Source organism: Thalassospiraceae bacterium LMO-SO8, from assembly GCA_031655335.1.
Lineage (GTDB): Bacteria > Pseudomonadota > Alphaproteobacteria > Rhodospirillales > Casp-alpha2 > UBA1479.
Window position 1 is genome coordinate 3820180 of sequence record CP134226.1, and the last position, 115343, is coordinate 3935522.

109 protein-coding genes (2 of these 109 only partly in view) are annotated in these 115343 nt (G+C 64.3%); 45 read left to right on the plus strand and 64 right to left on the minus strand.

Going from position 1 to position 115343, the window contains the following annotated elements:
* Positions 1–1406 carry the start of a molybdopterin oxidoreductase family protein gene (locus RJ527_18445; GenBank protein ID WND75987.1) on the minus strand. Its footprint begins 1516 nt before the window's first position, so 1406 of the gene's 2922 nt are visible here — the first part of the coding sequence; it begins with the start codon at positions 1404–1406; its stop codon lies off the left edge, out of view.
* Positions 1407–1727: 321 nt separating this feature from the next.
* On the opposite strand from RJ527_18445, the gene RJ527_18450 reads away from it, so the two are divergent.
* The 3 genes from RJ527_18450 (at position 1728) to cysC (ending at position 5300) form a co-directional block, all read left to right on the plus strand.
* Positions 1728–2486: a phosphoadenylyl-sulfate reductase gene (locus tag RJ527_18450; GenBank protein ID WND75988.1), complete on the plus strand. Its 759-nt coding sequence runs from the start codon at positions 1728–1730 to the stop codon at positions 2484–2486.
* A gap of 115 nt (positions 2487–2601) precedes the next feature.
* Positions 2602–3396 carry a sulfate adenylyltransferase subunit CysD gene (cysD, locus tag RJ527_18455; protein WND75989.1) on the plus strand — a complete coding sequence of 265 codons (795 nt, stop codon included), beginning with the start codon at positions 2602–2604 and terminating at the stop codon, positions 3394–3396.
* Positions 3396–5300, plus strand: a complete 1905-nt coding sequence (gene cysC / locus RJ527_18460; protein WND75990.1) for an adenylyl-sulfate kinase — start codon at positions 3396–3398, stop codon at positions 5298–5300. Before cysD ends, cysC begins: the two co-directional genes overlap by 1 nt.
* A 10-nt stretch (positions 5301–5310) precedes the next feature.
* Here cysC and RJ527_18465 read toward each other — a convergent pair whose 3' ends face one another.
* The 3 genes from RJ527_18465 to RJ527_18475 all read right to left on the minus strand — a co-directional run bounded on the left by RJ527_18465 (position 5311) and on the right by RJ527_18475 (position 8935).
* Positions 5311–6741: a S41 family peptidase gene (locus RJ527_18465; GenBank protein ID WND75991.1), complete on the minus strand. Its 1431-nt coding sequence runs from the start codon at positions 6739–6741 to the stop codon at positions 5311–5313.
* A gap of 98 nt (positions 6742–6839) precedes the next feature.
* Positions 6840–7769 carry an exopolyphosphatase gene (locus tag RJ527_18470; GenBank protein ID WND75992.1) on the minus strand — a complete coding sequence of 310 codons (930 nt, stop codon included), beginning with the start codon at positions 7767–7769 and terminating at the stop codon, positions 6840–6842.
* Positions 7770–7876: 107 nt separating this feature from the next.
* Positions 7877–8935, minus strand: coding sequence for a COX15/CtaA family protein (locus RJ527_18475; GenBank protein WND75993.1), 1059 nt, complete (start codon positions 8933–8935; stop codon positions 7877–7879).
* A 168-nt stretch (positions 8936–9103) separates the two neighbouring features.
* Between RJ527_18475 and cobA the strand changes: the two genes are divergently transcribed.
* Positions 9104–9904: a uroporphyrinogen-III C-methyltransferase gene (cobA, locus tag RJ527_18480; protein ID WND75994.1), complete on the plus strand. Its 801-nt coding sequence runs from the start codon at positions 9104–9106 to the stop codon at positions 9902–9904.
* Between the two features lie 27 nt (positions 9905–9931).
* Here the strand turns inward: cobA and RJ527_18485 are convergent, their stop codons facing one another.
* The 3 genes from RJ527_18485 to RJ527_18495 form a co-directional block, all read right to left on the minus strand.
* Positions 9932–14062, minus strand: coding sequence for a hypothetical protein (locus RJ527_18485; protein WND75995.1), 4131 nt, complete (start codon positions 14060–14062; stop codon positions 9932–9934).
* A 179-nt stretch (positions 14063–14241) separates the two neighbouring features.
* The gene (locus tag RJ527_18490; protein WND75996.1) at positions 14242–15186 is read right to left on the minus strand and encodes a TAXI family TRAP transporter solute-binding subunit; all 945 of its coding nucleotides are present in this window, start codon (positions 15184–15186) and stop codon (positions 14242–14244) included.
* 96 nt (positions 15187–15282) lie between these two features.
* Positions 15283–16059 carry an SDR family oxidoreductase gene (locus RJ527_18495; protein ID WND75997.1) on the minus strand — a complete coding sequence of 259 codons (777 nt, stop codon included), beginning with the start codon at positions 16057–16059 and terminating at the stop codon, positions 15283–15285.
* Between the two features lie 67 nt (positions 16060–16126).
* Here RJ527_18495 and RJ527_18500 point away from each other — a divergent pair, with 67 nt between their 5' ends.
* Positions 16127–16702: an SOS response-associated peptidase family protein gene (locus RJ527_18500; protein WND75998.1), complete on the plus strand. Its 576-nt coding sequence runs from the start codon at positions 16127–16129 to the stop codon at positions 16700–16702.
* Here the strand turns inward: RJ527_18500 and RJ527_18505 are convergent.
* The 4 genes from RJ527_18505 to pdxH form a co-directional block, all read right to left on the minus strand.
* Positions 16699–17163, minus strand: a complete 465-nt coding sequence (locus RJ527_18505) for a hypothetical protein (GenBank protein WND75999.1) — start codon at positions 17161–17163, stop codon at positions 16699–16701. The two genes, RJ527_18500 and RJ527_18505, sit on opposite strands and share 4 nt — an antisense overlap.
* Before the next feature lie 110 nt (positions 17164–17273).
* The gene (locus RJ527_18510; GenBank protein ID WND76000.1) at positions 17274–18848 is read right to left on the minus strand and encodes an AAA family ATPase; all 1575 of its coding nucleotides are present in this window, start codon (positions 18846–18848) and stop codon (positions 17274–17276) included.
* Positions 18845–19819 (minus strand): cation diffusion facilitator family transporter, encoded by a 975-nt coding sequence (locus RJ527_18515; GenBank protein ID WND76001.1) that lies wholly within the window; start codon positions 19817–19819, stop codon positions 18845–18847. Before RJ527_18515 ends, RJ527_18510 begins: the two co-directional genes overlap by 4 nt.
* On the minus strand, positions 19816–20436 hold the full coding sequence (gene pdxH / locus RJ527_18520) for a pyridoxamine 5'-phosphate oxidase (GenBank protein WND76002.1): 621 nt from the start codon (positions 20434–20436) through the stop codon (positions 19816–19818). Before pdxH ends, RJ527_18515 begins: the two co-directional genes overlap by 4 nt.
* 179 nt (positions 20437–20615) lie before the next feature.
* On the opposite strand from pdxH, the gene RJ527_18525 reads away from it, so the two are divergent.
* Together RJ527_18525 and RJ527_18530 are read left to right on the plus strand one after the other, a co-directional pair.
* Complete coding sequence (locus tag RJ527_18525) at positions 20616–21092, plus strand: RT0821/Lpp0805 family surface protein (GenBank protein ID WND76003.1); 477 nt, start codon at positions 20616–20618, stop codon at positions 21090–21092.
* 42 nt (positions 21093–21134) lie between these two features.
* Positions 21135–22001, plus strand: coding sequence for a DnaJ C-terminal domain-containing protein (locus tag RJ527_18530; GenBank protein WND76004.1), 867 nt, complete (start codon positions 21135–21137; stop codon positions 21999–22001).
* Here RJ527_18530 and RJ527_18535 read toward each other — a convergent pair.
* On the minus strand, positions 21998–23230 hold the full coding sequence (locus tag RJ527_18535; GenBank protein ID WND76005.1) for a YihY family inner membrane protein: 1233 nt from the start codon (positions 23228–23230) through the stop codon (positions 21998–22000). The genes RJ527_18530 and RJ527_18535 overlap by 4 nt on opposite strands.
* Positions 23231–23456: 226 nt before the next feature.
* Here RJ527_18535 and fabI point away from each other — a divergent pair, with 226 nt between their 5' ends.
* From fabI to RJ527_18550, 3 genes are read left to right on the plus strand one after another with little or no spacing between them, the layout of a single operon-like run.
* The gene (gene fabI / locus RJ527_18540; GenBank protein ID WND76006.1) at positions 23457–24269 is read left to right on the plus strand and encodes an enoyl-ACP reductase FabI; all 813 of its coding nucleotides are present in this window, start codon (positions 23457–23459) and stop codon (positions 24267–24269) included.
* A gap of 27 nt (positions 24270–24296) precedes the next feature.
* Complete coding sequence (gene aroC, locus RJ527_18545) at positions 24297–25367, plus strand: chorismate synthase (protein WND76007.1); 1071 nt, start codon at positions 24297–24299, stop codon at positions 25365–25367.
* A gap of 55 nt (positions 25368–25422) precedes the next feature.
* Positions 25423–26586, plus strand: a complete 1164-nt coding sequence (locus tag RJ527_18550) for a mandelate racemase/muconate lactonizing enzyme family protein (GenBank protein WND76008.1) — start codon at positions 25423–25425, stop codon at positions 26584–26586.
* Positions 26587–26593: 7 nt separating this feature from the next.
* On the opposite strand, the gene RJ527_18555 is transcribed toward RJ527_18550, so the two are convergent.
* Complete coding sequence (locus RJ527_18555; GenBank protein WND76009.1) at positions 26594–27148, minus strand: NnrU family protein; 555 nt, start codon at positions 27146–27148, stop codon at positions 26594–26596.
* A gap of 17 nt (positions 27149–27165) precedes the next feature.
* On the minus strand, positions 27166–28494 hold the full coding sequence (locus RJ527_18560; protein WND76010.1) for a tetratricopeptide repeat protein: 1329 nt from the start codon (positions 28492–28494) through the stop codon (positions 27166–27168).
* A 107-nt stretch (positions 28495–28601) separates the two neighbouring features.
* Between RJ527_18560 and RJ527_18565 the strand changes: the two genes are divergently transcribed.
* Positions 28602–28925 (plus strand): rhodanese-like domain-containing protein, encoded by a 324-nt coding sequence (locus tag RJ527_18565; protein WND76011.1) that lies wholly within the window; start codon positions 28602–28604, stop codon positions 28923–28925.
* Positions 28926–29001: 76 nt separating this feature from the next.
* Here RJ527_18565 and RJ527_18570 read toward each other — a convergent pair whose 3' ends face one another.
* The 9 genes from RJ527_18570 to RJ527_18610 form a co-directional block, all read right to left on the minus strand.
* On the minus strand, positions 29002–30792 hold the full coding sequence (locus RJ527_18570) for a DEAD/DEAH box helicase family protein (protein WND76012.1): 1791 nt from the start codon (positions 30790–30792) through the stop codon (positions 29002–29004).
* 77 nt (positions 30793–30869) lie between these two features.
* Complete coding sequence (locus RJ527_18575) at positions 30870–31142, minus strand: helix-turn-helix domain-containing protein (GenBank protein WND76013.1); 273 nt, start codon at positions 31140–31142, stop codon at positions 30870–30872.
* Positions 31132–31515, minus strand: a complete 384-nt coding sequence (locus RJ527_18580) for a hypothetical protein (GenBank protein WND76014.1) — start codon at positions 31513–31515, stop codon at positions 31132–31134. The genes RJ527_18575 and RJ527_18580 overlap by 11 nt, the downstream gene beginning before the upstream one ends.
* 120 nt (positions 31516–31635) lie before the next feature.
* Positions 31636–32421, minus strand: a complete 786-nt coding sequence (locus RJ527_18585) for a TlyA family RNA methyltransferase (protein WND76015.1) — start codon at positions 32419–32421, stop codon at positions 31636–31638.
* 58 nt (positions 32422–32479) lie between these two features.
* On the minus strand, positions 32480–34351 hold the full coding sequence (gene dxs / locus RJ527_18590; protein ID WND78086.1) for a 1-deoxy-D-xylulose-5-phosphate synthase: 1872 nt from the start codon (positions 34349–34351) through the stop codon (positions 32480–32482).
* Positions 34352–34482: 131 nt separating this feature from the next.
* Entirely contained in the window at positions 34483–35382 is a 900-nt protein-coding gene (locus RJ527_18595) for a polyprenyl synthetase family protein (GenBank protein WND76016.1), read from the minus strand.
* A gap of 18 nt (positions 35383–35400) precedes the next feature.
* Positions 35401–35679 carry an exodeoxyribonuclease VII small subunit gene (locus RJ527_18600; protein ID WND76017.1) on the minus strand — a complete coding sequence of 93 codons (279 nt, stop codon included), beginning with the start codon at positions 35677–35679 and terminating at the stop codon, positions 35401–35403.
* An 89-nt stretch (positions 35680–35768) separates the two neighbouring features.
* A complete protein-coding gene (locus tag RJ527_18605; protein ID WND76018.1) occupies positions 35769–36698 on the minus strand; it encodes a histone deacetylase family protein in 930 nt (309 codons plus the stop codon).
* A 46-nt stretch (positions 36699–36744) separates the two neighbouring features.
* Entirely contained in the window at positions 36745–38076 is a 1332-nt protein-coding gene (locus RJ527_18610) for a c-type cytochrome (protein ID WND76019.1), read from the minus strand.
* A 248-nt stretch (positions 38077–38324) separates the two neighbouring features.
* Here RJ527_18610 and RJ527_18615 point away from each other — a divergent pair, with 248 nt between their 5' ends.
* From RJ527_18615 to RJ527_18625, 3 genes are all read left to right on the plus strand, one after another.
* The gene (locus tag RJ527_18615) at positions 38325–39497 is read left to right on the plus strand and encodes an efflux RND transporter periplasmic adaptor subunit (GenBank protein WND76020.1); all 1173 of its coding nucleotides are present in this window, start codon (positions 38325–38327) and stop codon (positions 39495–39497) included.
* Positions 39498–39516: 19 nt separating this feature from the next.
* On the plus strand, positions 39517–42720 hold the full coding sequence (locus RJ527_18620; protein WND76021.1) for an efflux RND transporter permease subunit: 3204 nt from the start codon (positions 39517–39519) through the stop codon (positions 42718–42720).
* Positions 42721–42926: 206 nt separating this feature from the next.
* Positions 42927–43253, plus strand: coding sequence for a metalloregulator ArsR/SmtB family transcription factor (locus RJ527_18625; GenBank protein ID WND76022.1), 327 nt, complete (start codon positions 42927–42929; stop codon positions 43251–43253).
* A gap of 89 nt (positions 43254–43342) precedes the next feature.
* Here the strand turns inward: RJ527_18625 and RJ527_18630 are convergent, their stop codons facing one another.
* Positions 43343–44221 carry a 3-keto-5-aminohexanoate cleavage protein gene (locus tag RJ527_18630; protein WND76023.1) on the minus strand — a complete coding sequence of 293 codons (879 nt, stop codon included), beginning with the start codon at positions 44219–44221 and terminating at the stop codon, positions 43343–43345.
* 191 nt (positions 44222–44412) lie between these two features.
* Between RJ527_18630 and RJ527_18635 the strand changes: the two genes are divergently transcribed.
* Both RJ527_18635 and RJ527_18640 read left to right on the plus strand, forming a co-directional pair.
* A complete protein-coding gene (locus RJ527_18635) occupies positions 44413–45417 on the plus strand; it encodes a GlxA family transcriptional regulator (GenBank protein WND76024.1) in 1005 nt (334 codons plus the stop codon).
* A gap of 38 nt (positions 45418–45455) precedes the next feature.
* On the plus strand, positions 45456–46055 hold the full coding sequence (locus RJ527_18640; GenBank protein ID WND76025.1) for a DJ-1/PfpI family protein: 600 nt from the start codon (positions 45456–45458) through the stop codon (positions 46053–46055).
* Here the strand turns inward: RJ527_18640 and RJ527_18645 are convergent.
* The 5 genes from RJ527_18645 to RJ527_18665 all read right to left on the minus strand — a co-directional run bounded on the left by RJ527_18645 (position 46037) and on the right by RJ527_18665 (position 49377).
* Complete coding sequence (locus tag RJ527_18645) at positions 46037–47083, minus strand: MBL fold metallo-hydrolase (GenBank protein ID WND76026.1); 1047 nt, start codon at positions 47081–47083, stop codon at positions 46037–46039. The two genes, RJ527_18640 and RJ527_18645, sit on opposite strands and share 19 nt — an antisense overlap.
* Before the next feature lie 86 nt (positions 47084–47169).
* Entirely contained in the window at positions 47170–47613 is a 444-nt protein-coding gene (locus RJ527_18650) for a hypothetical protein (protein WND76027.1), read from the minus strand.
* 106 nt (positions 47614–47719) lie between these two features.
* Entirely contained in the window at positions 47720–47950 is a 231-nt protein-coding gene (locus RJ527_18655; GenBank protein ID WND76028.1) for a hypothetical protein, read from the minus strand.
* Between the two features lie 186 nt (positions 47951–48136).
* On the minus strand, positions 48137–48742 hold the full coding sequence (locus RJ527_18660) for a cytochrome P460 family protein (GenBank protein ID WND76029.1): 606 nt from the start codon (positions 48740–48742) through the stop codon (positions 48137–48139).
* Positions 48743–48822: 80 nt separating this feature from the next.
* The gene (locus RJ527_18665; protein WND76030.1) at positions 48823–49377 is read right to left on the minus strand and encodes a carboxymuconolactone decarboxylase family protein; all 555 of its coding nucleotides are present in this window, start codon (positions 49375–49377) and stop codon (positions 48823–48825) included.
* Positions 49378–49609: 232 nt separating this feature from the next.
* Here RJ527_18665 and RJ527_18670 point away from each other — a divergent pair, with 232 nt between their 5' ends.
* Complete coding sequence (locus tag RJ527_18670) at positions 49610–50194, plus strand: TetR/AcrR family transcriptional regulator (GenBank protein WND76031.1); 585 nt, start codon at positions 49610–49612, stop codon at positions 50192–50194.
* A 7-nt stretch (positions 50195–50201) separates the two neighbouring features.
* Here RJ527_18670 and RJ527_18675 read toward each other — a convergent pair whose 3' ends face one another.
* Both RJ527_18675 and RJ527_18680 read right to left on the minus strand, forming a co-directional pair.
* Positions 50202–50954 (minus strand): hypothetical protein, encoded by a 753-nt coding sequence (locus RJ527_18675; protein ID WND76032.1) that lies wholly within the window; start codon positions 50952–50954, stop codon positions 50202–50204.
* A 77-nt stretch (positions 50955–51031) separates the two neighbouring features.
* The gene (locus RJ527_18680) at positions 51032–51499 is read right to left on the minus strand and encodes a hypothetical protein (GenBank protein WND76033.1); all 468 of its coding nucleotides are present in this window, start codon (positions 51497–51499) and stop codon (positions 51032–51034) included.
* 129 nt (positions 51500–51628) lie between these two features.
* Between RJ527_18680 and RJ527_18685 the strand changes: the two genes are divergently transcribed.
* Entirely contained in the window at positions 51629–52543 is a 915-nt protein-coding gene (locus RJ527_18685) for an ROK family protein (protein ID WND76034.1), read from the plus strand.
* Here the strand turns inward: RJ527_18685 and RJ527_18690 are convergent.
* Positions 52527–53405: a DUF1849 family protein gene (locus RJ527_18690; GenBank protein ID WND76035.1), complete on the minus strand. Its 879-nt coding sequence runs from the start codon at positions 53403–53405 to the stop codon at positions 52527–52529. The genes RJ527_18685 and RJ527_18690 overlap by 17 nt on opposite strands.
* 461 nt (positions 53406–53866) lie before the next feature.
* Here RJ527_18690 and RJ527_18695 point away from each other — a divergent pair, with 461 nt between their 5' ends.
* A complete protein-coding gene (locus RJ527_18695; GenBank protein WND76036.1) occupies positions 53867–54403 on the plus strand; it encodes a hypothetical protein in 537 nt (178 codons plus the stop codon).
* A gap of 91 nt (positions 54404–54494) precedes the next feature.
* Here RJ527_18695 and RJ527_18700 read toward each other — a convergent pair whose 3' ends face one another.
* Together RJ527_18700 and aspS are read right to left on the minus strand one after the other, a co-directional pair.
* Positions 54495–55421, minus strand: coding sequence for an SPOR domain-containing protein (locus RJ527_18700; protein WND76037.1), 927 nt, complete (start codon positions 55419–55421; stop codon positions 54495–54497).
* A gap of 238 nt (positions 55422–55659) precedes the next feature.
* On the minus strand, positions 55660–57468 hold the full coding sequence (aspS, locus tag RJ527_18705; protein WND76038.1) for an aspartate--tRNA ligase: 1809 nt from the start codon (positions 57466–57468) through the stop codon (positions 55660–55662).
* Positions 57469–57757: 289 nt separating this feature from the next.
* Between aspS and RJ527_18710 the strand changes: the two genes are divergently transcribed.
* Positions 57758–58279, plus strand: a complete 522-nt coding sequence (locus RJ527_18710; protein WND76039.1) for a tetratricopeptide repeat protein — start codon at positions 57758–57760, stop codon at positions 58277–58279.
* Between the two features lie 91 nt (positions 58280–58370).
* Here the strand turns inward: RJ527_18710 and RJ527_18715 are convergent, their stop codons facing one another.
* Both RJ527_18715 and RJ527_18720 read right to left on the minus strand, forming a co-directional pair.
* Positions 58371–59105, minus strand: coding sequence for a queuosine precursor transporter (locus tag RJ527_18715; GenBank protein ID WND76040.1), 735 nt, complete (start codon positions 59103–59105; stop codon positions 58371–58373).
* Between the two features lie 34 nt (positions 59106–59139).
* Entirely contained in the window at positions 59140–59934 is a 795-nt protein-coding gene (locus tag RJ527_18720; protein ID WND76041.1) for an enoyl-CoA hydratase, read from the minus strand.
* A 122-nt stretch (positions 59935–60056) separates the two neighbouring features.
* On the opposite strand from RJ527_18720, the gene RJ527_18725 reads away from it, so the two are divergent.
* The 3 genes from RJ527_18725 to RJ527_18735 are packed head-to-tail and all read left to right on the plus strand — an operon-like array spanning position 60057 to position 62154.
* A complete protein-coding gene (locus RJ527_18725; GenBank protein ID WND76042.1) occupies positions 60057–60368 on the plus strand; it encodes an NIPSNAP family protein in 312 nt (103 codons plus the stop codon).
* Positions 60365–61516 (plus strand): ribonuclease D, encoded by a 1152-nt coding sequence (gene rnd, locus RJ527_18730; protein ID WND76043.1) that lies wholly within the window; start codon positions 60365–60367, stop codon positions 61514–61516. The genes RJ527_18725 and rnd overlap by 4 nt, the downstream gene beginning before the upstream one ends.
* Before the next feature lie 17 nt (positions 61517–61533).
* The gene (locus RJ527_18735; GenBank protein WND76044.1) at positions 61534–62154 is read left to right on the plus strand and encodes a glutathione S-transferase family protein; all 621 of its coding nucleotides are present in this window, start codon (positions 61534–61536) and stop codon (positions 62152–62154) included.
* Positions 62155–62167: 13 nt separating this feature from the next.
* Here RJ527_18735 and RJ527_18740 read toward each other — a convergent pair whose 3' ends face one another.
* The 4 genes from RJ527_18740 to RJ527_18755 all read right to left on the minus strand — a co-directional run bounded on the left by RJ527_18740 (position 62168) and on the right by RJ527_18755 (position 67217).
* The gene (locus RJ527_18740; protein WND76045.1) at positions 62168–63715 is read right to left on the minus strand and encodes a hypothetical protein; all 1548 of its coding nucleotides are present in this window, start codon (positions 63713–63715) and stop codon (positions 62168–62170) included.
* A 33-nt stretch (positions 63716–63748) separates the two neighbouring features.
* The gene (locus tag RJ527_18745; protein ID WND76046.1) at positions 63749–65944 is read right to left on the minus strand and encodes an RNA degradosome polyphosphate kinase; all 2196 of its coding nucleotides are present in this window, start codon (positions 65942–65944) and stop codon (positions 63749–63751) included.
* 78 nt (positions 65945–66022) lie between these two features.
* Entirely contained in the window at positions 66023–66400 is a 378-nt protein-coding gene (locus tag RJ527_18750; protein ID WND76047.1) for a response regulator, read from the minus strand.
* Between the two features lie 37 nt (positions 66401–66437).
* Positions 66438–67217, minus strand: a complete 780-nt coding sequence (locus tag RJ527_18755) for an SDR family oxidoreductase (protein WND76048.1) — start codon at positions 67215–67217, stop codon at positions 66438–66440.
* 202 nt (positions 67218–67419) lie between these two features.
* Here RJ527_18755 and RJ527_18760 point away from each other — a divergent pair, with 202 nt between their 5' ends.
* The gene (locus tag RJ527_18760) at positions 67420–68463 is read left to right on the plus strand and encodes a glycosyltransferase family 1 protein (GenBank protein WND78087.1); all 1044 of its coding nucleotides are present in this window, start codon (positions 67420–67422) and stop codon (positions 68461–68463) included.
* Here the strand turns inward: RJ527_18760 and RJ527_18765 are convergent.
* Genes RJ527_18765 through RJ527_18775 form a run of 3 tightly spaced genes read right to left on the minus strand, consistent with a single transcriptional unit; the run spans position 68423 to position 71267 of the window.
* Positions 68423–69079 (minus strand): DnaA/Hda family protein, encoded by a 657-nt coding sequence (locus RJ527_18765; GenBank protein ID WND76049.1) that lies wholly within the window; start codon positions 69077–69079, stop codon positions 68423–68425. The genes RJ527_18760 and RJ527_18765 overlap by 41 nt on opposite strands.
* Positions 69076–70155, minus strand: a complete 1080-nt coding sequence (locus RJ527_18770) for an AI-2E family transporter (GenBank protein WND76050.1) — start codon at positions 70153–70155, stop codon at positions 69076–69078. Before RJ527_18770 ends, RJ527_18765 begins: the two co-directional genes overlap by 4 nt.
* Positions 70152–71267, minus strand: a complete 1116-nt coding sequence (locus tag RJ527_18775; protein ID WND76051.1) for a DUF2066 domain-containing protein — start codon at positions 71265–71267, stop codon at positions 70152–70154. Before RJ527_18775 ends, RJ527_18770 begins: the two co-directional genes overlap by 4 nt.
* A gap of 167 nt (positions 71268–71434) precedes the next feature.
* Between RJ527_18775 and purM the strand changes: the two genes are divergently transcribed.
* Both purM and purN read left to right on the plus strand, forming a co-directional pair.
* Positions 71435–72502, plus strand: coding sequence for a phosphoribosylformylglycinamidine cyclo-ligase (gene purM, locus RJ527_18780; protein ID WND78088.1), 1068 nt, complete (start codon positions 71435–71437; stop codon positions 72500–72502).
* The gene (gene purN / locus RJ527_18785) at positions 72499–73152 is read left to right on the plus strand and encodes a phosphoribosylglycinamide formyltransferase (protein ID WND76052.1); all 654 of its coding nucleotides are present in this window, start codon (positions 72499–72501) and stop codon (positions 73150–73152) included. Before purM ends, purN begins: the two co-directional genes overlap by 4 nt.
* On the opposite strand, the gene ndk is transcribed toward purN, so the two are convergent.
* Entirely contained in the window at positions 73149–73571 is a 423-nt protein-coding gene (gene ndk / locus RJ527_18790; GenBank protein WND76053.1) for a nucleoside-diphosphate kinase, read from the minus strand. The genes purN and ndk overlap by 4 nt on opposite strands.
* A gap of 209 nt (positions 73572–73780) precedes the next feature.
* On the minus strand, positions 73781–74701 hold the full coding sequence (locus tag RJ527_18795; protein WND76054.1) for a LysR substrate-binding domain-containing protein: 921 nt from the start codon (positions 74699–74701) through the stop codon (positions 73781–73783).
* Positions 74702–75219: 518 nt separating this feature from the next.
* Here RJ527_18795 and RJ527_18800 point away from each other — a divergent pair.
* The 4 genes from RJ527_18800 (at position 75220) to RJ527_18815 (ending at position 79841) form a co-directional block, all read left to right on the plus strand.
* Positions 75220–77100, plus strand: coding sequence for an ABC-F family ATP-binding cassette domain-containing protein (locus RJ527_18800; protein ID WND76055.1), 1881 nt, complete (start codon positions 75220–75222; stop codon positions 77098–77100).
* On the plus strand, positions 77097–77945 hold the full coding sequence (locus tag RJ527_18805) for a helical backbone metal receptor (GenBank protein ID WND76056.1): 849 nt from the start codon (positions 77097–77099) through the stop codon (positions 77943–77945). Before RJ527_18800 ends, RJ527_18805 begins: the two co-directional genes overlap by 4 nt.
* An 8-nt stretch (positions 77946–77953) precedes the next feature.
* Positions 77954–79111 (plus strand): MFS transporter, encoded by a 1158-nt coding sequence (locus RJ527_18810; protein ID WND76057.1) that lies wholly within the window; start codon positions 77954–77956, stop codon positions 79109–79111.
* 187 nt (positions 79112–79298) lie between these two features.
* Positions 79299–79841, plus strand: a complete 543-nt coding sequence (locus RJ527_18815) for a hypothetical protein (protein ID WND76058.1) — start codon at positions 79299–79301, stop codon at positions 79839–79841.
* 54 nt (positions 79842–79895) lie between these two features.
* Here RJ527_18815 and RJ527_18820 read toward each other — a convergent pair whose 3' ends face one another.
* The 4 genes from RJ527_18820 to RJ527_18835 all read right to left on the minus strand — a co-directional run bounded on the left by RJ527_18820 (position 79896) and on the right by RJ527_18835 (position 83939).
* Complete coding sequence (locus RJ527_18820) at positions 79896–80675, minus strand: IclR family transcriptional regulator (GenBank protein WND76059.1); 780 nt, start codon at positions 80673–80675, stop codon at positions 79896–79898.
* Between the two features lie 53 nt (positions 80676–80728).
* Positions 80729–82048 (minus strand): TRAP transporter large permease subunit, encoded by a 1320-nt coding sequence (locus RJ527_18825; protein WND76060.1) that lies wholly within the window; start codon positions 82046–82048, stop codon positions 80729–80731.
* A 2-nt stretch (positions 82049–82050) separates the two neighbouring features.
* On the minus strand, positions 82051–82665 hold the full coding sequence (locus RJ527_18830) for a TRAP transporter small permease subunit (protein ID WND76061.1): 615 nt from the start codon (positions 82663–82665) through the stop codon (positions 82051–82053).
* A 158-nt stretch (positions 82666–82823) separates the two neighbouring features.
* On the minus strand, positions 82824–83939 hold the full coding sequence (locus RJ527_18835; protein WND76062.1) for a TRAP transporter substrate-binding protein: 1116 nt from the start codon (positions 83937–83939) through the stop codon (positions 82824–82826).
* Positions 83940–84166: 227 nt separating this feature from the next.
* On the opposite strand from RJ527_18835, the gene RJ527_18840 reads away from it, so the two are divergent.
* Positions 84167–85792, plus strand: coding sequence for a choline dehydrogenase (locus RJ527_18840; GenBank protein WND76063.1), 1626 nt, complete (start codon positions 84167–84169; stop codon positions 85790–85792).
* A gap of 61 nt (positions 85793–85853) precedes the next feature.
* Positions 85854–86480 (plus strand): YjbE family putative metal transport protein, encoded by a 627-nt coding sequence (locus RJ527_18845; GenBank protein ID WND76064.1) that lies wholly within the window; start codon positions 85854–85856, stop codon positions 86478–86480.
* A 31-nt stretch (positions 86481–86511) separates the two neighbouring features.
* Here RJ527_18845 and RJ527_18850 read toward each other — a convergent pair whose 3' ends face one another.
* From RJ527_18850 to amrS, 10 genes are all read right to left on the minus strand, one after another.
* Positions 86512–87480 (minus strand): hypothetical protein, encoded by a 969-nt coding sequence (locus tag RJ527_18850; protein WND76065.1) that lies wholly within the window; start codon positions 87478–87480, stop codon positions 86512–86514.
* 67 nt (positions 87481–87547) lie between these two features.
* A complete protein-coding gene (locus tag RJ527_18855; protein WND76066.1) occupies positions 87548–88459 on the minus strand; it encodes a CoA ester lyase in 912 nt (303 codons plus the stop codon).
* Entirely contained in the window at positions 88456–89745 is a 1290-nt protein-coding gene (locus RJ527_18860) for a CoA transferase (protein WND76067.1), read from the minus strand. Before RJ527_18860 ends, RJ527_18855 begins: the two co-directional genes overlap by 4 nt.
* 13 nt (positions 89746–89758) lie before the next feature.
* Complete coding sequence (locus RJ527_18865) at positions 89759–90781, minus strand: cyclase family protein (GenBank protein WND76068.1); 1023 nt, start codon at positions 90779–90781, stop codon at positions 89759–89761.
* A gap of 61 nt (positions 90782–90842) precedes the next feature.
* On the minus strand, positions 90843–91637 hold the full coding sequence (locus RJ527_18870; GenBank protein WND76069.1) for a hypothetical protein: 795 nt from the start codon (positions 91635–91637) through the stop codon (positions 90843–90845).
* Between the two features lie 4 nt (positions 91638–91641).
* Complete coding sequence (locus tag RJ527_18875; GenBank protein ID WND76070.1) at positions 91642–92091, minus strand: DNA polymerase III subunit chi; 450 nt, start codon at positions 92089–92091, stop codon at positions 91642–91644.
* 53 nt (positions 92092–92144) lie between these two features.
* Complete coding sequence (locus tag RJ527_18880; GenBank protein ID WND76071.1) at positions 92145–92669, minus strand: hypothetical protein; 525 nt, start codon at positions 92667–92669, stop codon at positions 92145–92147.
* A 31-nt stretch (positions 92670–92700) separates the two neighbouring features.
* Positions 92701–94206, minus strand: coding sequence for a leucyl aminopeptidase (locus RJ527_18885; GenBank protein ID WND76072.1), 1506 nt, complete (start codon positions 94204–94206; stop codon positions 92701–92703).
* Between the two features lie 185 nt (positions 94207–94391).
* Positions 94392–95186 (minus strand): class II aldolase/adducin family protein, encoded by a 795-nt coding sequence (locus RJ527_18890; GenBank protein ID WND76073.1) that lies wholly within the window; start codon positions 95184–95186, stop codon positions 94392–94394.
* A 73-nt stretch (positions 95187–95259) separates the two neighbouring features.
* Positions 95260–96396, minus strand: coding sequence for an AmmeMemoRadiSam system radical SAM enzyme (gene amrS, locus RJ527_18895; protein WND76074.1), 1137 nt, complete (start codon positions 96394–96396; stop codon positions 95260–95262).
* A gap of 154 nt (positions 96397–96550) precedes the next feature.
* On the opposite strand from amrS, the gene amrB reads away from it, so the two are divergent.
* The 4 genes from amrB (at position 96551) to RJ527_18915 (ending at position 100433) form a co-directional block, all read left to right on the plus strand.
* On the plus strand, positions 96551–97996 hold the full coding sequence (gene amrB / locus RJ527_18900; protein ID WND76075.1) for an AmmeMemoRadiSam system protein B: 1446 nt from the start codon (positions 96551–96553) through the stop codon (positions 97994–97996).
* Between the two features lie 94 nt (positions 97997–98090).
* On the plus strand, positions 98091–98876 hold the full coding sequence (cysQ, locus tag RJ527_18905; protein WND76076.1) for a 3'(2'),5'-bisphosphate nucleotidase CysQ: 786 nt from the start codon (positions 98091–98093) through the stop codon (positions 98874–98876).
* Entirely contained in the window at positions 98866–99861 is a 996-nt protein-coding gene (locus RJ527_18910) for an L-threonylcarbamoyladenylate synthase (GenBank protein WND76077.1), read from the plus strand. Before cysQ ends, RJ527_18910 begins: the two co-directional genes overlap by 11 nt.
* Positions 99858–100433 (plus strand): 3'-5' exonuclease, encoded by a 576-nt coding sequence (locus tag RJ527_18915; protein WND76078.1) that lies wholly within the window; start codon positions 99858–99860, stop codon positions 100431–100433. Before RJ527_18910 ends, RJ527_18915 begins: the two co-directional genes overlap by 4 nt.
* A gap of 100 nt (positions 100434–100533) precedes the next feature.
* On the opposite strand, the gene RJ527_18920 is transcribed toward RJ527_18915, so the two are convergent.
* Positions 100534–101853 (minus strand): MFS transporter, encoded by a 1320-nt coding sequence (locus tag RJ527_18920; protein ID WND76079.1) that lies wholly within the window; start codon positions 101851–101853, stop codon positions 100534–100536.
* Positions 101854–102005: 152 nt separating this feature from the next.
* Here RJ527_18920 and RJ527_18925 point away from each other — a divergent pair, with 152 nt between their 5' ends.
* Both RJ527_18925 and RJ527_18930 read left to right on the plus strand, forming a co-directional pair.
* Positions 102006–102803 (plus strand): helix-turn-helix transcriptional regulator, encoded by a 798-nt coding sequence (locus tag RJ527_18925; GenBank protein WND76080.1) that lies wholly within the window; start codon positions 102006–102008, stop codon positions 102801–102803.
* A gap of 148 nt (positions 102804–102951) precedes the next feature.
* The gene (locus RJ527_18930; GenBank protein WND76081.1) at positions 102952–103779 is read left to right on the plus strand and encodes a chromate resistance protein; all 828 of its coding nucleotides are present in this window, start codon (positions 102952–102954) and stop codon (positions 103777–103779) included.
* On the opposite strand, the gene RJ527_18935 is transcribed toward RJ527_18930, so the two are convergent.
* Genes RJ527_18935 through RJ527_18945 form a run of 3 tightly spaced genes read right to left on the minus strand, consistent with a single transcriptional unit; the run spans position 103776 to position 106442 of the window.
* Positions 103776–104534 carry a sulfite exporter TauE/SafE family protein gene (locus RJ527_18935; GenBank protein WND76082.1) on the minus strand — a complete coding sequence of 253 codons (759 nt, stop codon included), beginning with the start codon at positions 104532–104534 and terminating at the stop codon, positions 103776–103778. The two genes, RJ527_18930 and RJ527_18935, sit on opposite strands and share 4 nt — an antisense overlap.
* Before the next feature lies 1 nt (position 104535).
* Complete coding sequence (locus RJ527_18940; GenBank protein ID WND76083.1) at positions 104536–106080, minus strand: MFS transporter; 1545 nt, start codon at positions 106078–106080, stop codon at positions 104536–104538.
* Between the two features lie 11 nt (positions 106081–106091).
* Positions 106092–106442: a Spx/MgsR family RNA polymerase-binding regulatory protein gene (locus RJ527_18945; protein WND76084.1), complete on the minus strand. Its 351-nt coding sequence runs from the start codon at positions 106440–106442 to the stop codon at positions 106092–106094.
* Between the two features lie 134 nt (positions 106443–106576).
* Here RJ527_18945 and yaaA point away from each other — a divergent pair, with 134 nt between their 5' ends.
* The 6 genes from yaaA to RJ527_18975 all read left to right on the plus strand — a co-directional run bounded on the left by yaaA (position 106577) and on the right by RJ527_18975 (position 112036).
* Positions 106577–107365, plus strand: a complete 789-nt coding sequence (gene yaaA, locus RJ527_18950; GenBank protein WND76085.1) for a peroxide stress protein YaaA — start codon at positions 106577–106579, stop codon at positions 107363–107365.
* A gap of 161 nt (positions 107366–107526) precedes the next feature.
* A complete protein-coding gene (chrA, locus tag RJ527_18955) occupies positions 107527–108858 on the plus strand; it encodes a chromate efflux transporter (GenBank protein ID WND76086.1) in 1332 nt (443 codons plus the stop codon).
* A gap of 98 nt (positions 108859–108956) precedes the next feature.
* Positions 108957–110081: a DSD1 family PLP-dependent enzyme gene (locus tag RJ527_18960; protein ID WND76087.1), complete on the plus strand. Its 1125-nt coding sequence runs from the start codon at positions 108957–108959 to the stop codon at positions 110079–110081.
* A 137-nt stretch (positions 110082–110218) separates the two neighbouring features.
* Positions 110219–111037: a hypothetical protein gene (locus RJ527_18965; GenBank protein WND76088.1), complete on the plus strand. Its 819-nt coding sequence runs from the start codon at positions 110219–110221 to the stop codon at positions 111035–111037.
* Between the two features lie 210 nt (positions 111038–111247).
* Positions 111248–111481, plus strand: coding sequence for a DUF2061 domain-containing protein (locus RJ527_18970; GenBank protein ID WND76089.1), 234 nt, complete (start codon positions 111248–111250; stop codon positions 111479–111481).
* A 126-nt stretch (positions 111482–111607) separates the two neighbouring features.
* A complete protein-coding gene (locus RJ527_18975; GenBank protein ID WND76090.1) occupies positions 111608–112036 on the plus strand; it encodes a hypothetical protein in 429 nt (142 codons plus the stop codon).
* Positions 112037–112062: 26 nt separating this feature from the next.
* Here the strand turns inward: RJ527_18975 and RJ527_18980 are convergent, their stop codons facing one another.
* A complete protein-coding gene (locus tag RJ527_18980; GenBank protein WND76091.1) occupies positions 112063–113532 on the minus strand; it encodes a D-aminoacylase in 1470 nt (489 codons plus the stop codon).
* A 145-nt stretch (positions 113533–113677) separates the two neighbouring features.
* On the opposite strand from RJ527_18980, the gene RJ527_18985 reads away from it, so the two are divergent.
* Positions 113678–115343 carry the 5' portion of an acyl-CoA dehydrogenase gene (locus tag RJ527_18985; GenBank protein WND76092.1) on the plus strand. The gene runs 125 nt beyond the window's last position, so 1666 of the gene's 1791 nt are visible here — the first part of the coding sequence; its start codon is at positions 113678–113680; the stop codon falls past the right edge of the window.

Consider the following 115343-nt stretch of genomic DNA (forward strand, 5'->3'; position numbering starts at 1 on the left):
ATCGGCGCCCCGGCGCCAACCTGGCCCGGCTTGCCCGTGGGCTTCAGCGGCGGTGGTGCCGTCTTGGGGAACGGCGGCTTGTAGCGGAACCCCCCGGGGCAGTCGATGGTGCCCAGGATCATCTGCAGCACATGCAGCGCGCGGCAGGTGTGGAAACCGTTGGAATGGGCCGAAATGCCGCGCATGGCGTGGAACGCCACGGGGCGGCCGATCATCTTGTCGTGCTTGCGCCCGGCCCAGTCGGTCCAGGGCTGATCGATCTCGATGGTTTCCTCGAACGCGACCTGGGCCAGTTCGGCGGCGATGCGGCGAATGGTTTCGACCGGAATCCCGGTTTCCTCGGCCACGGCGTCGGGGGCGTATTTCTTGTCGAGGTACCGTTCGGCCATGATCTGAAAGGCCGGCACGGCGCGCCGCCCGTCGGGCAGGGTGACGTCGGCGACCAGGGCCGGTTTGGTGTCGATGGCGTTGGCGTCGGCCATGGCCTTCTTCTCGCCGTCCCAGGCGACCGGCTTGCCGTCGCCGTCGCGCACGAACAGGCCGTCGTCGGCCGATCCCGGCGCCTGGATCACCAGCCAGTGCGCGTTGGAATAGCGGACCAGATAGTCCTCGTCGATCTTGCCGGCGGTCAGCAACTGGTGGATCAGCGACATCACGAACAGGCCGTCGGTGCCCGGGCGGATGCCGATCCATTCGTCGGCGATGGCCGAATAGCCCGAACGCACCGGGTTGACGGAAACGAACTTCGCCCCCCGGTTCTTGATCTTGCTGAGGCCTATCTTGATGGGGTTGGAATCATGATCCTCGGCAACGCCGAACATCATGAAGTATTTGGTGCGGTCCCAGTCCGGCTCGCCGAATTCCCAGAAGCTGCCGCCGATGGTGTAAAGCCCGGCCGCCGCCATGTTGACGGAACAGAACCCGCCGTGGGCGGCGAAGTTGGGCGTGCCGAACTGCGACGCCCACCAGCCGGTCAGCGCCTGGCTTTGGTCACGCCCGGTGAAGAAGGCGAGCTTGCGCGGATCCGTGGCGCGGATGCGCGCCAGCCAATCCGTCGCCGTCTCCAGCGCCTCTTCCCATTCGATTTCCTTGAATTCCCCGGACCCGCGCGGGCCGACGCGCTTCAGCGGCTTGGTCAGTTTGGCCGGGGAATTCTGGGTCATGATCCCGGCCGAGCCCTTGGCGCAGAGCACGCCCTTGTTGATGGGATGCTCCGGATTGCCTTGAATGTAGCGAATCTGGCCGTTCTTCAGATGCACCTTGATGCCGCAGCGGCAGGCGCACATGTAGCAGGTCGTGCATTTGACTTCATCGCCAACCTCGGGGGAGGTGTCGACCGGGCTCTCCGTATGTCCGTTCGAGGCCGTATGTCCGCCCGTGGTCTTTTTATCGTCGTTCGACGCCATTGTTTCCAACCCCGATGGAGGCGCATTGGCCTCGGCTGTTGATCTGGCACGATTGCTAACGGTCCACCCCTGGGCTGTCAATCAGCCCATGGACGCCGCGCCCCCCTTGTTTCCAGACAGGCATATTACCCGCCGCGCAAATCGGATGACGATCCAACCCGGGGAATTAGGTGGGTCCAGGCGGATCATCGCTGGCGGGAGCCAAATTACAAATACATTTTGTAATACAAGTTTATTTTACAATATTTTATAAAATTTTTATTGATTCCACAGTTTATATTGATACAAATTCCATCCCCCATGACGGCAAGGCCTTTTCCCATGTCCACTTCCACGCCCGTTTCCTCCCAACCGGCCGCCCCGCCCCCCTCCCTACCGACGGCGCTGAACATTGATGCGTTGGACCGGCTGCTGGCCCCCCTGAATACGGAACAGTTGCTGCGTCAGGTGATCTTGGACGCCTTTCCGGGCCGCACCGTGGTCACCACGTCGTTCGGGGCCGAGTCGGCGGTCCTGCTTGCCCTGATTGCCGGGATCGCCCCGGCGACGCCGGTGGTGTTCCTGGATACGGGTTATCTGTTCGCGCAGACCCTGACGTACCGTGATCGTCTGGTCGACCACCTGGGCCTCACGGATGTCCGCACGGTCGTCCCCGACCCTGACGATCTCGCCCGCGAAGACCCCAAGGGCGATCTGCACAAGCACGATCCCGACCGCTGCTGCCGGCTGCGCAAGGACATCCCGCTGGAGAACGCGCTGGGCGGGTTCGACGTATGGATTTCCGGACGCAAACGGTTTCACGGCGGGGACCGCGCGACCCTGCCCCGGGTCGAGGTCGATGGCCGTTACCTGAAGGTCAACCCCCTCGCCGACTGGAGCGAGGCCGCCATCGCCGACGCCTTCGCCAACGCCGGCTTGCCGCGCCACCCCCTGATCGATCACGGCTTCACGTCCATCGGCTGCTTTCCGTGCACGGAACCGACCGGAGACGGCGGCTATTCGCGCGCCGGCCGCTGGACGGGCAGCGACAAGACGGAATGCGGAATCCACACGCCCAAAGTCCGCCGGAATCTGGTGTGAACCCAGCCAATCTTCGGCATATCTCCGGTTTCCGCCCAATGCAATTTAGGTTACAAGGCCGCGACAGTGCGTGACACGTGCCAAACACGGCTATCGAGGAAAAAGACACCCGATCATGGATGATCTCGACCGCCTGGAAAGCGAAAGCGTCTTTATCCTGCGCGAGGCCTATCAGGCATTCTCGCGCCTCGGCATGCTGTGGTCGCTCGGCAAGGACTCGAACGTCATGGTCTGGCTTGCCAAGAAGGCGTTCTTCGGCCATGTCCCGTTTCCCCTGGTGCATGTCGATACGGGCAACAAGTTTCCCGAGATGTACGCCTTCCGCGACCGCTACGCGGTCGAATGGGGGATCGAGTTGATCGTCGGCGATTGCCCGCCCCTGGAGGAAATGGATCAGGACCTGCCGCCGGCGACACGGCGCGCCCAACGCAAGACCAGGGGCCTCAAGGACCTGATCGAGCGCGAGGGGTTTGATGGAATCTGCGCCGGCATCCGCCGCGACGAGGAAGGAACCCGCGCCAAGGAACGCGTGTTCAGCCCACGCAGCGTCGATGCGGCCTGGGACGTGCGCGACCAGCCGCCCGAGTTGTGGGGCCAGTACAACACGGACTTCCCGCCCGGCACCCATGTGCGCGTCCATCCCATCCTGCATTGGTCGGAACTGGACATCTGGCGCTACATCGCGCGCGAGGGCATTCCGGTGGTCGATCTTTATTTCGCCAAGAACGGCATGCGCTACCGTTCCCTCGGCGATCAGGACATCACCCATCCCGTGGCCAGCGAGGCCGCGACCATCGAGGCCATCATCGCCGAACTGGAGCAGACCCACGTCGCCGAACGCTCTGGCCGTGCCATGGATCACGAGGCGGAAGACTCCTTTGAACGCCTGCGTACCGAAGGCTACATGTGATGACCGCCGTCCCCGCAACCGCAACCCGCAAGCCCGTGGTCAAGATCGTCTTCGCCGGCCACGTCGATCACGGCAAATCGACCCTGCTGGGCCGCCTGCTGACCGACCTGGGCGCCCTTCCCGAAGGCAAGCTGGAATCCGTCGCCGAAAGCTGCAAGCGGCGCGGCGTCGTGTTTGAGTGGGCGTTCCTGCTGGACGCGCTGCGGGCCGAACGGGACCAGGGCATCACCATCGATTCAACCCAGGTCCAGGCCGAAACGGAAACCCGCCGCTTCGTCTTCATCGACGCGCCGGGCCATCACGAATTCATCAAGAACATGGTCACCGGCGCGGCCCAGGCGGATGCCGCGGTGCTGCTGGTCGACGCCAAGGACGGCCTGCAGGCCGAAACACAGCGTCATGCCTTCCTGCTGGGTATTCTCGGCATCCGTGACGTCATCGTCGCCGTGACCAAGATGGATCTGGTCGGATACGATCAGGCCCGGTTCGACGATCTGGCGGGCCAGGTGACGGCGCATCTCGCCTCCCTCGGGTTCGACGCGGACCACGTGAAGGTCATCCCCGTCGCCGCCCGCGACGGCGAAAACATCCTGACACGGGGCACCGCCATGCCTTGGTATTCAGGCCCCGCGCTGATCCAACGCCTGGACGCCCTGACCCCTGGCACCGCCGCCGCCGACGCGGCCGCCGCGCCGCTGCGCTTCATCGTGCAGGGCGTGTACAAATTCGACGAACGGCGCATCCTTGCCGGGCGCATCCTGTCCGGCAGCCTGGCCGTCGGCGACGATATCCAGTTCTCGCCGGGCAACCGCCGCGGCCGGATCAAGAGCATTGAGACCTGGCCCACCCCGGCGGACCCGGCGGACCGCCCCACCCGGGCCGGAACCGGACAGTCGGTCGGCATCACCCTGGATCAGCAGGCGTTCATCGAACGCGGCGCCGTCGGCGCCCATCCGGCAACGCCCCCCCACCTGATCAACGCGTTGCGCGGCCGCATCGTATGGTTCGGCGCCGAACCCCTGACCCCTGGCGGGCGCTACAAGATGAAGCTGAACGCGGCCGAACACCTGTGCATCGCCGAGACGATCGAACACGTCCTCGACACCGGGGATCTGTCGACATCCGCGTCGGCGATGGTCAGCCGCAACCAGATCGCCGACGTGGTGTTCCGCGCCCGTGGACTCATGGCGGCGGACGCCCATGGCGAAGCGCCGCAGACCGGGCGGTTCGTCCTGGTCGCCGATCATCGCATCGTCGGCTGCGGCCTGATCGACCTTGAAGGCTTCGCCGCCGAAGGGCACGAACGGTCGCCGAAGTCGGAAAACATCCTGCGCGTCGAGCACCGCATCGACATGCCGGAACGCTGGGCCGCCAACGGCCATAAAAGCGGCATTCTGTGGTTTACGGGCCTGTCCGGATCGGGCAAATCGACCCTGGCGGTACGGCTGGAGGAAGCCTTGTTCCGGCGCGGCAAGCAGGTCTTCGTGCTGGACGGCGACAATGTCCGCCACGGACTCTGCGCCGATCTGGGCTTTTCCCCCGACGACCGGCAGGAAAACATCCGTCGCGTCGGCGAGCTGGCGCAAATCCTGGCCCATGCCGGGTTCATCGTCGTGACGGCCTTCATTTCCCCTTATCGGGCCGACCGCGACGGCGTGCGCGCCCGCGCGGGCGACCTGTTCCACGAAATCCACGTGGCCGCGAACCTGGACGTCTGCGAACGGCGCGACCCCAAGGGGCTCTACAAGAAAGCCCGGACCGGGGAAATTCCCGAATTCACGGGCATTTCAGCCCCCTATGAAGCGCCCCACGCTCCCGAGCTGGTCATCGACACGGCCAATCTGGAGGTCGACGCCTGCGTCGAGCGTCTGGTGGAATACGCGCTGGCGGCGTTCGAGGCGTAAAACGCGGCGATCAACTGGCGCGTTTGCCGCGCGCCGCCATTTCCGTGAGGAAACTTTCCGTCGATCCGGCCTTGAGGAACGAATAGGCGCAGCCCAGTACTCGATCCTTGCGCTCACCCTCTTCCGGGCAGGTTTTTTCCGGAATGCGTGGCTTGCCGTCGGCGGCATCCTGGTCCTCGCCGGGAAGCGCCCCCGGCAGGTCCTTTTCCCGTTGCGACGGGTCCTGGGCTTCCGGCTGGATGACGATATCGGGATGCACACCCTCGGCCTGGATGGTGTGACCGGACGGCGAATAGTAAAGCGCGGTGGTCAAGCGCAGCGCCCCTTCCACCGGCAGCGGCATGATGGTCTGCACGGACCCCTTGCCGAACGACCGTGTTCCCATGACCGTCGCCCGGCCGTGATACTGTAGAGCGCTGGCGACGATCTCCGACGCCGAGGCCGATCCGCCATTGATCAGCACGACGATCGGCAGGTTGCGGGCAAGGTCGCCGGGCCGGGCGTCATAATTGCGCTGGTTTTCGGCCGTGCGGCCGCGCACGGAAACGATCCCGCCCTTGTCCAGAAAGCTGTCGGCGAGGATCAGCGATTGATCCAGCAAGCCGCCCGGGTTCGAACGCAGGTCCAGGACAACGCCCCGGATCTGGGTGTTCGGCTGGGTGCGCAATTCCGCCATGGCCTTGGCGATGCCGCTTTCGACCTTTTCCGAGAACCGCGTGACCCGGACATAACCGATGTCGCCGTCGACCCGCCACCGCACGGCACGTACCTTGATCACCGCGCGCACCACGGTGACGTCGAATTCGGGCTGGCTGCCGCGGCGGATGCGCAGCACGATTTCGGTCCCCGGATCGCCGCGCATCTTGGCCACGGCCTCGCTCAGGCTCTTGCCCAGGACCGGATCGCCATCAACGGCGGTGATGCGGTCGCCCGATTTCAAACCCGCGCGTTCGGCCGGGGTGTCCTCGATAGGGGAAACGACCTTGACCAGCCCCTCCTCCATCGTCACCTCGATGCCCAGGCCGCCGAATTCGCCGCGCGTCGTGATGTAGGTTTCCTCGAACTCACGGGCGTTCATGTAGTCGGAATGGGGATCGAGGGACTGCAACATGCCGTCCAGCGCCTTCTCGACCAGCTCCCGGGGCGCCAGGCTGGCCGGTTCCGGCTTGTCCTTCTCAACGCCCTTGATGGCGGCGTCGATCAGTTCCGCATCGTCGAGATCGCGCACATAGGACGCCCGCACCCGGCGAAAGGCAAAGCGGAAATAATCCAGGCGTTCCTCGGCGTCGTGGGTGCTGACGTAGCGGTCATAAACCGCGTTGAACCGATCAAGCTGCTGACGGGTTTCATCGCTGAGGGCAAGACGGTCGACGCCAAGCGCCTCCATCACGCGGGCGACGCTCGATTGCTGGGCCGTGCATCCGGCGATCCCTACCGCCACCCCAAAACCAAGAACCGCCGCCCCCGTCCATGCCAGGGACGCGCGGAGAGTTCTCTTCGGTCTTGGGTCCTGCGGTTTGGTTTCGCCCGGCCGATCCATTATCCGTCCGCGGTAATCTGTTCGATCAATTCCCCCAGAATCCGTTCAGCATCCTCATTTTCAACCTGACAGGTCCCTGCATTCAGGTGCCCGCCACCACCGTATTTGAGCATCAGTTCACCGACGTTCGTATTCGACGTGCGGTTGAGGATCGATTTTCCTGTCGCGAACACGGTGTTCATCTTCTGCATGCCCCACATGACGTGGATCGAGATGTTCGTGTCCGGATACAGCGCGTAGATCATGAACCGGTTGCCGGCGAAGATGGTTTCTTCTTCCCGCAGGTCAAGCACCACCAGATTGCCGTGCACCGTGGAGCACCGCTTGATCTGATCGATCTGTTTTTCCCGGTGCTCGTTGTATAGCTCCACCCGTTCCTTGACATCCGCGAGGTCCAGTATCTGATCGATGGAATGGCCCCGGCAATAGTCGATCAGGTCCATCATCAACTGATAGTTGGAAACCCGAAACTCACGGAATCGGCCCAACCCCGTGCGTGCGTCCATCAGGAAGTTCATGAGGTCCCAGCCCTGGGGATTGAGGACCTCGTCCTTGTTGAACTGCGCCGCGTCGCCCTTGTCGACGGCCGCCATCATGTCGTCGGCTACGTTGGGAAACGCCGCCTTGCCGCCGTAATAGTCATAGACGACGCGGGCGGCGGAGGGGGCATCCGGGTCGATGATATGATTTTCCGGCTTGTCTTCCATGCGCAGGGTTTCGCTGAGGTGATGGTCGAACGCCAGATGAATCCCGGGAACGTAGGGCAGGTTCGTGGAGATGTCGCGCTCCGACACCAGGATGGTGCCGTCTTGCATGTCCTTCGGATGGACGAACTTGATATCGTCGATCATATCAAGTTCCTTCAGAAGGACGGCGCAGACCAATCCATCGAAGTCGCTTCGGGTAATCAGGCGAAATTTGTCACTCATAACCTAGTCTTCCCCCGTCTCTGGGCCGATTTTTGATCCCGTTTTGATGTGGGCTGATATCTGGGCGCAGTTTGCCGGGATTCGTGGCGTTAGGGAACCCAAATCTATCAACGCCGGGCCTGATGCAGACACCACAACGCCGATGTCAGCAGCACCACGGCCCCGGCCTGATGCAGGGCGCCGAGGACGACCGGCACCGCCGTCAGCAGGGTCGCGATGCCGATCCCCGCCTGGGCGAGGACCGCAAGGACCATGAACCCGGCCCCCTGCTTGACCCCCTGGGGGGCGTCGGACCGGCGCACGCCCACCCAGAACGCCCCGACAAGGCAGACCGTCGAGACGGCCAGAACCCGGTGATCGAACTGCACCGTCGCCCGGTCCTCGAAGAAATTCAGGTAAACCGGGCGCAGATGAAAGGCGTCGGCCGGCAACAGGCGGCCCTCCATCAGGGGAAACGTGTTGTACATCAACCCCGCGTCCAACCCGGCGACCAGCGCCCCGGAAAACACGGTCAGGAAGATGAATCCCAGCAATCCCGTGGCCCAGGCGGCAAACCGCGCCCGATTCTTAGGCACCACCGCATAGCGCGGCTGGAGGATGTCCAGCGCGGTCCACAGGGCGAACAGATAGATCGCCAGCGCCAGGGACAGATGTGCGGCCAGACGGTACTGGCTGACCGACGGCTCGTCGACCAACCCGCTTTTCACCATGTACCAGCCCAGCACCCCCTGCAGCCCGCCGAGCACGAACAGAATGACGCATTTGCTTCGGACCGGGCCGTTCAGCCGCCCTTTGGCCAGGAACCAGGCGAAGGGGATGAAAAACACGACCCCGATGATGCGCCCGAACAGGCGGTGCAGATATTCCAGCCAGAAGATTTCCTGAAACCCGCTGAGGCTCATGCCCGCGTTGACATGCCGGTATTCCGGACTTTGCCGGTAGGCGTCGAAGGCGGCCTGCCAGGCGGCCTCGGTCAGGGGCGGCAGCCAGCCCGTAACCGGATGCCAGTCAACCATGGACAGGCCTGATTGGGTCAGGCGCGTCACCCCGCCGAGAACGACCATGGCGAAGACCATGGCGCAGATCATCAGCAGCCAGGTAGCGACAGGATCAAAAGCGCCGGGCCGGGGGTGGTTCGCCTCGCGGGTATCCGTGGCGGTGTTCATCAGTGGGTTTCCACGTTTCCGGTTACATTCTTACAGTTGGGGGACGCCGAAAAGACCGTCGGCGCCATTGATTCGGTGGGAGTTTTGCACAATGGTGTGGCGCAGACGCCGCCGCACAGCCCCGCACGCCCTCGCGTCATATCGCAATCGCCCGACGAAGCCAACCGCATGAACAGAAAATCTCCCCCCGCCGTCACCCCCGTCGCCATTGTCGGCGCCGGTCCGGGCGACCCGGATCTGCTGACGGTCAAGGGCCTGCGCCGCATCATGGGGGCCGACGTGGTGGTCTATGACAAGTTGGTGTCGGACGAGATTCTCGGCCTCATACCCGCTGGCGCCAGCCGCATTTTCGCCGGCAAGCAGGCGCGCAACCATCACATGCCGCAGGACGACATCAACGTCCTTCTCGTCAAGCTCGCGCGGTCCGGCCGCCGGGTCGTGCGGCTTAAGGGCGGTGATCCCTTCGTGTTCGGGCGCGGCGGCGAGGAAGCGCTGCATCTCACGCGGGAGAACATCCCCTTCGAAATCGTGCCGGGAATTACCTCGTCCGCCGCCTGTGCCGCCTATGCGGGGATTCCCCTGACCCACCGGGGCCTTGCCCATAGCGTGCGTTTCATCACCGGCCATCTGGCGACCGAGGGGTCGCTGGAACTGGATTGGAACGGCCTGGCCGACCCGGAAACCACCCTCGTCGTCTACATGGGCCTGACCAACTTGGCGGTGATCTGCGAACAATTGATCGGCCATGGCTTGGCCCCCGACACCCCCGCCGCCGCCATCAACCAGGGCACGCGCCCGCAACAGCGCACGGTGCATGCCGCGCTCAAGGATCTCGCCGGCGCGGTTGAACACGCGCAACTCGTGGGTGCCACGCTAGTGGTGATCGGCAAGGTCGCCGGCCTGGCCTCGGATCTGGATTGGTTCAATCCAGGCCGCATCGAAGACGGCGAAGCGGACAGCGGGGATTGAGCCCCCGTCCCTAGGCCTTTTTCAAAATCAGATATTTCTGCCGAGGGCGCGGGCCAGGATCATGTAGACCTTGCCGACATCCGACGACAGGAAGGTCGTGCGCAGGATGTTGTCCGGATCGCGTTTTGCGGCCTCGCGCAGCACCCTCTCGAACTCGCTGATATAGCGACCGGCATAGTCCCGGAATTCCGGGTTCTCGCGGTGCAGCTTGGCGATGGCGTCGAGCTTGGCCTTTTCCCGGAAGCCCAGCATCTTGCGGACGAAGACCCCCTTTTCACCCTGGTTGAACCGACGCCATTCGTCTTCGCTGATCGGGACTTCCAGCGATCGGTTGAGATCGACCGCCACCGATTGCAGACGTTCCGTGACGAACCCCATCTGCTGTAGGAAGTCGGACGTCTGGACGTCCTCCTTGCGCTTGGTAAGGGTATCCAGGATCGAGCGCGCCTCGTCGGCGGCGAAGTGAAGCTGGCGCGACTGGGCTTCCAGATTGGTGCTGGTTTCCTGGGCGCGGCGGCCAAATTCACCGAGCGAGCGGTTGATGTTCTCCGCCTGATTACGCAACGCCGAATCCCATAGTCCGACCTTGGAAATGGCCTCGTCCGACGCCTTGCCAAGCTGGCGCCCTCGTTCGCTGATCGATTGGCCCAGGGCGGAAATGCTCTGTTCCGCCTGCCGGTAATTCGAGGACAGGTGATCCATCTGGCGGCGCAGCGTCTCGGCCGCACCGTCCATCTTGGTCAGAACCTTGTCGGCAAGGCCGCCGGCTTCGTCCGTATGGGCGCGGAGGCTTTCCGACAGACGGTTGATCTTTTCGCTGCTTTCGCGCCACAGACCGTCGGCCTCGGCCGAGGTCCGGGCCACCGCCTCGCCGGCCTGATCCAGGCGCTGGACGGCGCGCTCCGACACGCGGTCAAGCTGTTCGGCCCGGGTGTCGAGGGAATGGGACGCTTCGTCGACCCGCGACGTCAGGTCACGCGACACATTCTCCAGTTCGTCCAGGCGCGCCCGGAACTCGCGGCCCAGGTTCTTGAGCCCGGCCAGGGTACTGTCCGACATGCCTTCCAGTTCCACCGTGCGTTGGCGCAGCATCGTGCCGATGGCCTCGACCTGCCCCGATGCCCGCTCGACCACGCCGGTCAGTTGCTGCGACGACGAATGCAGGGAATCGGAAATCAGGGTCACCATGTTGGACGATTTGTCGACGGTTTGGGCAACCTCGTTGGCGCGGCTTTGCAGCCCCTCGCCCACGCGCATGAGGCGCGCCGCCGCATCGTTGGCCATGCGCGTGACATTGACCGCCTGCTCCTGCAGGCGTTCTGAAAATCCGTGAAGATCCGTACCCGCGGTTTCCGACGCTTTCGTCACGTCGGCGGCCGAGGTGCGCATGACTGTCGACAGGCTGGTCAGGCGTTCGCGGGCATCCGTGACGGCCTGCTCCAACTCGCCCCGGTATTGCGTCAGCCCATTGCGGATGCCGGCCAGACGCGCCGTCGTGCGGTCGGAATCCGTGACCGCTTCCTGCACCACTTCCTTGACGACATCACCGATGGTGCCCAGGCGTGACACCGCATGATCGACCACTTCCTCGACCTTGGCGCTGCCCGCCGTGAGGGAGTCGGACGCCTCCGTCACCCGGTCCGACGCCCGCGCCGTCGCCTCGTCCAATTCGCCCGCCGCGTCCTTCAGGAAACGCCGGGCGCTGGCGATGCGTTCGTCGGTCAGGGTGCTGACCCGCTCCAGTTCCACCGTGCGCAGTTCCATGGCGTCGCGCAGGGCGTTCATCTTGCGGTTTGCGGCGTCCGACGTTTCCGACACCGCCTCGCCCTGACGGAACAGGATTTCCGTGACCATGGACAGCAGGTTCGCCGCATGATCCGCCACTTCGCGGATCGCCCGCGACTGACCGTTCAGCGCGGCGCCGGCCTTGGTCATTTCGCCCACGGCCTCGGCCCCGGACACCTGTAGCCCCGTGGTGCCGCGCTTGACCGCATCCAGCGTCGCGCCGATCGCGGCGGTGGTCTGCGTCGAGGCAGCGACGATCTGTTCGAGGCGCCCGCGCATGGCCGCATCCAATTCGTGCAGCTGGCTCGCCGTCTCGTTGACCGCCGCATTGACCTGATCGCCGGCCCCTTCGACGGCGCCCCCGGCGTTGCCGACCTGTTCGACCGCGCGCTGGGAAATCTCACGCAGGCGATCTGAATGGAAGCGCAGCAGGGCCGACACTTTTTCCAGGTTGGTGATGGCTTGGCCCGAGGCATCGCCGATCAGGGTCGACTGGCTGTTCATCTGGCCGCCCAATTGGCCCAGCCGTTCGACGGCCTGGGTGCTGGCGTCCGTCAGGCCCAACAGGGTTTCCTGCAAGGCCTGAGCGGTGGTTTCGGCGCGTTGGGTCGATGCCTGAACCCGGTCCGCGCTATGCAGCAAGGCGCGTGTGACCGACGCGACATCGGCGGACCCCTTGTCGACGGTGCGGGCAAGGCTGGTTTCGGTTTCGCGCAGGCCCTCGATCAGACCCGTGACCCGGCCGTCCGCCGTGTCGGCGGCGGCGGAAAGATCGCCCTGACGGCGCATCAGGTCGGCGCCCACGGCGGCCAATCGGTTGGCGGCGGCATCCGCGGCATGGGCCAGTTCGTTGCGGCGCTGGGCCATTTCGCGGCCGAATTCCGTCAGCCGCTCGACCGCCTGATCGGCGACGCCGCGCAGGTCCTCGGACCGGCCGCGCAATTCGCCGCCGGCCTGTTCGGCGCGCGTGATGGTTCGGTCGGCGTTTTCGCCAAGCTCGCTGGTCGCCCGCTGCAGGTTGCCCGCGGCGGCATCGGCCTGTTCGGCGACGCGCTGCGCCTGACCATGCAGGTTATCGACCTGCACCGACAGTCCATCGCCCGATTGGGTCAGGCGGCTGACCACGCGGTCGACGGTTTCGGTAATGGCGGCGGCCTGGCGGCTCAGGCGCGTGCCGGCGTCGGTCGCCTGGACCACGGCCTGTTCGGTGACCGTCGCCAGCGCATCCGCGTTATCGCGCAACGTCGATGAAATCAGTGAAATCCGGTCGGAAACACGCCCGCCCAAGGCATCGAGCACATCGGCCTGACGGCCCAGGCCCAATTCCAGTTCCGTCGCCGCGTCCTTGGCGCGTTCCGCGCGCTGCGACAGGTCCTGGGCGCTATGGTCGAGCGTTCCCGCCGCCTCGGCGACCGATGCGTTGGCCTTGCCGGCGACATCCGCGATCTCGCCGATACGGCGCTCCAACAGGCTGTCGGCCTGAACACCGCGGGCCAGGGCCTCACGCGACACCGTGTCCAGGCGCTCCGTGCGGCGATCGAATGCCTCGGCCGCCTTCATGGTGCGATCCGATGCTTCCTGGGCGACACCGTCCAGTTCCTCGGCCCGGCGCTTCAGGGTCTGGATCATGTCCTCGGCGCGGGCCGAGGCACGGTCCGTCGTGACGGTCAGGCCATGGGCCTGTTCGAACAGGGTTTCGCCGGCGTCACGGGCCCGCTCGGCGGCGCGCTCCGAAGCCGAACTCAGGTCCGCCGTCTGCCGCTTCAGGGCATCGGCGACGGCATGGGCACGCAGGTCCGCGTCCTCGGACACCTGGGCGAGATCGCGGGTCCGATCGCGGATCAGGTCGCCCATGGCCTGGCCGCGACGCGCCGCCTCTTCCGAGGCGGACAGCAGTTCCTTGGTCTGATTGCGCAAGGAAGCCGTGATTTCCTGCATCCGGCTGTCGGCCCGGTCCGACGGATAAATCAGTTGTTTCAAATGACTGCGCAGGATGGCCGTTTCCTGACGCAATTGTCGGCCGCGCTCGAAAAAGGCGATCAGCATCCACAGGAAGGCGACCGGCGTGAAGGCGCCTGCGGCCAAGCCGCCGACCTCGTGAGGCAACAGTTCGGTCAGATTGCCGAGCCCCAGCGATTTTTCGATGAAATCCAGAACCAGGGCGAACCACAGCACGGTCAGCACGCCGCCCATCACGAGATGCAGCTTCCAGCGCAGATAGAACGGCGCGCGCCAGTCGTCGGGGGCCAGCAGGTCATCGACCTCGGGCAGAGCCGCGCGGGCCTGCGCCGACTTGCCGCCGACGGGCGTATCCCCGGAATTCGGGGCCGCGGCCTGTTTCGGGTTGCCTTGCTGCGATACCTGCTTCGCCATGGTTTGCGCCCTCCTTCACGGGCAAAACGCGCAAAAGGCATGATACACCCCCGCCCAGCGGGGGCGAAATGCCTTTGGGTCAGCCCGTAGAATAGTGGAATCGTGGTTAAGGCAGGGTTAAAGGCAACTTCGGGAAAACGCTCTAATCAATTGTCCTAAAAGCGTAAACCCGCACCCGGTCATTGCAGCCCGATCTCGCTCAGGTATTTTCGCACACCCGGATGGATATGCCCCGGCGTCGGCGCCGCGAGGACGGTGTTTTCCGGTGTCGTCTCCCCCGCCTGCTTGAGCCGCCCCGACAATACGCCATGTCCCTGGTGCAGGGCCTTCGCCAGACGGTAGGCGACGTCGTCGGGCAGGTCGGCGCGGGCCAGCAGGAAACTGAAGGACGCCACGGAGGTCACGGCGTCCTTCTGCCCGTCGTAGGACCCGGCGGGCAGGGTGAAGGGTTTGAGGAACGGATATTTGGCATTGACCATGGCGACGTCCGCATCGCTCAGGCCGACGAACCGCCCGCCGCCCTTCATGACCTTGACGAAACCGGGCCAGCCGACCCCGCCGCCCCAGAAACCCTCGACCCGGCCGTCCAGCAGCATGGGCGCCCCATCCCCCGCCTTGGCCAGGAAATGAGCCTGGAAATCCTTGTCCCGGTCCAGCCCCAGGGCCTCGGACACGTACTTGCCCAACAATGTCAGACCCGACGACTTGGTGCCCCAGGCGACCGGCTTTCCGACCAGATCACGGAACGACGCGGCCGGGCTGTCGCCGCGCACGGCGAACATGCCGAAGGTGGAATAGATGGCGGTGATGATCTTGAGGTCCGTGGGCGACCGGCCGACGCCGTTGAAGGCTTCATAGGCAGGCAGACTGGCGACCAGGGCCGTGTCGAGCTTTCCCGATTCCAGCAGGGGAATGTTCTCCCGGCTGCCCTTGGTGGCGACGGGCACGACATCCAGGCCCGCGTCGGTTTCGTTGATGACCTGCGCGGCGGCGGCGCCGAACACTTCGAACCCACCACCCTTGGTCGCCGTGCCGAGCGACACCTTGGTCCTGTCCGCCAGGGCGGCCCCCTGAAAACCAAGAACCAGAACACCAACCAGAACCAGTCGACCGAATGCCCGCATGACGTCCCCCGAAGCAAGGAATGATGACCGCAAAGTGTCTTCCCCCTTCCCGTTCCGGCGCAAGCGACGATTTCGTGAACGGCCCCGGCGGGCCGGTCAGACCATGTGCTGGCCGCCGGTCACCCAGATTTCCGTGCCGGTGACATAGCGGGCGTCGTCGGAACACAGATAGTGGATGGCCCCCGCCACGTCCGTGGGCGATCCCATCTTGTCCAAGGGAATGCGCGGGATCAGGGCCTCGTATTCGGGCTGGATCATATCCGTCTCGATCTCGCCCGGCGCCACCGCGTTGACCCGCACGCCAAGGGCGGCGAACTCGTTGGCCATCTCGCGGGTCAGGGCCGACAGAGCCGCCTTGGAAATGGAATAGGCCGATCCCGCGAAGGGATGGATCATGTGGCCGGCGATCGAGGTCACATTGACGATGGCGCCGTCGCCCTTGTGCAGGGCCGAGGCGAACCCCCGCGACAGGCGCAGCGGAGCCAGGAAGTTGAGATCGAAGACCTCCTGCCAGGCGCCCAGGTCGCCGTTGAGGCAGCCGAGCCGTTCCTTGAACGGCGTCTTGGGCGACATCCCGGCATTGTTGACCAGGGCCTCCAGCCGCCCTTCGGGCAGGGCCGCGTTGGCTTCCTTGATGAAGTTTTCCAGGCTGTCCACGTCGGACAGGTCCGTCGGGATATGGCAGGTCCATTGCGGATCGCGCTTGCATTCCTCGGGCGTGTCTTCGCGCGAGCAAGTGATGATGTGCCAGCCGCGCGCCAGAAAGAACCGCGCCGTGGCATGGCCGATGCCGCGGCTGGCCCCGGTGATGACCACCGTGCGCACGCGCTGATCCGCCGCCGCTTCCGGCCGAGTGTCTCCGCTCCCTGTCATGGGCAGGACGTTACGGCAAACGTCCAGGCTATTCCAGGGCCGGTTTGCCCTGTCCTATACTGCCGCCATGTGCGCCCGTTACGAAATGTCGGCCAGCCCCCGCGCGATCATGGCGCAATTCCATCTGGACGCCCCACCGCCCGTGCCCAACACGGACGACATGCGGCCGACGGACCAGGCCCTGATCATCGACGGCGCGGGCCCACGCCTGATGCGCTGGGGCCTTGCCGTGTCCTGGGGTAAGAAGCCGATGATCAACGCCCGGGCCGAAACCCTGGCGGAAAAGGCGACCTTCCGTCCGCTTTTGGAGCGGCGCTGCCTGGTGCCGATGACCGCCTATCTGGAATGGCGCATCGCCGACGACGGCAGCAAGCGCAAGAACCGCATCGCCCCGGCGGCCGGACCGGCCGCCTTCGCCGGGCTGACCGACGGCGACGCCTTCACCATCGTCACCTGCGCCCCCGCCCCGGCCATCGCGCATATTCACAACCGCATGCCGGTGATCCTGGACGCCCAAGGGGCCGCCGCCTGGACGGACGACACGCAATCCTTCGCCACCGCCCGCGCGGCCCTGCATCCTTACGAAGGGGCGCTGATGTACGAGGAACAGACGCCCCAACGGGCGCAGGGCGAGTTGTTCTAGTCGTTCTCGTTCTCGTCCTCATCCTCGTCATCGGCATAGGGGAAATTCAGCATCCCGCCACTTTCGTCGAAGGTCAGGCGGTGGACGATCTGCTCGCCGGCGTCGATCCCACCTTCTTCATAATGGATCAGGGTCGCTTCGACGACCTCGGCCACGAAACCGCCAGTGATGGGGGCCAACAGGGTCTTGTCCTTCAGGAACGCCGGGTCATAGATGATGCGCGCCAGGCGCCGGTGGTTGCGGTCGACGAAACGCAGAAGCCGGTTGATGAATTCCTTCTTGGTCAGATAGGTCGGCATGAACCGCACCGTATCGGCCAACACCAGATAAACCAGGTTGGGCATGCGTTCCGTGCGCGGGTCCTCGCCCAGCTTTTCCGCGATGTCGGCGAAATAGACGGCCTGGTCTTCTTCAAGCCCGCCCAGCGCGGCGGTCAGGATACGGCGGTGCACCTGGGACATGGGGGAACTGTCCGGATTCTCTGTCTTTGGCCGACCAATCTAACATGGCGGGCGGATGGTCACGACCCCCCGGTGACAGCAATTCTTGTGCCAGTTGGCGCCGTGGGCCGTCATGCCAACCCCCGGTCGCGGATCATCGCCAGCGCCCCCGCGACCGTGTTCTTGCGCGAACCTGAACTGTCGATGACGGTCCAGGTCACGTCGCCCAGATCGGCCTCTTCCTGTCGGCGGGCAACCTCGGCCCCGGCGTCGGACACATTGTCGCGCCGGCTGTCGACCCGTTCCAGGCGCACGGCCAGCGGGGCGTCGGCCCACAGACCGAGAAACGGCACCTTGAGCCGCCCGGCCAAGGACTCGACCCCGGCCCTTTCCTCGGGCTTCAGCGACACCGCGTCGAACACCACGGATTGGCCGGCGGCGAGCGCTCGGGCGGCCTCGTCGAAGCAGGCGTCATAAGTGCGGCGCGAGGCCTCGGGCGTGTAGCTTTCCGGCGGCAGACGGTCGAACAGATCGATGCCCGCAAGGCGTTTGCGTTGCACGTCCGTGCGCACCACGCGGGCCCCGGGCACAGCCCCCAGATGGGGGGCGAGTTCCCGCGCCAGGCGGCTTTTGCCGCTGCCGGACAGGCCGCCGACGGCGATCAGCACCGGCGGCGCCGGGTTCAGGTATTGCAGGGCCCGAAAAAAGTATTCCCGCGCACGCCCGGCACGGCGGCGGCTTTCGGCCGCATCCGCCAGGGCCGCCGCCTGGGACGCCCCGACATGGGCGCGGACGGCGGCGCGCATGGACAAAAACAGCGGCAACAGGGCCAGACCGTCAAGATCGCCACCGTCCAGAGGCGCGCGGTCGAGATAGCGGTTGAGCACGAAGGACGCCAGCCGGCGGTGCCCCCGCAGGTCCATATCCATAAGCAGGAAGGCGAGATCGTACAGCACGTCGATGCGCGCAAAGGCGTCGTTGAATTCTATGGCGTCGAACAGGGTCGGCCTGTCTTCGAACAGGCAGATATTCGCCAGGTGCAGGTCACCATGGCAATGGCGCACCCGTCCTCCATCCCGCCGCGCGTCCAGCAGGGCCGCCAGGCTGTCTTGCAGTTGCCGGGATCCGTCGGTCAGGGCATCGATGTCGTCCGCATTGAACAAACCGCCTTGAGCGCCGTGGAAACTGGCGTCGTTGTTGTCGATGACCGCGCGAGTGCCCGCCGCCCCGCCGCGTTCATGGTCGATCTCGGCCGCGGCATGAAAGGCCTGGATGCCGTCGGCCAGGCTTTCCATCAGGCGGCGGTTGAGCGCCCCCGCGTCGGCCAAGTGGGTGAACAAGGCACCGTCGGGAAATCGCCGCATCTCGACCAGCCAGTCGACGGGATCGCCCGCGCCGCCGAGGGCCAGACGCCCGCCTCCTTCATCCGTGACCGCCATCGTGCCCAGGTAGATCGCAGGCGCGGTGCGCCGGTTGATCGCCACCTCGGTTTCGCAGGCACGGCGGCGGGCCTCCAGGGTCGAGAAATCGAGATAGGGAAAGCGGACCTGCTTCTTCAGCTTGTAGGCCCGGTCGCCGGCCAGAAATATGTGGGACACATGGGTTTCCTGCCGCGCGACGTCCGTCCCCGGCGGCAGACCGAAGGCCTTGGGATCGGCGAGAAAGGCGATGACCGCCTGCTGGCTACTGTCACCGCCCCCACTCATCGGAAGACCGCCCGGTCTTCCTCCAAACCTTCCGGGTCTTCGTGGATGATGATCTCGGCATTGGGATAGACCGCCAGCAGGTCCGCCGTCACCGCATCGGTCACGTCATGGGCCTCCAGCAAGGTCATGTCCGGCGCCATTTCCACATGCATCTGAATGAACACCTGGGCCCCCGATGACCGCGTGCGCAAATCGTGCATGCCGTGCACGTCGGCGTGGCGGGTCACGATTTCGCGGATGCGTGCCCGTTCCTCGTCCGCCAGTTCCTTGTCCATCAGGATGTCGAGGGCCTGCTTGCCGATCTTCAACGCGCCGATGACGATGTAGCCGGCGATGGCCACGGCGAACAGGGGATCGGCAATGGTGATGCCGAATTCCGAGACAATGTAGAGCGAGGCGATGACGCTGGCGTTGATCATCACGTCGGTCTGGTAATGCAGACTGTCGGCGCTGACCGCGACCGATCCCGAACGCCGCACCACATAACGCTGGAACAGCACCAGAGCGACCGTGACGACGATGGAAAACACCATCACCGCATAGCCGACATCCGTATTGGTGATGGCCTTGGGGTGGATCAGACGCTCCCCGGCCTCAAGCAGCAGGAACGCCGCCGACCCGCAGATGAACGCCGCCTGCGCCAGACCGGCCAGCGGCTCGGCCTTGCCGTGGCCGAAGCGGTGTTCGCGGTCGGCCGGCTGCAATGCGTGGTGAACGGCGATCAGGTTGATGACCGAAGCCAGGGCGTCGAGCATGGAATCGATCAGCGTGGATAACAGGCTGACCGACTCGGTCAGCGTCCAGGCGGCGAACTTGACCCCGATCAGGACCAGGGCGACCCCGACGGAAGCATAGGTCGCGGCGCGCATGAGCCGGGCCGCCCGGCTGTCGAGGCCGCCATTCGCCGCCACCGTCGCCGCCTGAGTGGCGGTCGCCTGTTCGCTGATCGGGGGCTCGGTCGCGTCGCTCACGGGAACAACCGCTCCGTCTCCCAGCCCGTGCCGAGGCGGTGATAAACAATGCGTTCGTGCAGGCGGAAGGCGCCTTCCGTCCAGAATTCGATGCGTTCGGGCACGACGCGGAAACCGGACCAGAATTCCGGCCTGGGGATGGCGCCGACATGGAACTTGGCGGTGAACTCGGCAACCCGCTTTTCCAGGTCGAATCGGGTCTTCATGGGCCGCGACTGCCGCGATGCCCAGGCACCGATGCGCGAGGATCGGTGGCGGCTTTCGTAATAGGCATCGGCCTCGGCCGGGGTGACCGGCCGGATGGCGCCTTCGACACGGACCTGACGTTCCAGGGTCTTCCAGTAAAAGCACAGCGAGGCAAAGGGGTTCTCCGCCAGTTCCCCGCCCTTGCGGCTTTCCAGATTGGTGTAGAACACGAAGCCCTGCTCGTCGACATCCTTCAACAGGACCATGCGCACGCTGGGCCGCCCCGACGCCGTCGCCGTGGCCAGCGCCATGGCGTTCGGATTACTGATTTCCTTACCCTCTGCCTCGCCCAGCCAGCCGCGGAATTTTTCGATGGGATCATCGGTGGCGGGCTTGCGCGGCGGGGCGTCGTCCTGGGGGTGCGGGTTCATGGGTCTCGTTTCCGGTCGGCGAATATGGTCAAAGGTCTGCCATAATCCTTTGACATGTTAATGTCCATGATGGCGGATATGTGATTTTAAGGGCTATTGCATGTAAAATGCAGTTCCCGCCGCCGCAACACCGCGGCCGCAGGAAACCAGACGGACGCACATTCGAAGAGGTCATCGGAATGAACATCGTGAAATTCACCGGGGTTGCGGTTCTGGCCTTGGCGCTGACCGCTTGCGGAACCGACAAGGCAGGCGACAAGCAGACTGTCGGCACCCTCTTGGGCGCCGGCCTGGGCGCCTTGGCCGGATCGCAGTTCGGCGGCGGCAAGGGACAGTTGGCGGCGGTCGCCGTGGGCGCGCTTGCCGGTGCCTGGTTTGGCGGCGAGGCCGGGAAATCTCTCGACAAGGCCGACAAGGCCTATGCCCAGCGCACGGCGCAGGACGCCCTTGAGTACAACAAAACCAACCAGACCGCGTCCTGGAACAATCCGGATTCCAAGGCGGCCGGGACCTTCACCCCGACCAAGACCTATCAGACCGTCGACGGCGCCAACTGCCGCGACTACGAAACCTCCATCGTCGTCGACGGCAAGACCGAAAAGGCGACCGGCACGGCCTGCCGGCAGCCCGACGGAACCTGGCGCGTCGTCAACTGATCGCCGCGCGGGCGATTGCACGCGGCGGGGGCCGGGGCTGCCATGAAGGATGCCTATAAGATTCTCGGCGTCGCCAAGAACGCTACGCCGGACCAGATCAAGTCCGCCTACCGCAAGGCGGCGCGCGAGCGCCACCCCGACCTGGACCCCGGCAACCCTTGGGCCGAAGACGATTTCAAGGAACTGACCGCCGCCTACGAGGTGCTGTCCAACGCCGACCGGCGCAAACGCTATGACGACGGTGAAATCGACGCGACCGGCCAACCCCTGACCGGCCAGGGAACGGCGGGCTATGACGCCAAGGGCCGGGCCAAGACCCGGCGCTGGAGGAAGGATCCGTTTGAGACCTTTCGCCAGAAGAAACGCCAGGAAAAGGCCGTCACGGTCGACGGCGCCAACGTCAACTATTCCCTGACGCTGAGTGCCGCCGAAGCCATGCAGGGCGGCACCAAGTTCATCAGCATGACCAACGGCAAGCGCCTGAAGGTCGCCATTCCCAAGGACACCCGCGACGGCCAGGTATTGCGCCTGAAGGAACAGGGCATGCCCGGCCTGGGCGGCGGCAAGCCCGGCGACGCGCTGGTCATCGTCAAGGTCGACGCCGACGGGCGATTCCGCATCGACGGCCGCGACGTTCATGTCGAGGTGCCCGTTGATCTGGCGGACGCGGTCCTGGGCGGCAAGATCAAGGCCCCGACCCTGGACGGCGAGGTCAGCGTCACCGTGCCCGAAAATGCCAACACGGGCACGGTTCTGCGCCTCAAGGGCAAGGGCCTGAAGGATGCGGACGGCGGCGAGCCCGGCGACCAGTTCGTGACCCTGAAGGTCGTGTTGCCCAAGAAACCCGATCCAGAATTGCGCGCCTTCGTCGCGGAATGGGCGAAGAAGACCGGCGCCCGCGCGTCCTAGGAAACGCTTTTCAGGGACGCCGCTTCCTTGCCGGCCCCGCCGTCTTCCGACGCTTCCAGGATTTCCGCCACCGGCATGGCCATGGCTTCGGCGTTGCGCGCGCGCAGGCCGCCCAGTTGCGCCGCCAGGGCCGCCTGCCAGCCGCCGCCCTTCAGGGTTTCGTCGATGTCGCTGATGCCCAGGCCCAGGTCCCGGTAGAGATCATAGAGGGTCACCGTGTGCAGGTCGCGGCACAGCACCCAGGCGTTGCGCGAGGTGCGCTCCACATACCCCTCGCCGCGCAATGTCTCCAGCAGCGGCTCCAACACCGACAGCGAGACCCGGGCGGCGCGCACCAGTTCGCGGCGGCTCGCCCCTCCGCCCTCGCGGCTTCGGGCGAACAGGCAGGCCAGCACGGACACGGCCGCCGTCAGGCGCGATGATGGGGAACTCGACAGATGCACGGGCCGGCCGCCGGCCTCCCGCCATTCGGAGATGGTCGCGGTCAGGGTCGCGCCCAGCAGCACCACGGCCCAGGACAGGTACATCCAGATCAGGAAGATCGGCACCGCCGACAGTGCGCCGTAGATGTTCTGGTAGGTCGGGAAATGGGTGACGTAAAACCCAAAGCCCTTGCGCAGCACCGCGATCATGAGCCCGGCCGCGACCGCCCCGATAACCGCCCCGGCGAAGGCCACGGGCCGGTTCGGGATGGTCACGTAGAACATGGTCAGCAGCACCATCATGATGAGGGTCGGCAGCAGCTTCGCCGCCTCGCCCAGGACGCCCGTCGCGGGGTCGACGCCGATCCATTGGGTCGCCGCGAAGAAATAGGCCGACAGGGAGAAACTGGCGCCCAGCAGCAGCGGACCCAAGGTGATGATCGCCCAGAACACCAGGAGGCGCGGCCCCAGGCGGCGCGGCCGGGTAACGCGGAAGATGGTATTCAGCGCCGATTCGATGGTGCCCAGAAGCAGGACCGCCGTCAGTGCCAGGGCGATGATCCCGACCGCCGACAGGGTCGTGGTGTTGCGCACGAACTTGTCGAAATGTTCGCGCATGGATTCCGCCGCATCGGGCAGGAAATTGGCGAACAGCACGTCCTGAAAGCTTTCGCGCACGCCCTCGAACACCGGGAAAGCCGCCAACATGGCGAAGGCAATCGCCGTCAGCGGCACGGCGGCCAGGAGCGAGGTATAGCTGAGCGACGCCGCCATGCGCAGGCATTGATCGCCCTGGAACCGCCGCAAGACGATCCCGAGAACCCCACGCCAAACGCGCCATTGCGCCTTCGCAACTCGCCAGAAATCCCGGTTTTCCGTGGTCTTGAGGCTGCTCAGGGGAACCTCCCGTTGACGTTCTCGGCCCCATACTATATGGCATGGAGGTTCGGGCAAGCTGCAAGTATTTGCCCGGGCATACATCGGCAATCCGTCGGTGGATAATCGGTTCCAGATAAAAAATTCGAGGAGACAGATGGCTTCTGCATCGCCGTTGATGTCCGGTAAGAAGGGCCTGGTCATGGGCGTGGCCAACGACCGTTCCATCGCCTGGGGCATTGCCAAGGCCGCCCACGACCAGGGTGCCGAATTGGCCTTCACCTATCAGGGCGACGCCCTTCAGAAGCGCGTGGCGCCGCTCGCGGACAGCGTCGGCTCGGACCTTGTCCTGCCCTGCGACGTGACCGACATGACCTCCGTCGATGCCGTGTTCGACGCCATCGGCGCGAAATGGGGCAAGCTGGATTTCGTCATCCACGCCATCGCCTATTCGGACAAGGAAGAGCTCAAGGGCGGCTATATCGACACCACCCTGGATAACTTCCTGAAAACCATGAATATTTCCTGCTATTCGTTCACCGCTGTGGCGCAGCGCGCGCGCAAGCTGATGACCGAAGGCGGATCGCTGATCACCCTGACCTATTTCGGGGCCGAACGCGTGATGCCGCACTACAACGTCATGGGCGTGGCCAAGGCCGCGCTGGAAGCCAGCGTGCGGTACCTCGCCGAAGACCTGGGCAAGGAAGGCATCCGCGTGAACTCCCTGTCCGCCGGGCCCATGAAGACCCTGGCCGCCTCGGGCATCGGCGATTTCCGCTATATCCTGAAGTGGAACGAATACAATTCACCGCTGCGCCGCAACGTGACCCTGGAAGACGTCGGCGGCGCCGGGCTTTACCTGGTGTCCGACCTGTCGTCGGGCGTCACGGGCGAAACCCACCACGTCGATTGCGGCTACAACATCGTGGGCATGAAGGCCGTCGACGCGCCGGATATTTCGGTCGTCTGATCAGGCGCTTGTGCTAAAAGGGGCCCCATGTCCCACAATTCTTTCGGCCATCTGTTCCGCTTCACGACCTTCGGCGAAAGCCATGGGCCCGCGCTCGGCTGCGTGGTCGATGGTTGCCCGCCGGGGCTGAGCCTGACCGAGGCCGACATCCAGGTTCATCTCGACAAGCGCCGTCCTGGGCAATCGAAGTACACCACCCAGCGCCAGGAACCCGATCAGGTGAAAATCCTGTCCGGTGTGTTCGACGGCGTGACCACCGGCACGCCCATCGGCCTGCTGATCGAGAACATGGACCAGCGGTCAAAGGATTATTCGGAGATTTCCGAGAAATTCCGCCCGGGCCACGCCGACTACACCTATTGGAAAAAGTACGGCATCCGCGATTACCGCGGCGGCGGCCGGTCTTCCGCGCGGGAGACCGCCATGCGCGTCGCCGCCGGCGCCGTGGCGCGCAAGATCCTGGGCCCCGGCATCACCATCAAGGCCGGCCTCGTCGTCATGGGCGAGAAGGAAATCGACCGCGCGCGCCTGGACTGGAACGAAGTGAACAACAACCCCTTCTTCTGCCCCGATGCCCAGGCGGCCGAGGAATTCGCGACCTACCTGGAAGGCATCCGCAAGGCGGGGTCTTCCGTCGGCGGCGTGATCGAGGTCGTGGCCTCGGGCGTGCCCGCCGGGCTGGGTGCCCCGATCTACGGCAAGCTGGATCAGGACCTGGCCTCGGCCATGATGAGCATCAACGCGGTCAAGGGTGTGGAGATCGGCAACGGCTTCGAAGCCGCGCGGATTACCGGCGAGGAAAACGCCGACGAAATCCGCGCGAAGGGCAACGACGTCGAGTTCCTGTCCAACAACGCGGGCGGCATCCTGGGCGGCATTTCATCGGGCCAGGACGTCGTGTGCCGCTTCGCCGTCAAGCCGACGTCGTCGATCCTGACGCCGCGCAAGACCGTGACCAAGTCCGGCGAGGACACCGAGATTTCCACCAAGGGCCGCCACGACCCCTGCGTCGGCATCCGCGCCGTGCCCATCGGCGAGGCCATGATGGCCTGCGTCCTGGCCGACCATCTGCTGCGCCACAAGGCGCAGTGCGGGTAAAATCCGCCCCCTTTCCTGCCCGCCGCCGCCGCCCCCAAGACCCAAGAGAACCAACATGCGCATCATCGACATTTGCGAGGTCACCAAGCCGATCTCGTCGCCCATCCGCAACGCCTATATCGACTTCACCAAGATGACGACCAGCCTGGTCGCCGTGGTCACGGACGTGGAGCGCGACGGGCGGCGGGTGGTCGGCTACGGCTTCAATTCCAACGGCCGCTACGGCCAGGGCGGGCTGATCCGCGAACGGTTCCGCGACCGCATCCTGGAGGCCGATCCCAAGAGCCTGCTGAACGACGACGGCGACAACCTGGACCCGCACCGCGTCTGGGCCGCGATGATGACCAACGAAAAACCGGGCGGCCACGGCGAGCGCTCCGTCGCCGTCGGCACCATCGACATGGCGGTGTGGGACGCCACGGCCAAGATCGCGGGCCTGCCCCTGTTCCGCCTGCTGGCCCAAATGAAGGGCCGCGAGGCCGACCCCCGGGTTTTCGTCTACGCCGCCGGCGGCTACTACTACCCCGGCAAGGACGACACGCAGCTCTGCGCCGAAATGCGGGGCTACCTCAACCGCGGCTACAACGTGGTGAAGATGAAGATCGGGGGTGCCGCCATCGACGAGGACCGCCGCCGCATCGAGGCGGTGCTGCGCGAGATCGACGGCGAGGCGCAGCTGGCCGTCGACGCCAACGGCCGGTTCGATCTGGAGACCGCCGTCGCCTACGCCAAGATGCTGCGGGATTATCCGCTGTTCTGGTACGAGGAAGCGGGTGATCCGCTCGACTACGCCCTGCAGGCGGCGCTGGCCGAGTTCTATCCCGGCCCCATGGCAACGGGGGAAAACCTGTTCTCCCACCAGGACGCCCGGAACCTGCTGCGCTATGGCGGCATGCGGCCCGACCGCGACTGGCTGCAGTTCGACTGCGCCCTCGCCTACGGCCTGGTCGAATACCTGCGCACGCTGGACGAACTGGACAAGGCCGGCTGGTCGCCCAGCCGCTGCGTGCCCCACGGCGGACATCAGATGTCCCTGAACATCGCGGCGGGCCTGGGCCTGGGCGGCAACGAAAGCTACCCCGACCTGTTCCAGCCCTATGGCGGGTTCCCCGACACGGTCAAGGTCGAGGACGGCCATATCGTCATGCCGGACCTGCCGGGCATCGGCTTCGAGGGCAAGTCGGATTTGATCAAGGTGATGCGCGAGCTGGCGGAATAAGACGCCGTCAGTTGAGAAACGCGATCACCGGATAGCCCAACCAATAGTGAACGGCGGCGATGGCGGCGTAGAGCGCCAGGGCGGCGGCGAACATCATGCCGTCCTTGGCGTAGCTGCCGCGCTCCGGCGGCGTCCACGGCCCCTCGGCCCGGTTGATGACGGCCATCTCGACCAGCGCCCACAGACCCAGGCCGCCGAACAGCACGAGCGAGGCCGTATCGCCGTTGACCAGCAAATGGGCGGCGGCCCAGATCGTCACGCCCCACAGCATGGGATGGCGGACCTTGGTGCGCACGATACCCCTCACCCGGCCGATGTCCATGAGGAACAAGGCGATCAGCATGGCCGCGTTGTTGAGGTGCCAGGTCCACATCGGCAAGGCATAGAGAACTTCCGTCTCCGCCACCCGGTAGCCCATGATCATCAGGCCCAGGCTGACCAGCACCCCGAGCGCCACCAATCCCCGCCCCTTGTTGCCCAGGGCCGCGCGTGGGCCGGGCAGAACCCGTTTGAACAGATGGGCGGCGCTCCAAAGAACGAGCCCGAGGATGAGCCAGATCATGCCCCCGCCCCTTGTGCCTAGGCGGCCCCGGCGACGTCGCCGAACGCCTTTTCCGTCCAATCGTCGTGCGGCATGGCGGCGCGGCGTTCGGACAACAACGCCAGTGTCAGCGCCGTGTTGCCCGACTTGCGCGCCGCGTCGATGAGGATCAGGTCGAACAGGTCGCGCTGGGCATGGCTGCCGCCCATCATCCACATCTCGTAGCGCACGGGGATCATGGACGCCGTCGTGTCTGCGTACCGCCCTTCCCGGTAAGCGATCAGCGCGTCCATCAGCGGCACGCCGAGCGCCTTCATGATCGGCAGGTTGCTTTCATCCTCGGGCCCCTCATAAGCCGCCATGAATTCCCGCATCTCGTGGACCTTGCCGTCCCCCGCGGCGGCCAGCGCCAGGGTGTAATGCAGATCGACGAAGGTCAGCAGGTGTTCCTCCGTCCGGCCTCGCACCTTGTCGGCCAGGGGCTGCCAGCGCCCGCCCACGTCCAGGCCCATGATTTCAAGCCGTTGCAGCAGCGAGGCCGCGTTGCAGAGGTCGAGATATTCTTCCGATTCCGGCGCGGCGACATGGGCGTCGTACTGCGCCATCACGTCGTCCATGCGGCCCTGGTCCATCATCATCAGGGCTTCGTGCCACCAGATGTGATTCTGGAAATTGTTGGCCTGGGTCCAGTGCGGGCGCAGGCGGTCGATCCAGGCGAGACCCTCGTCCTGGCGGTCCTGCATTTCCATGACATGGGCGTAGGCATGGGTCGCCCAGGGATCGTCGGGCTCCAGCTCGATGGCGGTCTCAGCCGCCGCCTGGGCATGGACATAGTCGCCCGCCTCCTCGAACCCGAAGGCCTGCATGCCCTTGAGATAGGAATACCCGGCCACACTTTTGTCCCAGGCCGGCATGATCCGGTTCACGGAATCGCGGAGCCGCCGGGAATCTCCCGAATAGAAATTGGCGAAATGGGCCAGCCGCGCCGCCAGGATGTCGCGCGGATGGTCCAGCAGGATTTCCTCCCACACCCGTGCCGCCCCGTCCATGTTGCGCGCCGTCCACAGGCCCGCCGCCCGCGCGTGCATCTGTTCGCGCGGCGTCGCCTGCGCGGCCAGTTCCTGGGCCTTGGCGGCGGCCTGCTGAGCCTTGGGCATCAGTCCGCCCATGGCCATGAGCATCATGAAATAGGCCTTCAGGCAATGCGCCATGGCCATGTCGCCGTCGGCGGCGAACACGCCTTTCAGCCGATCCCCCGTATCGGGCGCCATGGACAGATAGCCGTCCATGACATGGTCGAAGGCCCGAGCGGCGTCCGCACCGGCCGCCGTCAGGGTGAGGTCACGTTTGTCGGTGAAGATGGCCATGGTCCGATGCTTGTTCCCGTATTCCATTTTGCAGACGGGAAAATTACACCATATGTTCACCGGACGCGACCGGGGACGAACCCGATCCAACAAAGCAGGAAACCGACATGAAGCAAATGATCGAAACCGACGCGCGCCAGGTCAAGCAATGGCTGGACGACGGCAGCGCCGTCATCATCGACGTACGCGAGGCCGATGAACTGGTCCAGGCCCGCGTGCCCGGCGCCCTGCACAACCCCATGTCGGGCTTCGACCTGGAAATGCTGGCCGGGCTGGAAGGTAAGCGCCTGGTGTTCATGTGCGCCATGGGCATGCGCTCCATGCAGGTCGGCAGCTACCTGTTGCAGAACGACATGGTCGACGACGCCTATAACCTGGCCGGCGGCATCCAGGGCTGGGCCATGGCGGGGTATGAGGTGGAGACGGGGTGATTTTTCATTCAATATTTCCAAAAAATATTGAAATAGAAAATTTTTTAATTTTTGATATACTAAGATATAATTTTATTTACTCCTCATCCGGAAGAAATATTTGCCTCATCCTTTCCCAACTTTCTTCTGGTAATGTTTTAACTATTTTTATGAGCGCGGCATCTCCACTTTTCAAAACTTTTTCTCTCACTGTGGATGCAATTTCTTCGGACGCCCTGACTTCTTCTTCTGTCAGATCCATTCCGCGAACTATTGCCCCCATCCTCAAAGCCTCATCAAGTGACAACTTAAAATCTGCTTTGAATGACACCCCACAATTTTGACAATTAGTGGCAGCCCTAGGATTCAACGCGCCACAGGAACCACAAGGCTTGAAACTAGTTCCAGTAGGGGTTGGAAATTCATGCTCACATATTTCACAAACTTTCGAACCAAGCGGGTTTTCTGCTCTACACACAGGGCATTTTTTTGTTTTAGGTGTTTCGTCGACTTTTTTGGCACTCGGCGACATCTCATCTTCAACACTGCGGGCGTATTTTTCAAAAGTTTCAAACGAAGGCATAATGACATAGGCACGGGTGTCATCTTCATCCCCCATTGTCCGGACTACTCGACCAATAGCTTGCCTAAAGGCCAACTCCGTTAACGCAGATGGAAGATAAATCAGTACTCTTAATCGCTTGATATCGACTCCCTCAGAAATCATCGCGACAGACACGATCCATCTCTTGTCTGTATTCCTGAAGGCTCTAATTCGCCCTTCTGCATTTGCCAATTGGCTGTGAACAATCGTAGGGCGCTCGCCCTCAAGCTCTTCAATCAAGTCACACATAAATTCAGCCATCTCAATGGAAGGAGCGATAACCAAGCCCCCGGCTTCAGGCATTCGTAGCCGGAGATCGTCCAGTTTCGCTGTGGCCCACTCTACCATTGAGGCGTGATACCCAGATAACAAGGGCGATGAGTTATCCTTCTCGTACTGAGGGGTGCATGCCAACCGATAGAAATCCAACGCGCGTTGGAGACCAGGTATTCTTTTTAGTTCTGGCGTCAAAACTGCTGGCGCATTTCCTGATACTTCGATCGGTTCCCCATCTTCCAAATCAACTGTAAATTTCCCTTCATGCCTATGGAACGCAACTGGTCGACAATATTCTAAATCAACCGCCTCGCCATATGTGAGGGTGTAAGTCCCGTCTTCCGGATGATCGATAGCCCCAAAATCATCATATGCCAGCCAAATTGATTGGTTGCGATCAGACCTAATTGGCGTACCTGTAAGAATTAGGACGTAGTCGGCATTTGCAAACGCACTATCTGCGCTTGAGCCCCAAGCAGCCTCGACGGCAGCATGATGATGCTCATCGCAAATAACCAAAACCCTGTGCATTTCACAAATTGCTTGCAGCGCATCAAGCATTCCTTGAACGGCCTGCCAAGTGGCGCACACATCAACACCGAGTTGATCAAGGTTATCATCCGCTCCAGTTACTTTGCCCATATATCGGCCAGTCACGATCCTAAAATCTTCGGACCATTGGTTAACAACTTCGGAACGGGGCGCAATGACCACGACGCGATCAATAAGCCCTTTCTCAAACAAAGCTAACGCAATGCTTGAGGCAGCCATTGTCTTACCTGAACCAGGTGCTGCGTTTATCAGAAAATGGCGGTCGTCTCCCTTCTCGGAAAACCACGCCAATGCCTTATTAAGAGCTTCTGCTTGCCAAGGACGTAATTGAATATGCACGACTTTATCCCCCTTCGCTAAATTGCAGGAGGCGCATAGCGCCTGCCCATTAGTAACAATGGTCTTACCGCCTTTTGAGTATGGAACTTTATGGTCTGCGTGGAATGTCCCCTCCAATGTCACTCCGCAAATCTGGCATTGATATCCCGCTAACCAAGCGAGAATGCGCCTCTGTCGCTTGGTGAATATTCGCCTCACCGAGTTAACTGGTACTCAGTCAGTTGGATTTCTCGAATTGGTAGATTTGATGGCGGCTTAAAAACCGCATGTTCGTTAATGCGTCTTACTGCAAGAGCATATGGCACTTGTTTTGATTTTATCACCCAGCCTTGCTTCCGTAGTTCGCTGACTAAATCCGTCAAATTTGCCAATCCAAAAAAAACCAACGCCTCTAAGCGGGTAATTGGCTTTCCTTCTGCAATATGTTCACGGGCAGCCAAAGTAAGCCCATGCCTATCATTCTTCATTTTTGATTACCCATTCTTCTGCTAATGCTCCGGGGTTTCGTGGGAATAAAGAACTTTCCATCACTGGATATCTCTTCCTAAGGACTGATTTTGGGACATATGTAGCATCCTCAGTTGCCATCCCTCCCCAATCTCGTTCTCGATTCAACAGCATCCAGCCACCATCTGCAAAAGCGACGTCTAGACTTGGATTCAGAGACCGTGAATCAGTCGACCTTAAAAATTCGGCTTCTACATCATTTACACGCTCGACAAACTGTACAAACTTTGCAGCTTGTCGGAGCAATTCACCCACAGGAAACTCATCGCCGTATACGCGTTTAAGTTCCTGATATACCTGCTTCACTTTTGAAGTCTGGGTGGCCAATTTCACGGCCCCTTCCCGCACTCCGATTAAAACACGGATTACGAGTTTAATTAGATCACTAATTTAAACTTTAGGCATCAATCGTAACCTACCAACACCAATTTTTAGCCAGATGTTTGATGCATACTAAAATTTGCTATCTACTTTTTGGAGCTTCAGCACTAAGTCGCGCTTCACCGCCCCGATCAGAAACTCCACGTTCCCTTCCGGCCCCTTGATGGGGCTCGGCGTGATGCCGAGCACGGTCCAGCCGCAGTCGTCGGCGACGAAGGCCGAGACTTCCTGACAAACCTGTTCGTGCACCGCCGGGTCGCGCACCACGCCGCCCTTGCCGACCTGGCCGGGTCCGGCCTGGAACTGCGGCTTGATGAGGGCGACCAGCCTGGCCCCCGGCTTGGCCAGGGCCATCGCCGGCGGCAGAACCTTTTCCAGGCCGATGAAACTGACGTCGCAGACGATCAGGTCAATGGGATCGGGCACCTGCTTCGCCGTCAGATGGCGGGCGTTGGTTTTTTCCATCACCACCACGCGGTCGTCCGTGCGCAGCTTCCAATCCAGCTGCCCCTGGCCGACGTCGATGGCGTAGACCTTGGCGGCACCCTTGGTCAGCAGCACGTCCGTGAACCCGCCGGTGGAGGCCCCCAGGTCGAGACAGGTGAACCCCGTGGGATCGATGTGGAAATGCTCCAGCCCCTTGGCCAGCTTCTGCCCGCCCCTGGACACCCAGGGGTGGTCCTTGCCCTTGACCATGATCTCGGCGTCTTCGGCGACCTGCGCGCCCGGCTTGTCCAGGCGGCGGTCCGTGCCGAAGACGAGGCCCGCCATGACCAGGGCCTGGGCCTTGGTCCGGCTGTCGGCCAGGCCGCGGTCGACCAGCAATTGGTCGAGCCGGGTTTTCGATGGTTTCGTCATGGCGCGAGACTACCCCGCCGACGGAAAAATGGCGACGCCCGCAGGCGCCCGCCGCGCACTAGGCGCGGGCGGGTTCGGTCGCCTCGTTCGCGCGGCCCAAGGCCGAGAGCACCGTGGTGACGATGCCGGCGGCGTCCAGGTTCGCCTGGGCGATCTGGATTTCCGGTTTGTCCTGTTCGATGAACGCGTCGGGCATGGTCACGGCGCGCACCTTCAGGCCGTTTTCCAGAAGCCCGTCGTTGGCCATGAATTGCAGAACCTGGGCGGAGAAGCCGCCGATGGATCCTTCCTCGACCGTGACCAGGACTTCGTGGTTGGCGGCCAGCTTGCGCACCAGATCCTCGTCGATCGGCTTGGCGAAGCGTGCGTCGGCGACGGTCACGGACAGGCCCCGCGTGCCCAGATCTTCGGCCGCCTTCAGGCATTCCTGAAGGCGCGAGCCGAGGGACAGAAGGGCGATGGTCGTGCCTTCGCGCAGAATCCGGCCCTTGCCGATCTCGAGCGGGGTGCCCTTGGCCGGCAGTTCGACCCCGACACCTTCGCCGCGCGGATAACGGATCGCCGACGGGCGGTCGTTGATGCCGGCGGCGGTCGCCGTCATGTGCATCAGTTCGGCCTCGTCCGCGGGCGCCATCACGACGAACCCCGGCAGGGTGCAGAGGTACGGCAGATCGAAGGCGCCGCAATGGGTCGAGCCGTCGGCGCCGACATAACCGGCGCGGTCGATGGCGAAACGCACGGGCAGCGACTGGATCGCCACGTCATGGACGACCTGATCGTAAGCGCGCTGCAGGAAGGTGGAATAAATGGCGCAGAACGGCTTGTAGCCCTCGGTCGCCATGCCGGCGGCAAAGGTCACGCCGTGCTGTTCCGCGATGCCGACGTCAAAGGAACGGTCCGGGAAGTTTTCGGAAAACTTGTCGACGCCCGTGCCGCCCGGCATGGCGGCGGTGATGGCGACGATCTTGTCATCGTCCTTGGCTTCCGCGATCAGGGCCTTGGCGAATACCGAGGTATAGCTCGGCGCGTTGGCGATGGCCTTGTGCTGCTTGCCGGTGACGACATCGAACTTGGACACGCCGTGGTATTTGTCGGCGGATTCCTCCGCCGGCTTGTAACCATGGCCCTTTTCCGTGACGACATGCAGCAGGACCGGCCCCGGCACCGCGTCGTCGCGCAGGTTCTTCAGCACGGGCAGCAGGTGGTCCAGGTTGTGGCCGTCCACGGGGCCGACGTAATAGAAGCCCAGTTCCTCGAACAACGTGCCGCCGGTGACCATGCCGCGGGCGTATTCATCGACCTTGGCCGCCGCCTGTTCGATGGAGCGCGGGAACTTCTTGGCAAGTTCCTTGGCGAAATGGCGGGCGGAGCGGAACTGTTTCGACGAAATCAACTGCGACAAATAGGCCGACAGGGCGCCCACGGGCGGGGCGATCGACATGTCGTTGTCGTTCAGGATGACGATCAGCTTGGCGTCCATGGACCCGGCGTTGTTCATGGCTTCATAGGCCATGCCGGCGGTCATGGCGCCGTCGCCGATCACGGCGATGACGTTCTTGGGCACGCCGGCCAGCTTGCTCGCCACGGCCATGCCCAGGCCGGCCGAAATCGAGGTCGAGCTGTGGGCCGCGCCGAACGGGTCGTATTCGCTTTCCGTGCGCTTGGTGAAGCCCGAAAGCCCGCCGCCCTGACGCAGGGTGTGCATGCGTTCCCGGCGGCCGGTCAGGATCTTGTGCGGATAGCACTGATGGCCGACGTCCCAGATCAGACGGTCGTTCGGGGTATCGAAGACATGGTGGATGGCGGCGGTCAGTTCGACCACGCCCAGCGACGCGCCCAGGTGGCCGCCGGTGATCGACACGCTGCGCACCGTGTCGTCGCGCAGTTCGCGGACCAGTTGCTTCAGCTCGTCGACCGAGAAATTCCGCATATCCTTGGGATCGCTAACACGATCCAGGATCGGGGTGAGGCTTTCTTGTTCCAAGTTTCAAACCCTCAAATTGAGGCCCAGACGCCCGGTCCGGACCGCATGTTGAAATTGTTTCCGTCGTATTGGTCGAATCAGGTGCGCCGTTCGACGATGAATCGCGCCAATTGCTTTAGAAGGTCGCCTTTTTCACCGAACATTTCAAGGTGTGCGGCCGCCTGCTCGCTGAGCATGTCAGCCTGTTGACGCGCCTTGTCGATGCCGAGCAAGGACACGAATGTGGCCTTGTTGGCGTCGGCGTCCTTGCCGGTCGCCTTGCCGACCAGCGCCGCGTCGCCTTCGACGTCCAACAGGTCGTCGGCGATCTGGAAGGCTAGGCCGATGTCATGGGCATAGGCGTGCAGGGCGGTGCGGGCATCGTCCGAGGCCTTGCCCAGGATCGCCCCGGCTTCCGCGGAAACGGCGATCAGGTCGCCCGTCTTCATACGCTGCAAGCGGGTAATCTGGGCCACGTCCAATTTGTTGGTCTCGGCCCACAGGTCCATCATCTGACCGCCGACCATGCCGTGATCGCCGGCCGCCTTGGCCAGGGCCAGAACCAGATCGGCGCGCACCCGGGCATCGGAGTGGGTTTCCGGCGCGGCCAGCACCTCGAACGCCTTGGTCAGAAGCGCGTCGCCGGCCAGGATCGCCGTCGCCTCGTCGAACTTGATATGGCAGGTCGGCTGGCCGCGGCGCAGGTCGTCGTCGTCCATGGCCGGCAGGTCGTCGTGGACCAGGGAATAACAATGCACCATCTCGACCGCCGCCGCCGCGCGCAGGGCCGAGGTCGTATCGACACCGAACAGCGCCGCGCTCTGCGTCACCAGGAACGGGCGGACCCGTTTGCCGCCGGCCAAGGAGGCATAGCGCATGGCTTCGACCACGCGCGCCTCGGGCGTGTCCGTCAGCGGCATCAAGGTATCGAGCATGTCCGTCACTTGTTTGGCGTTATCGCCCAGTGCGGCCTGAAACTCCGAATCGGAATCTTTCATTTATTTGGCTTTCCGGAACTATTCTTGGTCGGCGGGTTCGGTGGTCAGGGTGCCGCCGCTGCCGACGACGATCTTGTCGACGCGCAGTTGCGCTTCCTTAAGCTTGGCTTCGCAATGGGTCTTCAGTGCGACGCCCCGGGAATAGGAATCGATGGCCTGGTCCAAAGACCCGGCCCCCTGCTCCAGCCCGCGCACGATGTCTTCAAGTTCGCTCATCGCGTCCTCGAAGCTCAGCGCGCGGACATCCGCCGGGATCTCCGTCTGGGCGTCGGTGTCTGAGGTTTTCTGCTTGGCCATGGGATACCTTATCGACAAGGCGCGGGAGTGTAGGCCCCCGCCCCCCATACCGCAAGTGCGAAGCCCCGGCGGCGGCGGAATTCAAGGGTTTATTGCGTCATCAGGGCGCGTACATGCCCCGCACTGCTTTCCGCAAGGGCGTTCAGGTCATACCCGCCTTCAAGACAAGACACCACCCGATTGTCGCAGCAGTCGCGGGCGACGCGCAAAAGCTCGACCGTGACCCAGACGAAATCCTCGGTCGTCAGCATCAGCGACGCCAGGGGATCGCGCGCATGGGCGTCGAATCCGGCGGAAATGATCAAAAGGTCGGGGTTGAAATTGCGCAGGGCCGGCAGGATGCGGTCGCGGTAACCTCGGCGAAAGGCATCCGTGCCATCACCCGGATTAAGCGGCAGATTGCAGATGTTGTCCGCCACGCCCGTGTCCTGCACCATTCCCGTGCCCGGATAGGCGGGCCATTGATGGGACGACGCATAGAACAGGTTGGGATCGTTCTGGAACGAGTGCTGCGTGCCGTTGCCGTGGTGCACGTCGAAATCGACCACGGCGACCTTCTCGATGCCTTCGGTCTTGCGGGCATGGCGGGCGGCGATGGCGACCGTGTTGAACAGGCAGAATCCCATGGCCTGCGACGATTCCGCGTGATGGCCCGGCGGGCGCACGGCGCAAAAGGCGTTGCGCGCCTCGCCGCTGAGGACGGCGTCGACCGCGGAACAGGCGCCGCCGGCGGCGCGCAGCGCGGCCTCCGCCGATTTCGGCGACATGCTGGTGTCCGGGTCCAGATAGACGCGCCCTTCCGTCGGCACATTGTCCATCACCGTTTCCACGTAGTCATGGCCGTGGGTGTTCTCGACCACGCCGAGGTCGATCATCGGCGCCTCCAGGCGCAGCAGATCGGCGAAGGGTTCCGTCTCCAGCGCCTGCATGACCGCGCGCAGGCGCTCCGGGCATTCCGGATGACCGCGCCCCGGGTCATGCTCCACACAGGCCTGATGGAAATAGAGGTGCGTCGTCATCGGCGTCGTTCCTTTCTCCCGGCCTTTTCCTCGGCACGGGTGCGCGTCACTGTTTCGCCCCGCCTGTCGTCAGAACCCGGAGATAGTCCACGAGATTGGCAAGCTGTTCCTTGTCCGGCACCTTTTGCACCGGCATCTTGGTGCCCGGCAAAAATTTATCAGGCCCCTGGTAGAACAGATCAAATAGGGTTTTTTCGTTCCAAGTAAAGGACTTGTTTCTAAGCGCGCCGGAATAGTTATACCCCTCGACCGCGCCGACCGGGCGGCCCCACAACCCTTCGAAATGCGGGCCCGACCGCATCGCCGCTTCGGCGTTCAGGGCGTGGCAGTTGGCGCATTTGGTGAACAGCCGGGCCCCGGGATGATCGCTCGACAACCAGGGTTGCTTGCCGGCCTTATCATCGGCCCGAAGACCGATGCGATCCCCCGTTTCCAGATGCCATACGGCGGTGGTTTCGTCGGCGCTGGCGGTCAGCGCAAAGCGGCCGTCCGGCGTGAAGCGGGCGGCCCAGATGATTTTGTCGTGGGCAGGAACCGTCTTCAGGATAGCCCCCGTCGCCAGATCCCACTCCACCAGACGCCCGTCCCGGCCCGCCGACAAGGCGCGCCGCCCATCCGGGGACACGGCGGCGGCGTAAACCTGGCCGGTGCGATCCTCGCTATGGGTAAGCACGGAAACCGCCTCGCCCGTCTTGACGTCCCACAGACGCAGCGTGCGGTCGATGCTGGCCGTCAACAGGCGCTTGCCCCCGGGCAAGGCGTTCATTTTCGTGATGCCCTGGTGATGGCCTTCAAGAATCCCTTGCAGGCGGCCGTCGGCGACCGACCAGATTCCGACCTTTCCGTCGTGCCCGCCGGCGGCGATCCAGGCGCCGCCGTTGACGAAGGCGACATCGTTGACCGGCGCGGAATAGGTAATCTCGCGGACCGCCTCGCCCGTCGCCATGTTCCAGATACGCAGGGTCTTGTCCCATGACCCGGTGGCGACCTGCTTGCCGTCGGGCGACACGGCCGCCGCCATGACCTTGTGGCCGTGCCCGGTCAGACGCCGGACCAGTTTGCCCGAAGGCACGTCCCAGATGATCGCCGTCTTGTCGTCGCTGGTGGTCACGACATGCTTGCCGTCGGGCGCGAACACGGCGCCGGTCACCGGCCCTTCGTGGGCGTCGAGAACCGCGACTTCCGCCTGCGTTCCGAAATCCCACAGCCGCGCCGTGAAATCGAAACTGGCCGTGACGACCCAATGGCCGTCCGGCGAGACGTCGACCGCCCGCACCATGCCGCCGTGGCCGATCAGGTCGGCGCGCGCACCGCCGGGTATCGCCGCGGCCAACAGCACCGCGAAGCAGCCCGCCAAAAGCCGGGAAACGCGGGGCAATCGGACAGTCGGCCCATGGATGGGAAGGTCGGCGCGCGGGGCGGTCAGCATTGGCATGGCAAATATATTGGAAGAAGCCCAGCCCCTTGCCAACCGCCTTTTCGCCATGCGCAAATAGGCCGCCTTGATGGAATTTACGTGCAAATATGCTTGCAATACTGATTGCGGGGCGCGAGCCCCCTGCCTAAACTGACGCCCGCCGCAGGCCCGGGCCTGAATTCGGGCCCGAACCAGAGGAACGCCCCTTGATGTCCGCAGCCCGGCCCATCGTCTCCGCCCTATCGACAATCGCCGCCGCCTTGATGTCTCTGACGGCCGCCCAGGCGCAGGCGCCGCAGGCCGTGCCCGTCGTCGTCGACCGCGTTCTTGCCGAAGCCTCGCATCAGAACGTGCCGGTAATCGGCCGCTTCGTCGCCCGCCAGGCCGGCCCCGTCGCGGCGCGGATCAGCGGCCCCGTCGCCGAATTCAAGGTCGACGTCGGCGACCGCGTCGCCAAGGGCGACGTCCTGGCCGTGCTGGTCAAGGACAGCCTGAAGTGGGAACGGGAACTGAAGGCGGCCGAGATGAACCGCTTTCAGGCGGCCCTGGAAACCGCCAAGGAAACCCTGAAATTGCGCCGGCAGGAACTGTCGCGTCTGGAAGGCCTGCGTAAATCGGCTGCGTTCTCGCAGGCCCGGCTTGACGACAAGCTTCAGGAAGTCGCCGTCGCCAAGGCCGAAATCGCCGTCGCCGACGGCCAACTGGCCAGCGCCAAGGCCAGCCTGAAACTGGCCGAAATCGCCCTGACCTACGCCGACGTTGTCGCCCCCTACGGCGGTGTCGTGTCGCGCCGCCATACGGAAGCGGGCGCCTTCGTCAATCTGGGCGATCCCCTGATCACCCTGATCAACGACACGGACCTGGAGATCGAAGCAGACGTGCCGGCGCGCAACGTGGGCGGCCTGGTGCCGGGGGCCAATGTCACCGCCACCCTATCCGCCGCGACGACAATTCAGGCCACCGTGCGCGCCGTCGTGCCCGACGAAAACCCGCAAACCCGCACCCGCACCGTGCGCTTTCAGCTTGGCGACGCCGCAGACGGAGCCGGCATCGCCGCGAACCAGAGCGTGACGCTGAGCGTGCCGATCTCGCGCGCGGCATCGGTGGTCACCGTGCACAAGGACGCGATCCTTAACCGTCTGGGCAGGACCGTCGTGTTTCTGCATCAGGACGGCAAGGCCCTGGTCCGCCCGGTGCGCCTGGGCGAGGCCGTGGGCAACCGCCTGATCGTCGAGGGCGGCCTGGCCGCCGGTGATCTGGTTGTCGTGCGCGGCAACGAACGCCTGCGCCCCGGACAGGACATCTCGTTCACCCCGCCGCCGGAATCCGGCAAGGCAGCCCCTGCCGCCGACGCCGCATCCCCCGACAAGCCGAAGACCTGAGGCCCGGAGACGCCGATCCATGGACCTGATCCGGTTATCCATCCAACGCCCCATCGCCGTCATGGCGGCGGTGCTGATGTTGATCCTGTTCGGTATCGTGGCGCTTTATTCGATCCCGATCCAGTTGACGCCGGACATCCGCAAGCCGGTCATCAGCGTCGAGACCGTGTGGCCCGGCGCCGCCCCGGCCGAGGTCGAGCGTGAAATCATCGTCGAACAGGAAGAGGTGCTGAAGGGCATCGAGGGGCTGGAGGAAATCCGCTCGGAATCCCAGGACGGACGCGGGCGCATCAACCTGGAATTCGCCATCGGCACCAACATGGACAAGGCCCTGCTGCTGGCCTCCAACCGGCTTGACCGGGTCAACGGCTATCCCGAGGAAGCGGACGAACCGTCGATCCAGACCGCCAGCGCCGAGGACAACCCCATCGCCTGGTTCGTCATCATCCGCAAGCCCGGCAACAACGAGGAAATCCATCGGTTCGGGGATTTCGCCGAAGAGGTGATCCAGGACCGCATCGAACGCGTGGCCGGCGTGGCGCGGGTCAACCTGTACGGCGCCGCGCGCAAGGAAATGACGATCTTCGTCGAACCGGACCGCATGGCGCGCTACGGCCTGACCGTGACGGACGTGGTCGACAAGCTGCGCGCCGCCAACTCGTCGGTGTCGGCGGGCGACGTGGACGAAGGTAAGCGCCGCTACGTGGTGCGCACCGAGGGCGAGTTCCAGCGCCTGGAGGACGTGTCCGGCGTGATCCTGCGCTCTGACCGCGACACCGCCACAGGGCGCTTCGCCCGCGTCACCGTGGGTGATATCGCGACCATCGCCTGGGATACCTCCAAGCCGACCGAACGCATCCGCTTCAACGGTCAGCCGGCCATGGCCTTCAACGCCGTGCGCGAAGGCGGCGCCAACGTGATCGAGGTCATGCGCGGCATCCGCGAGGCGGTGAAGGAACTGAACGAATACGCCCTGCCGTCTCAGGCGCTCGAACTGCGCCAAGTCTACGATGAAACCATCTACATCAATTCGTCCATCGACCTGGTGCAGCAGAACATCCTGGTCGGCGGCGCGCTCGCCGCCGTCATGCTGCTGTTGTTCCTGCGGTCGGGCGGGGCGACGCTGATCGTCTCGATGGCGATCCCCGTATCGGTGATCGGCGCCTTCGTCGCCATGGCGGCCATGGGCCGGTCGCTGAACGTGATCTCCCTGGCCGGGATCGCCTTCGCCGTCGGCATGGTCGTCGACGCGGCGATCGTGGTGCTGGAAAACATCTTCCGTCACCGCGAACTGGGCCGCTCGCGGGCCGAGGCCGCCTACCGCGGCGCCAAACAGGTCTGGGTCGCGGTCCTGGTGTCGGCTCTGACCACGGTGATGGTGTTCATCCCCGTGCTGGTCATGGACCTGGAGGCGGGCCAGTTGTTCCGCGACATCGCCGTGGCGCTGTCGGTTTCCGTGCTGATTTCCCTGCTGGTCGCCGTCACCCTGATCCCGGCGCTGGCCAACCGCATTCTCGGGTCGCCCGGCGAGGACAGCATCGTCCGCCGCCACATTCCGGTGATCGACGATTTCGCGGCCCTGTTCATGAAGGGGCTGATGGGCCTGACCAAATGGGTCACCGCATCGCGTCTGCGCTCCGTCGTCATGGTCACCGTTCTGTGCGGCGTGTGCACCGGCGTCACCTGGTTGTTGCTGCCCAAGCTTGAATACCTGCCGTCCGGCAACCGCAACCTCATCATCGGGTTCATCGTGCCGCCGCCGGGCTACAACCTGGACACCATGGAGCAGATCGCGCGCGGCTACGAGAAAGAGGTGTTCCCGCTGCTGGCCGAGGTCTCGGGACCGGAACCCGACGCCCAGGGCCGGCCCAAGCTGAACCGCTTTTTCTTCGTCACGTTCCGCGGCCGCACCATCCTGGGCGCCGCCGCCCATGACCCGACGCGGGTCAAGGACCTGATCCCGATCCTCAGCGAGGCCGCGTTCAAGGAGCCGGGCACGCTCGGCCAGATCACCCAGCGTTCCTTGTTCGGACGCGGCGTCACGGGGACCCGCGCCATCGACCTGAACATCCTGGGCCCGGATCTGGAACCGTTGATGGAGGTGGCGCTCAAGACCTTCAACCGCGTCAACAAGGAGTTTCCCCGCGCACAGGGCAACCAGGTCCGCCCACAGCCGGAACTGGTCCTGGGCGCCCCCGAATTGCGTATCCGCCCCAACCGCGTGAAGCTCGCCGACAACGGCGTGACCGCGCGCCAACTGTCGGACACCATCGACGCCTTCAACGACGGCCTGCGCATCGCCGAGATCACCGTCGGCAACAAGCTGGTCGATCTGATGATCAAGGGCCCCTTGGACCAGGTCACCGAAACCCAGGGCATCAGCAACCTGCCGGTCGTGACCTCGGCTGGGTTGATTATCCCGGCGGCATCCCTGTCCGACATTGAAATGACCACGGGCCCGACCCAGATCAACCACTTCGAACGTCAGCGCGCGGTGACCCTGTCGATCCTGCCGCGCGACGACGTGCCCCTGGAACAGGCGCTCGACATCATCAAGACCAAGATCATCGACCCCATGTACGCCGAGGGCCTGCCGCCCGGCATGTCGCTGCGCATCACCGGCACGGCGGACAAGCTGAACCAGACTTGGCAGGCCATGAAACTGGACCTGGGGATCGCCGTGATCATCGTCTATCTGGTCATGGCGGTGCTGTTCGAAAGTTTCCTTTATCCGCTGATCATCATGCTGTCGGTGCCGCTGGCCACGGCGGGCGGCGTGGTCGGGCTGTCGCTGCTCAACATGTTCACGTTCCAGCCGCTGGACATGCTGACCCTGCTGGGCTTCGTGATCCTGATCGGCATCGTCGTCAACAACGCCATCCTGCTGGTTCACCAAACCCTGGTGCACGTCCGCGAGGACGGCATGACCCCGACCGAGGCGATCCGCGAGGCGACCAGCAACCGAATCCGGCCGATTTTCATGTCGACCCTGACCAGTGTCTTCGGGATGATGCCGCTGGTGGTGTTCCCGGGGGCGGGCTCGGAGCTCTATCGCGGGCTGGGTTCCGTCGTGTTGGGCGGCTTGTCGTTGTCGGCGCTCTTGACGCTCGCCATTATTCCGCCTCTTTTGACCCTTGTGATTGGGGCCGGCGAAAAACGGGGGAAACCTTCTGCCGGCCACGGCGCCGACGCCTCCGCCGCAGACCCCCAGGCAGCCGAATAACCATGATGGACATCCGTACAAAGATCGAAACGTCTAGACCGCGGTCTGTCCGAAAGTATGGGCATACCCTGGCCTTTTGTCCGGTTTTATCCGCCCGAGAAAATGCTTATATAAGCCCCTAGCACCCCACCGCGCGTAAACCTGAGGGTGAACGGGCGCGGTCAATAGCAACAACAACCATCGTAATAAGGACAATAACAACCGTCATGCCAACTTATACCGTTGAACAGAACCATGAACAGGCCAGCGCGCTTCTGAAGGCCATGAGCAACCCTCACCGTCTCCTCGTGCTGTGTCACCTCGCCCGCGGCGAAAAATGCGTGGGTGAACTGGAATCCATCGTCGGACTGTCGCAGTCCGCCCTGTCGCAGCATCTGGCGCGTCTGCGCCATGACGGCGTGGTCAAGACCCGCCGCGACGCGCAGACGATCTTTTATTCCCTGCGTGGCGATGAGGCGATGACGATCCTTAAGGCGCTGGCCGGGCTGTTTGAAATGCCCGCCGTCGTCGAAAAGGCGCGTATCGCCGTTTGATGCATGAACCCGGCTTGGGGGGCGGCAGTGCCGCCCCCGTGCCGGTCATGTCATGTCGGCGGCGGTTTGCCGCCCAATAGGTGCTCTGGTTAACGATTGCCCAGGCCGAGAATGGCCCGCGCTTCGTCCGGCGTGGCGACCGACGATCCCAGGTTTTCGATGATCGCCGCCGCGCGTTCGACCAAGGCGGCGTTCGACGGTGCCAGCTCACCCGGCCCCAGGTAGATGTTGTCTTCCAGGCCGACCCGCACGTTGCCGCCCAGAAGCACCGCCTGGGCGACCATGGGAAACTGCTGACGCGAGATGCCGAAGGCCGACCACGGCGCGCCTTCGGGCAGACGGTCGCGCATGTGCATCATGGCTTCCGGGGTCGCCGTGGCGCCGTAGGAAATGCCCAGACACAGCTGGAAATAAGGCGGCTGGTCGATGTGGCCTTCCTTGATCAGCTGTTTGCACAGTTCGATGTGCCCGGTGTCAAACACTTCCAGTTCCGGCTTCACGCCCGCCGCCTTGATGCGGTCGGCCATCACACGCATATGGCGCGGTACGTTCATGAAGGCGCGTTCGCCGAAGTTCATGGTCGCGACGTCGAGCGAGCAGACTTCCGGTTTCAGCTTTTCCACGTGCGCGGTGCGCTTTTCCGGGGTGACGTATTCCGTCCCCGGGCCGGGGATCAACGGATCCTCGTCGCTCGGCATATAGCGCGCACCGGGCCCGGTGGTCAGGTTGATGATCATGTTCGAGCCGGCGTCGCGGATACGCTTCACCACTTCCTCGTAGTACTCGAACTTCATGCTCGGCGTGCCGTCGGGTTCACGGACATGGATGTGGCAGACCGCCGCCCCCGCCTTCGCGGCGTCAAGCGACGACTGCGCAATCTGTTCCGGCGTCACGGGTGTCGCCTTGGTTTTCTGCGTGGTCGGCGCCGACCCGGTGACGGCGCAGGTAATAATTGTCTTCTGGCTCATGGTGGCCATTTCCTCCTGGTTTATTGTGCCGTCATCATACGCACAGCGGCGCCCGTGCGGAAAGACGCCAACATGCCGGCAAGTACCTGCCCAGAACGAATGGCAGAAAAAGTGGGGTCGTTGTCATTGCGCCAAACACCAAGCCGCCGCACACTACGGCCATGGCCCCCGACACGACATCACAGGCGGACTTGCCCGCGCACCGACCGGCCGCGCCCAGGCGGATCGGCATCGTCATTTTCGACCGCTGTCAGATCATCGACGCGACCGGACCCGCCGCCGTGTTCGGGTCCGCCAACGAAATCCATCTGGCCAACGGCGGGCGCGGCCCTCTTTACGACATTCGCATGATCGCCGGCCACTCAGGCCCCGTGCGCAGTTCGACCGGCGTATCCCTGTTCGCCGACAGCGCCCTCAATGACGCGACCACCCCGATCGACACGCTGATCTGCGCCGGCGGCAAGGGGTCCCTGCGGTTCATCGAAGACAGCGGCGCCATCGCCAGCATCCAACGTTTGACGCAGTCCGCGCGCCGCGTGGTGTCCGTCTGCACCGGGGCCTATGTCCTGGCCGCCGCCGGGCTGCTCGACGGCCGCCGTGCGGTGACCCATTGGGCCCATTGCCGCAATCTGGCGGACACGTTTCCCAGGGTCCGGGTCGAACCCGACCCGATCTTCATCAAGGACGGCAACATCTATACCTCGGCCGGCGTGACCGCGGGCATGGACCTCGCCCTCGCCCTTCTGGAGGAAGACCACGGCAAAGCCCTGGCCCTCGACGTGGCGCGGGAAATGGTCATGTTCATGAAGCGCCCCGGCTCCCAGGCCCAATTTTCGCGCCAGCTGTCGGCGCAAATGGCGCCGCGGGGAAACATCCGCGACGTCCAGATCTGGCTGCTGGACCGGCTCGCTGACGACATCAGCGTCGAAGACATGGCCGAACAGGCGGCCATGAGCCTGCGCACCTTCAACCGTCACTTCAAAAAGACCACGGGCCGCACGCCCGCCGGATTTGTTCAGGAGGCCCGCATCGAAGCGGCCCGCAGCCTGCTGGAAGACAGCGACCTGCCCATCAAGCGGATCGCCCAGCAATGCGGCTTCGGTGACGAGGAACGCATGCGCCGCGCCTTTCACCGCAATCTGGGAGTCAGCCCCCAGGACTATCGGATGCGGTTTTCCTCCCTTACCTCTGCCTAACCCCTTCCCGAAACCCGAAACTGATCGGAGACACCGTCATGACCACCCAAATCGGCATTCTCGCCTTCAACGACATGGAAGAACTCGACGCCATCGGCCCCTGGGAGGTGTTCTCCTGGGCCGCCAAACAGGAAGATTCCGGCCTCGCCGTGTGCACCATCGGCTCGGGCAGCCGCGAGATCACCTGCGCCAAGGGCCTTCGCATCGTCACCGATTACACCCTGGACGATCACCCCAAGCTGGACATCGTTCTGGTCCCCGGCGGCCAGGGCACGCGGGCGATCTTCGCCAACGGCGGGCCGGAAATCGACTGGCTGAAGAAGGTTGCGCCGGACTGCACCTGGGTGACCAGCGTGTGCACGGGCGCCCTGCTGCTGCATCGGGCGGGCCAGCTGCAAGGCAAGCGGGCGACGACCTATTGGGCGGCGGTCGATCTGTTGCGCGGCGGCGGCAATGTCGAGGTGCTGGACGATGTGCGCTTCGTGCGCGACGGCAACGTCGTAACCTCGGCGGGCATTTCCGCCGGCATGGACATGTCCTTGTGGCTGCTGGGCCAGTTGAAGAGCCCGGAGTTCGCCCGCTTCGTCCAGAAAGGGATCGAGTACTTCCCCGCCCCGCCCTATACGGCGGCCGCCTGATAACGGTGGACCCCGGCTGCGTCGGTGACGCGGCGCACCCGTCCCAGCGTCATCAGGTGGTGCAGATGGGACAGACTTTCGCCGATGGCGAAGAACATCTGGTGGGTGTCCATTTCGCGCTTGAACAGGTGTTCCAGAACATCGACCGCCGTCGCGCCACCAACGCCGTCACGGGCCGCACAGGCGGCCTGGGCGGCGTCCAGGCGTTCCACGTGATGAGCGGCCAGGTCGTCCAGGCGCGCCAGCAGCCCCCGGAACGGCCAGTTGTGGGACGGCAGGACCAAGGTATCGGCCGGCAGGTCCTTGAACCGCTTCAGGCTGTCCAGGAACCGCGCCAGGGGGTCGGCCTCCGGTTCCTGCGGCCAGACGGACACGTTGGGGCTGATCTTGGGCAGGATCTGGTCGCCGGAAATCAGCACGCCCAGGTCCGCGCAGTACAGGCAGGCATGTTCCGGTGAATGGCCGTTGCCTTCGATCACACGCCAGGAATGGGCCCCGACGGCGAATTCGTCGCCGTGCGCGATGCGCCGGATGGCCGCCGGAATGGGCGAGATATTGCCGCCGTAGCGCCCGACCCGGTGTTCGACCTGGTCCAGTCGGTCGCCGGTGAAACCGGCGGCCTTGTAGAACGCATGGGACACGGGCCCCGCCGTCTGCCCCGTCTCGAAACTGAGCATGCGCCCCGTGGCCCATTCCGTATAGGGCATCCACAGCGGCACCTTGAAGCGCGCCGTCAGCCAACCGGCCAGACCGACATGGTCGGGATGGAAATGGGTAACGATGACACGCTTGACCGGCTTGCCGCCCAGGGTGTTCTCGAACACGCGGTCCCAGGCGTCCCGGGTTTCCTCGGTGTTGATGCCGGTATCGACGAGGGTCCAGCCGTCGCCGTCCTCAAGCATCCACAGATTGATGTGATCGAGCTTGAACGGCAGGGGCATGCGCAGCCAGCGCACGCCGGGCGCGACCTCCCAGGTCTCGCCGAGGGGCGGCTCACCGTCGAAGGCGTAATCGGGTTGGAAAGACACGGAAGGATGGGCTCCGGATGATCGTTTGAGCGGGGAAACGACTGCTACCACGCTACCCGGCGCCTGGACAAGACAACAGCCGCGCCTTAAAGCTCGTCTTCCGTTTCGCGCGGGCAACTCGGAAACGGCGCGCCGCGCCAATCGGTCAGGACAAGCAGGCCGAATTCCCCGCCGACATCGGTATCAAGCGCCTGGGTGATCCGCCTGCGGGCGAAATCGATCAGGGCCGGCGCCGCCGCGCCCGTGTCATCGGGCGTTTCACGCATCTTGTCGCCCAGTTCCTGAACGATCACGGCACGCAAACGCGGCATCATGCGGCAGATTTCGGCTTCCTGCCGCGGACCCGGAACCTTCATGGCGACGGTGACCCAGACGTAGCGGTCCCGCTTGCCGGGGCGGATGCTGTATCCGCCCAGATCCACGGCGATGGGAGCCGTGACAATGGTGCGTGGCTCGGGCGGGGCGAACCGACGCAACAGGCCGCCGGGGCCGACCTCAAGCGCCATGCCCACGGTCACGAAGCTGAACATGAGTATTCCGGCAGCGCCGGCGGCAAGCAGAAACCCCTTGAGAAGGCGGGGCTTTGTCGGTGTCTTGCGGCGGGTTCGGGGCTGACGGCTGGGGCTGGGCCGCGCTCTAGGCGGCATGGCAGAACGGGCCGGATTCATCGATCGCCGAGACCTCGGCATCCTGACAACCGAGCCGTTCAAGCACTTCCCGCGCCCGTTCCCGGGGCACAAGGGAAAGCTGATCGTCGGAAGCGCTCCAGTAGAAGTCGACATGCGCCTGATGCGCCAAATGGGTTGGCGTGACGACGAAACATTCCGGGTCGTTGCGCGATACGTAAACCAGCAATTGCGGTCTCATCGATCTGATTCTCCTCATCTTCCTTAAGCGGATGTTTTTGAAGGAGGACGTTGTTGTCCGCGTTCTTTATCGCAGACAAGGCGATCGAACACTATTGACCGAAAGTATAGGATTCAGGGTGAATAGGTATGTATGAGAATACAAGGATACCGGGGCGGCATCCCGCCGCCCCGGCATCTCGTTCCATCATTTCCGGAGAACCGGATAGGCGTAGTCGTAGATCAGGTCGGTGGCGCGGGCCGGCTCATGGCAGCCCAGGCAATCGGTTACGTAGTCCTTGGTTCGGGTCTTTTGTGTCTCGCCGGCGGCGAAGAACGACCATCCCCAGCCGTCGCCCCACAGGGGATTGCCGGAAAACCGCCCTTCCCTGTCCTTGACCATGACGAAGTATCCGGCGACATCGGCGGCGCTGGTCGCCTTGCCGGTGGTCAGGTCCTCGGTTTTCCCGTTGAACAATTCCTTCACCAAGACGGTGCCGTCGGGGAACTGTCCGGTTTTCCGAAAGGCGGTGACGGCGTCGCCAGGGGCATAAACGACATGCAGGCCGAGTTTTCCGCCCGTGTCCACGTCACCGGCGACGGCCCAGGCGCCGAGCATGACATAGCGTTCGCGAAAGCCTTCGGGAACGCGGAGACTGCCATCGGCCGCGACGGCGCCGTCGGCGAAATCGGAACGGTTGGATTGCGCGAAGGCCGTGTCGACGGCAATGGCCAGGATCAGAACCATCGCCGAGGCCGCGGCCACCAGGATCAGGCGCAGGGCGCAGCGCCCATCGTGTTCGGTCGGTGTCATATGTGTGAATTCCACATCAAGAGTTGAACTTCGGAAGCCGACGACGGGGGCGGCGGTGGCGGTGCCGCCCCCGTGCCGGATTACGCCGCCGCCGCGTCGGCGGTGGCGCGGACCACGGGAAAGTCGATGTCCGTTCCAACGATGTGATTGAAGTAGTTGGTCAGCAGGTTGACCCCGACATGGGCCACGATCTCGACGATTTCGCCGTCGCCGAAGCCCGCGTCGCGCAGGGCCTGAACATCGGCGTCGGCGACCTGCCCGCGGGTCTCCACGGCCTTGCGCACGAAGGTCAGGGCCGCCTGCACCTGTGCATCCTCGGACCGGCCGGCCAGATTGCGGGCCAATTCGTCCTGGGCGACCCCGGTCATCTTGCCGATGGCCGTGTGTGCCGAGGCGCAATAGTCACAGGCGTTGGCGCCGGCGATGGCCAGGGCGATCTGCTCGCGCAGGCGGGCGTTGAGAAGACCGCCGCCAAGCGCCTTGTTGAGGCCGAGATAGCCTTCGAGAACCTTCGGCGACTGGGCGAAGGTGGCGAAGATGTTCGGCACCACGCCGATGGAGGCCTTGACGCCGTCCAACAGGACCCTGGCGTCGCCGGTGGCTTCGGTGTGATTCACGGGTTGAATTCTGGGCATGTGCGTAACTCCTTTTGCGTTCTTGGCCAAAGAGAGGAGACCGATCTGTCTCCCTGATGACGCATTAGGCAACAGATCTGTCTCCCTTCGCAAAACAAAAATCCCACCGCTCACACCTTTGTGAACACAATGTTTTCTGAAATCTTCTCTGGAAGCTGGTTTTTGTAAGGGTTTGTCTCCACCTCAGTTTATGTGTAAATTGGAGACAAATTAGTATCCTCATGGTGCAATGATGAGCGACTCTCAAAGACGCGAACAGCTGATCGACACGGCCATCGACCTGTTCGCCAAATACGGTTTTCACGCGACGGGCATCGACCGGATCCTGGCTGTATCAGGCGTGTCGAAGAAAACGCTGTACCGCCACTTCCGGTCCAAGGACGAATTGATCCTGGCCGCGCTTCGCAAATACGACGGTCTGTTCCGCAACAATTTCATGCGGTCGGTCGAAGGCCGCGCCACGGCCCCGAGGGACCGCCTGCTGGCCGTGTTCGACGTCGCCCGCGACTGGTTCGAGGACAATTCGTTCTACGGCTGCATGTTCATCAACGCGGTCGGCGAATTTTCCGACCCGGACACCCCCGTGCGGCACCAGTGCAAGGCGTTCAAATCCATGATCCGCGATTATATCGAGCAACAGTGCCGGGGCATGGGAGCGCCCGACCCGGCCGGCCTGGCCGAGGAACTGGCCATGGTGCTGGAGGGTGCCACCGTCACCGCCCAAGTGTCGCAGAACCGCGCGCGCGCGGCGGAAATCGCCAAAACGGCAGCCGTGGCGTTGATCGATAAGGCGATGAAAGGATCAGCCGGGGGCTGACGGCCCGTCAGTGCGCGCGGCTGTATTCGACGCCCTGGGCGACGATCCAGCGCAGTTCTTCCTTCATCAGGTCGACGTGGCGCGACGAGTCGGCGCGCAGCAGGGCCTGAATGATCGCCGTCTGCACCGGCGCCGGCATTTCATGGAAGTTTTCCAGCATCAGGAATTTGACGCTGGGCCGCACGGTTTCCGACATCAGCAGGCTGATGACCAGCTTCTTGCGGATGTCGTTGCGCATGTTGCCGGCTTCGGTCAGCTGGAAGAATTCCTGCACGAAGTAACGGGGCGACACGCTGCCGTCCATCAGGTTGTGCAGGTTCTGGCGCAAGGCGGTGGTGTATTCGGCCCGCGTGCGCACGATGAAGCGCGAGGTTTCCCGCCGCAGCTTCGCAATGGCGTTGGGGTCGAACGCGCTTTCCGTGACCAACGAAATCGCGTTCTTGACCGCTTCGTGCTTGGTGATGTCGCCGACGATCTCGAACATGCCCGAAATCAAACGCGTCTTGCGGCCAAGCGGCGACAGGCGCGCCACCGCGGCCAAGGCCATGGGGGCTTCCGGGTCGCGGGCCGACACCAAAGCCAACGGCAGGGGGTCTTCGAGACCGCCCAGATCGATGGTCGAATTCAGAAAATTCTCAGGCGCCAGGAACTTGTCGCCGTCGGACGGAACGACCAGCGGTTCCCGCTTTTTATAGCGGGTCTTGATGTCCAGCGCGGTCTTGACGCCTTCTTCCGTCAATCCGAACAGTTTGTCGCTCATTATTCCCTCGTCTTACCCCATGGCGCCCTGTGCGGGCCCCCTTTCGCCTGCGCCCCCCCCCGACCGCATGATCGGCGTCAGGTGGCCGCCACGCCCAAATGCCCGATATCCGCGGCCCGGCCGCGTTCCACGCCCACGAACCGCGTATCCGTGAACACCTTACGATTTCGCCAGTTCAGGAACAAGCGCAGGCCCGATTCCATATGCGCACGGTCGAAACCGCAATTGAAGGCCTGCTGCTGTTGAAGGTTGTCGCGCGCCCGCACGGTGCGGATCTGGCCGGCCGCCGGCAGCCCTGGGAACATCGAGGCGGTGACGGCGGCCTCGCTGCCCTTGCGTTCGACCAACGAGTCGAGGATCAGTGTCAGAAACGCGATCAGACGGGCCGGCATGCGGGCTTCGCCGCTGCGCCAAGCCGCCACGGCCATCGGCGAAGTCTCAAGCGCCTCGGCCAGGTCGGTGTTGGAAACACCCAATTCCGTCAGCCCGCGAAACACCGGATATACGTCCCTTTTCTCGGTCGTGTGTTCGGCGATGATGGTCATCTCTCGGATCCTTGTCACTTGGCAATCGTTCCGCCTAGTTCTAAGGACCGAATGGTAAAAAAGTATTAACCTCGTTTCGTTTTGCACATGACGGCGGTCACACCATGAATATTAATTTTTTCTCCGGTCATGCGCGCCGGGATTGACCTGGGCGGCACCAAGATCGAGGGCTTGGTGCTGAACCATGCCGGAACGGTCGCCGCGCGCCGCCGCATTCCCGCACCGCAAGGCGACTACCGCGCCACCGTCGCCGCCGTTCGCGGCCTGGTTGACGACCTGGAAGCGGCGATGGGCCCGGTCACCCATGTCGGCGTCGGCATCCCCGGCACCCCGTCCCCGGCCACCGGCCTGATCAAGAACGCCAATTCGACTTGGCTGATCGGCCATCCCTTCGGCCGGGATTTGGAAGACGCCCTGGGTCGTCCCGTGCGCTTGGCCAACGACGCCAACTGTTTCGCCGTGTCCGAAGCCGCCGACGGCGCCGCCGAAGGAGCGGATGTGGTGTTCGGCGTGATCCTGGGCACCGGCGTGGGCGGCGGCATCGCCATCAACGGCCGCCCCGTCACGGGCCGGAACGCCATCGCCGGTGAATGGGGGCACATCCCCTTGCCCTGGCCACGGGACGACGAACGTCCGGGACCGCGCTGCTACTGCGGCCTGGAAGGCTGCATTGAGACCTTTCTGTCAGGCCCCGCCCTGGCCCGTGACCATCTGGCCGCCACCGGCGCGGACTTGACGCCACCGGCCATCGCCGCCCAGGCCGCCGCCGGAGACCACGGCGCCGAGGCCAGCCTGGCGCGCTACGAGGACCGTCTGGCCCGCGCCCTTGCCACCGTCGTCAACATTCTGGACCCGGACGTCATCGTGCTCGGCGGCGGGCTGTCGAACCTGGAGCGGCTGTACGTGAACGTGCCGCGTCTATGGGGGCAATGGGTGTTTTCCGACACCGTCACGACGCGCCTGGTTCCGCCCCGTCACGGCGACGCCTCGGGCGTGCGTGGTGCTGCCTGGTTGTGGCCGGCGGAGATCAGCAGCCGCCTTTGACCCGTTCGATCTTGACCGGCATCATGCGGATGGCGAAATCGCCGAAGGACTGGATGATCCGTTCGGCGACGCCGTCGGCGCGGTAATCAACCTCAAGCTCGAACACCGGCGTGCTTTCGCCCGATTTCATGGAAAAGAACGCCGACTGGTGGCGCCACACGGGCACCTCCGTGGCGAACCCGGCCTTTTTCAAAAGCGCCCGCGTCTTGTCGCTGCGGTCCTTCGGGCTGACGATGTAGACGTTGGTGTCATAGGGGTTGTCCAGGCTGCCGCCGTCGAACATGGGGCGGGAAAAGACCTTCTTGCCGGCCAGCGCCGCCTTCAGGCTGGCGAGCAGGTGGGCCGTGGGAAACAGCGTACCCTTGGGCAGGGGAATCTGCTTGGCGACATTGCCGGCGAAGGCCGCCTCGCCGCCCTTGCCGGGGTCGAGCCGCGCCGTTCCCTTAAGGTCTTCCTCCAGCCGCTCGTTACGCTTGTGTGTCATGCTGAAACCGTAGTCGCGGCCGTCTTTCGATTCCCAGCTGGTGAAGCTCCAATCCGTGCGCACCGGCGTTTCCTCGCCGTAGATCACGTCAAGCACGATGCGGCTTTCGGCGACCCAGCGCTCGCAGGCGTCGGTGAATTCATAAACCATGAGGCCGCGCGCCGCCGTGGGGCCGACGCCTTCGCGGCTTTGGTTGAGGGTAATCTCGTAAGCCGCCCGATGGCTGGTCAGTTTCGGCTCCGCCGCCCCCGCCGCCCTGGCGCCCTGCACGACAGTCGCGCTCAGGCCCACAAACAGCAGCATCGACGCCCCGGCGGCAAACGCCGCGCGGCGGAACGCCGGCAGGTTCCGGCGACGGGTAGGCCGTTGGATCGGCATGGCGGTGTTTCTTCCCAAGAGCAATTCCGCACTGCTGAGACTAGGCTCCGCGACACGCCCTGTCCATGGCCGCGGCGATCGCTTCACTCGGCAATTCCTGCCGACTTGGCGGGCAGAAGTTGCCGGGCCGGACAGGTTTGTGCCTGGTCATTTTCCGTTAAGCATATGAAAAACCGCCATCTGCCGGCTGGCCCGACTTTTGCGTTGGATTTCAGCGAGTAAATGGATGTGGCCAAGCCCACATGCCGACGATTTGGAGGCACTCATGACGGCGATAGAACAGACCCCGAAGCCCGTGCCAGGACGAAATGCGATGAGGAGTGCTTCGGCCCGCGGCCGAACCGGCACCTAAGGCGCATTTCCATACTGTCCACGGGAGACCAGTGCCTTTGGCATGTCCGGGTCTCGACCCCTTCTGTTTCTCGAACGGATCGCGTTCGGACGAAGAAGGAGCCTTGCTCATGGGAGCAGAACATCAGCCGGTTTCGTATGTAGACCTGTTTTCAACACCGACGTCCCCCACGTCCCCGTTTTCGGGCCTGGGCAGTCCGTCACGCGAGCTTGTTCCCCTGACTCCGATTTCGCCGCCCGACGCCTGCGAAAGCGAAGGACCGGCGCGGGATGAGGCCCCCGAACCGACTCTATTCAGCGTCCTGACAAACGGCCTGTCCCTGCGCGACCTCACCCCCCGCCAGATGGCCGAGGTCAGCCTGGACCTCTACGCCGCCGGGGTGCTGACTTATGAAGACTATGAACTGCTGGCGTTCCAGCCCGAACTGCACCCCGACTACAACGACACCGTGGGCGCCTTGACCGGCGAGCCCGCCGGCCCCGACCGCCCCCGGGACTATGTCACGCAATGGGAAGACCGGCTGAATTTCGAACGCCGCTACAATCCGCAGAACACCCGTCTCGTGCGCAAGACCGAACACATCGTCAGCCTGCTGCTGACCCTGGACGGCCCGCCCGACGGTTCCGGCCGGCCGATGGCGGCCTGAACAACGCATCGCTTGAATGCCCCAGGCACGGCCGCACGGCGGCGGGCCGGTGGGGTCCTGCCGATATTTTCAAAATCCGTGGAAACGGCGCTTAATGCTGAACGGTGAAGTGCACCAAGCCGGGCCAATCCCGCGCGCTGAGCACGGCGCTGGCGTCGGCCTGCTCGGTCGGGCGCAACTTGGCGGCGACCGACCAATCCTTCGGTGACACGCGGATCGCCCAGGTATCGGCAATCCCCGCCCGCTTGATACGGCGGAACGCGCCGGTCCGTTCCTGCGCATCGAAGGGCCCGACGACGACGCGATATACGTCCCGTCCATCGCGGCCGATCTTGCCGTGCAGAACCGCCGGCACGAGGGATCTGAAGGCCTGCATATGGCGCTTCGCCCGCTCGCTGCCGCGGAAGCTGCCGATCACGTAATAGAACCCTTCCTTGGGCTTGCCGTTTTCCACGGCGGCCGACGGCAGGGCCGCGGCAGTCTGCAAGGCCGTGGCCGGGACCTGAACGACATCAACGTTAGGCCGCGTGAAGCGGACGAACGGGCGATCGGTCTTTTCCGTCATCGGCTGCAATGCCGCCAGATCGATGTTGACGGCCACCGGCTGTTCGTTCCCGGGCGCGGGTTGAACAGCGGTGTCGGAGGACATCGCCGCGGCCTGATCCAGGACAGGGACCGTATCCGCCTTGGCGACCTGGGCCTCGATGGTATCGAAGCCCGGGGCCAGCGGCGGGATGTCCTTGTCCGCCAATGCTGTGGCGTCCTTGCCCGCGTCGGCGGTCATGACGTCCTTGCGGTCGTCGATGTCGCGGCAGACGACGTTGTCATCTTCGGTCACGGCGCGATAAAGCGCGCAGTCCTTGCTGGTCAGCGCCGACAGGCCGTGATCCGTAATGGATTTTTCCGTTGTGACGACGGAGAGGATGTCGATGGCCCAGGACGCGACCTGGATGGGAACCGGCAGGGCGCATCCGCCCAATAGCGCGCATGCACCGACGACGATTACGGACTTCCGCATCTTAAACCCCCAGTAGGGCCACCGGCAGCCGCACCGGCAAATTCACCCCGTAAAAAATGGTTCACCCAGTCGCCGTTTCGCTCCCCGGCCGCCGCGGCCAACCGAAACGACTATTATTTATTAGGTCTTCTACCGATTCGTTATACCTGAAGGCGCGAATCGGGGGCCAGCTTTTTCTAGCCGGCTAACCTCTTTTTATTATTTACAGAATCCTGGGTGGTTGACGGCAGGAGAATTACTACCCCTGCGATTCACCGCCGGTCTGGGGGCCTGCTTTCTTCGGCAGGGCGAGTTTGAGATGCAGTTCCTTGAGCCGCTCATCCGGCACCAAAGAGGGTGCCCCCATGAGCAGATCCTGCGCCTGCTGGTTCATCGGGAAGGCGATGACCTCGCGGATGTTGGGCTCGTCGGCCAGCATCATGACGATGCGGTCGATGCCGGGGGCTGAGCCGCCGTGCGGCGGCGCGCCGAACTGGAAGGCCCGGTACATGCCGCCGAATTCCGTTTCCACGGTTTCCTTGGAGTAGCCCGCGATCTCGAACGCCTTGACCATGATGTCGGGCTTGTGGTTCCGGATCGCGCCCGAGGACAGTTCGACCCCGTTGCACACGATGTCGTACTGATAGGCCAGGATATCCAGGGGGTCCTGGGTTTCCAGCGCCTCAAGCCCACCCTGGGGCATGGAGAACGGGTTGTGCGAAAAGTCGATGCGGCCCGTGTCCTCGTTCAGTTCGAACATCGGATAGTCGACGATCCAGCAGAAATCGAAGCGGTCCTTGGCGATCAGGTCCAGGTCCTGGCCGATCTTGGTGCGCGCGGCCGAGGCAAAGGACGCGAACTCGCCCGGGACGCCGGCCACGAAGAACACGGCGTCGCCGTCGTTCAGCCCCAGCGACGCCTTGAGCGCCGCCGTGCGGTCGTCGCCAATGTTCTTGGCGACCGGCCCCGCCCCCTCGCCGTCACGGAAGAAGATATAGCCCAGGCCCGGCTGGCCCTGGCTTTGCGCCCAGGAATTCATGCGGTCGCAGAACGCGCGGCTGCCGCCGCCCGGCGCCGGAATGGCGTGGACGCGGACCTTGTCGTTCTTTTCGATCATGCCGGCGAACACCTTGAAGCCGGAACCGGCGAAGGTATCCGTGACGTTGGACATTTCGATGGGGTTGCGCAGGTCCGGCTTGTCGTTGCCGTACTTCAGCATCGAGTCCTTGTAGGGAATGCGCGGGAACGCCCCCTCGGTCACCTTGCGGCCGTTGGCGAATTCCTTGAACACGCCGGACAGAACGGGTTCCAGCGCCGCGAACACGTCGTCCTGGGTGACATAGGCCATTTCCAGGTCGAGCTGATAGAACTCGCCCGGCGACCGGTCGGCCCGCGCGTCCTCGTCGCGGAAGCAGGGCGCGATCTGGAAGTACTTGTCGAAGCCCGACACCATCAACAGTTGCTTGAACTGCTGCGGCGCCTGCGGCAGGGCGTAGAAATGGCCCGGATGGTTGCGCGCCGGCACCAGATAGTCGCGGGCACCCTCGGGCGAGGACGCGGTCAGGATCGGCGTCTGAATTTCCAGGAACCCCTGGTCGACCATGCGGCGGCGGATCGAGGAAATGACATTGGAGCGCAGGATGATGTTGGCGTGCGGCTGTTCGCGGCGCAGGTCCAGGAAGCGGTAGCGCAGGCGCGTCTCCTCGCCCAGGTCGGCATCGCCGAACACCTGCAACGGCAGCATCTCGGCCGCGCTTTCGACATGGAATTCGTCGATGCGCACTTCGATCGCGCCCGTCGGGATCGACGGGTTGATGGTTTCTTCCGACCGCTTGACCACGGGGCCGGTGATCGTCACCACGCTTTCCGGGCGCACGCCCTCGACCGCCGGGAACAGGCTGCCGGACACGTCGATGACGCATTGCGTCAGGCCGTAATGGTCGCGCAGGTCGACGAACAGCAGGTTGCCGTGGTCGCGCTTGCGGTGGACCCAGCCCGACAGGCGCACGGTTTCGCCGACGTTGTCTTCGCGCAGTTGGCCACAGGTATGAGTGCGGTAAGGGTGCATTGGATTACTTCTCGTGGTTCGCGCGCGCGATGGGATTGTCCCGGCGGGGCAATCGCGCGCCCTGAATGTTCGTCTGACGACGCCGCCGACGTCCGGAACCGGCGGCCCAAACGTCCCGGGTTTCTAGGCGGTCGAACGGCGAAAATCCAGAGGGAATTTGCCGACCGGCCACCGCCCCAGGTCGGTGCCCCCCCTCAAGCGGAACGAATGATTTTCAGAAAAAGCTGCTATACTGCACCCGCGAACACGGCCAGCGACGGCCTGACATGGTTTGTTAGGAGACCCGACAATGATCCCCACTTGGCGTACCGCCCTTCCCGTCCTGGCGCTCGGCGCCCTGGTTGCCCTTTCCCCGATCGTCACCGCCCAGCAGACACAGGCCGCCAGCAGCGACAGCCCGACGACCACGACCGACGACAAGGATAAGGACAAGAAGGAAGGCAAGGCGCTGCGCGATATTCAGGAGCTGTTGAACAAGAGCCAGTTCGAACCGGCCCTGGCAGCCCTGGTGCCCTATACGGCCCAGCATCCCGATGACGCCGACGGCTGGAACCTGCGGGGCTATGCGTCGCGCAAGCTCGGCCATTACGACGTCGCCTTCGACCATTACGAACGGGCGCTGGCCATCAATCCCAACCACAAGGGCGCGCTTGAATACATGGGCGAGCTGTATGTGGAAATGGGCCAGAAGGACACGGCCCGGGAACTCCTGGCCCGGCTCGAAGGCCTGTGCCCCCAGGGCTGCACCGAAGTGGCCATGCTCAAGGGCTTCATCGACGGCATGAGCGAGACGGCGGAACGGCGCTGGTAGGCACCGCCGCCCTCAAGCCCTTGTAAAGCTCCGGCAATCGATATCAGGGGCGCGTGCGGCCGCGCCCCTGATGTTCCGCCTGCGCCGGCGATCACACCAAGATATCGACGCCGCCGTCCGGGTCCGGGAGATGGGCGACCCGGCGGACCAGCCAGACACCCAGATAGATGAAGGGCGTGTCCGCCAGGGCGATGACCAGCTTGGCCAAATAGCTGGCGATGATGATCTTGAACACCACATCCCAGGCCAGGCCCAGACCGAAGCCCAGAAAAATCGAATTGACGATGACCGTATCGGCAAGCTGACTGGTCATGGTCGAGGCATTGTTGCGCAGCCACAGATGCTTGCCCCGCGTCACCCGTTTCCAGAAGTGGAACAGCTTCACATCCAGCAACTGGGCCGCCAGATAGGCGGTCATCGATCCCAGGATCAGCATGCCCGGCAGGGTGAACACGCTTTCATAGGCCTGCTGCATCTGGGCCACGGTGTCGTAATTGGCGTTACCGGCGGGCCAGACGGGCGATCCGGGCACGACCAGGGCGATCTGGATCACGCCCAGGATCAGCACGCTCATGGCAAAGCCGGTGTAAACCATCAGATTGGCGCGGCGCTGGCCATAAACCTCACAGACCACGTCGGTGATCAGAAAGGTCAGGGGGTAGGTAATCAGCCCCGCCGTCAGGGTCACCGCCTCGCCGAACAGGCCGTCGGGGAAAGTCTCGGGAAAGGCCAGGAACAGCTTGCCCGCAAGGACGTTGGTCATCACCAGGACGACCACGAAGGCCGCCATCAGGATGCTGAATACGACTTCCGAGCGATCGCCCATCGCCCTCCCCCTCGCAAATTGTGCTGGCCGCAGTCTAGCCCTTTGCCTTGCGCGCCAGGAAGCCCCCAAGCATGGCCTGGGGCTCGCCGGTCTCGAAACTGTCGCCGAAGATGGGGATGGTCTGGGCGATGGCCTCGGCCGGGGTCAGGCTTTCCCACGACTGAATCAACATCTTCTGGGTGCGGATCGCGTGCGGGCCCGATTCGACAATGGCCTGCACCGATCGGTCGAGCACGGCGTCCAGATCTTCGGGCTTGGTCAGGAATTCGACGAAGCCCCATTGATGGGCCGTGGCCGCGTCGATCATTTCCCCGGTCATGAGCAGCCAGCGGGTACGGCCCCAGCCGACCAGATGCGGCAATAACACCGCTTCGATCACGCTGGGCAGGCCGACCCGGACCTCGGGCATGCCGAATTTAGCGTTGTCGGCGGCGATACGAAAATCGCAAGCCGCCGCCAATTCCATGCCGCCGCCCAGGCAATAGCCATTAATCCGCGCGATCACCGGCACCGGCAGGTCGCGGATCGCCGCCATGACGCCATGCAGGCGCGTGATGAAGGCTCGGGCCGACGTGGGGTCGAGGGCCGCCATCTCACCGATGTCGGCGCCGCCGACGAAGGCGCGGTCGCCGGCGCCGGTGATGACCACGGCGCGCAGGTCCAGGTTCCCCGCCATGTCGCGCAGGATCTGCGCCAGTTCGGTCATCAGGGCGGAATTCAAAACGTTCAGCTTGTCCGGGCGGTTGACGGTCAGCCAAGTCACCCCGCCCCGGTCGTCACGCAAGATGGTATCGCTCAAAATGTCCTCCATGATTGTTGCGCGCAGCATTCCGCGCCTTGCCTCCCTTGGCAAGATCGCAGCGTTTCACTTTGGCGCGGCAATCCTCTAGCGTATAACGGCGGAGCGGCCCACCAAGAGGACCGCCCCGCGCCCAAGGAGGATAGCCTTAGATGATCATCGACCACCGCACCTATACCGTTCAGCACGGCATGAACAAACAGTACCTGGACCTGTTCGAGGCCGAAGGCCTGCCCGTGCAGCTTCGCCACCTCAACCTGATCGGGTATTTCACGACCTCCGTCGGGCCGCAGAACGAATTCGTGCACCTTTGGAGCTATGACGACCTGACCGACATGGAACGCCGCCGCGCCGCGCGCGACGCCGACCCGGACTGGACCGTCTACAAAAAGAAAAGCGCCGGGATGCTGGTGAAGCAGGAAAACAAACTGATCACGCCCGTCAGCTTTTCGCCCCTGAAATGAACCTGATTACAGACAACGACGCACTGCGGGCGTTCTGCGCGCCGCTCGCCACCGTGGACTACGTGACCGTGGACACGGAGTTCATCCGTGAACGCACCTATTGGCCGGTGCTCTGCCTGTTGCAGATCGGCGGGCCCGACGGCGCCGCGGCGGTCGACGCCCTGGCGCCGGGCATTGACCTGACGCCCGTGTTCGAATTACTGGCCAACCGCAACGTGCTGAAGGTCTTCCATGCCGCCCGCCAGGACATGGAAATCTTCTGCCGCGCCATGGACGACTGTCCGGCCCCCGTGTTCGACACGCAGATCGCGGCCATGGTCTGCGGGTTCGGCGATTCCGTGGGCTACGAAACCCTGGTCGCCAAGCTGGCCAAGGCGACCGTGGATAAGAGCTCGCGGTTCACCGACTGGGCCGCCCGGCCGCTGTCGGACAAACAGATCAGCTATGCGCTGTCGGACGTCACGCACCTGCGCACGGTCTATGAAAAGCTGCAGGCCAAGCTGGAAAAAAGCGGCCGCCTTGCCTGGGTCGCCTCCGAGATGGAGGCCCTGCACGACCGCAAGTTCTATGAAACCGATCCCATGGAAGCCTACCAAAGGCTCAAGGTCCGGCGTCCGACGGCGCGCCTGCTCGCCATCCTGCGCGAGGTCGCGGCCTGGCGCGAGATCGAGGCCCAACGCGCCGATGTGCCCCGGAACCGCATCGTGCGGGACGAGTCCATCGTCGAGATCGCCCATCACCCACCGAAGTCGGTCGAGAACCTGGCCCGCATCCGCGGCCTGTCGCAAAAGATGGCCGAAGGCTGGCAGGGCCGGCAGATCATGGAAGCCGTCGAACGCGGTCGGAACCTGCCCGATGCCGAGTGCCCGACGCCGGAAGAAAAGCTGCCCCTGCCCCGCGGCATCGGCCCCGTGTCCGACCTGTTGAAGGTGTTCCTGAAGATGTGCGCCGAGGAATCCGACGTGGCGCAGCGCCTGATCGCCAATTCGGAAGACATCGACAACCTGGCCGCGTTCGGCGAGGAAGCCGACGTGCCGGCGCTCAAGGGTTGGCGGCGCGAGTTGTTCGGCGAGGCCGCCCTGAAGCTGCGCGACGGACGCATGGGCCTTGCCATCAAGGACCGTGTCCTGACGGTCGTCGATCTGTAGCGGCGGGACCCACGACCATGCACCGTCTTGTCGGACAGTACGATTCCCCGTTCCTGCGGCGCGTCGCCGTAACCATGCAGTATTACGGCATTCCTTATGAGCGGGACGTGCTGTCCGTGTTCCGTAATGCCGATCAGGTCGCCGAGATCAACCCGCTGATCAAGGTGCCGGTGCTGATCCTTCCCAATGGCGAAAAGATCTTCGACAGCCAGATGATCTTGGATTACCTGGACGAGGAAGCGGGACCGGAAAAGGCCCTGACCCCGGCAAAGGGGCCAGAACGCCGCGCCGTCCTGCGCGCCGTCACCATCGGCTGGGGGCTGGCGGAAAAAAGCGTGGCGCTGTCCATCGACAAGAACCTGCACGCCAACGCCCCGTCCCTGCAATGGCGCCATCGGGTGCGCCACCAGATCAAGCTGTGCCTGGATTGGCTGGAGACCGAAGCATCCGCCGACGGCCCCTGGTTCTTCGGCGAAAAACTGACCCAGGCCGACATCACCGCCGCCGCCGCGATGGGCCATGTCCGGTTTCGCCACGAACGGGAACTGGATTGGGACAAGCATCCCCGGTTGAAGCGGATTTACGACGCCGCCATGGCGCTCGACTGTTTCCAGGCCGTGCCGCTGATCGAAGGCTAGTTCGGCCCAGCCGTCAGCTTTCCGACGCCTTGCCGAAGCCCGAGGCGCCGAACCCCAGGGCCGTCGCCAAGGTCTTCAGCCGCCGTTCGACCGCATCGCCCGTGAACACGGCCCGGTCCTTGACCGGCAGACCCAGAAACAGCTTTTCCCGTATCGGCTTCAACGTCGTGCGGCCGATCAGGTCCGGGGCCGAACCCGACACCGTATGGCCCAGACGCAGGGCCAGCCCGACCGCGTTGGCGATGCGGCGGTCGTCTTCGTCCAGCAGGTGCAGGACGGGGGCCGCATAGGGCAGTTCCGGGTTGCCGTTGTAGCGGACCAGCACGGCCATGGCGAGGAACGCCCGGTCGAGATGCGCCATCCCCGCGTAGGGCAGGCGCAGGACGCGGAAAAAGGCATGTTCCGCCCGGTAGTCGGGATGTTCGGTCCAGCCGATGTCGGACAGCAGACAGGCGACGTAACGCAGCCGCGCGTGGCGCGCCGTCTCGCCCGGGAACAGGGGCGTCATCCAGTCACGCATTTCGGCGCCCGAGACGGTGAAGCGGCCGCTGCGCTCCGCCAGGGTCTCGCAGCCGGCGATCAGGGGGTCCTGGCTGCGGATTTCCTTGGGCAGGCCCTTGATCATCTGCCCTTCGCGCATGCCGAAGCCGGAAAACACGATCTTTTCCGGGCGCGCCGCGTTCAGAAGCTTGTCCATGGTCAGGGCCGCGAACGGCAGGGTTTCGATGCGCCGCCTGGGGATCGGCATCTGCTGCATGGTTTCCTTGCTCAGGCCGGACAGCACCTGGCACAGGTGACGCAGGTCGGAATACCCCATGGTGAAGCCGTCGATGATATGGACCGGATAATGGGTCTGTTCGATGAAGATGCGGGCCAGCACGCGCCACGACCCGCCGACGGCGAACAAGGTGCGGCCGCGGATATCCTTCAGCCAGTCATGCTGGGCAAGCTGCTCCTCGACCAGGGGGGCGGCCTTGCGGATGTCGCCGCCGACGGCGTCGGGCAGGCGTATATGGCCCAGCGGCAGGGTCGCGTTGGCGCCGAACTGACCCTTGTCCAGGCTGATCAGGTCGAGCGACCCACCACCCAGGTCACCAAGCAGCCCGTCGGCCTTGGGCACGCCGATCAGAAGGCCCAGCGCCGACAGCCGCGCCTCTTCCGCGCCCGACGGAATTTGCACGGAAACCTTGAACGTGTTCTCGATTTCCTCGACGAAATGAAGCCCGTCGGCCGCGTCGCGCACGGCCGCCGTGGCGACAAGTTCCAGGCGCTCAACCCCCATCACCTTGGCCAAGCGGATGAAGCGGGCCAGGGCCGCCCGCGCACGCGCCACGCCCTTTTTGTTCAACTTGCCGGTCTTGGCCAGGCCGCGCACCAGACCGCAGTCGGATTTTTCGTTGAAGATGGGAACCGGCAGCCGGGCCGGCGTGTCATAAACGACCAGGCGCACCGACGACGATCCGATATCGACCACGGCGACACGCCCATGGGCACGGTCGTCACCGAACAGGCCGCGCTTGGACGCAGGATCGCCGGCGCCGGTGTCTCTGAAAAGGCTCATGCTTCCGCCGGGCTTCTCTCGGTCGATGGACGGCTACCTGCCGCTCTGCCCCTTCTTCCCTGGCTTCTTGTCCAGCGCGCTTCCGCGGCCCGACAGCGAGGGATTGGTCATGAAGTAATTATGCGCGGAAAAGCCGTCGGAATCCAACCGCGAGAAACTGCCGTCGCCGTTCAGGATCCAGCTTTGCGCCGTATCCTTCAGGTTCGCCTCCATGATTTCGTCGAGAACCTGGGCATGCACGGTCTCGTTTTCGATGGGGACCAGGGTTTCGATGCGCCGGTTAAGGTTGCGGGGCATCCAATCGGCGGAGGAAATGAATATCTTGGCGTGCCGCGATGGCAATGCGTGACCGTTGCCGAAGCAAACGATGCGCGAATGCTCCAGAAACCGCCCGACGATGCTCTTGACCCTAATGTTCTCGGACATGCCGGGCACGCCCGGGCGCAGGCAACAGATACCGCGGATGATCAGTTCAATCTTCACACCGGCCTGCGATGCCTTGTACAGCGATTCGATCATCACCGGATCGACGATGGAATTCAGCTTGGCCCAGATGCCAGCGGGTTTTCCGGCCTTGGCATTGGCGGCCTCGACCTCGATCAGATCGACCAGGTTGTCACGCAGCGTCAGCGGCGAGAACGACAGCTTCTGCATGGCCGTCGGCTTGGCATATCCGGTCATGTAGTTGAACAGCTTGGCCGCATCCTGGGCCAGCAGCGGATCGCAGGAAAAGAAGCTGAGGTCGGTATAGATCTTGGCCGTAATCGGGTGATAGTTGCCGGTCCCGAAGTGGCAGTAGGGACGCAGTTCCGAGCCTTCGCGGCGGACGATCATGTTGACCTTGGCGTGGGTCTTCATGTCGACGAAGCCGTAGACCACCTGCACGCCCGCCCGTTCCAGGTCACGGGCCCAGCGGATGTTGGCTTCCTCATCGAACCGGGCTTTCAGTTCGACCAGGGCGGTGACGGACTTGCCTGCCTCCGCCGCCTCGATCAGGGCGGCGACGATCGGGGAATCGTTGGACGTGCGGTAAAGCGTCTGCTTGATCGCGACCACGTTGGGGTCGCGCGCCGCCTGGCGCACGAACTGCACCACCACGTCGAAGCTTTCATAGGGGTGGTGGACGATGATGTCCTTCTGGCGGATCGCGGCGAAGATATCGCCGCCGAAATCGCGGATGCGTTCGGGGAACCGCGCATTGAACGGCGTGAACAGAAGATCCGGCCGTTCGCTGAGGATCAACTGCTTGGTATCGACCAACCCCAGCAAACCCGGATTGGGCATGACGTCCTCAGACGAGGCACCGGTTTCGGCGATGACGAAATCACGCAATTCCTGGGGGGCGTCGGCATTGAAGGTCAGGCGGATGACCGTGCCCCGACGCCGGCGCTTGAGCGCGGATTCGAAGGTGCGGACCAAGTCTTCGGCCTCTTCGTCGATTTCCATTTCACTGTCGCGGATGACGCGGAACGTCGCCTTCTGCAGCACCTCGAAACTGGGGAACCACAGGTCCAGGAACAGGCCGATGACGTCTTCCAACGGGATGAAGCGGATGGTGTCGCCGGGCAGGCGCACGAATCGGTCCAACTGGGTCGGCACCGGCAGAAGGGCGCGCAGCGGCTCTTCCATCCCGCGCTGGGTCAGCGCCAGGACCAGGGAGAAGCCCATGTTGGGCATGAAGGGGAACGGATGGGCCGGATCAATGGCAAGCGGCGTCAGAACCGGCATGATGCCGTCCACGTATTTGCGCAGCCAGGTCTTTTCCTTGGCCGTCAGCTCATCCGGGCCGACCACGGCGATGCCTTCGCCGCGCAGTTCCTTCATCAGGTTGCTCCAGCACGCGTGCTGGGCCTGCATCAGTCGGCCGACCTCCTGATGGATGGCCTGAAGCTGTTCCGCCGGGGTTTGGCCGTCTTCGGACGGCGTGCCCACGCCGGCCCGCACCTGACCCTTTATCCCGGCGACGCGGACCATGTAGAACTCGTCCAGGTTGGATGCCGAGATCGACAGGAAGCGCAGCCGCTCCAGCAGCGGGTGATGGGGGTTGTTGGCCTCTTCGAGAACCCGCGAATTGAAGGCCAGCCAGGAAATTTCCCTGTTGATGTAGCGTTCGCGCAGTTGCTGGGTCCGGGCCCGGCGCTGTGGCGCGCGCGATCCGGCTTCCTTTGTTCCGCCGTTGCCAGCGCGTTCTCCGGCCTTCACCGAGTTTTCCAACTGAATATCGTCCATGGTGGCGATCTTATCCCTCTGTCCCCGGGAAGTCACCGGGGCCAATGGTTATCGTATTATGACAACCTTTAAGGGGCGTTAAGTCGCCAGCGCCGCCGTGACCGCGTCCAAAAGCTGGGCCGGAGTGAACGGCTTCAGCAGGCTTTGCGCAGCACCCATGGCCGTCATGGAATCCGCATAGGGCTTCTTCACGCCCGTGAATCCGCCGGTCACCGCGATCACCGGAAGGTTGGGGTAAAGCTGGCGCAGACTACCCAGAAACTCGATCCCGTCCTTGCCCGGCATGAAGATATCGCTGATGACGAGATCGAACGGTGTGTCCAGGCGGTCCTTGACGGCGGCCATGCCGTGCTCGCCGTCCGTCGCCGTCACCACCTCGTATCCGGCCCGGACCAACGTCATGGAGATGACGTCGCGCATATCCTCATCGTCATCGATGACAAGAATGACGGTCATTCGGGCACCGATGCCGTTTCCACCCGTGCCGTTGCCATCACAACGTCCCCGGATAGGCGCCGCCGTCCATCAGGAAGTTCTGCCCGGTCATGAAACCGGCCTGATCGGAGCAGATGAAGGCGCACATGTCGCCGAATTCCTCGGCCGTGCCGAAACGGCCGGAAGGGTTTTCGGCGGCCCGCTTGGCCGTCATCTCGGCGACGCTGACGCCCGCCTGATCGGCCTTGACCTTCATGTTGGCGTGCAGGCGGTCCGTGTCGAACGGCCCCGGCAGCAAATTGTTGATGGTCACGTTATGGCGCACGGTCTTGCGCGACAGCCCGGCGATGAAGCCGGTCAGCCCGGCCCGGGCCCCGTTCGACAGACCGAGAATCTCGATCGGCGACTTCACCGCGCCCGAGGTGATGTTGACCACGCGGCCGAACTTGCGCGCGATCATGCCGTCCACGGTCGCCTTGATCAGGAAGATCGGCGTCAGCATGTTGGCGTCCAGGGCCTTGATCCAGTCGTCGCGGTCCCAGTCGCGGAAATCGCCCGGCGGCGGACCGCCCGCGTTGTTGACCAGGATGTCGGGATTGGGACAGGCCGCGAGGGCCAGATTGCGGCCTTCCTCTGTCGTGATGTCGCAGGCCACGGCCGTCACCTTGACGCCGGTTTCCTTGCGAATCTGCTCGGCCGTCTCCTCAAGCGGGCCCGGCGTGCGCGCCGTGATAACCACGTCGACGCCTTCGCGGGCCAGCGAAAAGGCGCAACCCCGGCCCAGTCCCTTGGACGCGGCGCAAACCAGCGCCGTCTTGCCCTTGATCCCTAAATCCATGCGATGTCTCCTTTTTTCTGTTGCGGCGGCAATCTCGCGCCGGTCATTGGCCGCTATAGGACATGGGAAGGCCCCACCCGGTCAAGAGCCCCCGTCACCGGCCCGTCCTGTCATTAGAACGTCACTTTACTTCCAGGGGACCGGAACCCAGAAGGAGCCGGTTGAAACCGGCCAAAGGGTCCGCCCCTTGAACAGCCCTCTCCTGCGTATTTCGGTCGTGACCGACGCCTGGTACCCGCAACCCAACGGCGTGGTCCGCGTCATGGGCACGGTGGTCGACCGCCTTCAGGCCCTGGGCCACGAGGTCCAGGTGATCTCGCCCAACCTGTTCACCACCCTGCCCTGCCCGACCTACCCGGAAATCAGGCTGTCCCTGTTTCCCGGCCGCGGGGTGGCCGACATGCTGGACGGCTTTGCGCCCGAGGCGATCCATATCGCCACCGAAGGCCCCCTGGGCGCCGCCGCCCGGCGCTATTGCACGGCCCGCAACCTGCCCTTCACCACGGCCTATCATTCCAAGTTCCCCGAATACATCCACGCCCGCGCCCCGATCGTGCCGCTCGGCCTTCTGTACCGCTGGATCCGGGGGTTTCACGCGCCCTCATCGCGGGTCATGGTGCCCAGCCATTCCGTCCACGACGAACTGGCGGCCAAGGGCTTCGCCAACCTGCGGCCCTGGTCGCACGGCGTCGATACGGATGTCTTCAAGCCGGGACCCAAGGATTTCCTCGACCACCTGAACCTGCCGCGCCCGCTGTTCATGTTTCTGGGCCGGGTCACCGTGGAAAAGAACCTGCCGGCGTTTCTCGACCTCGACCTGCCCGGCTCCAAGGTCGTCGTCGGCAGCGGCCCGGCGCGCGAACCCCTGATGGCCAAATACCCGGAAACCCCGTTCTTCATCGCCGACGGCGACCAGGACCTGGTGCGCTACTACAACGCCGCCGATGTCTTCGTGTTTCCCTCCGTGACCGACACCTTCGGCCTGGTGATGCTGGAGGCCCTTGCCTGCGGCGTGCCCGTGGCGGCCTTTCCCGTGACTGGACCGAAGGATGTGATCGGCACCTCGACCGTGGGCGTTCTCGACACCGATCTGGCCCGGGCCGCGGTCAAGGCCCAAGGCATCGACCCGGCACTGTGCCGCGAGCACGCCCTGAAATTTTCCTGGGACACGGTGGTCAGCGAATTCGTCGACTACCTGGCGCCGTTCACTCCGCCTCAAGCACCTTCCGCACAAGCGGCACAGTGACCGCCCGCTTGCGCGCCAGCGCCTCGGCGTCGATGGCGGCGACCAGGTCGGCGGCCGCCTGGAAGGTGCGGTCCATGCGCGGAACCATGTAGGCGACCACCTCCGTATCCACGCGCAATTGCCGGTCCGTGAAATGCTTGACCAACAGGGCCGCGAGAAGCGTGTCGTCAGGGGCCGTGATTTCGACCGCGGGCGATCCCTTCAACCGTGACGCCAGATCGGCGAGCACGATGGACCAGCGCGCGGGCGCCGTGCGGGCGGTGACCAGGATGCGGCCTTCCGCCGATTTTAGGGCGTTGAACAGGTGGAACAGGGCTTCCTCGTCCAAAGACGGGGCGCGGTCCAGGTCTTCCAAAACGTAGGCGCCGCCGGCCTCGACCACGTCCGCGTCAGGCACTGTCAGAAGCCGCCCGCCCGTGCGCGCCAGAAACACCTGGGCGAGATGGCTTTTGCCGCAGCCCTCGGGCCCCCACACGGCCAGAAGCGGCCCCGGCCAGTCCGGCCAGCGGTCGATCCAGGCGACGGCCTCGGCATTGGCGGGGGTGACCAGATAGTCGTCGCGTTCCAGGGCCGGGCGGTGCTCGAAGGGGATGGGGATCTGGCGCGGGCCGGTCAAGTGCCGCCGCCCCCCGTCTCGTGATCGTAGAGCGCGCTTTTCTTGTAGCGGCCAAGGGCATAGCGGATCAGCACGCCGATCACCGCCGCCGCCGGCACGGCCAGCAGCACGCCGGTAAAGCCGAACAGCGCCCCTCCCGCCATCAGGGCGAAGATGATCCACAAGGGATGCAGACCGACCCGGTCGCCGACGAAGCGCGGGGTCAGGACATAACTTTCCAGGGTCTGGCCGACCAGGAAAACACCCGCCACGGCGGCGATGGGTCCCCAGTTTTCCAGCCCGAACTGGAAGAAGGCGATGGCCAGGGCGACCGTGATGCCGCTCGCCGCGCCGAAATAGGGAATGAAGGACACCGCCCCGGCGGCGACGCCGACCAGCAATCCCGAATTCAGGCCGACCACGGTCAACCCGACGCCGTAAAACGCCGCCAGGGTCAGGCACACGCTGGCCTGACCGCGGATGAACCCGGCCATGGTTTCGTCGATCCGGCGGGCCTGCTCACGGATTTCCGGGGCCGCGTCGCGCGGCAGATAGGAATCGACCCAGGCGACGATCTCATCCCACTCGCGCAGCAGATAGAACGACACGATGGGCGTGATGAGCGCCAGGGACAGGACGTTGAGGAACGCGAGCCCGCCGCTCCAGATTTCGCCCAGCAGGTTGGTCACCCACTGAATCACCTTCGATCCGTACTTTCCGGCGGCGTCGCGCAAATCCTGGCTGTCCGTCTTCGGCAGGTGAAGCTGCAAATCGGCCAGGAACGGTTCGACCCAGGCGCGGAAATGGGCGAATACCTCGGGCGCCAGCTTGACCAGGCCGACCACTTGATGCTGCAACAGCGGCAGCAGCACGGCGATGACGCCGATAACGCCGGCGAAGAAGGCGATGGTGATCACGGTCGTCGCCAACGCCCGCGACAGTCCCTTGGCTTCCAGCCGGTCGGCGACGGGGTCCAGGAAATAGGCCACCGCCATGCCGGCGACGAAAGGCAGCAGGATGGCGCTCAGCAGGTGGATCAGCACCCCCGCGACGACCAGCCCGACCAGCCAATAGGCCATGCGCGCCTCGCGGCTCATCCGGCCTTCTTCCTGGTGCTGAGTTTCTCAAGGGTCCATTGGTCGCCCTCGCCGCGCAGGGCAAGGTCCGCCTGTTCCAGGGCGATGATCAGCTGTCCGATGTCGCCGATGTAATGCAGGATGACCTGCGCCTCGGCCCGCGACAGTTGAACCAATTCGGTTTCACGCACGACGGCGACGGAATGGACGCGGGTTTTCATGTCCAGCCAATCGCGCAAATCCGTGATGGGAATGCGCACGGCGATGGCTTCCTGATGAGACGACGACAGCAGGTTGTCGCGCTTCCAGTTATCTTCGATCAACGAGGTGACCAATTTGGCCGCGCGGGTCAGCAGGGAATCCGCCGTCTCGCCGAACTCGGACACGTAGGTCACCACCGTGGTCTGCGGGTCGATGGTCAGGTTGTAACGAGTCAACGTCACGTCGAGCACCCAGAGCGAGCGCGCCGGATCGTGGCGGATCGACGCGAAGGCGACGGCGACGCTGCCCGCATCGTAGCGCTTGGCCATGGCTTGCAGGCGCTGCTGGTCGCCGGACACAACCTGATCGACGCCGATGGCCGCGACGTCGGCAAGATCGCCGAGCGGCAGGACCGTCGGCACCAGGCTGAGTTGGCTGGACCGTTGCTGCCAGGCCGAGCGCCAGGGATTGGGGTCGTCCCACAACAGCAGCGCCCCGGCGCGGCGCAGCACCGGCAGGACCAGCACCGGCTTGGACGGCGTTTCCGCGAACGGGATGTTGAACGCACGCAGCAGTTCGCGCACCTCGCCCGGCCGGAAGCGGTAATTCAGCTTGGCCAGATAGCGCACGGCGGAGGTCTTTTCCTCGGCCACGGAAAAGTCCTGCATGTATTCGGTGATTTCCTCGGGCGACAGGGCGGGCAGACGCGGGTAATCGGACTTCAGGGTCATGCGTTCCAACAGGATCGTCATGGCGCGCTGCTGCCCTTCGCGCAGCGCCTGCGCCCGAGCGGCGGAGGCGGTCTCGGCCGTCACGTCGACGGCCACACCCTTGACCTCGTAGGGATTGGCGATCTGGGCTCGCGCCGATTGCGGCGCCGCCAGGACCAGCAGCAGGCACAGCGCAGGAACCAGGGTCGCCAAAGTACCCATGCCAAAGCACCAATCGTGCGTTGCAAACCGCCGGGGATTAAGTATCTTCGCCTCCATCGACGCCGTCGGACCCACCCGCGTTTTGGGCCGGTCCCGGACGGCGCACAATCTAGCACACCCGACCGAGGGAGGAAGGGATTAGCGACACGGAAAAACACGGCGCGGGCCTGAGCTACCGCGACGCGGGCGTCGATATCGACGCCGGCAATGCGCTGGTCACCGCCATCGGCCCGATGGCCAAATCCACGAACCGCCCGGGCGTCATGGGCGGGCTCGGCGGATTCGGCGGCTTCTTCGACCCGCGCGCCGCCGGCTATCAGGACCCGGTGCTTGTCGCCGCCACGGACGGCGTCGGCACCAAGCTGAAGATCGCCATCGACGCGGACAGCCACGCCGGCGTCGGCGTCGACCTTGTCGCCATGTGCGTCAACGATCTCGTCGTGCAGGGGGCGGAGCCCTTGTTTTTCCTGGATTATTTCGCGACCGGCAAACTCGCGCCCGAGGCCGCGGCGGTGATCGTGTCCGGCGTCGCCGACGGTTGCCGGCAAGCCGGCTGCGCCCTGATCGGCGGCGAGACGGCGGAAATGCCCGGCATGTACGCGGCCGGTGACTACGACCTGGCGGGCTTCGCCGTGGGGGCCGTCGAACGCGGCCAGGAATTGACCGGCAAGGACGTCGCCGAAGGCGATGTGGTGCTGGCCCTGGCGTCGTCGGGCGTGCATTCCAACGGCTTTTCCCTGGTCCGCAAGGTGGCCGAACGGGCAGGCGTCGATTTCGCCGCCCCGGCCCCGTTCCAGGACGGCGTCACCCTGGCCGAGGCCCTGCTGACGCCCACCCGAATCTACGTGAAGTCGTGCCTGGAGGCGATCCGTTCCGGCCCGTCCCATGGCGGCGTGAAGGCATTCGCACACATCACCGGCGGCGGATTGCTGGAAAACATCCCGCGCGTCCTGCCGGACGGCCTGGGCGTCGACCTGGACGCCGCCGCCTGGCCCCTGCCGCCCGTGTTTTCCTGGCTGCGGACGGCGGGCGGCATCACGCCCCACGAAATGCTGCGCACCTTCAACTGCGGCGTCGGCATGGTGGTGATCGTCGATGCCGGTCAGGCGCAACGCCTGGAAGACCTGTTCCGGACCGCGGGCGAGGACGTGTTCACCATCGGCCGGGTCGTCAAGGTCAGCGGGCCCGAGGATGTCCGCGTCGGCAATCTGGACGAGGCCTGGGGCGCGGCATGAGCCGCCTGAAGCTCGCCGTCATGATTTCCGGGCGGGGATCGAACCTGCAAGCCCTGATCGACGCGACCGCCGACCCCACCTTCCCCGCCGAGATCATCCTGGTGCTGTCCAACCGGCCCGGCGCCATGGGCCTGGAGCGCGCCGCCAAGGCCGGCATCCCGACCCGCGTCATCGACCACAAGGGCTTCGCCGACCGCGCGGCCTTCGATGCCGAGATGACGGCAGCCATGGAAGCGGCGGGAACGGAGCTTGTCTGCTTGGCCGGGTTCATGCGCCTGCTGTCCGACGAATTCGTCGACCATTGGCGCGATAGGATGATCAATATCCATCCGTCGCTGCTGCCGGCCTTCAAGGGCCTGGACGTACAGGAACGGGTGCTGGCGCAGGGCGCCCGGTTCGCCGGCTGCACCGTCCATTACGTGCGCAAGGAAATGGACACCGGCCCGATCATCGTGCAGGCCGTGGTGCCCGTGCATCCCGACGATACGCCGGACAGCCTGGCCGCCCGGGTGCTGGAGCGCGAACACGACATCTATCCGCTGGCCGTGCGTCTGATCGCCGAGGGCCGGGTCACCATAGACGAAAACGACCGCGCCGTGATTACCGGCGCGGTCGCTCAAGAAAGCGCGTTGCTGAACCCGAAGGGTTAGCCGACGATTTCCAGTTCCGCGAAGAAGTAGCGGATTTCCTTGGCCGCGTTTTCCGCCGAGTCGGAACCGTGGACCGAGTTCGCCTCGATGCTTTCGGCGAAGTCCTTGCGGATGGTGCCCGCGTCAGCGTTGGCCGGGTTGGTCGCACCCATGATCTCGCGGTTGCGGGCGACCGCATTGTCTCCTTCGAGAACCTGGACCACGACGGGGCCCGAGGTCATGAAGGCGACCAGGTCGTTGAAGAACGCCCGTTCGCGGTGCACGTCGTAGAAGCCTTCCGCCTGTTCCTTGGTCAGGCGCACGCGGCGCTGGGCGACGATGCGCAGACCCGCTTCCTCGAACCGGGCGTTGATCTTGCCGGTCAGGTTGCGGCGGGTGGCATCGGGTTTAATGATGGAGAGCGTACGCTCAAGAGCCATGGTCGATCCCCTTGTATGGTTGTTCGTTCGGCTGGTTTCTGTTGTCGGTAATTTTTTGTCTGGCCGTCCACGGCATCCTTGGGCCGGGTTTTCGGCATCCGAAACTCCGGACCACCCCAAGGGTTTTCCGGAAACGGCGCGGGTTATAGTCCCTCCCGCCCCGCCATGCAAGGAAAAGGGTCGACGTATTCACGCACTTTGGTGGCCGGCTAGTCGGCTTTGCCCGGAGACAGTTGATTCTTAAGGAACTGTCCCAGCATCTTGTATTCGGACCGGCGGGCCGAATTTCGCCGCCACACCAGGGCGACCTGCCGCCCCGCCCCGCCGGACAGCGGCCGGAGCACGACATCGGCGGCCTTTATATGATCCGATTGCAGCGCCACACCGGGTAGCAGAGTGGTGCCGAATCCGCCCGCCACCAGTTCGACCAAGGTATAGAGGCTGGTTGCCTGGAACGCGCCGGCGCGGCCCGGTGCCGACTGACGGCGGCACGCGGACAGCACATGGTCGCGCAGGCAATGGCCATCCTCCAGCAACAGCAGATCATCGGAATCCAAAACGTCCGGCGCCACCGCGCCCTCGCCCCTCGCCAGGGGATGGTCCCGCGGCACGGCCAGCCAGAACGGATCATCGGCCAAGACCATGTGTTCCAGATCCACCGTGTCATAAGGCAGCGCGATCAGCGCCGCGTCCAACTCGCCGCCGACCAGTTGATCGACCAGGCGGGCGGTGCGGTCCTCACGCAGGAACAGGCGCAGTTCGGGATAGGATGCGCGCAGCGGCGGCAGCACCTTGGGCAGAACGTAGGGCCCGATGGTGGGAATCGCCCCCAGGCGCAACAGGCCGGTCAGCGGCCGTGTGCTCGCCTTGGCGGTCACGGTCATGTCGTCGACCTCGGCCAGGACGCGACGCGCGCGGGCGACCAGTTCAAGCCCCAGCGGCGTGACCGCAACCCGGCGCTTGGTGCGCTCGATGACGGTGACGCCCAGAATCGATTCCAGTTCCTGGATGCCGGCACTGAGGGTCGACTGCGTGACGAAGCAACGCTCGGCGGCACGGCCGAAATGTCCGTCCTCGGCGACGGCGATGAGATATTGCAGTTGGCGCAGGGTCGGAAGCCGGGTGCTCATACGGCTGACTTAATCGTAAAATTCTATTTTTTCAAGGAACCATGAATATAAAATCGATTTAAATTTCATCCGAGGCGACACAAAACTCACCGGATTTCGCCGTAAAACCATAGAAAATCAACTCAGGAATGCACCAATTTTTAGACCTTTGCCGCCCTTTGTCCTTGAATCCCACCAACTACCCCATATTGATCCACTAGCCTTTAGACTTATTGACGGAGCCCTCGTTATACTGGAAATTACTGTATAGGAACGAAGGAGCCTTAGGGGGCTCGTTCCACAAGATTGATGTACTTTTCCAAACCCGTTTCGTTTTGTACCGGAAGGCTGATCCTCCTCTCCCCCCATAGTCATGTCTTTCGGTACGTGTGCCGGGCCGCGGCTCCTCCTCCCCCCACCAACCGCGGCCCGGCATTTTATTTGCCCCCGCCCATCCATTCCCCGCCTGACCCCGTCACGGGACGTTTGCACCGCACGCGCGCCGTGCTATCACCCCGCCTATGCTGCACGTCAACGACATGACTTTTCGCCTGGGCGGCCGCGTGCTGTTCGAAAAGGCCACATTGCACCTGCCCCAGGGCCGGAAGATGGGCCTTGTCGGACGCAACGGCACGGGCAAGACGACCCTGTTCCGGATGATCCTGGGCGACGCCCATCCGGATGAAGGCTCCGTGCGCGTGCGGCCCAGTGCGCGGATCGGCACGGTGACGCAGGAGGCCCCTTCGGGCGCCACCAGCCTGCTCGATACCGTGCTGGCCGCCGACACGGAACGCAGCGCCCTTCTGGCCGAGGCCGAAACGGTAAAAGACCCGATGCGCATCGCCGATATCCACAACCGTCTCGCCGATATCGACGCCCAGACCGCCCCTGCCCGCGCCGCCCGCATCCTGTCCGGGCTCGGCTTCGACGAAGCGGCCCAGGCCCGCGCCTGTAGCGAATTTTCCGGCGGCTGGCGCATGCGTGTGGCGCTGGCGGCGACGTTGTTCTCGCGCCCCGATTTCCTGCTGCTGGACGAACCGACCAACCACCTGGACCTGGAAGCGGCGATGTGGCTGGAAACCTATCTGGCGTCCTGGCCCGGCACGCTGCTGGTCATCAGCCACGACCGCACGATGCTCAACAAGGTCGTCGACGAGATCGCCCATCTGTCCGAATTGAAGTTGACCCGCTATGCCGGCAATTATGACCGGTTCGAACGCACGCGCCGCGAACGCATGACCCAGCAGGTCAAACTGCAGGCCAAGCAGTTGTCCGAACAGCGCCGCATCCAATCCTTCGTTGACCGCTTTCGGGCCAAGGCGACCAAGGCCAAGCAGGCGCAAAGCCGCATGAAGATGCTGGCCCGCATGGAGCCCATCGCCTCGGTCGTCGAGGACAAGACCACGACCTTCAACTTCCCTGATCCCGCCCCCCTGTCACCGCCCCTGATCGCCATGGACGAGGTCAGCGTCGGCTATGGCGCCGAGCCGATCCTGAAGAACCTGGATCTGCGCATCGACATGGACGACCGCATCGGCTTGATCGGCGCCAACGGCAACGGCAAATCGACCCTGATCAAGATGCTGGCCGACCGCCTGAAGCCGCAGGCCGGCAAGATCGTCAAGTCGTCCAAGCTGAAGATCGGCTATTTCGCCCAGCACCAGCAGGAAGAATTGAACCTGAATGAATCCCCGTTCCAGCACATGGCGCGGATCATGCCCATGGCGACGGAAACCAAGGTGCGTTCCCACCTGGGCCGGTTCGGGTTTTCCGGCGACCTCGCCAACAGCAAGGTCGAGGTCCTGTCCGGCGGCGAAAAGGCGCGGCTTCTGTTCGCGCTGATGAGCACCGAGGCGCCGCATATCCTGTTCCTCGACGAACCGACCAACCACCTGGACGTGGATGCCCGCGAGGCCCTGGTCCAGGCGTTGAACGAATACGACGGCGCCATCGTCCTGGTGACCCACGATTCGCATCTGATCGACCTTGTCTGCGACCGCCTGTGGCTGGTCGCCGACGGCGCCTGCAAGCCCTTTGAGGGCGACCTGGACGCCTATGCCGGCCTGCTGATGGAACAGCGCCGCCTGGCCCGCCGTGAAACCCGCGCCGCCAAGGACGGTGACAGTGTCGCCCCGGTCGACAAGAAGGAACTGCGCCGCGAACGCGCCCGCCAGCGCGAGGAGACGGCGGCGCTGCGCAAATCGGTCGTCGATGCCGAGCGCAGGATGGAAAAGCTGGCCCAGGAAATATCGGCCCTGGAGGCCAGGATGGCCGACCCGGAAATCTATAACGGGCCGACGGCCAAGCTGATGGACCTGCAACTTGCCCATAAGAAGGCCAAGGACAAGTTGGCCGAAACGGAACAGCAATGGCTGAGCGCCCAGGAAACCATCGACGGAGCCCTGGACGAGGCGTCATGACCGCGCCCGTGCCGTCCCCCCCGGCATCCGCCGCCCCGCGGCTGACCGACTGGACTGGACGACGCCATGCCCCTGCCCCCGACGCCCGCATCCTGTCCCTCGTGCCGTCCCTGACGGAAACCCTGTTCGCGCTGGGCCTGGGCGGTAACGTCGTCGGGCGCACGGCCTTCTGCATCCATCCGGCCGGCACGGTCAAGGCGGTCAAAAGCGTCGGCGGCACCAAGCAGGTGAACTGGCGCAAGGTCGCGGCGGCGCGGCCGACCCACGTGGTCCTCAACGTCGACGAAAACCCGAAAGAAATGGCCGACGAAATGGCCGCCGACGGCATCGTGCCGGTGGTCACCCATCCCCTGTCCCCCGCCGACAACGGCCCGCTGATCCGCCTGCTGGGCGGCGTGTTCGGACGTGACGCGGCGGCGGAAGCCCTGGCACGGCGCTTCGAGGATGCCCTTGCGGCAGCCACCGCCGCGCGGCCCAAGGCGGAAACCCGCGTCCTCTACCTGATCTGGAAGGCGCCCTGGATGACCGTGGGGCCGGACACCTATATCGCGCGGACCCTCGGCCTGATCGGCTGGCGCACCTGGGCGCCTGCGGTGGCGGCCCGCTATCCCGAACTCGACATGACCGATGCCGTCCTCGACAACGTCGACCGGGTCCTGTTCTCGTCCGAACCCTTCCCCTTCACGGAAGACCACCTGGCCGCGTTCCGTACGGACCATCCCGGCCACGCCGACAAGGCGGAACTGGTCGATGGCGAGATGCTGTCCTGGTACGGCGTCCGGGCGGCGGAGGGCCTTTCCTATCTCAAGGATCTGGCCGGCGGCGCGTCGGCGTCCCGCCGGTGACGCCGGACATGGGCGCGCCGCGTCTGGCCCCCTTGCGTCTGGCCTTGTTTTACGGCGGCATCTTTCTGGCGCTGGGCATCATGGGGCCGTTCTGGCCGCTCTGGCTCAAGGACCGGGGCCTCGACGCGGAACAGATCGGCCTGGTGTTCGCCCTGGGCACCCTGGCCCGGCTGGCCGTCACCCCCCACTTCGCCCGCGCCGCCGACCGCGCCGGCGAACGCAAGCGCATCCTGGTCCTGCTCAGCTTCCTGGGGGCCGTGACCTTCCTTGCCTTCCGTTGGGCCGAGGGCTTCTGGCCCATCATCCTGGTGACCGTGGTGTTCTATGCCAGCAGAGGTCCTGTGCTGCCATTGACGGAAAGTCTGACCATGCTGACCCGGCAACGGGTCCCCTTCGACTACGGCCGGGTGCGTTTGTGGGGCTCGATCACCTTCATCATCGGCGCCTGGGGCATGGGCCTGATTCTGACCGACGCGCCGGCGGACTGGATTCATTGGGCCATCTTCGCATCGGTCGCCGTGACCTTCTTCTGCGCCCTTGCCCTGCCCGACACGCGCGCACCGATCGCCGCAAAAGACGGCCGGCCGTTCCGCGAGATCATGGCCGTGCCCGGTCTCATGGCGGCGATGACGGCGGCGACCTGCATCCAGGCGTCCCATGCGGTCTACTACAACTTCGGCTCCATCCACTGGCTGGCGTCGGGCCACGGGGCGGATGTCATCGGCGCGCTCTGGGCCGAGGGCGTGATCGCCGAAATCCTGCTGTTCACCTTTGCCGCCGCCACCGTGCGGCGCATCGGCGCGGTCCGCATGATCGCCATCGGCGCCGCCGCAGCGACGCTGCGCTGGGCCGGAACGGCGGGGACCACGGACCTGGAATGGCTGATCCTGCTACAGGCCCTGCACGGTCTCAGCTACGGTGCCACGCATCTTGGCATCATCCACCTGATCACCGAGCGGGTGGACCCCTCCCTGTCGGCCTCCGCGCAAAGCCTGTTCGCCATCACCCTTGGCGTCGGCATGAGCGCCGCGTCCTATGGCGCCGGGCTGCTGTTCTCATCTCTGGGCGGCGGCGCCTTCTGGACCATGTCGGTGCTTGCCCTGGCGGGCGCCGGGTTCGCCGGATTCTCTATAATGGTGCGCCGCAAAGCCGCCTCCAGCGGGTAGAATTCCCTATCGGCGGCACATTCGCATTCGTGATTGTGCAAACAGTTTGCCTTGGTTTTTGCGGCATTCGGAAAAGAAACTGAATACAAGCGCATACAGATTGGTTTTATAAGTGAACCCTTAACCAAAGAATCATAAAATCGGGATTGCCTGGGGCGGGGAATTTCTGAGGGCACGGAGGTGGGAAGTGGGTTATCTAGATTCACTGCTGGGAATCTTCAAGTTCACCAAGGATACGGACTTGGTCGCCGCGACTTGTCTGGTGCTTTTGCTGTCGAGCATCATCGGCGGCATGCTGTCCAGCATCTTCAAGGCGTTCGGCGGTCCGCTGAAACCCATCGCCTTTCAGGAAACCAACGGCTTCCGGATTCTGCTGTTCTATGAAATCTGTCTGGTCGCGGTCATCTTCTATTACCACATGAACGTGACCGGCCGGATCGACGCCATCCAGGTCATCTTCTGGGTCTCGACCATGTTGTCCATGCCGGTCTTGTGGTTCATGGGCTCCGTAATCACCCAGGTCCTGTTCTGGTCGAAAATTTCAAAGAACAAGAAGGCCTACCGCGAATTGGTCGCCAAGCGGAAATATGCCAAGCACAAGAAAATGCAGGAAAAGATCCGCGAAGAGACCAAGGAATCGCGGGAAGCCCAGGCGCAACGCGCCGAGATAACGGCCAAGGGCAAGAAAGGCCATCAGGCGACGGTAAAACGCCGCCGCGCCGAAAGCTAGCCGGCCGCGTTTTCCTGCGCGCAGCGGGGGTCCTTGCCCGTCCTCCTAAAGTATCTATTCAGAAGCCGGTTCGCCGCCCACCTGGGACAGCATGGCCGCGGCACGGCGCAGCGTCGGCACAAAGGACTGCGCCCGTTCCATGGACATCCGCACGGTCGGCCCATGACAGGCAAGCGTGCCTGCCAGGCGGCCCTTGGCGTCGGTGACAGGCACGGCGACGGCGACCATGCCTTCGATGAATTCCTGATTGTCGGTGCCGACCTTTTCCCGGCGGATGACGTCAAGATTGGCAAGAAGCGCATCGGGCTCGATGATCGTGCCCGGCGTATGGGGGATCAGATCGAGAGCCTGGATCATCTGCCGCCGCCGCCCGGCGGGCAGCGAGGCCAGGTAGAGCTTGCCGCTGGCCGTGCAATGGAGCGGCACTCGCGAGCCGATGGGCAGCTGCGTGCGCAGCGGCCATTTGGTCTCCACCCGGTCGATGTAATACATCTCCCCACCCATCGGGATGTTGAAGTTGCAGGTCTCGCCGATTTCCTGCGACAGGTCGGTCAGGATGCGGTGGCGCTGGCTGTAATCCGTATCGACGGCGACCGTCGCCATGGCAAGGTCACGCAGCCTGGGCCCGATGCTCAGCCCGTCGCCGGACGGCGACGGCGTCACGAAGCCGGTTTCCGTCAGCAACGCGCACAGCCGATGCACGGTCGCCTTGGGCAGTCCTGTCAGGTCTGCGATCTTGGCGGCGCTCAGGGGCCGGCCCTCGCCGACCATGGCCTCGACAATCTCCAGCGCACGGATCGACCGCGAACCCTTTTCGTCTCCGTTGTTCGCCATGACCAACTATGCCATCCGCATGAACCGAAATCGACGCCGCACCGCCGCCGAACTTATTCCCCGTAGATGTAGCCCGGCAGCCACAGCGCGATTTGAGGAAACACCATGATCAGGATGAGACCGATCAGCTGGATCACCATGAACTGCATCATGCCGATGTAAATATCCTTGAGATCCCACTCCGGCACCACGCCCTTCAGGAAGTATGCTGATAGCGCCACCGGAGGCGATAGCCAAGCTGTTTGCAGGTTAACCGCGACCAGAATGCCGAACCACACCAGGTTGAAGCCCAACTGTTCGATCAGCGGCAACAGGATCGGCACGATGATCAGCACGATCGGCACCCATTCCAGGGGCCAGCCCAGCAGGAAGATCAAGGCCATGATCATGACCAGCAGAACCATGGGCGGCAGGTCGAGGCCAAGCAGCAGTTCGGTCAGCATGGTCGGCGTACCGAGCCGTGAGAACACCGCGCCGAAGAAGTTGGAGGCTGCGACCAGGATCAGGATCAGGGCCGAGATTTCCAACGTCTTGATCAGGGCTTCCTTGAACTTCTTGACGGTCATGCGCCGGTAGGCGAGCGTCAACAGCAGGGCGCCGGCGGCACCGCAGCCCGCCCCTTCGGTCGGGGTCGCCAGGCCGAACATGATGGAGCCGAGCGCCGAGAACACCAGAAGCGCCGGCGGCACCAGGCCCATGACGAATTCGCGAACGATCTCGCCCATGTTGGCGGCGCGGTCCTCGATCGCCAGCGGCGGCCCCAGTTCCGGGTTGAGCATGCAGCGGCCGACGGCATAGACGGCATAGAGGAACGCCATCATGACGCCGGGGATGATGGCGGCGGCGAACAGGTCAGTGACCGGCACTTCCAGCACCGGGCCCATGACCACCAGCATGATCGAGGGCGGGATCAGGATGCCGAGCGTGCCGCCGGCGGTGATCGTGCCCGCCGCCAGACGCACATCGTAGCCCGACTTGTTCATGGTCTTGGCGGCCATGATGCCGAGGATCGTGACCGAGGCGCCGACGATGCCCGTCGCGGCGGCGAAGATGGTGGAGACGAACAGCACCGCGATATAGAGCGATCCCCGCACCCGCGACAGCATCAGTTGCACCGCGGCGAACAGGCGTTCCATCAGGCCTGCCTGCTCCATCAATATCCCCATGAATATGAATAGAGGGACGGCCGCCAATGTCTGCTCCAGCATGACGTTCGAGAATTGAAACGTCATCAGATAGAACACGACCTTGCCGAAGCCGATATAGCCGAACACGAAGCCGAGGAAGATCAGGGTGAAGGAGATCGGGAAGCCGACGAAGATCGCCAGCAGCATCACCCCGATCAGAATGAGACCCAGGATTTCGTTTTCCATTATCAGGGCCACCTTCCCTTAGTCGCGGCGTAATAGCTTTTGAGCGTTTCCGAAATGCCCTGAATGATCAGCAGCGCGATGCCCACGGGCAGCGCCGTCTTGATCGGGCCCATGTGCGGCATCCAGGCGGTATCCATGCCCTTCTCGCCCCGGATCCAGGCAAGCGAGGCGAAATCCGTCGCCATATAGAGAAACACCAGCATGCCGGGGAAATAGAGCACCAGATACAGCAGCAGATCGATGCGGCCCTGAACCTTGTCCGGCCACAGGCGGTACAGGAAATCGGCGCGGATGTGCACGCCCTTCGACAGGGCGTAACCGGCGCCGAGCATGAACAGGGCACCATACAACATGCGCGACACGTCATAGGCCCACATGGTGGGTGCGACGAACACGTAGCGCGCCACCACCTCGTAGACCATGGCGATGAACAGCGGCACCGTCAGCCAACAGACGATGTGGCCTATGACGAGACTGAATCGGTCGATGCCGGTGATCGCAAGCGCCATCCAGCGGGGCATGTCGTCCGGCATCTTGCCCGACGGGTCGCCCCGGCGCTCGGCGATCAGCTCATCGGTGATATCAAGCTCACCGGGAATTGGGTCGTGATCGGCCATCCGAACCTACTTTTCCGTTCATGGCTCCACCCGCGGGCGGAGAAAGAAAGACCGTGCGGTGCCTCAGAACGGCCCGCGAAGGATGCGGCGGACAATGCGGGGGCGGGCGGTGTGCCCGCCCCCGAAAGTCCGGCAGCTGTCATGCGTAGAGGATCAGCCTACTTCTTGCTCTTGGCGTAGGCGTTGCCGAGATTGGCGTTCGAGGTTTGCGCCCCGGCCCAGAATGGCACCGCGATGTCCGCGAAGGCCTTCTGGGAATCCCAGACCTTCTTGAAGAACGGGTTTTCGGCGGCGTTCTTCTCAAGGCTCTTGCGGGCTGCTTCCATGTACTCGGTGAAGTAGTCGGCGGGGGTGTCATGCAGGATGACGCCGTGCTTTTCCGTCAGTTCCTTCAGCGCCTTGCCGTTTTCGTAGATGCGCCAGCTCATGGCACGCGACAACGAGGCATCGGCGGCGATTTCCATCGCCTGCTGCTGATGCGGGGTCAGGCTCTTCCAGACATCGCCGTTCAGGTACATGTCGGCGTTGACGACCACCTGATGCAGGCCTTGCAGATAGTAATGCTTCAACACCTTCTGGAAGCCGAACACCATGTCCGGTTTCGGGCAGCACCATTCGGCGGCGTCGATCACGCCCTTTTCCAGGGCCGGCAGGATGTCGCCGCCGCCCATGGCCACCGACGCGACGCCGATGTCCTTGTAGGTCTGACCGGGGATGCCCGGAGGCGTGCGGAACCGGTACTTGCGGAAATCGGCCATGGAGTTGATGGGCTCCTTGAACCAGCCGAGGGCTTCCGGGCCGACGGGCTGCAGGATGAAGCCCTTGATGTTCATGCCCATCTCTTTCCAGAGCTGCTCATAAAGCGCGCGGCCACCGCCGTACTGATACCAGCTGACCCAGGCGATGTTGTCCATGCCGACACCGCCGCCCGCGACGGGCGAGCCGAACAGCATGGCGGCCGGATGATAGCCGGACCAATAATGGGTCCAGGCGAATCCGCCTTCGATCAGGCCTTTGTCGACGGCTTCCAGCGTTTCCTTGACGCCGACGACCGCACCCGCGGGCAACACTTCGATCTGGACCTCGTTGTTGGTCAGCGCCGCGACGTTGGCGGCGAAATCCTTCAACATGGTGACTTCGTCGGCCTTCGCCGGGATCACCGACTGAACGCGGATTTTGACCTTCTTGGCCTCGGCCGTGCCCGGCGTGAAGACCGCCGCCGTCGCGAACGCCATAAGGGCGAACACGGCAAATAGAGATTTGATTTTGTTCATGCTTCCACTCCCAAACATGGGGTCCTGCCGTGCACGATTGCCGCCGGGACCATTGAGAAGTCGTATTAAATTATCATTATTGAGACTTCTACGTATCATTATTGCAAAGATCATTGATATCTGCAACGATGATTTCGCGACCTCACCCACCTCCGCGGCGGCGTACAGGCCCCATACCACCGCCCCACCGCCGCGAACCAACGCAATCAGGATCACGACGAAGCACGATGGACGAAGCGACCTCCCCCCTCTCCGACGCCCCGGTCTATGATTACATCGTCATCGGCGCCGGTTCGGCCGGCTGCGTGCTGGCCAACCGGCTGAGCGCCGATTCGGCCAAGCGGGTGCTTCTGCTGGAGGCTGGCGGGCGCGACACGAACCCCTGGATTCACGTCCCCGTCGGCTATTTCAAGACCATCAACAATCCGGCGACGGACTGGTGCTTCAAGACCGCCCCCGACCCGGGCCTGGGCGGACGCTCCATCAGTTGGCCGCGCGGCAAGGTCCTGGGCGGATCCAGTTCCATCAACGGCCTGCTTTACGTGCGCGGCCAGCCGCAGGACTTCGACCATTGGCGGCAATTGGGCAACGTCGGATGGTCGTTCACGGACGTGCTGCCCTATTTCCGCCGCGCCGAAAACCAGGAACGGGGCGCCGACGACTTTCATGGCGCGGGCGGCCCCCTGGCGGTATCGGACATGCGGGTGCGCCGGGAAATCTGCGACGCCGTCATCAAGGCGGCGGGCGAACTCGGTATTCCCGAACGGGACGATTTCAACCGCGACGACCAGGAAGGGGCCGGCTATTTCCAGCTGACGACCCGCAACGGCCTGCGCTGCTCGACCGCCGTCGGTTACCTGAACCCGGTCAAAAGCCGCCAGAATTTGGACATCCGCACCCATGCCCAGGTCCGCAACCTGATCCTGGAGGACGGCCGCTGCGCCGGCGTCGCCTTCGACGTGAAGGGCGTGGCCCAGGCCGCCGCCTGCCGGGGCGAGGTGATCCTATCGGCAGGCGCCATCGGCTCGCCGCAGATTCTCATGTTGTCGGGCATCGGCCCGGCGCAGCACCTGACGGACATGGGCGTTGCCGTGACCCAGGACCTGGCCGGCGTCGGCGGCAACCTGCAGGATCACCTGCAATTGCGCACCATCTACCGCACCCACCGCCCGATCACCCTGAACGACCAGGCCCGAAACCCGATCCAGAAGGTCATGATGGGCCTGGAATTCCTGTTCCGGCGCTCCGGCCCCCTGACCATGGGCGCAAGCCAGGTCGCGATCTTCGCCAAGACCCGGCCGGAACTGGAAACGCCGGACATCCAATACCATGTGCAGCCATGGAGTGCGGACAGCCCCGGTGAGGGCACGCACCGATTCTCGGCCTTTACCCTGTCGGTCTGCCAACTGCGCCCGGAAAGCCGGGGGGACATCCGCCTCGCCTCCCCCGATCCCTTCGCCCATCCGGCGATCCGTCCCAACTACCTGTCGACGGAGCTGGACCGCCGCACGGCCATCGATTCCCTGAAGCTGACGCGCCGTCTGGTCGAAACAAAGACCCTGGCCCCCTATGTCGCCGAGGAAATGCGTCCCGGCGGCGACGCCCAAACCGATGACGAACTGCTGGAAGGGGCGCGGCGCATCGCACAGACCATTTATCATCCCGTCGGGACCTGTAAGATGGGCCGCGATCCGAACGCCGTCGTCGACGACCGGCTTCGGGTCCGGGGCATCCGGGGCTTAAGGGTCGCCGACGCCTCGATCATGCCGACCATCACGTCGGGCAATACCAACGCGCCGGCCATCATGATCGGCGAAAAGGCGTCCGACATGATTATCGAAGACAACCGCTAGGGCCCCGCGCCTACACGCACCGCCGTCCGCAACGGCGCCGACGACACGAAAGAGCCCATCCGTGGAATTTCTCGACCCCCTCCTCAATTTCAATTTCAAGGCCTTCGCCTCCATCGTCTTCATCGATCTGGTGATGTCCGGCGACAACGCCATCATCATCGGCATGGCGGCGGCGGGCCTGCCCATAGCACTCCGGCGCAAGGCCATCGCCATCGGCATCATCGTCGCCACGGTGCTGCGCATCGCCTTCGCCTCGGTCACCTATCAGCTACTGTCGATCATCGGGCTGACCCTGGCGGGCGGCTTGCTACTGCTGTGGGTCGCCTTCAAGATGTGGCAGGAAATCCGCGCGGGAAGCCTGGAAATGCCCGACCCGGACGCCGAAGGCAGCGCCGAGGGCAAGACGCTGCGCAGCGCCGTGACCTCGATCATCATCGCCGACGTCACCATGTCGCTGGACAACGTGCTGGCCGTCGCCGGCGCCGCCCACGACGCACCGGGCATGCTGGTGTTCGGCCTGGTCCTGTCGATCCTGCTGATGGCCTTCGCCGCCAACTGGGTGGCGTCGCTCTTGGAAAAGCACAAATGGCTGGCCTACGCCGGGCTGCTCGTCGTCGCCTATGTGGCCGTGGAAATGATCTGGCGCGGCGGCAATCAGGTCGCGACCGCCGCGGCGGGGGTGCTCTGACGGCGGACTCGGTGGGCATCTCTACCGCGCGTCAGCCTTTTTCCGCCACCCTGCGCCATTTGCCGCCGATCCGCTCGGCTTCCTCTTCCGTGGCGCTGACCGCCTCCATCGTCACCGACCAGGTCGCCGACAACACAGTGCCGTAGCTGGAGGTCGTTCGTTTCCGCGCCTTGACGTCGAGTATCCGAAACATTCGATGCTGGCGCTCTCTCACTTTAAGAACGAGATTTCGAAGGGCCAGCAACTCCGCTATTTTCCGGCTCTTCGAACTTTCGCCAACGACCTCGAACGCCGTCAGCGACGGGTCGAGTTCCTGGGGTGGCGGAGAAAGCTTGGTAAATTCCGTTCCGCCCGACAGTTTTCGCAGGGCGACCGTGCCGGAGACTTCAGGAAACAGGGCCATGGTCTCGCGCGCGCCGACCTCGTCGTACCGAATATCCAACATTCGTGCCTTGTCTCCCTGAATATCGAATACGAAGTCTCCGACATATGCGACCTCACCCGCCCGAACGGTAAACCAAGGAACCTTGTTCTTGGCCTTTTTCCGCTCGACGTCGGCCTTGCTGAACAACGAGTCGCCGCTGCCCAGAAACTGCGTGGAGACTTGGCTACGCGTCACGCTCGACAACATGTACTCGCCAGGAGGCACGACAAAGGCATTGCGCATCACCTTCTGGTGATCCGGTTCGCAGGGCACCCTTTTCTTTGACGCAAAGACGGCGCAATGCCGGCGCACGGCAATGATCGCGCCGTCCTTGGCCGGGCCGGCCTCTTCGATCCGCCGCCAGACCACCCGCCAGTTTTCCGTCGTCATCAACATGCCAACATGGTCGGACGCATGGGCCAAGACGAGCCCCATGACAACGACCGCCTCATCCGATTTCTCGTCGAATGGGTGTTCCGCATTAAGTTCATTGCCGAAATAAACCGCGAGCGTCTTACAGCCGGACAAGCCCGCGACAAACATTAAAATAACGGCAAATTTAGCTATGTCTCTCATGTCTCCCCCTTTCGGCATGAAAGTGAACCTTAGCCGGAAGTTTCCACTACCGGTATCCTTCCTCGGCTCAGTTTCCGGCGCGGGCCCGGATCGCCTCGTAACGCGCCAGCAGGCGTTCGGCGCGGATCACGATCGGCACGTCAATCATCTTGCCGTCCACCGTGATCGCCCCCTTGCCCGCCTTCTGCGCCTCGGCATAGGCGTCGATCACGCGGCGGGCATGGTCGACCGCTTCCGCCGAGGGGGTGAATTCCTCGTTCAGGATCGCCACGCCCGACGGGTGGATGACACTGGCGCAGTCGAAACCGAACTTGACCGATTTGCGCACCGCGGCGCGGAAGCCTTCGGTGTCGTTGTAGTCGGCGACCGTGCCGATGAAACCCATGGCCATCAGGCCCGCCGCCTTGGCCGCGATCATCACCGTCTGCTTGGGCACCAGCAGGGTTTCCGTATCCGGGACCATGCCCATTTCCATGGCGAAGTCCTCGCCGCCCAGGTTCATGCCGATCAGGCGCGACGAGGCCCGGGCGATGGCATGGGCCCGGAAGTACGCATCCGCCGTCTCAACCATGGCGGCCAGCTTGACCGATCCTTGCGGCCGGCCCGCCTCGCGCTCGACCTCGCCGACCAGTTCGGCGACCAGCTTCAAGTGCCCCGCGCCGTCGACCTTGGTCACGAACAGGGCCCGCGCCCCCGCCTTCACCGCCGCCTCCACGTCCTTGACCATGTGGCGCAGCGGCCGGTTGATGCGCACGATGGGATCGGCGCCCGACTGTGTCACCGATTTGACCGCGTCGGGCAGCATGTCGCGGGCGCGCTGGCGTTCCTGTTCGGGGACGCTGTCTTCCAGGTCCAGGATGATGCCGTCGGCGCCCCGGGTATGGGCCTTGGCGACGAACTTTTCGTTGTTGGTGGGAACGTAAAGCAGCGAACGCCAGACAATCGGCCGTTCCGCACCGGTGGTATTTTTATCGGTCATCCTTCGACCACTCCCTTTTCTTTCAGATTTTCAATCTCGGCCAGGCCGTAGCCCAGTTCCTCGAGCAACGCCACGGAATGCTGTCCCCGAAGCGGGGCCGGCGTGCGGATCACGCCCGGCGTTTCCGACAGGCGCGGGCTGACGTTCTGCATGGGCACGGTGCCCAATTGATCGTCGGGCAGTTCGATGATCACCTCACGCTCGCGGAAGTGTTCGTCGCGCAGGATGTCTTCCTGCTCGTAAATCGGCGAGGCGGTGATGCTCTGTTCCTCGAACGTCCTGGCGACCTCGGCCAGGGTCTTGGTCTTGATCCAGGCGCCGACGATGCGGTCCACTTCCTCGCGGTTCTTCACGCGCTCCATGTTGGTGCGGAAGCCTTCCTTTGTGATCAGATCTTCCCGGCCGATCATGCGGAACACCCGTTCGGCCATGGTCTGGATCGACGCCGACATGCCGATGAACTTGCCGTCGGATGTTTCGTACACGTTGCGCGGTGATGCCGTGGTCGAGGACGAGCCCGTGCGCGGGCGGCTTTTACCCGTCAGCTGATAAACCAGGGCCTCCGGCCCCATGATGGCGTAAAGGGGCTCGAGCAGCGCCAGGTCGACGACCTGGCCACGGCCGCCGTCCTGTTCGGCGGCGCGGAGCGCCACCATCGTGGCGAAGGCGCCTTGCAGCCCGGCCACCGAGTCCGCCAGCGCGAAGGGCGGCAGCACCGGCTCCCGGTCGCCGAAGCCGTTGCGCGACGCGAAGCCCGACATGCTTTCGACGACGGAGCCGAACCCCGGGCGTTCCTTATAAGGGCCCGACTGGCCATAGCCCGAGATGCGCACGATCACCAGCTTGGGGTTGATCGCCCAAAGGGTTTCGGGCGCCAGGTCCATTTCCTCAAGCCGGCCGGGGCGAAAACCCTCGACCAGAATCTGCGCGCTCTCGGCCAGCTTCTTCACGATGGCGATGGCCTGGGGATCGCGCAGGTCGAGCGCCATGCTTTTCTTGTTCCGCGCGTAGACCTTCCATTGCGCCTCGATCCCGCCGTCGCCCCAGGCGCGCAGCGGATCGCCCTTGCCCGCCGGTTCGATTTTGATGACCTCGGCCCCCATGTCGCCCAGGTTGAAGGTCAGCAGGTTGCCGCAGACCAGGCGCGACATGTCGACCACGCGCACCCCGTGCAGCGGCCCCTTGACCTCGGGCTGGTAGTCTTTTTTGTGCAGGCCGAACTGCGACATGTCGACCTTGTTGGCGTCCAGCCGTATCGGGCCGCTTTTGGGGGATTTCTCGGTCATCGGGGGCCGTCCGTCAGATGGTCGCGACGGGCGTCGCGGGGGAGCCCACGCTGCCCGGCAGGCGCAGGGGCGGGGCGGTCAACAGGAAGCGCGACCGGCCCCGCGCCTTCAGCGCCTTCTTCAATTCGGCCAGATACCAGATCTCGCCCAGGTGCACGCCGATCTTGAACAGGCAGTGACGGTGGATCGGCAGGCGGCAGTGGTCGTCCTCGGGACGGCTGTCGTAATGGGTGTTCTCAACCGCCATGTTGTCGGACACCAGAATCGTCAGCCCGCTGTCGGTGATCCACTGCAAAAGCTTGTCGTCCCAGCCGTCGAGCACGGCACAGCTGGAGTGCAGCTTCTTGGCGTCCGGGTTTCCCGCCATGGACAGGATCATCTCGTCCCAGCCCGTGTGCAGCAGGACCATGTCGCCCTCCTCCACCGTGACGCCGTCCTTGTCCATCACCTCCATCAGCATGGCGTGGTTCACGGCGACACGCGCATTGCCGAAATGGCCGTGCAGGTCGATCAGCACGCCCCGGCCCTGAACGCAGCTTTCCGCCATGTTCTCGATGCCCAGACGGTCGGTCTTGACGTGGTTGTGCACGTCCGGGTCGGCGACGTCGGTGCCGGCGCGCCAGCCGTTGTAGTAACAGGGCTCCGCCACCCCATCGCCGTCGGCGTCGAACAGCTGCCCGAAGTGGGCGAGTGAGTCCCACTGCGTCGAATACTGGGTGTGCAGCACGACCATGTCGTCGGCGCTGACGTCGGTCGAGCCCGGCAGGGAATGTTCGTTCCAGATGAAGTTGTAATAAGGGGCCCCGTCCTGCTTGGTCGGATGGAGGACCGGCGGATGGCGCTTCGGATTGACGGAATTGCCGCCCGGCATGTCGAGCGGCATGGAGAGACAGAAGGTCAGTCCTTCCTTGACCTCGGCAACGCCCTTCATCACGACCTCGGGCGTCAGCAGGTTCATGCGGCCCTTTTCGTCGTCGGGGCCGAAATCGCCCCAGTTCGATCCCTCGGGGCGATTGACCCAGCGCGGGTTGGTCATCTTGTATCCTCCGTCAGTCGTTTGTTGTCGTCACCGCCGCCTTCTTTTGGGCACCCGGTTGTTAGCAGTTTGAAGCCAATGTCATCCCCATGAACCATAAGCCAACTAAGCCTAAGACAATTGGGAATGTGAACTCGATTACAAACCAACGAGTAAGGTTATTGATTTCAAAAAGTTTGAACCAAACGTCAAAGCGCCTGAGTGACTCAGGTACCCGTTTCGACGTTATGGTTTTTTCTGCTGCCTCTACTTTTTGCCGCAGCTGTGAGATTTTTCCATGCACATCGACGAGAGTTCCACTCTTCCCAACAATTTCATTGTGCAGGCTCCGGTTCTCTGGCTCGGCCTCTTTTACCAAGCGCAGAATCTCCTCGTAGTACCGTTTTAAATCGCTCTCGATTTGCAAAAGTGGGGTCTTAATATTTCCGATCTGATGAGCTTGGTTTACCCACCACCCATACAAAGAAGACTGGCGGGGATCATCGGGGTAATCGCCATCTGCGGACCCGTATTTTGCACCGGTAATGAATGTCAGTTTGGTACCTGTAAGCCGAATTCGCCACTCTTGTAGGTGCGTCACGCTGTTCCACGCGAAATGGACCACGTGATATGCGAGTAGACAAAAAATCAGCCAATTGATTGCAACAGGGTCAACGTTGTCGAACTTCACTCCAAACAACGTGCTATCGGGTGCAATTTTTAAATCGCCCCATCCGTAGGCAATAGAGATGACTGAGACAATTAACAGGTTGCGACGAATCCGCAGGGTGTTGTCCGAATAATCTGGAAGAATTGGTTCACCCAACACCTTGGCGACTTCATCGAAGTTATCTGGTTCTTGGGTTTCATCCGACATCCCCTTAGGCCTTCTTCTCCCAGCCGCCCTGGGCCGTCTGCTGCAAATAGGTCAGGTCGTGGCCGGCGGCCTTGTAGGCCTTCCAGCGCTCCCGCGCGGCCTGCACGGCGTCCGGGTCGCGGCCGTCGAACAGCTCGAAGCAGCGCTCGTAAGCGTCGACCCATTCCGAGGTGGCACCATCGGTCAGGAACAGGAAGGTCGCGTGATTGGGGGTTTCCGGATCGGTCGACAGCCACACGGGCTGGTCTTCCGGATTGCCGTCCTTGGCCGTGCCGTGGGGCAGCCAGGACCCGGGATCGTAGGTCCAGAGCGTCTGGGCCAGGGCCTCGACCCGTTCCTCGGATGACGCGAGCACCAGCGCCCGCTTGCCGGCGGCCAGGGTCTTTTCCAACAGCTTGGGCAGGGCCTGTTCGAGCGGCGAGCGTTCCAGGTGATAGAAGGAAATGTCGGTCACGGTCTCGCTCGCCTGCCTTGAACCTGTCCGTTCCGCTGTACCCGCCGGAACGGCTACTTGCTGAGTGTGGGGAAATGCTCCGCCGTGCCCTTGACGACCTCGAACAGGGCCTTTTCCATCAAATCGTTGCTGGCCGCGCGCATGCGCTTGCCCGCCGTGTCGCGAAACGCGACCATGCGTGCGAAATGGGGTGAGTCCTTGCGCTGGGTGGCCAGGGAGTCCAGTTCCTCGGCGGTGAACTCGGCACCGTAGATGCGCGCCAGATTGGCCGTCCATTCGTCGCCGTACTTGCCGACCGTCCGGTTGACCTGGGCGCGGAACACCTCGGTCACGGCCTCGAGCCCGAACTTGCCGATCAGGCTTTGCACGGTCCGGGTCATCGCCCCGAACTTGGCGAGCAACTGCACGAAGTTGTCGTTCAACCCGGTGCGCCGGACGAATTCCAGGGCCGCCGCCGAGGGCGCGGCCGTGGCGGCGGCCGAGGCCGGTTCCGCCGCCGCGCTGCCCGGCACACCGGCCATCAGAACCCCGGCCGACAGGCCGCAGGCGACAAGCAGGGAGCCGATCAAACGCTTCATGCCGCCGCCTCCCATATGCCCCTGATGTCCCTTACTTGGCTTCGTAATGGTCGGCGACCAGACGGTCCAGCAGACGCACGCCATATCCCGTGCCGCCCTTGGGCGTTACCGGCTTGGCCTTCTTCGACCAGGTGGTGCCGGCGATGTCCAGGTGGACCCAGGGGGTGCCGTCCTTGATGAAGCGTTGCAGGAATTGCGCCGCGGTGATCGACCCGCCCCAGCGCCCGCCGATGTTCTGCATGTCGGCGGCGTCGGAATTGATCAGCTCGTCATAGGCCTTGCCCAGCGGCATGCGCCAGACCAGTTCGTCCACGGCCTCGCCGGCCTGGAAGATCTGATCGGCGAGCGCGTCGTCGTTGGCGTACATGCCTGCGCGCTCGTTGCCCAGCGCGACGATGATGGCCCCCGTCAGGGTCGCCAGATCGACGACGAACTTCGGCTTGAACTTGGTCTGCGTGTACCACAAGGCATCGGCGAGGACGAGGCGCCCCTCGGCGTCCGTGTTCAGGACCTCGATGGTCTGGCCCGACATGGACTTGACGATGTCCGACGGCCGCTGGGCGTTGCCGCCCGGCATGTTTTCGACCAGGCCGACCACGCCGACGGCGTTGACCTTGGCCTTGCGTCCGGCCAGGGCCTTCATCAGGCCGATGACCACGCCCGAACCGCCCATGTCCCACTTCATGTCTTCCATGCCGGCGGCCGGCTTGATCGAGATGCCGCCGGTGTCGAAGGTCACGCCCTTGCCGACGAAGGCAACCGGCTGCTGCGCCTTGGCGGGCTTGGACTTGGCCACGCCGGTCCATTCCATGATGACCATCTTGCTTTCGCGGGCACTGCCCTGGCCAACGCCGAGAAGCGCGCCCATGCCCAGCCTGGTCATTTCCTTTTCGCCCAGAACCGTGACCTTGACGCCCAGCTTCTTCAGCGCCAGGGCCTCCTTGGCCAGGGTCGCGGGGTAAAGAACGTTCGGCGGCTCCGACACCAGATCGCGGGTAAAGAACACGCCCTCGGCGACCTTTTCCATGTCGGTAAAGGCAGCCTTGGCCTTGGCCGAGGTCGGGCACAGCACCTTGATCGATTTAAGGACCGGCTTCTTTTCCTTGGGCTCCTTGGTCCGGTACTTGTCGAATCGGTAGGACCGCAGCAGCGCTCCGAAACCCAGGTTGGCGGCCATGTCGGCGGCGGCGATATCCGCCCCCTCGACGGCGTCGAGCACCACGGTGGCGGCGGCGCCCTGCCCGGACAATAGCGCGTAGATGCGCCCGCCCGCGTCCTGCAAGCCCAGGTCCTTCAATTCGCCCGGCTTGCCCAGGCCGACCACGACGACGCGCTCGAACTTGGTGTTCGGCGCCATCAGGTCGAGGCTTTCGCCCGCCTTGCCCTTGAACTTGGCGGCCTTGGCGGCGCGGGTAATCGCCCCCCCCAACTTGACGTCCAAGACGGTGGCGCTTTTCGACAGCTTGGCGTCCTCGGTGGCGGTCACGACGACGACGCCCTGGGCGGGAAGTGCGGGATTGGCGAAGGTGATTTTCATCTATCTGTCCTTGGGACTATTCATGAGGGCGCCGCGCGCCTCCCCAACGATGGGTCCGGCCGCGCGGCGGCGAAAGACGCACGGGCGAACGGGCCCGCGCCGAATGAGTGGGGCCTATTATATAGGGTGCCGTGTCCCTTCGCGTGAAGGGGATTCTGACGGAAACGGTGTGGAAACACGCCTGCTCAGGCGTCGTAGCCCGGATTGGCGCGGTCCAGCTTGCGCAGCAGGGCGGGCCATTCCTTCTGGCCGATGGGGCGGTGGCCGTTCGGCGAGTTGGCGATCTTGCCCTGTTCCACGGTCTTGTCGATGACCTCCTGCGGGATCGGCGTCAACTTGGCGCCGGACTGCTGGAACGACAATTGATAGCGGCAGGCGCGTTCCGCCCGGTACATCCACATGAAGGCTTCGCCGATGGACCGGCCGACGGTCAACAGGCCGTGGTTGCGCAGCACCATGACCCGGTTGTCGCCCAGGTCCGAGACCAGACGTTCGCGTTCCGTCAGGTCGAAGGCCAGGCCTTCGTAGTCGTGATAGGCCGTATGGGCGTAGACCGACAGCGCCTGCTGCGAGATCGGCAGGATGCCCTCTTCCTGGCAGGCCACGCCGACGCCGTCCCGGGTGTGGGTGTGCATGACGCAGGTCAGTTCCGGCACGGCCAGGTGGACCGCCGAATGGATGACGAAGGCCGCCGGGTTGATGCTGTATTCGGAATTGGTCAGGCAGGTGCCGTGCTCGTCGACCTTGATCAGGGCCGAGGCGGTCATTTCCTCGAACAGCACGCCGAAGGGATTGATCAGGAAGTGCTCCTCCGGGCCCGGCACGCGGGCCGACAGGTGCGTGCCCAGAAGGTCCGACCAGCCGAACAGGTCCACCAAGCGATAGGCGGCGGCCAGATTGACCCGGACGTCCCATTCCTCAGGCGCGATGTCTGCGGGGCGGTTGGCGTCGTAGGCGGCGGTCGAAGCGTCGGGGGCCATGGTCGGGGTCCTCTCCCTGAATGAAATCTGCGAACGGCGGATTGTATACAATCAACCGGGCGGCGCAAGCCCTCTAAACCGCCTTGGCCCCTTGAAACCGTAACGGCACCCGCTTGCGTCCCCAGTCCCCCGCCGGACCGTCGAAGCGGCCGGGAATTTCCGCGCCGCAAGCGGTGCAGTTGCCGGGGTAGTTGCCCGCCGTCGTGACGTTGAAGTCGGACAGTTCATACCAGTCGCGCCCGATCAGCAGGCCGCCGCAGGCGTGGCAATAGGTCGACTGATGTTCCTTGTCGTGAACGTTGCCGGTGTAGGCGTACCGGATGCCGTTCTTCATGGCGATCTCGCGGGCGCGGACCAGGGTTTCCGGCGGCGTCGGCGGCACGTCCATCATCTTCCAGTCGGGATGGAAGGCCGTGAAATGGACCGGCACGTCGGGCCCCAGGGCGGAAACGATCCACTTGGTCATTTCCTCAAGCTCTTGCTCGCTGTCGTTGCGGCCCGGAATGACGAGGTCGGTGATTTCCAGCCAGCAATCGGTCTCGTGCTTGATGTAGACCAGGGTTTCCTTCACGGCCTCCAAGTCGGCGGAACACAGTTCCTTGTAGAATTCGGGCGTGAAGGCCTTCAGGTCCACGTTGGCCGCGTCCATGTATTCGAAGAATTCGGGCCGCGCCTCGGGTGTGATGTAGCCCGCCGTGACGGCCACGTTCTTGATCCCCCGCTTGCGGCATTCCTTGGCCGTGTCGATGGCGTATTCCAGGAAGATCACCGGGTCGTTGTAGGTATAAGCGACGGACTTGCACCCCGATTGCACCGCCGCTTCGGCGATCATTTCCGGCGTGGCCAGGCTTTGCAGCTTGTCGAATTCGCGGGACTTGGAAATGTCGTAGTTCTGGCAGAACTTGCAGGTCAGGTTACAGCCCGCCGTGCCGAAGCTGAGGATCGGCGTACCGGGATAGAAATGGTTCAGCGGCTTCTTCTCGATGGGGTCGATGCAGAACCCGCTTGAGCGTCCATAGGTCGTCAGCACCACCTGCTCGCCGTCGCTTGCCCGCACGAAGCACAACCCCCGCTGCCCCGCCCGCATCTTGCAGAACCGGGGGCAGACGTCGCATTGAATGCGCCCATCCGCCAGCTTGTGCCAGTAGCGGCCGGGGAAGGCGCCGGTGAAGTCTTCCGGCGCGTGATTGTGGTTGGTTTGGGCGGTCATCGGTTCGGCCTCGCGACTTGGGGCGGCGCGCCTGCGTTCCTATATTAGCGGAAAGGCGATTGCGTTCGATCAGTAAAACACAGCCGTTTTCTGTTAAAATATATGGGCTGGCGTTTCTGCTTTCGCCAGATGTCCTGACTGAGAGTTTGAGACCATGAGCATCATCCGCCCCACCGCCGTCGCCGGCGCGTTCTATCCCGACCGGCCCCAGGATCTGGAAGCTCTGTTGGCCCGCTGCTGGGACGACGCCAAGATCACCGTCGGCCCCGTACCCAAGGCGATCGTCGCCCCCCATGCGGGCTACGTCTACTCGGGCGCCGTGGCGGCCAGCGCCTATGCGCGGATCAAGCCGGCGCACGGGCGGATCACGCGGGTCATCCTGCTGGGCCCCTGCCACCGGGTCGCGGTGAACGGCCTGGCGCTGTCGGGGGCGGACGCCTTCGCCACGCCCCTGGGCCCTGTCGAAATCGACAAGGAAGCGGCGGCGCTGATCGCCGACCTGCCCCAGGTCCAGGTGTTCGACGCCACCCACGCCCAGGAACATTCACTTGAGGTGCATCTGCCGTTCCTGATGGCGGTGCTCGACGATTTCAAGGTCCTGCCGCTGGTCGTCGGCCAGGCGACGCCGGACCAGGTCGCGGAGGTTCTGGACAGGTTGTGGGGTGGGCCGGAGACGCTGATCGTGGTGTCCTCGGACCTCAGCCATTATCTCGATTACGACAGCGCCAGGGAGATTGACCGGCGCACCTGCCAGGCCATCGAGACCCTGGCGCCCGACCGGATTTCCACCCACGGCGCCTGCGGCCGCTTTCCCCTGGGCGGGCTGTTGAAACTGGCCAAGGCCCGGGGCATGACCGTGGAAACCGTGGACCTGCGCAATTCCGGCGACACGGCCGGGCCGCGCGACCGGGTCGTCGGCTACGGGTCCTGGCTGTTCATGGAAAATCCGGCGGCCGCCGTTCAAGAAGACGAAACGGATTTCGCGGCCCAGACCAAGGCGCTGCTCGCCCGCCACGGCGCGGCCTTGGTGCGCCTCGCCGCATCCTCCATCGAACATGGCCTGAACACGGGCCAGCCCCTGATGCCCGACATATCAACCGCCGCCGCCGACCTGGCCGCGCCCGGGGCCTGCTTCGTGACCCTGAAGAAGAACGGGCAACTGCGCGGCTGCATCGGTTCGCCCGAGGCGCACCGCCCGCTGTTGACCGACGTCGCCGTCAACGCCTATGCCGCCGCGTTCCGCGACCCGCGCTTTCCGAAACTGGAGGCGGCGGAACTGCCCCAGGTCACCCTGTCCATTTCCGTGCTCAGCCCCCAGGCGCCCATGACCGTCCGCGACGAGGCGGACCTGCTGGCCCAGTTGCGTCCCGGCATCGACGGGCTGGTCATCGCCGACGGCGGCAAGCGCGCCCTGTTCCTGCCATCCGTCTGGGAGCAACTGCCCGACAAGCGGGCGTTCCTGATGCATCTGAAGCGCAAGGCCGGCATGGCGGGCAATCACTGGTCATCCACCTTCACGGCGCGGCGATTCGTCGCCGAAGAGGCCCAATCCGCAGACCTGCCCGCCGACCCCCCGCTGTGGCGCGCCCAACCGTCATAGCCTGCGCCGCCGTCGGTTGACTTCGCGCGGTGCACGGGCGACAAACCGGAACGGGGCCAATCCCCTCCATTTCCCACGACCGGGCGCGCCGGACATGCTGACCATCGACCTGAGCCTGCTTGAACAGGTGGCGGACATCGCCAGACGCGCGGGCGCGCAGATCCTGACCGTTTACGAAACCGACTTCGATGTCGAGACCAAGGGCGACAGCTCGCCGGTCACGCAGGCCGACCAACTGGCCGAGGCCCTGATCACTCAGGCGATCCAGGCCGAAATATCCGCCGACTATCCCATCGTCGGCGAGGAAGCGGTCGAGGCCGAGGGTCTCAAGCAACCGACCGTTCCCGTGTTCTGGTTGGTCGATCCGCTCGACGGGACCAAGGAATTCGTCAAGCGCAGCGGCGAGTTCACGGTCAACATCGCCCTGATCGAGAACGGCCGGCCAGCCCTGGGCGTGGTGCATCTGCCCGTGCTGAACGAGACCTTCGTGGCCGGTGCGCCGGGCGCGTTCAAGCAGACCGGCGACGGCCCCCTGACCCCCATAGTCAGCCGCAAAGCTCCGGCCGAAGGCCTGACCGCCGTGGTCAGCCGCTCCCACGGGGCCGAGGAGGCGGATGCGTTCCTCGAACGCTACACCGTGGCGCACCGCATCGGCGCCGGCAGTTCGCTGAAATTCTGCCGCGTCGCCGAAGGAAGCGCCGACATCTATCCCCGCTTTGGGCGGACCATGGAATGGGACACGGCGGCGGGACATGCGGTGCTGCGTTTTGCCGGCGGCGACGTGCTGACCACCGACGGCGCGCCACTGACCTACGGCAAACAGGGGCTCGAAAACCCCCACTTCATCGCGGTCGGCAAGGGGGTCGGCCTTGACGGATAGCACCGTCCCCTGCTCCCTCATCGCCGATGCGGCGGACCCCGCCGCCATCACCCGCGCGGCCGATGTTCTTCGGGCGGGCGGCCTGGTCGCCTTTCCCACGGAAACGGTTTACGGCCTGGGCGCCGACGCGACCAACGACGCCGCCTGCGCCGCCATTTACGCCGCCAAGGACCGGCCCGAGTTCAACCCCCTGATCGTGCACGTGGCCGATGCCGCCGCCGCCGCCGGCTATGCCGAGATCACGGCCCTCGGCCGCCGGTTGATGGATGCGTTTTGGCCGGGACCGTTGACCGTCGTCCTGCCCCGGCGGGCCGATTGCAGACTGTCACGGCTGGTCTCCGCCGGCCTCGACACCGTCGCCATGCGCGCCCCCGACCATGCCGTCGGCCAGGCTCTTCTGAAAGCGAGCGGCCTGCCCGTCGCCGCACCCAGCGCCAACCGGTCGGGCCGCATGAGCCCGACACAGGCCCTGCATGTCGCCGCCTCCCTGCCCGGGCCGGATCAAGGCGGGCCCGAGATCATCCTGGACGGCGGCGCCTGCCCCGTGGGCCTGGAATCCACCGTGGTCGACGCCACCGGCGAGCAGGCGGTGATCCTGCGCCCGGGCGGCTTGGCGCGGGAAGACATCGAAGCCGTCTGCGGCCCGGTTTTGGAAAGTCATGAGATCGGCCCGGACGGACCGCGTTCGCCGGGCATGCTGGCCCGCCATTACGCGCCGTCGAAGCGGCTGCGCTTGAACGCCCTGTCGGCGGAACCCGGCGAGGCCTTGCTCGGCTTCGGCCCCGACGCGCCCGACGGCGCGATGAACCTGAGTGCCGCAGGCGACACCACCGAGGCCGCCGCCAACCTGTTCGCCATGCTGCACGACCTGGATGGCGGCCCCACCCCGGCCATCGCCGTCATGCCGATCCCCGACCGGGGGCTGGGCCGCGCCATCAACGACCGCCTGATCCGCGCGGCGCGTGCCGAGGATGACACACCATGAAGGGCGACGATCTGGCGCTGATCGTCATGGACCTGGAATGGACCGCCTGGGAAGGGTCCTCGCAACGCCATTGGACCGGCCCCGGCGAAGAAATGGAAATCGTGCAGATCGGCGCGGTCAGGCTGGCCGACACGCCCGCCCTGGAAGAACTGAGCGCCTTTGAAATCCTGGTCCGCCCCCGCATCAACCCGACCCTCGACCGATATTTCACGGACCTCACGGGCATCACCCAGGATCGCCTGGACCGCGACGGCGTGGATTTGAAAACGGGCCTGGGCGAGTTTGCCGAATTCATCGGCCCGTCCACGGAAGCCTTCGGATTTGGCGACGAATTCACCCATATCGTCACCAACTGCCAATTGTACGGCCTGGCCAATCCCTTCGCCGATTGCCGCTGTGCCGACGTACGCCCGGCAGTAATGGCCCACCTCGGTATTAACTGGGTGCCCAACAGCTCGGAGTTGCCGGGGCTCATGGACTTCACCCCGCCGGGCGCCAAGCACCAGGGCCTCGCCGACAGCCGATGTGTCGCCGAGGCGCTGCGCCGGGCACGCAAGGCGGGCCGGTTCTAGACATCCTTGTTCGGGACCGCGACGGTGGGCGAAACCCGACATGCAAAACGGCCCCATGCGCACTGCATGGGGCCGCTCCGCGCCTACGGTATGTGTGGGGTCATTCCGCGGGCTGAGCTGCACTTTCAGCCTGTTGCGTCAGGTGATCGCGGGCCGGCAGAAAGAAGGTGACGCAGCATTCGAACACAGCAAGCGCACCCAATACGAGAAAGACCACCGTAAAGCCGCCGACCACCGAGTGCAGCCACCCGGTCAGCGGCAACGCCGCGGCCCCAACCAGCAATCCGACCAGGTATTTCAACGCGAACACACGCGAGCGGATTTCCTTGGACGTGAACCGCGCGATGATGGTGTCGTGGATTGGGATGATCGAGAAGACGATGAACATCATCGCCGTGGCAGCACCGAGCAGACCTTCGTTATAGGCATAAGCGACCAGGAAAATCAGCGGTGCCTGCAGCGCGACGGCGATAATGTAAATCGGTTTCAGACGATATTTGTCCAACAGATGCCCCATCATGACCTGGGCCATGGAGGCAACGACAAACACGCCAAAACCCCAGAATCCCGCCTGTGACACGTTTGCAGCGAGGTCGCCCAACCGTTCGGTGAACAGCTTCGGAAGGGAGTTCGTTGTCGAATTGAAAATGAGCATGCCGGGTGCCGACGCCAACAGCACGACGAAGATCGCGCGTTTGACCTGTTCCGGCGTCGCACCGATGAACTTGTCTTTCTTGGCGAGCGGATGGGGCTCCGGTGCGTTCCGGGAAAACACCAGATAGGCCAGACCAACAAGGATCGAGACCACGCCTGGCGCGATGAAGGCCGCCCGCCAACCGTAGTGATCGGTCAGAAAGCCGGAAACCACGGCGGCACAGGCGACGCCGAAATTTCCCCACACGCCGTTGATGCCCAACTCCCGGCCAAGCGACTTGGCGTTTTCCGCTACCATGGAGATACCGACCGGATGATAGATGGCGGCGAAGATGCCGATGACAAGCAAGCCTCCCGCGACCTGATAAGGTCCGTTGGCAAACCCGGTCATGACCGATGCCGTCCCGATGCCGATGAAGAACACGGTCATCATGCCGTGCTTGGACCATTTGTCACCCAGCCATCCCGCAGGAAGAGAGAATGCCCCGAAGGCGATGAAACTCGCCGTCGAGAGCGCCAGGAGAAACCCGTACGACCCCTTTTCGGTCAATCCGTCCGCCCATTCGACGATCGCGTTCAGAGCCCCTCCCTCAAACGGCAGTGCGCCAACCAACTCTTTGATCGCCTGCGCGAAAGTCAGTTGAAAGGCCGGATCCAGGGACATGGTCACGACGGCCGTCGCGTAGATGAGAAGGAATAAATGATCCAGCAGATGGCCGATGTTCAGGAACAGAAACTGGACGCCGTGGCGGTCGGTGTAGGACATGGTCGTTTCCTCGTCTTCCCAGTGAGGCTTTATGCCCATCCGGGTTTTTGGTCTGGTCGTGGTCGTCGTTTAGGATAGATGCACGAACCCGTCTCGACAGTCTTTCCGTATTCTGTCAATTTATGTCGCGAAACGGACAAACGAGACATCCCATGGACGGCCCTCTTCGCGAACAGACCCATCAGGACAACATTGCGCGGGTCAATGCCCTGCAAGCCGTGCCGCGCCCCGTGGTCGCCGCCGCCACGGACTATCCGGCGGGTCAGGCGACGCGTTGGCATTCCCATCCGCGGGCGCAACTGGTCTACGGCATTTCCGGCGTCATGGCCGTGACCACCGAAGCCGGTGTCTGGGTCGTGCCGCCGGAACGCGCCGTCTGGGTGCCCGGCGGCATGGCGCACCGGGTCGATTTCCCGACCGAGGTCAAGATGCGCAGCCTGTGGGTCAGCCCCGAGGCCGCCCAGGGCCTGCCCCGGGCATGCAGCGTCGTCACCGTGTCGCCGCTGCTGCGCGAACTGATCCGCGCCGCCGTCGACCTGCCCGCCGAATACGACGCGGACGGCCCGGCCGGGCGGCTGATGGCGGTGATCCTCGACCAGTTGAAGGTCCTCGACCAGGCCCCCCTGCACCTGCCCTGGCCCGAGGACACGCGCCTGAGACGCATCGCCGAGGCGCTGACCGACGACCCGGCGCTGGACGCCGGGCTCGACACCCTGGCTAAATCCGCGGGCGCCAGCGCGCGCACCCTGGCGCGGCTTTTCGTCAAGAACACCGGCATGACCTTCGGCGCCTGGCGGCAGCAGGCGCGGCTCTTGAAGGCGCTGGAACTGCTGGCCGCCGGACAGTCCGTGACGGCGACGGCCCTCGATCTCGGCTACGACAGCCCATCCGCCTTCATCGCCATGTTCAAAAAGGCTCTGGGCGTGTCGCCGGGAAGATATTTTCGCTGAGATCCCGTATCCGTTCACTTGCATGAACGGTGTGCTCCGGTGTATGGACACGCTACCACAGCCGGGGTATCGCAGTCCCCCGGCGACGATAAAGGCGGCGGTCCGCCCAAGCACTGCTCGGCCCTCTGATGCAAGAGAGGTTTGAGCCATGTCCGACCCCGCCCTGCCCCTGTCCGCCAATGCCGTTTCCGCCGACGACCTGAACCGCGCCCTCGCCACGCCCGACGCGCCGGTCGTCATCGACGTGCGCCGCCGCGCCGCCTTCGACAAAGCCGACAGCATGATCGCGACCGCCGTCTGGCGCGACCATGCGGATGCCGCCGACTGGGCCGAAGACCTGCCGGAGGACTGCGCGGTCGTCGTCTATTGCGTGCACGGCCATGCCATCAGCCAAAGCGCCGCCGCAACCCTGCGGGCGCTGGGCATCGATGCCTATTACCTGGACGGCGGCATCGATCATTTCATCGAAGCCGGCGGCATCACCATCAAGCGCGGTCTCGTGCCCGACGGCCGGTCCAGCATCTGGGTCACCCGCGAGCGGCCCAAGATCGACCGCATCGCCTGCCCCTGGCTGATCCGCCGCTTCATCGATCCGGATGCGGTGTTCCACTACGTCGCCAAGGACTTCGTCAAGGACGTGGCGACGGAGACCGGCGGCGTGCCCTACGACATCCCGGACGTGGCGTTCAGCCATGTCGGCGAGAAATGCAGCTTCGACGCCTTCGTCGTCTGGTCGGGCATTCAAAATCCGGCCATGGACCGGCTGGCGGACATCGTCCGCGGCGCGGATACGGGACGGCTCGATCTGGCGCCGGAATGCGCGGGATTGCTGGCGATGTCCCTGGGACTGTCGGCGCTGTACGAGGACGACGACCTGGCGATGCTGGATGCCGGAATGGCGGTCTATGACGCGCTGTTCGCCTGGGCGCGGCACGCGGCGGCGGAAACCCACAACTGGGTGCCCAAACCGGCCTAGCCGATCAGCGGCCGCAATCCGTCCCAGGTCAGCTTGATGCCGGTGAAGAACAGCAACACGTAGCACACGCCGAAGAACACCTTATCCGACAAACGGTTCTGCCCCCACAGGCCGATGCGGATGCCGATGGGCACCAGGGGCACCAGGACCAGCGCGGTCCAGAGGACTTCCGCCGTGAACTGGCCCAGTTCCCAATAGGCCGGAAATTTCATCAGGTTTACGGCCCAGAAGAAGATGGCGAAGGTCCCGACGAAGGGTTTTTTGGCGAGGCCGCGCGGCAGCAGGTAGACCTGCACCGGCGGCGCGCCCGCATGGGCGAAGAAACTGGTGAAGCCGCCGCACATGCCCCAGAACACGCCGCGCAAGCCGGGCGGCCGGGCACCATCGGGCTTGGGGCGCAGCGGCAGCCAATGGTCGAGGGTGAAGGCAATGGCGATCAGCCCGACCATCAGCCGCGTGCCTTCCTCGGTCATGAACTGAAACCCGGCCCATCCGGCCGCCGTGCCCAGCACGGCCCCGGGCAGCAGAACCTTGAGGTCGGGGCCGCTGAAATCCTTGCGGTAGACCCAGATGTTGATGAAGTCGATGGACATCAGCACCGGCAGCATGATCGCCGCCGCCATGGGCACGGGCACGATCAGCGACATCATCGGCACGGCGATCAGCGCCAGGCCGGAGCCGAACCCGCCCTTGGAAATGCCCGCGATCAAGACCGCCGGCACGGCCAGGAGATAGAACAGGGGATCTTGGATCATGTCAGGGGATCGGTCCGTCAGAGGTGAAACGCGTGGGTGTTTTCTCGCCGCCCTTGCGACGGCGCAGGCGCACCTTGCGGAACAGGAGTTCCACGGGATAAGTGGCCGCCGAGCGCAGGCCCGCGACCGAGGTCAGGTTGCGCATGCCCTGGCGGGCGGTGGCCATGATTTCTTCCAGGACGATGTCCTCCTCGACCTCGCCAACCTCTTTAACCTGACGCAGGCGGTTGAGCGAGAGAAACCCCAAAACCGCCGCCAGAATGAAGAAGAAATCCCAATGGCGCAGGTTGATGGCCTGGAACAGGTGGCGGGTTTCCGGTTCGGTCCAGCGCAGGATCAGGGTCAGTTCGCGGTCCGTGAACCAGTCGGCGAACAGCCCGCCGATGATCGGCGCCGTGCCGGCGCAGATCGCGGTGATGAGGGACGCGACGGACAAATAACTTGCCGCCGCCCCCCGGGGGGCCAGCTTCAAACTGATGTTGCCCGAGGCCAGCGTCACCCCGGCGGTCGAGACGCCGGTCAGGATGTGGATGACGACCAGCAGCGGGACGGTCAGCACGTGTTTTTCCGGCAGGGTGGTGAAGGTCCACAGAAAAATCGACAGCACGAACAGCGGCGCGGCGACGGTCAACACGCCCTTGTTGGACACCCGGTCGGCGATCCGCCCCCAGGTCTTCAGCACGGCGATGTTGGCTGCCTGACTGACGATCAGCAACGCCGTGACCATGGTGACGCTGAGCCCCAGGCGCTTGTACAGGTAGACCGTGAAGAAGGGCGCCGCCAGATTGATGGCGAAGTTCCAGGATCCCAGGAAGATCACCAGGTTGCGGAAATTGACGTCCTTCAAGGGTTCGGCCAGACGCTCGGTCAGGGGCAGATGGCGTTCCGCCGGCGGCATGGCCGGTTCCGGAATGCGGCACATGCAATAGACGCTGGCGCAACCGGCGACGAAGGCGAGGACCAGCAGGATCGCATAGCCGTAGGCTTCCCGATGCGGCACCAGGCGGCCCCATTCGTCGACGAACAGACCGGCCAGCAGGCTGACCGCCATGCCGATGCCGGTCATCCACATCAGGCGGTTGGCGAACACCGCCCCCATGCGGTTTTCCGGCACCAGATCGCGAATCCAGGAATTGAACGAGCAGCCGACGAAGGCGCCGAGGCTGTAGCGAAGCGTGAGCCCGGTCAGCAGCAGGGCCAGGCCCGCCTCCTTCGACGGGATCAGCACCGCCGCCGCCATGACCAGCAGCATGGGCCGGCTGGCCGCGCCGAAGACAACGGCGAGCAGGCGCCGCCGACGCACCTTTTCGACCACCTGAACGGCGGGCAGCAGGGCCAATTGGCCCAGGTTGGGCAGGGCGACCAGCAAGCCGATGGCCAGGTTCGAGGCGTCGAAATAGAGCGCGTAGGCGACCAGGATCGGCCCCAGCGCCAGCGTCTCCATGCCCTGGGCCCAGATGCCGTTGTGCAGCAGCCACTTCAGGCCGGTTTCGACCTCGGCCTCGCTTAAGTCTTCGGAGGGCGCCAGGCGCTCGGAAAGGGACATGGACAGGCCGATCAGGTCCCGGCCTTGAGAGCGGCCTTCTGAGCGTCGCGGAAACCGACCACGACGTCCTTGCCGGACACGAACACGGGCCGCTTGATCAGGGTCGGATGGGCCGCCAGCAGCGCCTTGGCCTTGGCGGCGTCAAGCCCGTCCTTGTCGGCGTCGGCAAGGCCCCGCCAGGTGGTCGACGCCTTGTTGACCAGGGTTTCCCAGCCCACGGCGTCGATCCAGCGCGCCAATTCAGCCGCCGGAACGCCGTCGGCGCGGACATCCTTCACGGCATGGCCGATGCCTTCGTCGGACAGCCACTTGAGCGCCTTCTTGCAGGTGTCGCAGGTCTTCAGGCCCCAGACGGTCAGCATGGCTCGCTCCCTTTTCGTCGTTCGCCGTTTACGATACGGGCACAAGCCCCTATATGTCATCCCATCGAATTTTGCCAAGCCGCCGCCCGGCGGCATGCCGCCCGCCCCGTCCCACAGCGCAGAGGCACCCCGACATGCTGGCCCTGATTTCCCCCGCCAAGAAGCTGGACTTCGAATCCGATCCGACCCTGGACAGCCACACTCAACCCGACTTTCTGGCCAAGTCGAAGAAACTGGTTCAGGCCGCGCGCAAACTGTCGCGCCAGGACCTGCGCAACCTGATGGGCATCAGCGAAACCCTGGCCGACCAGAACTTTCAGCGGTTCAAGGATTTCAAGCCGCCCTTCGACCTCAGCAACGCCAAGCAGGCGGCCATGGTGTTCAACGGCGACACCTATGTCGGCCTGAAGGCGCGCGAGATGTCGAAAGCCGATCTGGAATATGCCCAGGATCACCTGCGCATCCTGTCCGGCCTTTACGGCCTGCTGCGGCCGCTTGACCTGATCCAACCCTACCGCCTGGAAATGGGATTGAAGTTCGCCAACCCGGGGGGCGAGAATCTGTACGCGTTCTGGAACGGCGCCCTGACCAAGGCCGTCGATCAGGCCGTGGAAGGGCATAAGGATCCGACCATCGTGAACCTGGCGTCCAACGAATATTTCAAGGCCATCGACCCCAAGGCCCTGACGGCCCCCGTGATCACGCCCGTGTTCAAGGAAGTGAACCAGGGCCAGGCCCGCGTGCTCGGCCTGTTCGCCAAGCAGGCGCGCGGCATGATGGCCCGCTACATGATCGTCAACCGCGTCGAAACCGCCGATGGTCTTAAAAAGTTCACGGACGGCGGCTATCGCTTTCAGGCGGCGCAGAGCGACGACACGACCTGGGTGTTCACCCGCAAGCAGCCGCCCAAGGTAACGAAATAGACGTGGCGTCGGCCCCGGCGGCGCGCTACCATTTTTCTTCCCCGGGCATACGGCAGACGCCCGGCATCATCAGGCGGAATTCCCGTCCAAGCTCTGCCCTGACGTAGGCCCGACCCGGCGCCAATCGGTTCCGGGCCGCCGCTAAACGATAGGGTACAGTCATGGATGCAGAGACCGCCGGCACCCCGCCGCAACCGGAAACCTCAACCCCCGGCGCCCCGCCCGCCGTCGGCTTTGCCGAAGCGGCGTGGTATTGGCTGCACCTGGGGTTCATCTCGTTCGGCGGCCCGGCCGGCCAGATCGCCATCATGCAGGCCGACTGCGTCGACAAGAAACGCTGGATCGACCAGCAGGCGTTCCTCCGCGGCCTCAACTATTCCATGCTGCTGCCCGGACCCGAGGCACAGCAACTGGCCGCCTATATCGGCTGGCGCCTGCACGGCATCCGGGGGGCGGTCACCGCCGGCACCCTGTTCTTCCTGCCGGGCGCGGTCCTGATGATGGCGCTGGCCTGGATCGCCGCCGCCCACGGCGACAACACCTGGGTCATCAAGATCTTCAACGGAATCAAGCCCGCGGTGATCGGCATCATCGTGTTTGCCGTGTGGCGCATCGGCAAAAAGACCTGTAATTCGCTGCCTGCCGTGGCGTTGGCGGCGGCGGCCTTCGCGGCCCTGCATTTCGGCCATGTGCCCTTCCCCCTGATCATCCTGGCCGCCGGTGTTCTGGGCGCGATGATTCCAGCCCTAGGAAAGGTCGGCGGCCACGGCCACGGCGGCGACGCGGGCCATGGCGACAGCCATCACATGCAACGCCCGGCAGGCAATCCCTGGACGCGGCTGGCGGGGATCACGGCCCTGTTCCTGGTGCTGTTGGCTCTGCCGGTGGCGGCCCTGGTCATGATCGCCGGTCCGGCACCCTTCCTGGCCGTGGCCAAGCTGTTCACCACGGCGGCCCTGGTCACCTTCGGCGGCGCCTATGCGGTGCTGCCCTACATCACCGACGCGGCCGTCAACACCCATGGCTGGATCGCGCCGGGCGACATGCTGAACGGCCTGGCGCTCGCCGAAACCACGCCGGGGCCGCTGGTCCTGGTCAATACCTACGTCGGCTTCTTCGCCGGTTGGAACGGGGCCGGGGCGGCGCATCTGTCGCAGGTCGCCGCCGGGCTGCTGGCGGCGGCGCTGACGACCTATGTCACCTACCTGCCGTCGTTCTATTTCATCATCGCGGGCGCGCCCTACGTGGATGCCCTGCAATCCAACGAACACGCCCGGCGGGCCCTGTCCGGAATCACCACCGCCGTGGTCGGCGTGATCTTCAATCTGGCGGTCTTTTTGGGAGAATCGGTTCTGGTCACAAAGGCGGGCGGCGTCGATTGGACGGCCGCTGCCGTGGCCACGGGGGCCTTGGCGCTGCTGCTGTCGGGCCGGGTGCCGATTCCGGCCCTGGTCGGGATCGGCGCCGTGCTTGGCGCCAGCGGACTCGTCTAGACGACAACCGGCGGCAACAGGGCCGTTGCCCGCATGGCGATCCGGCGCTATCAAATGCGCATCCCCGGATCGAGGGCACCATCAGGAGAAGACATCCCATGCCGCAACCCGCACCCGCGCGTATCGGTGACGCCGCCGAGGACATTGACACGCCGGCCCTCTTGATCGAGCTCGACGCGTTCGAACGCAATCTGCGGAAAATGGCCGACTTCGCCAAGGAATCCGGCGTCCGTCTGCGCCCCCATTCCAAGACCCACAAGTCGGCCCATATCGCGCGCCTGCAAATGGAACTGGGCGCGGTCGGCGTGTGCTGCCAGAAGGTGTCGGAGGCCGAGGCCCTGGTCCAGTCCGGCATTAACGACGTGCTGATTTCCAACCAGGTGGTCGGGCGGCACAAACTGAACCGCCTGTCGGCCCTGGCCCGCCACGCCAAGATCGCGGTCTGCGCCGACGACGCGGACAACGTGGCCGACCTCAACGCCGCCGCCGGCCAGGTCGGCGTGATCATGGACGTGCTGGTGGAAATCGACGTCGGCGCCGGGCGCTGCGGCGTGACGCCGGGCGAAGCGGCGGTGGCCCTGGCCAAGGAGATCGACCGCTCGCGCAACCTGCGCTTTGCAGGCCTCCAGGCCTACCAGGGATCGGCCCAGCACATCCGTGATTTCGCCGAACGCAAGATGGCCATCAACGCGGCCCAGGTATTGACCAAGAAGACGGTCGAGCAGCTTGCCGAAGCGGGACTGGAGTGCGACACGGTCGGCGGCGCCGGCACCGGCACCTATGAATTTCACACGAAGTCAAAGGTGTGGAACGAACTGCAATGCGGATCCTATGTATTCATGGACGCCGATTACGGCCAGAACCGCATGTCCGACGGAAAGCCGTTCCGGGCGTTCGAGAATTCCCTGTTCGTGCTGGCCACCGTGATGTCGAAAACCAGCGACGATTTCTGCGTCGTCGATGCCGGGCACAAGGCGCTCGGCAACGACCAGGGCTTTCCCCTGGTCTCCGAGCTGGAGGAAGTCACCTACTCCAAGCCCTCGGACGAGCACGGCCGCCTCGATCTGAGCGAAACCCGCCAAGCCCTCAAGCTGGGCGACAAGGTGCGCCTGATCCCCGGCCACTGCGATCCGACCGTGAACCTGTACGACTGGTACGTGGGCGTGCGCAACGGCCGGGTCGAGGCTCTGTGGCAGGTCACGGCACGCGGGGCCCTGACCTGACGGGACCGGAGGCATAAATCTTGGACCGTCCGCCTCGCTTGCGCCTAAAATATCCACTGGACACGGAGGAGGACACGGCGCCGCAGGTGGCTGTGTTGAGACATCACGACTTCGGCTAAATCAAAGGAAAGTCCGTCATGAATAAAATCGTCTACATCCTGGGCGCGATCATCGCCATCATCGTCGCCGCCGGCATCTACCTGTTCGTGTTCGCCGGTGACTTGGTTAAGTCCGCCGTGGAAACCATCGGCAGCGACGCCACCCAGGCCAAGGTGACACTGAATTCCGTGGACCTGGACATGTTCCAGGGCACCGGCGCGATGAAAGGGCTGACCGTCGGCAATCCCACGGGCTTCAAGACGTCGAGCGCGTTCGAGTTGGGGGCGATCTCCATGCAGATCGACAAGGACTCCATCGGCAAGAACCCGATCGTCATCAAGTCGATCGCCATCACGGGCCCGATCGTGACCTATGAAAAAGCCGGCGGCTCTTCCAACATCGACGCCATCAAGGCGAACGTCGATGCCTATGCCAAGAAATTCGCGGGCGCCGGCGGCGACGCCAAGAAGGAAGCGTCCGGCGGCGAGGAACAGAAACTGGTGATCGAGAAACTGACCATCACCGGCGGCAAGGTGAACCTGAACGCGGGCATCCTGGGCGGGAAAACGCTTGAGGCCGCCCTGCCCGACATCACCCTGACCGACATCGGCAAGGATTCCGGCGGCTCCAGCCCCGCCGCGGTGACCAAGGCCGTGATCGACAAACTGACCGCCGGCATCATGTCCATCAACCCGGAAAAATTGATCGGCAACGCCGCCAAGATGATGGAGGGTGCGGTCAAGGGAGCGACCGACGCCGTCAAGGGCGTGACCGAAGGCGCAGGCGGGGTCACCGAAGGGGCCGGCAAGGCCATGGAAGGCGCGGGCGAGAAGCTCAAGGGCCTGTTCGGAAAATAGGCTTTCATCCCAAGCCATCAATGCGAAAGGCGGGACCGCGGGGTCCCGCCTTTTTCGCGTCCGAGAGCACTCTGAAAACGGTTTTATCGATCACCAGGAATGGAATAATTCATTTCTATATTTATTGCGAATAATTCGCAATTGCACTACATTCCTTTCAACAAGACCGACCGGATTACGGCTCGGCACGCCACCCGAAAGGAGCCAACCATGTCACGCAAACTGATCAAAACGGGCACCTATTCCGCCATGCACTTGGTGGTCGCCGTGACGGTGGCCTATGTCCTGACCCGTGACTGGCACGTCGCCTTGGGCGTGGGGATCATCGAACCGATGGTGCAGACCGCCGCCTACACAATCCACGAAGCCCTGTGGGGAAAGGTGAAGGACGTCCCCCGGAACGACCGAACCACGCCCGGCGGCGCGACGGCGGCGGCAGCCTAAGGCGGACGGCAGCCTAAGGCGGACGGCAGCCCCTCCATTATCCTGTGTTTCGGGCGCAATATCGCGCTAGACTTAAACGCGATGGGTAAGAGGAGATTCACCAAGATCGCTTCCGCATGCATCAGCATGGTGGCTTGCCTGTTCCTGGTCCAATCGACACACTCGTTTCTCAAAGACCCGGCGTTCGCCCAGGCGGCCAACGAGTCCTCCCCTGCCTTCCATAACTACAGCATGCACCGGCACCTGCTGCACCTTCTACGTATCGCGGACAGCCTTACCCGCCGGGACTACGGGGAAGTGGCGAGCCTTGCCGGCAAAAAGCTGGGATTGCAGTCAAGCGCGGGCAAGCGGGACCCATCCTCAGGTTTCGTGGAACCCGACCAGGGCATCTGGGAACTGGGTTGGCGATTCCGCCAACAGGCGTCGCGCTTGTCCGAACTCGCAAAGACAGCGGCGGAAGACCCGACGCAGGTCGATCCGGGCGCGGTTGATCTCGAATTCGTAAAACTGGCCAAGGCCTGCCACGCCTGTCACGCCGTCCTTCAGCGGCCTTGATGCACGGCGGTCCGCTGCCCTGCGGATCAGGCCACCGCCCGACCGACCCGCCGGCCCGGCCGGGCACCGGTCCAGGCCAAATCATGCCAGACGAGCGCCCCGTTCACATAGACCCGCTCAATCCCGCCCGCAGGCGTTTCCGGAGCCTCGAAGGTGGCGCGGTCGATCACCGTCTTGGGGTTGAACAACACCAAATCGGCGAAAGCCCCCTTGCGGATCACGCCACGGTCCTTGAGCCCGAACACGCTGGCGGGCTTGCCCGACATGCGGTGGACGGCTTCCTCCAGGCTGAACACGCCTTCGTCCCGGCAGTAATGGCCGAGCACCCGGGGGAACGTCCCCCACAGACGGGGATGCGGGCGGCCTTCGTCGATGGGCAGGCCGTCCGACGCGATCATCGCCCCCGGAAAGGCCATGATGCGGCGCACCTCGGCCTCGTCCATGCGGAAGTAGACGGCCCCCGCCGGGGACAGGCGGCGGATCGCCTCGTCCACGCCGCATCCCCATTCGTCGACAATGCTGTCGAATTCGCGGCCGACCATCTCTGGATGGGTGGCGGACGAGGTCAGCACCGTCTTTTCCGACGTCGACAGGAAATCCTTCAGCAGGATCGTCGAGGTCGCCGTGTAGGGGTAGACGTCGAAATCCAGCGCCATGTCCTTCTGCGCCGCCTTGATGTGGGCCAGACTGTCGTGGCTTTTGCCCCAGTTTTCCCGGCCCACGCATTTGTGGTGAGAAATCACCGTGGCCGCGCCCGAGCGCCGGGCAATGTCGATGGTCTCGTCCACGGACTCGACCAGGTCGGGGCCTTCGTTGCGCATATGGGTCGTGTAGAGGGCGCCGAAATCCTTCAGACAGGCCGCCAGTTCGACGATTTCGTCCGTCGGCGCGTGGATCGCCGTGGGATAGGCCAGCCCGGTGGAGAGGCCGACGGCCCCGTCCCGCAAGCTCTGTTCCAGGACCCGCGCCATGGCGTCGATTTCGGCCTTGGTCGCCGGGCGATCGAAGGTATCCAGCATCACCCCGGCGCGCAGGGTCGTATGGCCGACCAAGCTCGCCACGTTGATGGCGGCGGGACTGTCGGCCAAGGCGGCGTTGTAGTCGGCCAGGGTGGGAAAGCGGTAATCGGCCCAGCCCCCCAGCAGCGCCATGGGCCCCGGCGGATCGGCCTCGCCCGCCCGGCAGGCCGCCGTGAAGGGCGCCAGCGACACGCCGCAGTTGCCGGTGACCACCGTGGTCACGCCCTGGCTGGTCTTGGGCGCCACGCTGGGTTGGGTCAGGACCAGGCGGTCGTCGTGGGTATGCACGTCGATGAACCCGGGAGCCAGCGCCAGCCCCGTGCCGTCGACGGTTTCCTTGGCCATGGCCCCTTCCGCCGCCAAATCGCCGACCGCCGCGACGCGGTCGCCCGTGACAGCCACGTCGGCGCGCTGCCGGGGGCCGCCGGTTCCGTCGATGACGTCGGCGCCGGTAATCAAAAGGTCGTAGGCGGGCATGGCGGGTGGTCTCCTGCTGCGTGGTGGTCGGGGTCATTTTACATGGCTGGGCGCGGCGCGCCATACGCCCGCCCACCTTGACGTAACGGCACCGTTGTCAGCGCCCCAAACCTTGCCTACAACCGGGGTGTTGAGGAGACATCCAATGGCGGATTACCGGGCACCCCTGGACGATATGCGCTTCGCGCTGAACGAGATCGCGGGCTTGGCCGCCGTGAACCGGCTGCCGGGATTCGCCGACGCGACGCCGGATCTTATCGACGCGATCCTGGAAGAGGCCGGCAAATTCGGAACCGATATCCTCGCCCCCCTGAACCATTCCGGCGACCAGGAGGGCTGCGTCCTGGAAAACGGCGTGGTGCGCACACCCAAGGGCTTTCCCGACGCCTACCAGCAGTTCGTCGAAGCCGGCTGGAACGGCATCTGGGCGCCGGAGGATTGGGGTGGGCAAGGCCTGCCCGTGCTGGTCGCGACGGCGGTGTCGGAAATCTGGCACGCCGCCAATCTGTCCTTCGCCCTCTGCCCCATGCTGACGCAAAGCGCCATCGAACTGCTGCTGTCCCATGGCTCCGACGAGATCAATGCCGTCTACCTGGAAAAGCTGGTCACCGGGCAATGGGCCGGCACCATGAACCTGACCGAACCGCAGGCCGGATCGGACCTGGCGCGCATCCGCTGCAAGGCGGAGCGCGCCGGCGACGGCCATTACCTTCTGCGTGGCCAGAAGATCTTCATCAGCCACGGCGAACACGACATGGCCGAGAACATCGTGCACATGGTGCTGGCGCGGTCCCCCGACGGACCCGAAGGCATCAAGGGGCTGTCGCTGTTCGTGGTGCCCAAGTTCCTGCCCGACGCGGACGGCAATCCGGGGATGCGCAACGACCTGCGCTGCGTGTCGCTGGAACACAAGATGGGCATGCACGCGAGCCCCACCGCCGTGATGTCCTACGGCGACGACGGCGGCGCCAAGGCCTTCCTGATCGGCGAGGAAAACCGCGGCATCGAGTACATGTTCATCATGATGAACGCGGCCCGCCTCGCCGTCGGCATGGAGGGCGTGGGCATCGCCGAACGGGCCTATCAGCAGGCCCGCGATTTCGCCCGGGAACGGGTCCAGAGCCGCGCGCTGACGGGCGGCGGGGCCGAGCCCGTGACGATCATTCACCATCCGGACGTACGCCGCATGCTGCTGGCCATGCGGACGCAGACCGAGGCCATCCGCGCCATTGCTTACAAGGTCGCGGGCGCCATCGATATCGCCCGGCATCACACGAATACGGCGGAACGCGCCCGCGCCCAGGCCTTCATCGACCTGATGACGCCCGTGGCCAAGGCCTTTTCCACCGACATCGCGTCCGAGGTCGCCGACCTGGGCATCCAGGTTCACGGCGGCATGGGTTATATCGAGGAGACGGGGGCCGCGCAGCATGCGCGGGACATCCGTGTGGCCCGCATCTACGAAGGCACCAACGGCATCCAGGCCAACGATCTGGTCGGCCGCAAGGTCGCCCGCGACGAGGGAATTGCCGTCGGCGAGCTGATCAAGGCCATGCGCGAGACCGTCGCCGATCTCGCCGCCCATGACGGCGGCCTGGAGGACCTTTCGGAACCCTTGACCACAGCCGTCCGCGCCCTGGAAACGGCGACGGACTGGATCGTCGAAACCTGGCCCCAGGACCCCGCCTCCGCGGCGGCCGGCGCCGTGCATTATCTGCGCCTGATGGGCATCGCCACGGGCGGCTGGTTGCTGGCCCAGGGGGCGTTGCGCGCCGCCAAACGCAAGGCGCGCGGCGACGCCGATCCCATTC

Excerpts from the sequence above, each read along its gene's own strand:
- RJ527_18450 (WND75988.1), top strand. The coding sequence starts at position 1,728 with ATGTCCACTTCCACGCCCGTTTCCTCCCAACCGGCCGCCCCGCCCCCC.
- cysD (WND75989.1), top strand. The coding sequence starts at position 2,602 with ATGGATGATCTCGACCGCCTGGAAAGCGAAAGCGTCTTTATCCTGCGC.
- cysC (WND75990.1), top strand. The coding sequence starts at position 3,396 with ATGACCGCCGTCCCCGCAACCGCAACCCGCAAGCCCGTGGTCAAGATC.
- RJ527_18470 (WND75992.1), bottom strand. The coding sequence starts at position 7,769 with ATGAGTGACAAATTTCGCCTGATTACCCGAAGCGACTTCGATGGATTG.
- RJ527_18475 (WND75993.1), bottom strand. The coding sequence starts at position 8,935 with ATGAACACCGCCACGGATACCCGCGAGGCGAACCACCCCCGGCCCGGC.
- cobA (WND75994.1), top strand. The coding sequence starts at position 9,104 with ATGAACAGAAAATCTCCCCCCGCCGTCACCCCCGTCGCCATTGTCGGC.
- RJ527_18485 (WND75995.1), bottom strand. The coding sequence starts at position 14,062 with ATGGCGAAGCAGGTATCGCAGCAAGGCAACCCGAAACAGGCCGCGGCC.
- RJ527_18490 (WND75996.1), bottom strand. The coding sequence starts at position 15,186 with ATGCGGGCATTCGGTCGACTGGTTCTGGTTGGTGTTCTGGTTCTTGGT.
- RJ527_18495 (WND75997.1), bottom strand. The coding sequence starts at position 16,059 with ATGACAGGGAGCGGAGACACTCGGCCGGAAGCGGCGGCGGATCAGCGC.
- RJ527_18500 (WND75998.1), top strand. The coding sequence starts at position 16,127 with ATGTGCGCCCGTTACGAAATGTCGGCCAGCCCCCGCGCGATCATGGCG.
- RJ527_18505 (WND75999.1), bottom strand. The coding sequence starts at position 17,163 with ATGTCCCAGGTGCACCGCCGTATCCTGACCGCCGCGCTGGGCGGGCTT.
- RJ527_18510 (WND76000.1), bottom strand. The coding sequence starts at position 18,848 with ATGAGTGGGGGCGGTGACAGTAGCCAGCAGGCGGTCATCGCCTTTCTC.
- pdxH (WND76002.1), bottom strand. The coding sequence starts at position 20,436 with ATGAACCCGCACCCCCAGGACGACGCCCCGCCGCGCAAGCCCGCCACC.
- RJ527_18525 (WND76003.1), top strand. The coding sequence starts at position 20,616 with ATGAACATCGTGAAATTCACCGGGGTTGCGGTTCTGGCCTTGGCGCTG.
- RJ527_18530 (WND76004.1), top strand. The coding sequence starts at position 21,135 with ATGAAGGATGCCTATAAGATTCTCGGCGTCGCCAAGAACGCTACGCCG.
- fabI (WND76006.1), top strand. The coding sequence starts at position 23,457 with ATGGCTTCTGCATCGCCGTTGATGTCCGGTAAGAAGGGCCTGGTCATG.
- aroC (WND76007.1), top strand. The coding sequence starts at position 24,297 with ATGTCCCACAATTCTTTCGGCCATCTGTTCCGCTTCACGACCTTCGGC.
- RJ527_18550 (WND76008.1), top strand. The coding sequence starts at position 25,423 with ATGCGCATCATCGACATTTGCGAGGTCACCAAGCCGATCTCGTCGCCC.
- RJ527_18555 (WND76009.1), bottom strand. The coding sequence starts at position 27,148 with ATGATCTGGCTCATCCTCGGGCTCGTTCTTTGGAGCGCCGCCCATCTG.
- RJ527_18560 (WND76010.1), bottom strand. The coding sequence starts at position 28,494 with ATGGCCATCTTCACCGACAAACGTGACCTCACCCTGACGGCGGCCGGT.
- RJ527_18565 (WND76011.1), top strand. The coding sequence starts at position 28,602 with ATGAAGCAAATGATCGAAACCGACGCGCGCCAGGTCAAGCAATGGCTG.
- RJ527_18575 (WND76013.1), bottom strand. The coding sequence starts at position 31,142 with ATGAAGAATGATAGGCATGGGCTTACTTTGGCTGCCCGTGAACATATT.
- RJ527_18585 (WND76015.1), bottom strand. The coding sequence starts at position 32,421 with ATGACGAAACCATCGAAAACCCGGCTCGACCAATTGCTGGTCGACCGC.
- dxs (WND78086.1), bottom strand. The coding sequence starts at position 34,351 with ATGCGGAATTTCTCGGTCGACGAGCTGAAGCAACTGGTCCGCGAACTG.
- RJ527_18595 (WND76016.1), bottom strand. The coding sequence starts at position 35,382 with ATGAAAGATTCCGATTCGGAGTTTCAGGCCGCACTGGGCGATAACGCC.
- RJ527_18600 (WND76017.1), bottom strand. The coding sequence starts at position 35,679 with ATGGCCAAGCAGAAAACCTCAGACACCGACGCCCAGACGGAGATCCCG.
- RJ527_18605 (WND76018.1), bottom strand. The coding sequence starts at position 36,698 with ATGACGACGCACCTCTATTTCCATCAGGCCTGTGTGGAGCATGACCCG.
- RJ527_18615 (WND76020.1), top strand. The coding sequence starts at position 38,325 with ATGTCCGCAGCCCGGCCCATCGTCTCCGCCCTATCGACAATCGCCGCC.
- RJ527_18620 (WND76021.1), top strand. The coding sequence starts at position 39,517 with ATGGACCTGATCCGGTTATCCATCCAACGCCCCATCGCCGTCATGGCG.
- RJ527_18625 (WND76022.1), top strand. The coding sequence starts at position 42,927 with ATGCCAACTTATACCGTTGAACAGAACCATGAACAGGCCAGCGCGCTT.
- RJ527_18630 (WND76023.1), bottom strand. The coding sequence starts at position 44,221 with ATGAGCCAGAAGACAATTATTACCTGCGCCGTCACCGGGTCGGCGCCG.
- RJ527_18640 (WND76025.1), top strand. The coding sequence starts at position 45,456 with ATGACCACCCAAATCGGCATTCTCGCCTTCAACGACATGGAAGAACTC.
- RJ527_18650 (WND76027.1), bottom strand. The coding sequence starts at position 47,613 with ATGTTCAGCTTCGTGACCGTGGGCATGGCGCTTGAGGTCGGCCCCGGC.
- RJ527_18655 (WND76028.1), bottom strand. The coding sequence starts at position 47,950 with ATGAGACCGCAATTGCTGGTTTACGTATCGCGCAACGACCCGGAATGT.
- RJ527_18660 (WND76029.1), bottom strand. The coding sequence starts at position 48,742 with ATGACACCGACCGAACACGATGGGCGCTGCGCCCTGCGCCTGATCCTG.
- RJ527_18665 (WND76030.1), bottom strand. The coding sequence starts at position 49,377 with ATGCCCAGAATTCAACCCGTGAATCACACCGAAGCCACCGGCGACGCC.
- RJ527_18670 (WND76031.1), top strand. The coding sequence starts at position 49,610 with ATGAGCGACTCTCAAAGACGCGAACAGCTGATCGACACGGCCATCGAC.
- RJ527_18675 (WND76032.1), bottom strand. The coding sequence starts at position 50,954 with ATGAGCGACAAACTGTTCGGATTGACGGAAGAAGGCGTCAAGACCGCG.
- RJ527_18680 (WND76033.1), bottom strand. The coding sequence starts at position 51,499 with ATGACCATCATCGCCGAACACACGACCGAGAAAAGGGACGTATATCCG.
- RJ527_18685 (WND76034.1), top strand. The coding sequence starts at position 51,629 with ATGCGCGCCGGGATTGACCTGGGCGGCACCAAGATCGAGGGCTTGGTG.
- RJ527_18690 (WND76035.1), bottom strand. The coding sequence starts at position 53,405 with ATGCCGATCCAACGGCCTACCCGTCGCCGGAACCTGCCGGCGTTCCGC.
- RJ527_18695 (WND76036.1), top strand. The coding sequence starts at position 53,867 with ATGGGAGCAGAACATCAGCCGGTTTCGTATGTAGACCTGTTTTCAACA.
- RJ527_18700 (WND76037.1), bottom strand. The coding sequence starts at position 55,421 with ATGCGGAAGTCCGTAATCGTCGTCGGTGCATGCGCGCTATTGGGCGGA.
- aspS (WND76038.1), bottom strand. The coding sequence starts at position 57,468 with ATGCACCCTTACCGCACTCATACCTGTGGCCAACTGCGCGAAGACAAC.
- RJ527_18710 (WND76039.1), top strand. The coding sequence starts at position 57,758 with ATGATCCCCACTTGGCGTACCGCCCTTCCCGTCCTGGCGCTCGGCGCC.
- RJ527_18715 (WND76040.1), bottom strand. The coding sequence starts at position 59,105 with ATGGGCGATCGCTCGGAAGTCGTATTCAGCATCCTGATGGCGGCCTTC.
- RJ527_18720 (WND76041.1), bottom strand. The coding sequence starts at position 59,934 with ATGCTGCGCGCAACAATCATGGAGGACATTTTGAGCGATACCATCTTG.
- RJ527_18725 (WND76042.1), top strand. The coding sequence starts at position 60,057 with ATGATCATCGACCACCGCACCTATACCGTTCAGCACGGCATGAACAAA.
- rnd (WND76043.1), top strand. The coding sequence starts at position 60,365 with ATGAACCTGATTACAGACAACGACGCACTGCGGGCGTTCTGCGCGCCG.
- RJ527_18735 (WND76044.1), top strand. The coding sequence starts at position 61,534 with ATGCACCGTCTTGTCGGACAGTACGATTCCCCGTTCCTGCGGCGCGTC.
- RJ527_18740 (WND76045.1), bottom strand. The coding sequence starts at position 63,715 with ATGAGCCTTTTCAGAGACACCGGCGCCGGCGATCCTGCGTCCAAGCGC.
- RJ527_18745 (WND76046.1), bottom strand. The coding sequence starts at position 65,944 with ATGGACGATATTCAGTTGGAAAACTCGGTGAAGGCCGGAGAACGCGCT.
- RJ527_18750 (WND76047.1), bottom strand. The coding sequence starts at position 66,400 with ATGACCGTCATTCTTGTCATCGATGACGATGAGGATATGCGCGACGTC.
- RJ527_18755 (WND76048.1), bottom strand. The coding sequence starts at position 67,217 with ATGGATTTAGGGATCAAGGGCAAGACGGCGCTGGTTTGCGCCGCGTCC.
- RJ527_18770 (WND76050.1), bottom strand. The coding sequence starts at position 70,155 with ATGAGCCGCGAGGCGCGCATGGCCTATTGGCTGGTCGGGCTGGTCGTC.
- RJ527_18775 (WND76051.1), bottom strand. The coding sequence starts at position 71,267 with ATGGGTACTTTGGCGACCCTGGTTCCTGCGCTGTGCCTGCTGCTGGTC.
- purN (WND76052.1), top strand. The coding sequence starts at position 72,499 with ATGAGCCGCCTGAAGCTCGCCGTCATGATTTCCGGGCGGGGATCGAAC.
- ndk (WND76053.1), bottom strand. The coding sequence starts at position 73,571 with ATGGCTCTTGAGCGTACGCTCTCCATCATTAAACCCGATGCCACCCGC.
- RJ527_18795 (WND76054.1), bottom strand. The coding sequence starts at position 74,701 with ATGAGCACCCGGCTTCCGACCCTGCGCCAACTGCAATATCTCATCGCC.
- RJ527_18800 (WND76055.1), top strand. The coding sequence starts at position 75,220 with ATGACTTTTCGCCTGGGCGGCCGCGTGCTGTTCGAAAAGGCCACATTG.
- RJ527_18805 (WND76056.1), top strand. The coding sequence starts at position 77,097 with ATGACCGCGCCCGTGCCGTCCCCCCCGGCATCCGCCGCCCCGCGGCTG.
- RJ527_18810 (WND76057.1), top strand. The coding sequence starts at position 77,954 with ATGGGCGCGCCGCGTCTGGCCCCCTTGCGTCTGGCCTTGTTTTACGGC.
- RJ527_18820 (WND76059.1), bottom strand. The coding sequence starts at position 80,675 with ATGGCGAACAACGGAGACGAAAAGGGTTCGCGGTCGATCCGTGCGCTG.
- RJ527_18825 (WND76060.1), bottom strand. The coding sequence starts at position 82,048 with ATGGAAAACGAAATCCTGGGTCTCATTCTGATCGGGGTGATGCTGCTG.
- RJ527_18830 (WND76061.1), bottom strand. The coding sequence starts at position 82,665 with ATGGCCGATCACGACCCAATTCCCGGTGAGCTTGATATCACCGATGAG.
- RJ527_18835 (WND76062.1), bottom strand. The coding sequence starts at position 83,939 with ATGAACAAAATCAAATCTCTATTTGCCGTGTTCGCCCTTATGGCGTTC.
- RJ527_18840 (WND76063.1), top strand. The coding sequence starts at position 84,167 with ATGGACGAAGCGACCTCCCCCCTCTCCGACGCCCCGGTCTATGATTAC.
- RJ527_18850 (WND76065.1), bottom strand. The coding sequence starts at position 87,480 with ATGAGAGACATAGCTAAATTTGCCGTTATTTTAATGTTTGTCGCGGGC.
- RJ527_18855 (WND76066.1), bottom strand. The coding sequence starts at position 88,459 with ATGACCGATAAAAATACCACCGGTGCGGAACGGCCGATTGTCTGGCGT.
- RJ527_18860 (WND76067.1), bottom strand. The coding sequence starts at position 89,745 with ATGACCGAGAAATCCCCCAAAAGCGGCCCGATACGGCTGGACGCCAAC.
- RJ527_18865 (WND76068.1), bottom strand. The coding sequence starts at position 90,781 with ATGACCAACCCGCGCTGGGTCAATCGCCCCGAGGGATCGAACTGGGGC.
- RJ527_18870 (WND76069.1), bottom strand. The coding sequence starts at position 91,637 with ATGTCGGATGAAACCCAAGAACCAGATAACTTCGATGAAGTCGCCAAG.
- RJ527_18880 (WND76071.1), bottom strand. The coding sequence starts at position 92,669 with ATGAAGCGTTTGATCGGCTCCCTGCTTGTCGCCTGCGGCCTGTCGGCC.
- RJ527_18885 (WND76072.1), bottom strand. The coding sequence starts at position 94,206 with ATGAAAATCACCTTCGCCAATCCCGCACTTCCCGCCCAGGGCGTCGTC.
- RJ527_18890 (WND76073.1), bottom strand. The coding sequence starts at position 95,186 with ATGGCCCCCGACGCTTCGACCGCCGCCTACGACGCCAACCGCCCCGCA.
- amrS (WND76074.1), bottom strand. The coding sequence starts at position 96,396 with ATGACCGCCCAAACCAACCACAATCACGCGCCGGAAGACTTCACCGGC.
- amrB (WND76075.1), top strand. The coding sequence starts at position 96,551 with ATGAGCATCATCCGCCCCACCGCCGTCGCCGGCGCGTTCTATCCCGAC.
- cysQ (WND76076.1), top strand. The coding sequence starts at position 98,091 with ATGCTGACCATCGACCTGAGCCTGCTTGAACAGGTGGCGGACATCGCC.
- RJ527_18915 (WND76078.1), top strand. The coding sequence starts at position 99,858 with ATGAAGGGCGACGATCTGGCGCTGATCGTCATGGACCTGGAATGGACC.
- RJ527_18920 (WND76079.1), bottom strand. The coding sequence starts at position 101,853 with ATGTCCTACACCGACCGCCACGGCGTCCAGTTTCTGTTCCTGAACATC.
- RJ527_18925 (WND76080.1), top strand. The coding sequence starts at position 102,006 with ATGGACGGCCCTCTTCGCGAACAGACCCATCAGGACAACATTGCGCGG.
- RJ527_18930 (WND76081.1), top strand. The coding sequence starts at position 102,952 with ATGTCCGACCCCGCCCTGCCCCTGTCCGCCAATGCCGTTTCCGCCGAC.
- RJ527_18935 (WND76082.1), bottom strand. The coding sequence starts at position 104,534 with ATGATCCAAGATCCCCTGTTCTATCTCCTGGCCGTGCCGGCGGTCTTG.
- RJ527_18940 (WND76083.1), bottom strand. The coding sequence starts at position 106,080 with ATGTCCCTTTCCGAGCGCCTGGCGCCCTCCGAAGACTTAAGCGAGGCC.
- RJ527_18945 (WND76084.1), bottom strand. The coding sequence starts at position 106,442 with ATGCTGACCGTCTGGGGCCTGAAGACCTGCGACACCTGCAAGAAGGCG.
- yaaA (WND76085.1), top strand. The coding sequence starts at position 106,577 with ATGCTGGCCCTGATTTCCCCCGCCAAGAAGCTGGACTTCGAATCCGAT.
- chrA (WND76086.1), top strand. The coding sequence starts at position 107,527 with ATGGATGCAGAGACCGCCGGCACCCCGCCGCAACCGGAAACCTCAACC.
- RJ527_18960 (WND76087.1), top strand. The coding sequence starts at position 108,957 with ATGCCGCAACCCGCACCCGCGCGTATCGGTGACGCCGCCGAGGACATT.
- RJ527_18965 (WND76088.1), top strand. The coding sequence starts at position 110,219 with ATGAATAAAATCGTCTACATCCTGGGCGCGATCATCGCCATCATCGTC.
- RJ527_18970 (WND76089.1), top strand. The coding sequence starts at position 111,248 with ATGTCACGCAAACTGATCAAAACGGGCACCTATTCCGCCATGCACTTG.
- RJ527_18975 (WND76090.1), top strand. The coding sequence starts at position 111,608 with ATGGTGGCTTGCCTGTTCCTGGTCCAATCGACACACTCGTTTCTCAAA.
- RJ527_18980 (WND76091.1), bottom strand. The coding sequence starts at position 113,532 with ATGCCCGCCTACGACCTTTTGATTACCGGCGCCGACGTCATCGACGGA.